General features: G+C 66.6%; 107 protein-coding genes, 6 tRNA genes and 1 pseudogene (1 of these 114 cut by a window edge). 73 read left to right on the top strand and 41 right to left on the bottom strand.

Features of this window, described 5'->3' with window-relative positions:
- The 5 genes from H0X91_RS11855 to H0X91_RS11835 form a co-directional block, all read left to right on the top strand.
- Window positions 1-1394 carry the end of a 2-oxoglutarate dehydrogenase E1 component gene (locus tag H0X91_RS11855; protein ID WP_006495342.1) on the top strand. The gene continues 1471 nt to the left of window position 1, outside the view, so only the last 1394 of its 2865 coding nucleotides appear in the window; its start codon lies beyond the left edge, outside the window; it ends in the stop codon at window positions 1392-1394.
- Window positions 1395-1530: 136 nt separating this feature from the next.
- Window positions 1531-2808 (top strand): 2-oxoglutarate dehydrogenase complex dihydrolipoyllysine-residue succinyltransferase, encoded by a 1278-nt coding sequence (gene odhB, locus H0X91_RS11850; protein ID WP_006493538.1) that lies wholly within the window; start codon window positions 1531-1533, stop codon window positions 2806-2808.
- 81 nt (window positions 2809-2889) lie between these two features.
- Window positions 2890-4320 carry a dihydrolipoyl dehydrogenase gene (gene lpdA, locus H0X91_RS11845; RefSeq protein ID WP_006483484.1) on the top strand — a complete coding sequence of 477 codons (1431 nt, stop codon included), beginning with the start codon at window positions 2890-2892 and terminating at the stop codon, window positions 4318-4320.
- A gap of 98 nt (window positions 4321-4418) precedes the next feature.
- Window positions 4419-5516 carry a cell division protein ZapE gene (gene zapE / locus H0X91_RS11840; RefSeq protein ID WP_012492563.1) on the top strand — a complete coding sequence of 366 codons (1098 nt, stop codon included), beginning with the start codon at window positions 4419-4421 and terminating at the stop codon, window positions 5514-5516.
- A 148-nt stretch (window positions 5517-5664) separates the two neighbouring features.
- Window positions 5665-6075, top strand: a complete 411-nt coding sequence (locus H0X91_RS11835) for a transposase (protein ID WP_006483499.1) — start codon at window positions 5665-5667, stop codon at window positions 6073-6075.
- Between the two features lie 101 nt (window positions 6076-6176).
- Here H0X91_RS11835 and H0X91_RS11830 read toward each other — a convergent pair whose 3' ends face one another.
- The 4 genes from H0X91_RS11830 to H0X91_RS11815 all read right to left on the bottom strand — a co-directional run bounded on the left by H0X91_RS11830 (window position 6177) and on the right by H0X91_RS11815 (window position 11865).
- Entirely contained in the window at window positions 6177-6638 is a 462-nt protein-coding gene (locus tag H0X91_RS11830) for a DUF2147 domain-containing protein (protein WP_006483501.1), read from the bottom strand.
- Between the two features lie 174 nt (window positions 6639-6812).
- Window positions 6813-8498 (bottom strand): ShlB/FhaC/HecB family hemolysin secretion/activation protein, encoded by a 1686-nt coding sequence (locus H0X91_RS11825; RefSeq protein WP_006495336.1) that lies wholly within the window; start codon window positions 8496-8498, stop codon window positions 6813-6815.
- 144 nt (window positions 8499-8642) lie between these two features.
- Complete coding sequence (locus tag H0X91_RS11820; protein WP_034200652.1) at window positions 8643-10067, bottom strand: collagen-like triple helix repeat-containing protein; 1425 nt, start codon at window positions 10065-10067, stop codon at window positions 8643-8645.
- Between the two features lie 40 nt (window positions 10068-10107).
- Complete coding sequence (locus H0X91_RS11815; RefSeq protein ID WP_062910736.1) at window positions 10108-11865, bottom strand: collagen-like triple helix repeat-containing protein; 1758 nt, start codon at window positions 11863-11865, stop codon at window positions 10108-10110.
- A gap of 677 nt (window positions 11866-12542) precedes the next feature.
- Between H0X91_RS11815 and H0X91_RS11810 the strand changes: the two genes are divergently transcribed.
- The 14 genes from H0X91_RS11810 to H0X91_RS11745 all read left to right on the top strand — a co-directional run bounded on the left by H0X91_RS11810 (window position 12543) and on the right by H0X91_RS11745 (window position 25987).
- Window positions 12543-12713 carry a Flp family type IVb pilin gene (locus H0X91_RS11810; RefSeq protein WP_006483497.1) on the top strand — a complete coding sequence of 57 codons (171 nt, stop codon included), beginning with the start codon at window positions 12543-12545 and terminating at the stop codon, window positions 12711-12713.
- 87 nt (window positions 12714-12800) lie between these two features.
- Window positions 12801-13295, top strand: a complete 495-nt coding sequence (locus H0X91_RS11805; RefSeq protein ID WP_006483488.1) for an A24 family peptidase — start codon at window positions 12801-12803, stop codon at window positions 13293-13295.
- Window positions 13292-13786: a TadE/TadG family type IV pilus assembly protein gene (locus H0X91_RS11800; protein WP_006483477.1), complete on the top strand. Its 495-nt coding sequence runs from the start codon at window positions 13292-13294 to the stop codon at window positions 13784-13786. The genes H0X91_RS11805 and H0X91_RS11800 overlap by 4 nt, the downstream gene beginning before the upstream one ends.
- A 94-nt stretch (window positions 13787-13880) precedes the next feature.
- Window positions 13881-14786: a Flp pilus assembly protein CpaB gene (gene cpaB / locus H0X91_RS11795; protein ID WP_034200650.1), complete on the top strand. Its 906-nt coding sequence runs from the start codon at window positions 13881-13883 to the stop codon at window positions 14784-14786.
- Between the two features lie 22 nt (window positions 14787-14808).
- Window positions 14809-16140 carry a type II and III secretion system protein family protein gene (locus H0X91_RS11790; RefSeq protein WP_196433049.1) on the top strand — a complete coding sequence of 444 codons (1332 nt, stop codon included), beginning with the start codon at window positions 14809-14811 and terminating at the stop codon, window positions 16138-16140.
- Between the two features lie 75 nt (window positions 16141-16215).
- Window positions 16216-17454 carry a fimbrial protein gene (locus H0X91_RS11785; RefSeq protein WP_006483491.1) on the top strand — a complete coding sequence of 413 codons (1239 nt, stop codon included), beginning with the start codon at window positions 16216-16218 and terminating at the stop codon, window positions 17452-17454.
- A 3-nt stretch (window positions 17455-17457) separates the two neighbouring features.
- Complete coding sequence (locus tag H0X91_RS11780; protein WP_006495330.1) at window positions 17458-18810, top strand: CpaF family protein; 1353 nt, start codon at window positions 17458-17460, stop codon at window positions 18808-18810.
- Entirely contained in the window at window positions 18803-19783 is a 981-nt protein-coding gene (locus H0X91_RS11775) for a type II secretion system F family protein (RefSeq protein ID WP_034200648.1), read from the top strand. Before H0X91_RS11780 ends, H0X91_RS11775 begins: the two co-directional genes overlap by 8 nt.
- A 4-nt stretch (window positions 19784-19787) precedes the next feature.
- On the top strand, window positions 19788-20786 hold the full coding sequence (locus tag H0X91_RS11770; protein ID WP_006483478.1) for a type II secretion system F family protein: 999 nt from the start codon (window positions 19788-19790) through the stop codon (window positions 20784-20786).
- A gap of 29 nt (window positions 20787-20815) precedes the next feature.
- Entirely contained in the window at window positions 20816-21643 is an 828-nt protein-coding gene (locus tag H0X91_RS11765) for a pilus assembly protein (RefSeq protein ID WP_034200647.1), read from the top strand.
- Window positions 21644-21666: 23 nt separating this feature from the next.
- Entirely contained in the window at window positions 21667-21996 is a 330-nt protein-coding gene (locus H0X91_RS11760) for a DUF3613 domain-containing protein (protein WP_006483481.1), read from the top strand.
- A gap of 12 nt (window positions 21997-22008) precedes the next feature.
- On the top strand, window positions 22009-23820 hold the full coding sequence (locus H0X91_RS11755) for a TadG family pilus assembly protein (protein WP_006495326.1): 1812 nt from the start codon (window positions 22009-22011) through the stop codon (window positions 23818-23820).
- Between the two features lie 13 nt (window positions 23821-23833).
- Window positions 23834-25225, top strand: a complete 1392-nt coding sequence (locus tag H0X91_RS11750; RefSeq protein WP_006483492.1) for a sigma 54-interacting transcriptional regulator — start codon at window positions 23834-23836, stop codon at window positions 25223-25225.
- 54 nt (window positions 25226-25279) lie between these two features.
- Window positions 25280-25987, top strand: coding sequence for a DUF2968 domain-containing protein (locus H0X91_RS11745; protein ID WP_034178628.1), 708 nt, complete (start codon window positions 25280-25282; stop codon window positions 25985-25987).
- Window positions 25988-26068: 81 nt separating this feature from the next.
- Here H0X91_RS11745 and hfq read toward each other — a convergent pair whose 3' ends face one another.
- On the bottom strand, window positions 26069-26638 hold the full coding sequence (hfq, locus tag H0X91_RS11740) for an RNA chaperone Hfq (protein ID WP_006495323.1): 570 nt from the start codon (window positions 26636-26638) through the stop codon (window positions 26069-26071).
- Window positions 26639-26933: 295 nt separating this feature from the next.
- On the opposite strand from hfq, the gene H0X91_RS11735 reads away from it, so the two are divergent.
- Entirely contained in the window at window positions 26934-27218 is a 285-nt protein-coding gene (locus tag H0X91_RS11735; protein ID WP_012492571.1) for a hypothetical protein, read from the top strand.
- 27 nt (window positions 27219-27245) lie between these two features.
- Here the strand turns inward: H0X91_RS11735 and H0X91_RS11730 are convergent, their stop codons facing one another.
- The 4 genes from H0X91_RS11730 to H0X91_RS11715 form a co-directional block, all read right to left on the bottom strand.
- Entirely contained in the window at window positions 27246-28163 is a 918-nt protein-coding gene (locus H0X91_RS11730) for a DUF1571 domain-containing protein (protein ID WP_196433048.1), read from the bottom strand.
- Between the two features lie 29 nt (window positions 28164-28192).
- Window positions 28193-29947 carry an AMP-binding protein gene (locus tag H0X91_RS11725; RefSeq protein WP_059723720.1) on the bottom strand — a complete coding sequence of 585 codons (1755 nt, stop codon included), beginning with the start codon at window positions 29945-29947 and terminating at the stop codon, window positions 28193-28195.
- 157 nt (window positions 29948-30104) lie between these two features.
- Window positions 30105-30926, bottom strand: coding sequence for a TetR/AcrR family transcriptional regulator (locus H0X91_RS11720; RefSeq protein ID WP_006495320.1), 822 nt, complete (start codon window positions 30924-30926; stop codon window positions 30105-30107).
- A 215-nt stretch (window positions 30927-31141) separates the two neighbouring features.
- Window positions 31142-32362 (bottom strand): MFS transporter, encoded by a 1221-nt coding sequence (locus H0X91_RS11715; protein WP_006495319.1) that lies wholly within the window; start codon window positions 32360-32362, stop codon window positions 31142-31144.
- Between the two features lie 281 nt (window positions 32363-32643).
- On the opposite strand from H0X91_RS11715, the gene H0X91_RS11710 reads away from it, so the two are divergent.
- The 3 genes from H0X91_RS11710 (at window position 32644) to H0X91_RS11700 (ending at window position 35693) form a co-directional block, all read left to right on the top strand.
- Window positions 32644-33186, top strand: a complete 543-nt coding sequence (locus H0X91_RS11710) for a GNAT family N-acetyltransferase (protein ID WP_006495318.1) — start codon at window positions 32644-32646, stop codon at window positions 33184-33186.
- 125 nt (window positions 33187-33311) lie between these two features.
- The gene (locus H0X91_RS11705) at window positions 33312-33938 is read left to right on the top strand and encodes a ParB-like protein (RefSeq protein ID WP_006485279.1); all 627 of its coding nucleotides are present in this window, start codon (window positions 33312-33314) and stop codon (window positions 33936-33938) included.
- Between the two features lie 24 nt (window positions 33939-33962).
- Window positions 33963-35693: a SulP family inorganic anion transporter gene (locus H0X91_RS11700; protein WP_080331886.1), complete on the top strand. Its 1731-nt coding sequence runs from the start codon at window positions 33963-33965 to the stop codon at window positions 35691-35693.
- Between the two features lie 33 nt (window positions 35694-35726).
- Here H0X91_RS11700 and H0X91_RS11695 read toward each other — a convergent pair whose 3' ends face one another.
- The 10 genes from H0X91_RS11695 to H0X91_RS11650 all read right to left on the bottom strand — a co-directional run bounded on the left by H0X91_RS11695 (window position 35727) and on the right by H0X91_RS11650 (window position 44130).
- Window positions 35727-36662 carry a carbohydrate kinase family protein gene (locus H0X91_RS11695; RefSeq protein WP_048986591.1) on the bottom strand — a complete coding sequence of 312 codons (936 nt, stop codon included), beginning with the start codon at window positions 36660-36662 and terminating at the stop codon, window positions 35727-35729.
- A gap of 135 nt (window positions 36663-36797) precedes the next feature.
- Window positions 36798-37742, bottom strand: a complete 945-nt coding sequence (locus H0X91_RS11690) for an ABC transporter substrate-binding protein (protein ID WP_006485275.1) — start codon at window positions 37740-37742, stop codon at window positions 36798-36800.
- A 100-nt stretch (window positions 37743-37842) separates the two neighbouring features.
- A complete protein-coding gene (locus H0X91_RS11685) occupies window positions 37843-38880 on the bottom strand; it encodes an ABC transporter permease subunit (protein ID WP_006485281.1) in 1038 nt (345 codons plus the stop codon).
- Window positions 38881-38922: 42 nt separating this feature from the next.
- Window positions 38923-40476, bottom strand: a complete 1554-nt coding sequence (locus H0X91_RS11680; protein WP_060210822.1) for a sugar ABC transporter ATP-binding protein — start codon at window positions 40474-40476, stop codon at window positions 38923-38925.
- On the bottom strand, window positions 40463-41710 hold the full coding sequence (locus H0X91_RS11675; RefSeq protein WP_060268024.1) for an ROK family protein: 1248 nt from the start codon (window positions 41708-41710) through the stop codon (window positions 40463-40465). Before H0X91_RS11675 ends, H0X91_RS11680 begins: the two co-directional genes overlap by 14 nt.
- Window positions 41711-42002: 292 nt before the next feature.
- Window positions 42003-42089, bottom strand: a tRNA-Leu gene (locus tag H0X91_RS11670).
- A 246-nt stretch (window positions 42090-42335) separates the two neighbouring features.
- Window positions 42336-42422, bottom strand: a tRNA-Leu gene (locus tag H0X91_RS11665).
- A gap of 246 nt (window positions 42423-42668) precedes the next feature.
- Window positions 42669-42755 (bottom strand) — tRNA-Leu (locus H0X91_RS11660).
- A gap of 110 nt (window positions 42756-42865) precedes the next feature.
- Window positions 42866-43855 carry an aliphatic sulfonate ABC transporter substrate-binding protein gene (locus H0X91_RS11655; RefSeq protein WP_084750269.1) on the bottom strand — a complete coding sequence of 330 codons (990 nt, stop codon included), beginning with the start codon at window positions 43853-43855 and terminating at the stop codon, window positions 42866-42868.
- 188 nt (window positions 43856-44043) lie between these two features.
- Window positions 44044-44130: transfer RNA gene (locus H0X91_RS11650), tRNA-Leu, on the bottom strand.
- 249 nt (window positions 44131-44379) lie between these two features.
- On the opposite strand from H0X91_RS11650, the gene rnr reads away from it, so the two are divergent.
- The 6 genes from rnr (at window position 44380) to H0X91_RS11620 (ending at window position 51606) form a co-directional block, all read left to right on the top strand.
- Window positions 44380-46854 (top strand): ribonuclease R, encoded by a 2475-nt coding sequence (gene rnr / locus H0X91_RS11645; RefSeq protein ID WP_006484152.1) that lies wholly within the window; start codon window positions 44380-44382, stop codon window positions 46852-46854.
- Between the two features lie 148 nt (window positions 46855-47002).
- Entirely contained in the window at window positions 47003-47746 is a 744-nt protein-coding gene (rlmB, locus tag H0X91_RS11640; protein ID WP_006484150.1) for a 23S rRNA (guanosine(2251)-2'-O)-methyltransferase RlmB, read from the top strand.
- A 109-nt stretch (window positions 47747-47855) separates the two neighbouring features.
- Window positions 47856-48728 (top strand): N-acetylmuramoyl-L-alanine amidase, encoded by an 873-nt coding sequence (locus tag H0X91_RS11635; protein WP_034201833.1) that lies wholly within the window; start codon window positions 47856-47858, stop codon window positions 48726-48728.
- Between the two features lie 92 nt (window positions 48729-48820).
- Window positions 48821-49516 (top strand): ribose-5-phosphate isomerase RpiA, encoded by a 696-nt coding sequence (gene rpiA / locus H0X91_RS11630; protein ID WP_048986587.1) that lies wholly within the window; start codon window positions 48821-48823, stop codon window positions 49514-49516.
- A gap of 282 nt (window positions 49517-49798) precedes the next feature.
- Window positions 49799-50515 carry a FadR/GntR family transcriptional regulator gene (locus tag H0X91_RS11625; protein WP_006484155.1) on the top strand — a complete coding sequence of 239 codons (717 nt, stop codon included), beginning with the start codon at window positions 49799-49801 and terminating at the stop codon, window positions 50513-50515.
- Window positions 50516-50619: 104 nt separating this feature from the next.
- Window positions 50620-51606, top strand: coding sequence for a Gfo/Idh/MocA family protein (locus H0X91_RS11620; RefSeq protein WP_048986586.1), 987 nt, complete (start codon window positions 50620-50622; stop codon window positions 51604-51606).
- Between the two features lie 51 nt (window positions 51607-51657).
- Here H0X91_RS11620 and H0X91_RS11615 read toward each other — a convergent pair whose 3' ends face one another.
- The 7 genes from H0X91_RS11615 to H0X91_RS11585 all read right to left on the bottom strand — a co-directional run bounded on the left by H0X91_RS11615 (window position 51658) and on the right by H0X91_RS11585 (window position 56939).
- Complete coding sequence (locus H0X91_RS11615) at window positions 51658-52350, bottom strand: amino acid ABC transporter permease (RefSeq protein ID WP_006484207.1); 693 nt, start codon at window positions 52348-52350, stop codon at window positions 51658-51660.
- A gap of 122 nt (window positions 52351-52472) precedes the next feature.
- Window positions 52473-53267: a cystine ABC transporter substrate-binding protein gene (locus tag H0X91_RS11610; RefSeq protein WP_006476115.1), complete on the bottom strand. Its 795-nt coding sequence runs from the start codon at window positions 53265-53267 to the stop codon at window positions 52473-52475.
- 99 nt (window positions 53268-53366) lie between these two features.
- The gene (locus tag H0X91_RS11605) at window positions 53367-54404 is read right to left on the bottom strand and encodes a quinone-dependent dihydroorotate dehydrogenase (protein WP_012492588.1); all 1038 of its coding nucleotides are present in this window, start codon (window positions 54402-54404) and stop codon (window positions 53367-53369) included.
- Between the two features lie 98 nt (window positions 54405-54502).
- Entirely contained in the window at window positions 54503-55333 is an 831-nt protein-coding gene (locus H0X91_RS11600; RefSeq protein ID WP_006484143.1) for an arginyltransferase, read from the bottom strand.
- A 33-nt stretch (window positions 55334-55366) separates the two neighbouring features.
- Window positions 55367-56131, bottom strand: a complete 765-nt coding sequence (gene aat, locus H0X91_RS11595) for a leucyl/phenylalanyl-tRNA--protein transferase (protein ID WP_006495309.1) — start codon at window positions 56129-56131, stop codon at window positions 55367-55369.
- Between the two features lie 11 nt (window positions 56132-56142).
- Window positions 56143-56688, bottom strand: a complete 546-nt coding sequence (locus tag H0X91_RS11590; RefSeq protein WP_006484214.1) for an NUDIX hydrolase — start codon at window positions 56686-56688, stop codon at window positions 56143-56145.
- A 174-nt stretch (window positions 56689-56862) separates the two neighbouring features.
- Window positions 56863-56939 (bottom strand) — tRNA-Met (locus H0X91_RS11585).
- 197 nt (window positions 56940-57136) lie between these two features.
- Here H0X91_RS11585 and H0X91_RS11580 point away from each other — a divergent pair.
- From H0X91_RS11580 to H0X91_RS11570, 3 genes are read left to right on the top strand one after another with little or no spacing between them, the layout of a single operon-like run.
- On the top strand, window positions 57137-57634 hold the full coding sequence (locus H0X91_RS11580) for a heme-degrading domain-containing protein (RefSeq protein WP_006484123.1): 498 nt from the start codon (window positions 57137-57139) through the stop codon (window positions 57632-57634).
- Window positions 57635-57643: 9 nt separating this feature from the next.
- Window positions 57644-57976, top strand: coding sequence for a DMT family transporter (locus H0X91_RS11575; RefSeq protein WP_369718844.1), 333 nt, complete (start codon window positions 57644-57646; stop codon window positions 57974-57976).
- Between the two features lie 31 nt (window positions 57977-58007).
- Entirely contained in the window at window positions 58008-59162 is a 1155-nt protein-coding gene (locus H0X91_RS11570; protein WP_062910731.1) for an enoyl-CoA hydratase/isomerase family protein, read from the top strand.
- 132 nt (window positions 59163-59294) lie between these two features.
- On the opposite strand, the gene H0X91_RS11565 is transcribed toward H0X91_RS11570, so the two are convergent.
- Window positions 59295-59723, bottom strand: coding sequence for a hypothetical protein (locus H0X91_RS11565; protein ID WP_006484223.1), 429 nt, complete (start codon window positions 59721-59723; stop codon window positions 59295-59297).
- 341 nt (window positions 59724-60064) lie between these two features.
- Between H0X91_RS11565 and ssuD the strand changes: the two genes are divergently transcribed.
- From ssuD to H0X91_RS11515, 10 genes are all read left to right on the top strand, one after another.
- On the top strand, window positions 60065-61222 hold the full coding sequence (gene ssuD, locus H0X91_RS11560; protein WP_006495307.1) for an FMNH2-dependent alkanesulfonate monooxygenase: 1158 nt from the start codon (window positions 60065-60067) through the stop codon (window positions 61220-61222).
- Window positions 61223-61238: 16 nt separating this feature from the next.
- Complete coding sequence (ssuC, locus tag H0X91_RS11555) at window positions 61239-62051, top strand: aliphatic sulfonate ABC transporter permease SsuC (RefSeq protein ID WP_006484131.1); 813 nt, start codon at window positions 61239-61241, stop codon at window positions 62049-62051.
- Window positions 62048-63010 carry an ATP-binding cassette domain-containing protein gene (locus tag H0X91_RS11550; RefSeq protein ID WP_062910730.1) on the top strand — a complete coding sequence of 321 codons (963 nt, stop codon included), beginning with the start codon at window positions 62048-62050 and terminating at the stop codon, window positions 63008-63010. Before ssuC ends, H0X91_RS11550 begins: the two co-directional genes overlap by 4 nt.
- A gap of 57 nt (window positions 63011-63067) precedes the next feature.
- Complete coding sequence (locus tag H0X91_RS11545) at window positions 63068-63283, top strand: TOBE domain-containing protein (RefSeq protein WP_006476104.1); 216 nt, start codon at window positions 63068-63070, stop codon at window positions 63281-63283.
- Window positions 63284-63427: 144 nt separating this feature from the next.
- Window positions 63428-63625 carry a hypothetical protein gene (locus tag H0X91_RS11540; RefSeq protein ID WP_006484168.1) on the top strand — a complete coding sequence of 66 codons (198 nt, stop codon included), beginning with the start codon at window positions 63428-63430 and terminating at the stop codon, window positions 63623-63625.
- A gap of 55 nt (window positions 63626-63680) precedes the next feature.
- A complete protein-coding gene (locus H0X91_RS11535) occupies window positions 63681-63926 on the top strand; it encodes a hypothetical protein (protein ID WP_006495306.1) in 246 nt (81 codons plus the stop codon).
- 129 nt (window positions 63927-64055) lie between these two features.
- Entirely contained in the window at window positions 64056-65042 is a 987-nt protein-coding gene (gene dusA, locus H0X91_RS11530; RefSeq protein WP_006491499.1) for a tRNA dihydrouridine(20/20a) synthase DusA, read from the top strand.
- Between the two features lie 54 nt (window positions 65043-65096).
- Window positions 65097-65172 (top strand) — tRNA-His (locus tag H0X91_RS11525).
- A 219-nt stretch (window positions 65173-65391) separates the two neighbouring features.
- Entirely contained in the window at window positions 65392-65640 is a 249-nt protein-coding gene (locus H0X91_RS11520) for a DUF6566 family protein (protein ID WP_062910674.1), read from the top strand.
- A 521-nt stretch (window positions 65641-66161) separates the two neighbouring features.
- Window positions 66162-66677, top strand: coding sequence for a GNAT family N-acetyltransferase (locus H0X91_RS11515; RefSeq protein ID WP_006495234.1), 516 nt, complete (start codon window positions 66162-66164; stop codon window positions 66675-66677).
- Window positions 66678-66760: 83 nt separating this feature from the next.
- Here the strand turns inward: H0X91_RS11515 and H0X91_RS11510 are convergent, their stop codons facing one another.
- A complete protein-coding gene (locus tag H0X91_RS11510) occupies window positions 66761-67225 on the bottom strand; it encodes a plasmid fertility inhibition factor family protein (protein ID WP_062910673.1) in 465 nt (154 codons plus the stop codon).
- 301 nt (window positions 67226-67526) lie between these two features.
- Here H0X91_RS11510 and H0X91_RS11505 point away from each other — a divergent pair, with 301 nt between their 5' ends.
- Complete coding sequence (locus H0X91_RS11505; RefSeq protein WP_062910672.1) at window positions 67527-67922, top strand: hypothetical protein; 396 nt, start codon at window positions 67527-67529, stop codon at window positions 67920-67922.
- 28 nt (window positions 67923-67950) lie between these two features.
- On the opposite strand, the gene H0X91_RS11500 is transcribed toward H0X91_RS11505, so the two are convergent.
- Together H0X91_RS11500 and H0X91_RS11495 are read right to left on the bottom strand one after the other, a co-directional pair.
- A complete protein-coding gene (locus H0X91_RS11500; RefSeq protein ID WP_080466888.1) occupies window positions 67951-68301 on the bottom strand; it encodes a hypothetical protein in 351 nt (116 codons plus the stop codon).
- Window positions 68302-68695: 394 nt separating this feature from the next.
- A complete protein-coding gene (locus tag H0X91_RS11495; RefSeq protein ID WP_043204865.1) occupies window positions 68696-69439 on the bottom strand; it encodes a DUF695 domain-containing protein in 744 nt (247 codons plus the stop codon).
- A 183-nt stretch (window positions 69440-69622) separates the two neighbouring features.
- On the opposite strand from H0X91_RS11495, the gene H0X91_RS11490 reads away from it, so the two are divergent.
- The 4 genes and pseudogenes from H0X91_RS11490 (at window position 69623) to H0X91_RS11480 (ending at window position 71091) form a co-directional block, all read left to right on the top strand.
- A complete protein-coding gene (locus tag H0X91_RS11490) occupies window positions 69623-69931 on the top strand; it encodes a hypothetical protein (protein ID WP_006484174.1) in 309 nt (102 codons plus the stop codon).
- A gap of 40 nt (window positions 69932-69971) precedes the next feature.
- The gene (locus H0X91_RS35310; protein WP_006484170.1) at window positions 69972-70220 is read left to right on the top strand and encodes a hypothetical protein; all 249 of its coding nucleotides are present in this window, start codon (window positions 69972-69974) and stop codon (window positions 70218-70220) included.
- Between the two features lie 12 nt (window positions 70221-70232).
- Window positions 70233-70457: pseudogene (locus tag H0X91_RS11485) on the top strand (hypothetical protein); the annotation flags it as partial.
- A gap of 160 nt (window positions 70458-70617) precedes the next feature.
- A complete protein-coding gene (locus H0X91_RS11480; RefSeq protein ID WP_006484195.1) occupies window positions 70618-71091 on the top strand; it encodes a VOC family protein in 474 nt (157 codons plus the stop codon).
- Between the two features lie 78 nt (window positions 71092-71169).
- On the opposite strand, the gene H0X91_RS11475 is transcribed toward H0X91_RS11480, so the two are convergent.
- Window positions 71170-72141: a GGDEF domain-containing protein gene (locus H0X91_RS11475; protein ID WP_006495229.1), complete on the bottom strand. Its 972-nt coding sequence runs from the start codon at window positions 72139-72141 to the stop codon at window positions 71170-71172.
- Between the two features lie 264 nt (window positions 72142-72405).
- Between H0X91_RS11475 and H0X91_RS11470 the strand changes: the two genes are divergently transcribed.
- On the top strand, window positions 72406-72624 hold the full coding sequence (locus H0X91_RS11470) for a hypothetical protein (protein ID WP_048986581.1): 219 nt from the start codon (window positions 72406-72408) through the stop codon (window positions 72622-72624).
- A gap of 160 nt (window positions 72625-72784) precedes the next feature.
- Here H0X91_RS11470 and H0X91_RS11465 read toward each other — a convergent pair whose 3' ends face one another.
- Window positions 72785-73408, bottom strand: coding sequence for a phospholipase D family nuclease (locus tag H0X91_RS11465; RefSeq protein ID WP_034201824.1), 624 nt, complete (start codon window positions 73406-73408; stop codon window positions 72785-72787).
- 343 nt (window positions 73409-73751) lie between these two features.
- The gene (locus tag H0X91_RS11460) at window positions 73752-74240 is read right to left on the bottom strand and encodes a winged helix-turn-helix transcriptional regulator (RefSeq protein WP_059723600.1); all 489 of its coding nucleotides are present in this window, start codon (window positions 74238-74240) and stop codon (window positions 73752-73754) included.
- A 187-nt stretch (window positions 74241-74427) separates the two neighbouring features.
- Between H0X91_RS11460 and H0X91_RS11455 the strand changes: the two genes are divergently transcribed.
- Entirely contained in the window at window positions 74428-74865 is a 438-nt protein-coding gene (locus H0X91_RS11455; protein ID WP_006484216.1) for a PaaI family thioesterase, read from the top strand.
- Between the two features lie 147 nt (window positions 74866-75012).
- On the top strand, window positions 75013-76065 hold the full coding sequence (locus H0X91_RS11450; protein WP_062910670.1) for an NADP(H)-dependent aldo-keto reductase: 1053 nt from the start codon (window positions 75013-75015) through the stop codon (window positions 76063-76065).
- Window positions 76066-76142: 77 nt separating this feature from the next.
- Here the strand turns inward: H0X91_RS11450 and H0X91_RS11445 are convergent, their stop codons facing one another.
- Window positions 76143-77429: an MFS transporter gene (locus H0X91_RS11445; protein ID WP_006495224.1), complete on the bottom strand. Its 1287-nt coding sequence runs from the start codon at window positions 77427-77429 to the stop codon at window positions 76143-76145.
- A 35-nt stretch (window positions 77430-77464) separates the two neighbouring features.
- A complete protein-coding gene (locus tag H0X91_RS11440) occupies window positions 77465-78886 on the bottom strand; it encodes a M20 family metallopeptidase (protein WP_062910669.1) in 1422 nt (473 codons plus the stop codon).
- Window positions 78887-79048: 162 nt separating this feature from the next.
- On the opposite strand from H0X91_RS11440, the gene H0X91_RS11435 reads away from it, so the two are divergent.
- The 4 genes from H0X91_RS11435 to H0X91_RS11420 all read left to right on the top strand — a co-directional run bounded on the left by H0X91_RS11435 (window position 79049) and on the right by H0X91_RS11420 (window position 82776).
- Window positions 79049-80002: a LysR substrate-binding domain-containing protein gene (locus H0X91_RS11435; RefSeq protein WP_060211538.1), complete on the top strand. Its 954-nt coding sequence runs from the start codon at window positions 79049-79051 to the stop codon at window positions 80000-80002.
- A 64-nt stretch (window positions 80003-80066) separates the two neighbouring features.
- Window positions 80067-81197, top strand: coding sequence for a tRNA 2-selenouridine(34) synthase MnmH (gene mnmH / locus H0X91_RS11430; protein ID WP_034201819.1), 1131 nt, complete (start codon window positions 80067-80069; stop codon window positions 81195-81197).
- The gene (locus H0X91_RS11425; RefSeq protein ID WP_006484180.1) at window positions 81194-82252 is read left to right on the top strand and encodes a permease; all 1059 of its coding nucleotides are present in this window, start codon (window positions 81194-81196) and stop codon (window positions 82250-82252) included. Before mnmH ends, H0X91_RS11425 begins: the two co-directional genes overlap by 4 nt.
- Window positions 82253-82353: 101 nt before the next feature.
- Window positions 82354-82776 carry a hypothetical protein gene (locus H0X91_RS11420; protein ID WP_006484198.1) on the top strand — a complete coding sequence of 141 codons (423 nt, stop codon included), beginning with the start codon at window positions 82354-82356 and terminating at the stop codon, window positions 82774-82776.
- A 37-nt stretch (window positions 82777-82813) separates the two neighbouring features.
- Here the strand turns inward: H0X91_RS11420 and H0X91_RS11415 are convergent, their stop codons facing one another.
- Window positions 82814-83647 carry an ABC transporter permease gene (locus H0X91_RS11415; protein ID WP_058901425.1) on the bottom strand — a complete coding sequence of 278 codons (834 nt, stop codon included), beginning with the start codon at window positions 83645-83647 and terminating at the stop codon, window positions 82814-82816.
- Between the two features lie 6 nt (window positions 83648-83653).
- Window positions 83654-84568 (bottom strand): nodulation factor ABC transporter ATP-binding protein NodI, encoded by a 915-nt coding sequence (nodI, locus tag H0X91_RS11410; RefSeq protein WP_058901426.1) that lies wholly within the window; start codon window positions 84566-84568, stop codon window positions 83654-83656.
- A gap of 330 nt (window positions 84569-84898) precedes the next feature.
- Here nodI and H0X91_RS11405 point away from each other — a divergent pair, with 330 nt between their 5' ends.
- Window positions 84899-85396 (top strand): universal stress protein, encoded by a 498-nt coding sequence (locus H0X91_RS11405; protein ID WP_006484144.1) that lies wholly within the window; start codon window positions 84899-84901, stop codon window positions 85394-85396.
- 87 nt (window positions 85397-85483) lie between these two features.
- Here H0X91_RS11405 and H0X91_RS11400 read toward each other — a convergent pair whose 3' ends face one another.
- Genes H0X91_RS11400 through lexA form a run of 3 tightly spaced genes read right to left on the bottom strand, consistent with a single transcriptional unit; the run spans window position 85484 to window position 87242 of the window.
- The gene (locus H0X91_RS11400) at window positions 85484-86203 is read right to left on the bottom strand and encodes a DUF2939 domain-containing protein (RefSeq protein ID WP_006484209.1); all 720 of its coding nucleotides are present in this window, start codon (window positions 86201-86203) and stop codon (window positions 85484-85486) included.
- 29 nt (window positions 86204-86232) lie between these two features.
- Window positions 86233-86568: a hypothetical protein gene (locus H0X91_RS11395; protein ID WP_006484149.1), complete on the bottom strand. Its 336-nt coding sequence runs from the start codon at window positions 86566-86568 to the stop codon at window positions 86233-86235.
- Between the two features lie 26 nt (window positions 86569-86594).
- Complete coding sequence (gene lexA, locus H0X91_RS11390) at window positions 86595-87242, bottom strand: transcriptional repressor LexA (protein WP_006484226.1); 648 nt, start codon at window positions 87240-87242, stop codon at window positions 86595-86597.
- A gap of 264 nt (window positions 87243-87506) precedes the next feature.
- Between lexA and H0X91_RS11385 the strand changes: the two genes are divergently transcribed.
- From H0X91_RS11385 to H0X91_RS11300, 18 genes are all read left to right on the top strand, one after another.
- Window positions 87507-88544 (top strand): sulfate ABC transporter substrate-binding protein, encoded by a 1038-nt coding sequence (locus H0X91_RS11385; protein ID WP_048986575.1) that lies wholly within the window; start codon window positions 87507-87509, stop codon window positions 88542-88544.
- Between the two features lie 123 nt (window positions 88545-88667).
- A complete protein-coding gene (gene cysT, locus H0X91_RS11380) occupies window positions 88668-89561 on the top strand; it encodes a sulfate ABC transporter permease subunit CysT (RefSeq protein WP_058901428.1) in 894 nt (297 codons plus the stop codon).
- Window positions 89558-90502 carry a sulfate ABC transporter permease subunit CysW gene (cysW, locus tag H0X91_RS11375; RefSeq protein ID WP_006484215.1) on the top strand — a complete coding sequence of 315 codons (945 nt, stop codon included), beginning with the start codon at window positions 89558-89560 and terminating at the stop codon, window positions 90500-90502. The genes cysT and cysW overlap by 4 nt, the downstream gene beginning before the upstream one ends.
- A 13-nt stretch (window positions 90503-90515) precedes the next feature.
- The gene (locus H0X91_RS11370) at window positions 90516-91574 is read left to right on the top strand and encodes a sulfate/molybdate ABC transporter ATP-binding protein (RefSeq protein WP_058901429.1); all 1059 of its coding nucleotides are present in this window, start codon (window positions 90516-90518) and stop codon (window positions 91572-91574) included.
- 75 nt (window positions 91575-91649) lie between these two features.
- Window positions 91650-92576, top strand: a complete 927-nt coding sequence (locus H0X91_RS11365; RefSeq protein WP_006484201.1) for a CysB family HTH-type transcriptional regulator — start codon at window positions 91650-91652, stop codon at window positions 92574-92576.
- Between the two features lie 725 nt (window positions 92577-93301).
- Entirely contained in the window at window positions 93302-94252 is a 951-nt protein-coding gene (locus H0X91_RS11360; protein ID WP_006484190.1) for a sugar ABC transporter substrate-binding protein, read from the top strand.
- A gap of 145 nt (window positions 94253-94397) precedes the next feature.
- Window positions 94398-96011: a sugar ABC transporter ATP-binding protein gene (locus H0X91_RS11355; protein ID WP_196433047.1), complete on the top strand. Its 1614-nt coding sequence runs from the start codon at window positions 94398-94400 to the stop codon at window positions 96009-96011.
- Window positions 96008-97027 (top strand): ABC transporter permease, encoded by a 1020-nt coding sequence (locus H0X91_RS11350; protein WP_006484124.1) that lies wholly within the window; start codon window positions 96008-96010, stop codon window positions 97025-97027. The genes H0X91_RS11355 and H0X91_RS11350 overlap by 4 nt, the downstream gene beginning before the upstream one ends.
- A 34-nt stretch (window positions 97028-97061) precedes the next feature.
- Window positions 97062-98093, top strand: a complete 1032-nt coding sequence (locus tag H0X91_RS11345) for a LacI family DNA-binding transcriptional regulator (RefSeq protein ID WP_006484167.1) — start codon at window positions 97062-97064, stop codon at window positions 98091-98093.
- A complete protein-coding gene (rbsK, locus tag H0X91_RS11340; protein ID WP_196433046.1) occupies window positions 98090-99019 on the top strand; it encodes a ribokinase in 930 nt (309 codons plus the stop codon). Before H0X91_RS11345 ends, rbsK begins: the two co-directional genes overlap by 4 nt.
- Before the next feature lie 291 nt (window positions 99020-99310).
- Entirely contained in the window at window positions 99311-101074 is a 1764-nt protein-coding gene (locus H0X91_RS11335; protein WP_196433045.1) for a methyl-accepting chemotaxis protein, read from the top strand.
- A 551-nt stretch (window positions 101075-101625) separates the two neighbouring features.
- A complete protein-coding gene (locus H0X91_RS11330; RefSeq protein ID WP_006483964.1) occupies window positions 101626-103548 on the top strand; it encodes a PrkA family serine protein kinase in 1923 nt (640 codons plus the stop codon).
- A 125-nt stretch (window positions 103549-103673) separates the two neighbouring features.
- Window positions 103674-104942 carry a YeaH/YhbH family protein gene (locus H0X91_RS11325; RefSeq protein WP_006483957.1) on the top strand — a complete coding sequence of 423 codons (1269 nt, stop codon included), beginning with the start codon at window positions 103674-103676 and terminating at the stop codon, window positions 104940-104942.
- A complete protein-coding gene (locus tag H0X91_RS11320) occupies window positions 104939-106618 on the top strand; it encodes a SpoVR family protein (RefSeq protein WP_006483958.1) in 1680 nt (559 codons plus the stop codon). Before H0X91_RS11325 ends, H0X91_RS11320 begins: the two co-directional genes overlap by 4 nt.
- A 232-nt stretch (window positions 106619-106850) precedes the next feature.
- Window positions 106851-108155, top strand: a complete 1305-nt coding sequence (locus H0X91_RS11315) for an MFS family transporter (protein ID WP_006483959.1) — start codon at window positions 106851-106853, stop codon at window positions 108153-108155.
- A gap of 457 nt (window positions 108156-108612) precedes the next feature.
- Window positions 108613-109428, top strand: coding sequence for an ABC transporter substrate-binding protein (locus H0X91_RS11310; RefSeq protein WP_196433044.1), 816 nt, complete (start codon window positions 108613-108615; stop codon window positions 109426-109428).
- 94 nt (window positions 109429-109522) lie between these two features.
- Window positions 109523-110245 carry an amino acid ABC transporter permease gene (locus tag H0X91_RS11305; RefSeq protein WP_006483961.1) on the top strand — a complete coding sequence of 241 codons (723 nt, stop codon included), beginning with the start codon at window positions 109523-109525 and terminating at the stop codon, window positions 110243-110245.
- A 2-nt stretch (window positions 110246-110247) separates the two neighbouring features.
- On the top strand, window positions 110248-110973 hold the full coding sequence (locus tag H0X91_RS11300; protein WP_034201807.1) for an amino acid ABC transporter permease: 726 nt from the start codon (window positions 110248-110250) through the stop codon (window positions 110971-110973).
- 162 nt (window positions 110974-111135) lie between these two features.
- Here H0X91_RS11300 and H0X91_RS11295 read toward each other — a convergent pair whose 3' ends face one another.
- Window positions 111136-112401, bottom strand: a complete 1266-nt coding sequence (locus H0X91_RS11295) for a M23 family metallopeptidase (protein WP_059723587.1) — start codon at window positions 112399-112401, stop codon at window positions 111136-111138.
- Between the last annotated feature and the right edge of the window lie 70 nt (window positions 112402-112471).

Genomic DNA, 112471 nt, shown 5'->3' with positions numbered 1-112471 from the left:
GTGCGCTGTACGCCGAGAAGCTCGTGCAGCAGGGCGTGATCACCGCCGAAGACGCCGACAACTACGTGAAGGCGTACCGCAAGGCGATGGACGACGGCCACCACACCGTCGATCCGGTCCTGTCGAACTACAAGAGCAAGTACGCGGTCGACTGGGTTCCGTTCCTGAACCGCAAGTGGACGGACGCAGCCGACACGGCCGTGCCGCTCGCCGAACTGAAGCGCCTGGGCGAACGCATCACGACCGTCCCGGAAAACTTCAAGGTCCACCCGCTCGTCGAGCGCGTGATCAACGACCGCCGCAACATGGCGCGCGGCGACCAGCCGCTCGACTGGGGCATGGGCGAACACCTCGCATTCGCGTCGCTCGTCGCATCGGGCTACTCGGTGCGCCTGACGGGCCAGGACTCGGGCCGCGGCACGTTCACGCACCGTCACGCGGTGCTGCACGACCAGAACCGCGAGCGCTGGAACGACGGCACGTACGTGCCGCTGCAGAACATCGCCGAAGGTCAGGCGAAGTTCACGGTGATCGACTCGGTGCTGTCGGAAGAAGCGGTGCTGGGCTTCGAGTACGGTTACTCGACCGCCGAGCCGAACACGCTCGTGCTGTGGGAAGCGCAGTTCGGCGACTTCGTCAACGGCGCGCAGGTCGTGATCGACCAGTTCATCTCGTCGGGCGAAGTGAAGTGGGGCCGCGTGTCGGGTCTCACGATGCTGCTGCCGCACGGCTACGAAGGCCAGGGTCCGGAACACTCGTCGACGCGTATCGAGCGTTTCCTGCAACTGTGCGCTGACCACAACATGCAGGTCGTTCAGCCGACGACGCCGGCGCAGATCTTCCACCTGCTGCGTCGCCAGATGATCCGCCTGTTCCGCAAGCCGCTGATCGTCGCCACGCCGAAGTCGCTGCTGCGTCACAAGGAAGCCGTGTCGGACCTGTCCGAACTGGCGAAGGGGTCGTTCCAGCCGGTGCTGGGCGAAACCGACGGCGGCATCGACGCGAAGAAGGTCAAGCGCGTGCTGGTATGCTCGGGCCGCGTGTATTACGACCTCGTTGCACATCGCCGCGAAGCGAAGGCGAACGACGTCGCGATCATCCGGATCGAGCAGCTGTATCCGTTCGCGCACAAGCAGTTCGAAGCCGAAATGAAGAAGTACGAGAACGCGACTGAAGTGGTCTGGGTGCAGGACGAGCCGCAGAACCAGGGCCCCTGGTTCTACGTCGAGCACCATCTGAAGGAAGGCATGAAGGAAGGGCAGAAGCTGGCATACAGCGGCCGTCCGGCTTCGGCCTCGCCGGCGGTTGGCTACTACGCGAAGCACTACGAGCAGCAGAAGGCCCTGATCGAAGGGGCATTCGGCCGCCTGAAGAGCGCATCGATCGCGAAATAACCGACGTCAAGCGAAACGGGAAGGCGCGCGGCGCTTTCCCGTCCCTTTTGGCCCGCCGGGCGCGTAGCGCGCCGCTCCGGCCGAAGGAATCGCACGAACCTCGTCACACCCCAGATTAAGCATCCAGGAAAATCACATGGCTATCGTAGAAGTCAAAGTCCCCCAGCTGTCGGAGTCGGTGTCGGAAGCCACCATGCTGCAGTGGAAGAAGAAGCCGGGCGAAGCAGTCGCGCAGGATGAAATCCTGATCGAACTCGAGACCGACAAGGTCGTCCTCGAAGTACCGGCACCGGCAGCGGGCGTGCTCGCGCAAGTGCTGCAGAACGACGGCGACACGGTCGTGGCCGACCAGATCATCGCGACGATCGACACCGAAGCGAAGGCAGGTGCTGCCGAAGCAGCGGCAGGCGCCGCCGAAGTCAAGCCGGCCGCCGCGCCGGCTGCCGCCGCACCGGCCGCTCAGCCGGCAGCCGCAACCGCGTCGAGCTCGGCCGCCGCATCGCCGGCCGCAGCGAAGCTGCTGGCCGAGAAGGGCCTGTCGACGGGCGACGTCGCAGGTTCGGGCCGCGACGGCCGCGTCACGAAGGGCGACGCGCTGGCTGCAGGCAGCGCACCGAAGGCTGCTCCGGCCGCCGCACCGGCGAAGACCGCCGCTGCGAAGCCGTCGCTGCCGGAAGTGAAGGTGCCGGCGTCGGCCGCGACGTGGCTGAACGATCGTCCGGAACAGCGCGTGCCGATGTCGCGTCTGCGTGCGCGTATCGCCGAGCGTCTGCTCGAATCGCAGCAGACCAACGCGATCCTGACGACGTTCAACGAAGTGAACATGGCTCCGGTCATGGAACTGCGCAACAAGTACAAGGACAAGTTCGAGAAGGAACATGGCGTGAAGCTCGGCTTCATGTCGTTCTTCGTGAAGGCCGCCGTCCATGCGCTGAAGAAATTCCCGCTCGTGAACGCGTCGATCGACGGTAACGACATCGTCTATCACGGCTACTTCGACATCGGTATCGCGGTCGGTTCGCCGCGCGGCCTGGTCGTGCCGATCCTGCGCAACGCGGATCAACTGAGCCTCGCCGAGATCGAGAAGAAGATCGCCGAATTCGGCCAGAAGGCGAAGGACGGCAAGCTGTCGATCGAGGAAATGACGGGCGGTACGTTCTCGATCTCGAACGGCGGCGTGTTCGGCTCGATGCTGTCGACCCCGATCATCAACCCGCCGCAGTCGGCCATCCTCGGCGTGCACGCGACGAAGGAGCGCCCGGTCGTCGAGAACGGCCAGATCGTGATCCGCCCGATCAACTACCTCGCGCTGTCGTACGACCACCGCATCATCGACGGCCGCGAAGCCGTGCTGTCGCTCGTCGCGATGAAGGATGCGCTGGAAGATCCGGCACGCCTGCTGCTCGACCTGTAAGCAGAGTCTCACTGCATCGACCCGTTCCGCAGGATCGCGCTCACACGCGAACCTGCGGGCGTACAAGTAGAAAGGATTGTCATGTCCAAGGAATTTGACGTCGTCGTGATCGGCGCCGGCCCCGGCGGCTACATCGCCGCGATTCGCGCCGCGCAGCTCGGCAAGACCGTTGCCTGTATCGAGAAGTGGAAGAACCCGGCCGGCGCGCTGAAGCTCGGCGGCACCTGCCTGAACGTCGGCTGCATCCCGTCGAAGGCGCTGCTCGCGTCGTCGGAAGAGTTCGAGAACACGTCGCATCACCTGGCCGACCACGGCATCACCGTCGACGGCGTGAAGATCGACGTCGCGAAGATGCTTGGCCGCAAGGACGCGATCGTCGAGAAGATGACGAGCGGGATCGAGTTCCTGTTCAAGAAGAACAAGATCACCTGGCTGAAGGGCCATGGCAAGTTCACCGGCAAGACCGACGCCGGCGTGCAGATCGAAGTGAGCGGCGAGGGTGAAACCGAAGTCGTCACCGCGAAGAACGTGATCATCGCGACGGGTTCGAAGGCGCGTCACCTGCCGAACATTCCGGTCGACAACAAGATCGTGTCGGACAACGAAGGTGCGCTGACGTTCGACTCGGTGCCGAAGAAGCTCGCCGTGATCGGCGCAGGCGTGATCGGCCTCGAGCTCGGCTCGGTGTGGCGTCGCCTCGGCGCCGACGTGACGGTGCTCGAAGCGCTGCCGGCATTCCTCGGCGCAGCCGACGAAGCGCTCGCGAAGGAAGCGGCCAAGCTGTTCAAGAAGCAAGGCCTCGACATCCATCTCGGCGTGAAGATCGGTGAAGTGAAGACGACCGCGAACGGCGTGTCGATCGCCTACACGGACAAGGACGGCAACGCGCAGACGCTCGACGCCGACCGCCTGATCGTGTCGGTCGGCCGCGTGCCGAACACCGATAACCTCGGCCTCGAGGCGATCGGCCTGAAGGCGAACGAGCGTGGCTTCATCGACGTGGACGACCATTGCCGCACGGCGGTGCCGAACGTGTACGCGATCGGCGACGTGGTGCGCGGCCCGATGCTCGCGCACAAGGCGGAAGACGAAGGCGTGCTGGTCGCGGAAGTGATCGACGGCCAGAAGCCGCACATCGACTACAACTGCATTCCGTGGGTGATCTACACGTACCCGGAAATCGCATGGGTCGGCAAGACGGAGCAGCAGCTGAAGGCGGAAGGCCGCGAGATCAAGACGGGCAAGTTCCCGTTCTCGATCAACGGTCGCGCGCTCGGCATGAACGCGCCGGACGGTTTCGTGAAGATGATCGCGGATGCGAAGACCGACGAATTGCTCGGTGTGCACGTGATCGCCGCGAACGCGTCGGACCTGATCGCGGAAGCCGTGGTGGCGATGGAATTCAAGGCGGCGTCGGAAGACATCGCCCGCATCTGCCATCCGCACCCGTCGATGTCGGAAGTGATGCGCGAAGCGGCGCTCGCCGTCGACAAGCGCTCGCTGAACAGCTGAGCACGGGGTAGCGCCTGCCGGCCGTCGGCCGGCGCAGCCGTCTCATGACGAAGGCGGGCGGGGTTTCCCGCTCGCCTTCGTTCTTTCCGGTTTGCCCGATGAACGTCACCGAATACTACACGCGCGAACTGACCACGCGCGGCTATCAGTCCGATCCCGCGCAGCGCGCGGCCGTCGATCGCCTGCAGCGCTGTTTCGACGAATGGGTCGAATACAAGGCGCGCCGCTCGAACGCTTTCAAGAAGCTCATCAATCATCCGGATCTTCCGCGCGGCGTCTACATGTGGGGCGGTGTCGGTCGCGGCAAGAGCTTCCTGATGGACAGCTTCTACGCAGTCGTACCCGTGCAGCGCAAGACGCGCCTGCATTTCCACGAATTCATGCGCGAAGTGCACCGCGAGCTCGAGGAGCTGAAAGGGCAGGCCGATCCGCTCGACGAACTCGCGCGACGCATCGCGAAGCGTTACCGGCTGATCTGTTTCGACGAGTTTCACGTGTCGGACATCGCCGACGCGATGATCCTGTACCGCCTGCTCGATCGCCTGTTCAACAACGGCGTGCAGTTCGTGATGACGTCGAATTACGATCCCGACGATCTGTATCCGGACGGTCTGCATCGCGACCGCATGCTGCCGGCGATCGCGCTGATCAAGGAAAAGCTCGACGTGCTCAACGTCGATGCGGGGGTCGACTATCGCCAGCGCACGCTCGCGCAGGTGAAGATGTATCACACGCCGCTCGGCGCGGAGGCCGATCGCGAACTGCGCCATGCATTCGGCAAGCTCGCGGCGGTGCCCGACGAGAGCCCCATCCTGCATATCGAGAAACGCGAACTGAAGGCGCTGCGCAAGGCGGACGGCGTCGTGTGGTTCGATTTCGCGACGCTGTGCGGCGGCCCGCGTTCGCAGAACGACTACCTGGAACTGGCGAGCCGCTTCCATGCGATCGTGCTGTCCGAGGTGCCGCAGATGTCGCCGCGGATGGCATCCGAAGCGCGCCGCTTCACGTGGCTCATCGACGTGCTGTACGACCACAAGGTCAAGCTGCTGATGTCCGCTGCGGTGCCGGCCGAGGAGTTGTACGTCGAAGGCCCGATGGCCAACGAATTCGCGCGTACGGTCTCGCGCATCGTCGAGATGCAGTCGAAGGAGTATCTCGAAACGCCGCGCCGCATCGTCGATACGTCGTTGACCTGAGCGGATGGTGAGCTTGGTAATTGGCGGGATTTAAACGTCAATTTCGGTTAAATTCTGCCGATCTCCGGGTATTTTCGGATTTGTCTTATATTCATCGTTGAGGTGAGCCGATATTGTGGTGTCATGGTTATTAAGGCTGGAGATGTCCATGACCCCGTATCGCGATTTGACCGACCACGAATGGCGCTGCGTCGCGCCGCTTCTGCCCGAAATGCAACCGCGCACCGAGTTGCGCGGCCGGCCGTTAGCCAATACGCGGGCCGTGCTGAACGGCGTGCTCTGGGTGATCTACAGTGGCGCAACATGGTCGGCCATGCCGCGCCGTTACCCGTCGTATCAAACATGCCATCGCCGCTTCAAGGTGTGGCACGAAACGGGTACGCTGATGAACGTGATGCGTGAGCTTTATGGCGACGCCGGCATGAATCTGTGCAATGAACTGTCCGCGCGGATGCGCAAGCACACGCAATCGAAGGCGGCGGAGGCGCGTAGCAACGCAGCGCCCGCGTATCGTGCACCGGGTAGCTATGCAGCGGATGCGATGAAGCACGCGGCGTGATGCCGTCGCGTTTCGTTGTGCGCGCACCAAAAGAAATCGGCCTGGCGACGTCGTCGCAGGCCGATTTTTTCATTGAGCCGCGCGTTTCGGCGCGTACGGCGTTATTGCTGGCGAACCCAGGTCTGCGAACGACCGAGCAGCGACACGCCGATGTAGCCGCGCACCACGAGCTTCTGACCGCCGTCTTCGAGCGTCATCTTGCACTTGTAGACCTTGCCGTTCTCCGGGTCGAGAATGTTGCCGCCGTCCCAGTGGTCGCCGTCCTTCTTCATCGCCTTGATGATCGTCATGCCCTTGATGAGCTGATCCTTGCGCTCGTCCGTGCACGCGGTGCAGCGGCGATCGGGCGTATCGTTCGCGCCGAGGCCCTTGACGACCTTGCCCGTCAGCGAGCCGTCGCCATCTTCGGCGATCTGTACGAGTGCCTTCGGTTGATGGGTGTTGTCGTCGATCGTCTGCCACATGCCGATAGGGCTATCGGCTTGCGCGAACGTGGGGGCTGCGCACGCGAGCAGGGCGCCGGCAATGGCGATTGCACGCAACGGGCGGGTCAGTTGAATCATTGTCATCCTCCTTGTTTTGCATGTCTGTTCGATTCGCCCGCACGACCGTCTGCATGGGGCGGGCATGTTGCGAGCTTCGCCAGAATACGTGAAACCGCGCGCCACGTTTGATAGAGGGGACTCTAATCGAAACAGCCCGCGTGACGCGGGCTGTTTCGTGACTTGGGTGACCGATCAGTTGAGCTGATAGGAGAACGCCGCATTGATTCGTGGGCTGCGCGATGCGCTTTCGACCGGTGCGTCGCCCACCGGTTTGGCGACGTTCAGGTCGAGACTGTAGTAACGGCTGTCCGTGAGCCGCACGCCGATGCCGACCGACGACATGCGGTTCGGCGACGGCGTGCCCGAGTGCAGATACACGCGCGCCATGTCGTATGCGATGTACGGCGTGATCGATTTCAGATACGTCCAGCCCGGCGTGAAGCCGCGGTTGACCTCCAGCGACATCCCCCAGCCCGAGTCGCCCGATGTCTCGCCCGGCTGGTAGCCGAGCGCGTAACGGGTCGAGCCGAACGAGATCTGTTCGGACGTCGGCAGCGAGTCGGGACTGTATTGCCCGGTCAGCGAGACCGACGTGCCGATCCGGAACGGCCATTCGTTCGTCTGCGTGAAGGTCGCGCCGGTGCGCACGAAGGTCAGCGAGATCGGGCTGTCCACCGAGGTCGTGGTCGTGCCGACGGTGATGTCCTGCGCTTTCGATGCGCCGAGGATGTTGAAGCCTTTCGCGACGTTAACGCTCAGCTTCTGTACCTGTTTCGGCTGGACGCTCGTGTAGTCGAGCTGCATCTGCAGCACGCGGACCTGCGAGCGCGTATCGAGACTCGCACCGTTGATCTGGTTCTGGTAGCGGTCCTCGTTGTGCGACGCATAGCCCGACACGGTGCCGAGCAGGCTGCGCTGGTTGTTCAACAGCAACGGATAGGAAGCCGAAAGACCGAGTTTTTCGTTCTTCACCGTACGTTCGACGTACGACGGCAACCCGGGGTTGTCGGTCGGCTTGCCGCGATACGTGCTGGCGTCGAGGCGCGTGATCAGGCCGCTGCTGCCGACGGGCACCGCGCCGCTGAACGCGAAATAGGTTTGCTTGTCGCGTCCCGGCGGCGCGAGCGCCGAGATGCTCAACTGCTCGCCGAACCGCGTCAGGCCGTTTTCGGTCGCGGTGATGAGGCCCTGCACGCCGGGGTGGTTGAAGTCGATACCCGTGCTGACGTTGAACGGCTTGCGATCGACCGCGAGCTCGAGCGTCGTCGCGCCGTCGGTGGTCTGCGGCGGCGGGACATTCGCCTTCACCGTGAGGCCGGGCAGCAGGCCGAACGTGTTCACGTAACGCTCGAACGTCGCGCGGCGCAGCGGGCGATCGGCCGTGATGTGCGCGGCAATCGCGCGAATCTTCGGTTCCATCGCGCCGGGCTTGCCGGTGACCTTGACGTCCGACACATAGCCTTCGACCACCGTGATGCGCACGACGCCGTTCTCGAACGTTTGCGCGGGGACGAACGCGAACGACAGCGCGTAGCCGCGTTCCTGGTACAGCGTCGTCACGCCGTTGGCGGTTTCGATCAGTTCGCCGATCGTGATGTCCTTGCCGACGAGCGGTGTGAAGCGGCGCGTGATTTCTTCGAACGGTATCGACTTCACGCCTTCGACCTGGAACGTCTTCGGCGTCAGGTGCCGCGACAGCAGCTCCTGCAATTGCGGCGCCTGCGGCGCGACCTGCACGGTGACGTTCGGGCCCGTCTTCGGCGCGTTGATCTGGGGAAGGGAGTCGAGCGGGTTACCGCCGACGCGCGTTTGTGCCTGTGCCGTACCTGCTGCCGCGATGGCGAGCAGCATCATCCATCTGTCGAGTCTGGATTTCATTGTTCTTCCTCGTAGGCCTTGCTTTTCGTCTTCTTTGTAATGCCGGCGCGCGACACCGGGGTGTCGCGCGCCGCGTGCCGCAATGCCGGTTGTGTTTGTACGGCCGCGCCATTCGCTCCGGCTGCGATGACGCGACCGTCCTCCTTACTTGCCAACGCTACCCAGCGTACCCAGCAACCCCGTGACCGGTGCCAGCAGGCCCGTCGAACCGCTGCTCGACGATGCCGTACCCGACACGCTGCCGACCAGCGACGTGACCGGCGCGAGCGGGCTCGCCCCCCCGGACCCTGCCGCACCGCCAACTGCTCCGGTGACAGTATTCAGCAAACCGGTGACGGGCGCGAGAGGGTTTGCACTGCCTGCGCCACCTGTGGCGCCGCCGAGCGTGCCCGTGACCGTCGACACGAGATTCGTGACGGGTGCGAGCGGGCCGCTGCTGCCGCCTGCTGCGCCACCCAGTGCGCCGGTCACCGTGGAGACCAGGCCGGTCACCGGCGCGAGCGGGCCGCTGCCCGAGCCGCCTGCTGCGCCGCCGAGCGCGCCCGTGAGCGAGCCGAGCGGCGTCGAGCCCAGACCCGACAACAAGCCGCCGAGCGGGTTCGTCGAACCGGAACCTGACGACGAGCCGTTCTGGACGGTTGCCGTCGAGCCGCCGACGAGGCTCGTGATCAGGCCGGGGATCGGCGCCGCGCCATTCGGGCCGTTCGGATTGACGAGGCCGCCCGCGTTGGTCACGGTGTTGCCGACTGCCGTTACGAGCTGGCCGACGTCGCCGACGAGCGGCTGGCTCGACGTGCCGCCGACCTGCTTGCCGGCCGAGCTGATCGCGCCGCCGATCTGGCCGAGCAGGCCCGAGACGGGTTGGCCGAGGCCGGTCGTCGTGCCGACCTGCTGCGTGACCTGGCCGGCGGTGATCACGAGCGGCGTGATCGCCGAGCTGATCGGTTGCGTGACCTGCTGCACGGCGCCCGACGACAGCGTCGAGCCGATCGTCGTGCCGGCGGCCGTCAGGCCGTTGGCGACCGTGTCGAGCACGGTGCCGACCGGCGTCGTGACCGGCGCGAGCGGCGCCAGCGGGCCCGTGCCCAGCGCCTTGACCGTCGAGCTCAGGCCGGACACCGTGTTGCTGGTCGCACCGACGACGTTGCCGAGACCGGCCACCGTGGTGCCGACCGGGTCCTTGGTCGAGCCGATCTGTCCCAGCCCGTTGCTCACCGCATCGGCTGCCGCACCGACGATCGTGCCGGTGCTGGATAGCGTGCTGCCGATACCCTTCGGCACGCCGTCGCCGAGGCCCGGCAGGCTGATGTTGCCGACCGTGCTGCCGAGGTCGGTGGCCGTCTGGCCGACCGTGCTGATGACGCCCTTGGTGCCGGTCGACGAACCGCTGGTGCCGCTCGTCCCGGACGTGCCGCTCGTGCTCGGGTTGTTGTTGTCGTTGCTGCTGGTCGGCGGCGAGCTGACGCCGCCACCGCCGCAGGCGGCCAGCAGGCACGCCGCGGCGAAGGCGGTGAGGGGTGCGCGCCAATGGCGCAGGGCGACCGTCGGGAGGGAACGTTGCTGGGACATGATGGACTCCTCGCTGTCTTTTCGATGAATGGATGTCGGATTACTTGCCGTGCGTGCCGCCGAGCAGGCCGCCGATCAGCGACGTGACGGGCGCCAGCGGATTCGACGACGAACCCGAATTCGTGACGGCACCCGTGCCGCCGCTCAGTGCCGGCACGCCCACCGTGCTCGTGACCGTGGAGACGACGTTCGTCACCGGGGCGAGCGGGCTGCCGCCGCCTGCGCCAGCCGTCGCGCCGCCGAGGGCGCCCGTGACTGCGCCGAGAAGACCGGTGACGGGCGCCAGAGGATTTGCGCTGCCTGCGCCACCCGTTGCGCCGCCGAGTGCGCCCGTGACCGTCGACACGAGACCCGTGACCGGCGCGAGCGGACCGCCGCTGCCACCTGCTGCGCCGCCGAGTGCACCCGTGACCGTCGAGACGAGACCGGTGACCGGCGCGAGCGGGCCGCCGCTGCCACCTGCTGCGCCGCCGAGCGCACCCGTGACCGTCGAGACGAGACCGGTGACCGGCGCGAGCGGGCCGCCGCTGCCGCCGGCTGCGCCGCCGAGTGCACCCGTGACCGTCGAGACGAGACCGGTGACCGGCGCGAGCGGGCCGCCGCTGCCGCCGGCTGCGCCGCCGAGCGCGCCCGTGACCGTCGAGACGAGACCCGTGACCGGGGCGAGCGGGCCGCTGCCGCCACCCGTTGCGCCGCCGAGTGCGCCGGTCACCGTCGACACGAGACCCGTGAGCGGGGCGAGCGGGTTGGTCACGCCGCCGGTGCCGCCCGTGAGCAGGCCGCCGACGGCCTTGACGGTGTTGCCCGTCGACGAGACGGTGTTGCCGAGGCCCGTGGTGACCGGGTTGCCGCCCGTCGATGCGAGCAGGGCGCCAGCCTGGTTCAGACCGTTGCCAACCGTGCCGAGCAGCGTGTTGACCGGCGCGCCGAGGCCGGTTGCGGTGCCGATCGTCTGGGTCGTCTGGCCGACCATGGTCGTGATCGGCGTAATGGCCGAGCTGACCGTCTGCGTGACCTGCTGGATCGGGCCGGTCGACAGCACGTTGGTGAGCGCGGTGCCGCCGTTCGACACGGCACCGCCGAGCGTCGTGACGAGGCCGCCGACCGCGCCCGTGACCGGTGCGAGCGGTGACAGCGGGCCGCTGCCGAGGCTCGTGACCAGGTTGCCCGTTTGCGTGACTGCGCCGCCGAGCTGATTCACCACGCCGCCGGTGCTGGCGACCGTGGTGCCGACCGGATCCTTCGTCGCGCCAAGCTGGCCGAGCCCGCTGCCGAGGCCGTTGCCGAGTGCGGTAACCGCGCCGCCGACGCTTTGCACGATGCCGCCCGCGGCTTGCGTGGTGGCCGGATTGACGCCCGGCAGCGTCTGGCTGCCGATGACGGAGCCGAGGCCGGAGACGGTGTCGCCGGCATTCGTGATGATGTTGCTGCCTTGTGCGAGGACATTTCCCACCGGGTTCGCCGATACACCGGAGGTGCCGGACGTACCGCTCGTGCCCGAGGTTCCGCTGGTGCCGGACGTACCGCTCGTGCCCGAGGTTCCGCTGGTGCCGGACGTGCCGCTCGTGCCTGAGGTTCCGCTGGTGCCGGACGTACCGCTCGTACCCGAGGTGCCGCTGGAGCCGTTGCCGCCCGACGTGGAGATCGTATCGCCGCCGCCGGAGCTCGAGCCGCCGCCGCCGAGACCCTGGCTGATGGAGCCGGAGCCGCCGCACGCGGAGAGGGAAAGCATGGCTGCAACGGTGGCCGCGATCAGAGTCGTCCGGAACACGCCATGAGGGATAACCTTAATGTCCATTTCGTCCTCGCATTAAAAATGTGTTGTGAACTGCGTTGTGTTGAGTGGTGCGAGGACTACTCTGCAACTGTCGTGCCATTTCGAGGCTCGACGGTTCGACAACCGGTTTTAAACGAGGCAATTCCTTGTCGGAAAAGGAAGTTCCGGAAATTGAAAGATTGTTGAATCTGTTTAAGTGCAGATGAATGAGAACGGTTTCGGCCGTTTCGTAACGTAACGTCACAACATTGGCGTTACGCGTGCGGCGTAACGTGGGGCCCGCGCAGGCTTGGTGGACGAGGCAATTGTTTTACTGGTGGATTAGGTGTGCACATCTAACCTATCGTAAATCCTATGTGTAAGTCGTACCGAAACGCCGTACAAATACGTTGTGCTCCTGGTCATTTTTTTCCGTCAGAGTGGTTAAAAGAGGTTGGAACTTAAATAGGATCGGATATAGAATCCGGAGCAGATGTAAGGAAATGTACGGTTCGGTACACTACGTTCGAGGAGGAGCGCTATCGCGAATGTTAACTTGCATCAAATCGTGAGCAAGGCCCTTCGGGGCGACCTATAAAGAAAGCGCACCCGGTTGTCGTTACAGCAGATGTGGCGAACGGTTGGGGCAAACGGCCAGATATGCGGGGACGTATACGTATAAAAGGCCAGAAAACGTAAATACAGGCACGAGGAATAAAATGAAAGCAATCATCAAGCGTTTCCTTAAGGAAGAAGACGGGGTTACCGCAGTCGAGTACGGACTCATCGCGGGACTTATCGCAGTCGCTCTCGTCAGTGCGATGAGCACGTTGACGGGCGGCATCTCGGGGGCGTTCACCTACATCGCGAACCAGCTGCCGAAGGCATAACGAACGAGCTTTTGCTCATTTCCCTGTTGTTAGGGGCGCGGGTTGCTTCGGCAACCCGCGCGGTAAGTTTTGCCGTTCGGGGCGTAAATGATCCTGCTAACTGGCGTCGGGGTTTTCCTCGCGTGGGCGGTGCTCGTCGCGCTCGAGGACATCCGTCATAGGCGTATACCGAATTCACTGGTGATCGGTGGATTCGTATCTGCATTTGTGCTCGCCGGGCATAATCCATTCGGCATATCCGTGAATCAGGCGCTCATTGGCGCACTGGTCGGCTTTCTCAGTCTTTTCCCGTTTTTTGTGCTGCGCGTAATGGGTGCCGCGGATGTCAAGGTATTCGCGGTGCTGGGCGCGTGGTGCGGCCCGTATGCGTTGCTGTGGCTCTGGATCATTGCGAGCCTGCTGGCATTCGCGCATGCCGGCACGCTGGTCTTCGCCACCCGTACGCCGGTGTCGGCGTTGTGGCAGCGGCGTTCCCCGACGATGCAGATTGCCGGTTTCCGCGCGTCGCCGTATGCCGCGTTTCTCGTGATCCCGGCGGCGCTGTGGTGCCTGTACCGGATCGCGGTGGGGGGGATGCAATGAAGGCGGCCCGGCCGGTATCCGGCATGCGGCGCCGCGAGCGCGGCGCAACCGCGATCGAATTTGCACTGATGTTGCCGGTGTTCTTCCTGATCCTGTACGCGATCATCACGTACGGGATGATCTTCGCGGCTCAGCAAAACCTGACGCTTGCCGCCACGGAAGGCGCTCGCGCCGCGTTGAACTATCAGCAGGTCGGCGCGGCCGCGTCGGTGCAGGCGGCCCAGCAAGCCGCGCTGGCGGCGCGGGCCCAAGCCGCATGCACGGCCGCGACGAACCTGACCACTTGGCTGAAAGGGTCGACATGTTCGCCCACACAGCAAGGCAACTGTTCGTATGACCCGACAATGTTGTGCGTGCAGATCACGCTGACCTACCCCTACTCGCAGAGCCCGCTGATTCCGTCGTTCCCGCTGCTCGGTTCGCTGTTGCCGGTGCCGTCGACACTCACCGGCACCGCGATGGTCCAGATCAGCCCGGTCAACATCATATAGACGGCAGCGACGGCGTCGTGCCGGGTCGAGGGCGCCCGGTTGGCACGTTGTGCGGAGAATTCAATCGTGAGTAGCGGGGAAACATAACAACACCATGGCCAACAACCTGACGAAGATCATTGCGGGCTTGCTGATCGCGATCGCGATCCTGCTCGGCGTCTATGCATGGATGCTCGGTCGCAAGCCGGGCGACGTCGCGCCGGTTGCCGCGACGGTCGCGACGCAGAGCGTGCCGGTCGTCGTGACGACGCGGCCGTTGCAAGCCGGCCAGCCGATTCCGGCCGATGCGCTGAAGGTCCAGCAGTCGACCGCTGCGCCGCAGGGGGCGTTCGCCGATCCGCTGCAGCTGGTCGGCCGCACGCCGGCTGCCGACATTCCGGCGCAGGCGGCCGTCGTCGCGAGCGCCTTGTCGTCCGGCCTCGCCGAGCAGATCGCGCCGGGAGAACGCGCCGTCGCGATCAAGGTCGACGAGACCAACGCGGTCGGCAACCGCGTGCGGCCCGGCAACTATGTCGACGTGTTCCTGAACCTGAAGCGCGACGGGACCGGCGTGGCGATCGGCGGGACGTCGACGGCCGAGATCGTCAATACCCAGGCGCGGCTGCTGATGTCGAAAGTCCGCGTGCTGTCGTTCGGCGATGCAACGACCGAGCGGGACAGTTCGAACGGCTCGGTGGTCGGGACGCGGACCGCGGTGCTGGCCGTGCCGACCGCGCAGGTCGACGCGCTGACGCTCGCAGAGCAGAGCGGTCGGCTCGTGCTCGCGCTGCGTAACCCACGCGACGACGATGTCGCGACGCAAACCGTCGCGGTTCGTGTCGGCGACGACAAGAGTCCGTCGACGCTTGCCGCGGCGGGCGTGGTGCTGGGCGAGTTGTCGAAGAGCGCGACGACGGCGGCGCCGGCCCCGCGTGCGGTGCCGCGGGTGGTCGCGCGGCATCCGAGCGGCGGCAGCATCGAAGTGATTCGGGGTGGGCGGACCGAAACGGTCGCCTATTGAGCGGGACGACGACGGCAAAACAATGAAAAAGAAACTGATTGGTTTGGCTATTGCATTGAGCGCGCTGGCGATGCCGCCGCTGTCGGACGCGGCCGACACGAGCGGCACGATCAGCCTTGCGATCGGCGCGCAGCGGCAGATTGCGACGGGGCGGGCGCTGCAGCGGGTCGCGGTCGGTGACCCGTCGGTGGCCGACGTGCTCGTCGTGAAGGGCGGGCGTGGCGGCGTGCTGCTGGTGGCGAAGAATGCCGGCGCGACGAACGTGATGATCTGGGAGCGCGGCCATGATGAGCCGACCGTCTACAACGTGAACGTCACGAGCGGTGCGGCGCGGGCACTGCTCGACGGCGCGTCGCCGAGCGTGAACACGTATGGCGGCACGACGGTGATCGGCGGTGCGGCCGGAACGCTCGACGGGCATCAGCGGGCGGTCCATGCGGCGAAGACGGTCGGCGGCAAGGACGGGACGACGCTCGATGCGTCGACGATCTCCGGCAAGAGCGTCGTGCAGGTCGACGTGCGGGTCGTCGAATTCAGCCGTTCGGTGCTGAAGCAGGCGGGCCTGAACTTCTTCAAGCAGAGCAACGGCTTTTCGTTCGGCGCGTTCGCGCCGACGGGGCTGACCTCGATTTCCGGTACGCCGGGCGGTTCGCTCACGTACAACACGAGCGTACCGATCTCGTCGGCGTTCAACCTCGTCGTCAATTCGGTGTCGCGCGGATTGTTCGCTGACCTGTCGATTCTCGAGGCGAACAACCTGGCGCGCGTGCTCGCGCAGCCGACGCTCGTCGCGTTGTCCGGCCAAAGCGCGAACTTCCTCGCTGGCGGCGAAATCCCGGTGCCGGTGCCGCAATCGCTCGGCACGATCTCGATCGAATGGAAACCCTACGGCGTCGGGCTGACGGTCACGCCGACCGTGCTGAGCCCGCGGCGAATCGCGTTGAAGGTCGCGCCCGAGTCGAGCCAGCTCGACTTCGTGCATTCGATCACGATCAACAGCGTGCAGGTGCCGGCGCTGACGACGCGGCGCGCGGACACGACGGTCGAGCTCGGCGACGGCGAAAGCTTCGTGATCGGCGGCCTGATCGACCGCGAAACCACGTCCAACGTCAACAAGGTGCCGTTCCTGGGCGACCTGCCCATCATCGGCGCGTTTTTCAAGAATCTGAGCTACCAGCAGAACGACAAGGAGCTCGTGATCATCGTGACGCCGCATCTCGTTGCACCGATTGCGCAGGGTGCGCCGCTGCCGGCGACGCCGGGCGAGCTGTCCGAGCAGCGCGACGGTCCGGTGTGGCGTTCGTACCTGGGCGGCATGGCATCGCCGGACGCGGGGCCGGGGTTCTCGAAATGAGCGCGCCGAATCGTTACCGGACCGCGCAGGCCGTCGCGCACGACGCGATGCCTTGCTTCATTGTGAGTATCCAAGATGAACGCGAGAACCTATTCTTTGGCTGAGCCCGCCGTCACCGACCACTTCGTCTGCGCCACCTCGGTCGCGGAGCATGTGCACTGGCTGTCGCAATCGCTGGTGTCCGCCGGCGCCGTCGAAGGGGTGCCGCTCGACGGCGCCGCGTTGTCGCAGCGTATCGGCGTGTTGAATCCGGCACTGGTCTTCATCGATTTTTCCGGTGATTGCGCGGCTGCGAGCACGGTGGTCGCCGCGATACGCGTCGCGCATCCGGGCGTGCCGGTCGTCGCGCTGGGCTCGCTCGCGCAACCGGAAGGCGCACTCGCCGCGCTGCGCGCGGGGGTGCGCGATTTCGTCGATTTCTCCGCACCGGCGGACGAGGCGCTGCGGATCACGCGCGTGTTGCTCGACAACGTCGGCGAGCCGGCGAATCGCCACGGGAAGGTCACCGCGTTGCTCGGCGCGCGTGCCGGGATGGGCGTGAGCACGCTCGCCGCGAACCTGTCGGTACTGATGCAGCGGCGGCCGGCCGATCCCGCCCGCACGGCGGCGCTGCTCGATCTCGGGCTGCCGGCCGGTGACGGCGCGTTGTTCCTGAATACGCGTTGCGAATTCCATTTCGTCGAGGCCGTGCGCAACCTGCGCCGGATCGACCGTACGTTCGTGACGACCGCGCTCGCGCGCCATTCGAGCGGCGTCGCTCTGACGACGCTGCCGCCGAATCTCGCCGAGCTGCGGGATGTGGCGACGGCGTCGTGCGCGGCATTGCTGAACCGGCTGCGGGCGTTCTTCGATCACCAGATCGTCGATCTCGGCGGCTTCCCGAATCGCGAATTCATTGCGCAGGTCGTGAACCTGGCGGACGAAGCATGGCTGGTTTGCGACCAGGGCGTGGCGTCGGTCGTGTCGGCGGTCGAGATGCTGGACGGGTTACGCGAGGCAGGTGCCGCGACCGACCGGATCCGGCTCGTCGTCAATCAGTTCGACGCCGAGCTCGGGCTGCTGCCCGCACAGATCGCCGAGCGGCTGGAACTGTCGCTGCTCGCGACGTTGCCGTCGCGGCGCGTGTCGATCGGGCATGCCGCGAACCAGGGCAAGCTGATCGCCGAGGTCGCGGAACGCGACCCGTACGTCCGTGCGCTCGGGCCGCTGGTCGAGCGCCTTGCGGGCGCGCCGGCGCCGGGTGCGACGCAGCGTGCGGCCGGCGGCCTCTCGGCGCTCAGGCGCATCATTCAATCCTCAACGAAGCGGTCGTAAGCGATGGCACACGACATTCAATTTGCCGACGGCGCAGCGCCGTTCTCGCAAACGCAACAGTTCCACGACATCAAGAATGCCGCGCACGAGCATCTGCTCACGCGGATCGAGGAACTGGGCGCCGAATTCGGCCGTTGGTCGCGACAGGCGATCAACCAGTTCGTCGATCTCGAAATCGACAGCTTCGTGCGGCTGCGGCGCATCCCGCTCAACGAGAGCGAGGTGCGTGCGGTGGCCGAGGCGCTGACGAAGGAGCTCGCCGGCTTCGGACCGATCGAGGACCTGTTGGCGGACCCGCACGTCGAGGACATCCTGATCAACGGCTACAACGACATCTACGTGTCGCGCCACGGGATCCTGTCGAAGCTGCCGATCCGTTTTACCGACAACGCGCATCTGCTGCGGATCGTGCGACGGATTCTGGCCCCGGTCGGCCGGCGGCTCGACGAATCGAACCCGATGGTCGACGCGCGGCTGCCCGACGGCGGGCGGGTCAACGTCGTGATCGAACCGTTGTCGATCGACGGCCCGGTCGTGTCGATCCGGAAGTTCCGCAAGGACCCGCTGAAGCCCGAGGACCTGCTGGGCAACGGCACCTACAACGAGGAAATCGGCCGGCTGCTCGAGGCGGCGGTCGACGCGCGCTGCAACGTGCTCGTGTCGGGCGGCACCAGTTCGGGCAAGACATCGCTGCTGAACGCGCTGGCGTTCCACATCCCGATGGCGGAACGCGTCGTGACGATCGAGGATACGGCCGAACTGTCGCTGAATCACCCGCACGTCGTGCGGCTCGAAAGCCGTCCCGGCGGGTTCGACGGCAGCGGCGTCGTGACGATTCGCGACCTGCTGCGAAACACGCTGCGGATGCGGCCGGACCGGATCATCGTCGGCGAAGTGCGCGGCGGCGAAGTGCTCGAAATGCTGCAGGCGATGAATACCGGCCACGATGGATCGATGGGTACCGTGCACGCCAGCTCGCCGCGCGAATGTTTGTACCGGCTCGAGATGCTGGCCGGCTTCGCCGGTTTTCAGGGTACCGAAGCAAGCCTGCGGCGGCAGATCGCCAACGCGATCGACTTCATCGTGCAGATCGGCCGGCTGTCCAACGGCCGCCGCCGCATCCTGTCGATCACCGAAGTCACCGGCATGTCGGACAACATCGTATCGACGCAGGAGCTGTATCGCTACGAGGCGCGGGTCACGCCGGAGGGCGAAGAAATCGATCATTGGGAGTCGCTCGGCATTCATCCGCATTCGCCGAAGCTCGCACGTTTCCGCAGCACGCTGGTGTCGTCCGGCGGCGGTGGCGGCGGGTTCGGTGGCAGCTTCGGGCGAGGCGGGGGCTTCAATGTCTAGCGCCACCTTGCTCGCGCTGATGTTCGCGTTGATTTGCGCGGCGGCCGGGTTGCTGCTGTGGCGCGGAAGCCAGGTGCGGGAAGGGCGCGCGCATACGCAGCGGTTCTTTGACAGCCGCGTGGGACAGGGCGCGCGTTCCGCCGCCCCGGCGGCCGATACGCGCGCCGCACGTGCCCCGGCGGCCGGTACGCCGAACGGGCAGGCGTCCGAACACGGGATCGCGCGCTGGCGCGCGTCGGCGCTCGGCGCGTGGACCGTGCTGTCCGACCGCGCGGGCCTCGATGAAGTACGCACCGGCCTCGTGCTGGCGCTGGCGGTCGTCGTGCTGCTCGCGCTGTGGGCCGGCATGGCCGGCGGCGTGCTCGCCGCGGTGGCCGCGCTCGTCGCGGGCAGTGTGCTCGTCGTGCTGTGGATCACGTCGCGCATTAGCCGGCGCCGCCTGAAGATCGTCCGTCAGTTGCCGTCGTTTCTCGACGGGATCGTGCGGCTCGTGACGCTCGGCAACAGCGTGCCGGCGGCGTTCCAGTCTGCGCTGCAGACGGCCGAGATGCCGCTGCGCCGCTGCCTCGACGACGTGTCGCAGATGCTGCGCTCCGGTGTCGAGATCGATCGCGCGATGCTGCACATCGCGCATACCTATCGCATCCGCGAATTCGAACTGGTCGGCGCGGTGTTGCGGTTGTCGGTCCGCTACGGCGGGCGGGCGGACGTGATGCTCGACCGGATGTCGACCTTCATGCGCGATCTCGAGCAGGCGGAACGCGAACTGTCCGCGATGTCGGCCGAGACCCGGCTGTCCGCGTGGGTACTGGCACTGTTGCCGATCGCAGTCGGCAGCTTCGTCATCGCCACGAGTCCGCGCTATTTCACGGCGATGTGGGGCGACGATAACGGACGCCAGCTGATTTACCTGGCGTTCGCGTTGCAGGCGATCGGTGGTTTCTGGTTGTACCGGCTCGCGCGGCTGAGGTGAATCGATGGATGCAAACCGTTTAGGCGCACTTGCGCTGGTGCTCGGATCGGTCGGCGTGCTGCTGCTTGCCGCGCTCGCGATCGTTCGCATCGTGCTCGTGCAGCGTGCCGAGCGCGCGCTGGTGAATGCGCTCGATCGCCGGACCGCGGCAGTGGAAGCGGCCGCCGCACGCGCCGGTGCCGCCGAACCTGCGCGCGACGCGGTGGCGCCTGCCGCGCCGCGCGTGCGTTTCGCAGGGCTGCGCGCACGCTTCGAAGACGTCGGGATGCGCTGGCTCGAGACCGGCTTCAGCCGATATCTGATCGCCGACGAAGATCGTCAGTTGCTTGAACAGTGCGGTTTCGTCGACGTGCGCGCGCGAGCGCTGTTCGTCGGCGCGCGCATCGTCTGCGCGATCCTGCTGCCGGCGCTTGCCGTGCTGGTCCTGATCGGTCGCGGACAGCAGACGCGCTGGCCGCTGTGGATCTCCGTCGCGCTCGTGACCGGCTACATGCTGCCGAAAATCTACGTGCGGCGCCGCGCCACTGCTCGCCGGCAAAGCATTGCGGCCGAATTGCCGCTGCTCGTCGACATGTTGCGGCTGCTGCAGGGCGTCGGCCTGTCGCTCGACCAGAGCATCCAGGTCGTCACGCACGATTTCCAGACGATGCTGCCCGTGCTGTCGTGGGAACTCGGCGTTGCACAGCGGCAGTTCGCGGCCGGTCGTACGCGCGAACAGTCGCTGCAACGCCTCACGAACAGTTTCGACAACGAGGACCTGCGCGCGATCGTGCGCTTGCTGATTCAGGTCGACAAGCATGGCGGTGCGGTGCAGGAGCCGCTGAAACAATTCGGTGACCGTCTGCGTGAAGGGCGTCGCGCGACGCTGCGCGAGCAGATCGGCCGCCTGACGGTGAAGATGACCGGCGTGATGATCGTCACGCTGTTGCCGGCACTGTTGATAGTGACGGCGGGGCCCGGGATCATGACCGTGCTGGCCGCGCTCGCCGCGATTCACCGTTGATGCGGCACGAAGGGAAGGAGCGACAGAAGATGAATCGATTGGGTTGGGTTCGCACGATCGCAGGCGCGACGGCATGCGCGTTGCTGGCCAGCGGGTGCGCGATGTTCAAGGAATCCGGATACGGCGTCGGCGCGCAGGCCGAACGCGGCGCGCTGATGCAGGCCGCGGCCGACAAGAATGCGCCGCCCGATACGCCAGGCATGTATCTGGGCCTGATCGAGCGGATGCAGGGGCAGGGACTGTATTTCGCGTCGTTGGCGCACATCGATCAGTACGAGAAGCAATATGGCGCGTCGCCGGACACGATCCTGCTGCGCGCCGACGCGTTGCGCGCGACCGGCCAGTACGACGCCGGCGTGGCCGCCTATACCAAGTTGCTGACGACGCCGCTCGCGGCGCGCGGCTATCGCGGGCTGGGGCTGACCGCCGGCGCCCGCGGCGATTTTGCGCTGGCCACGCAGCAGCTCGAACAGGCGACGGTGCTTGCGCCGACCGATGCGGCGACGTTGTCCGACCTCGCGTATTCGAAGATGCGCGAAGGCGATCTGGCGGGGGCACGCGTGCCGCTGCTGAAGGCGGCCGAACTCGAGCAGAAGAACCCGAAGATCCTCAGCAACTTCGTGCTGTACCTGCTCGCGACGGGCCATGCGAAGGACGCGCGGCGGCTGATGGATCAGCAGAAGCTGTCGCCCGCGGTGCGCGGCCAGATTCGTGACGACGAGACGAAGGTCGCGGCCGCGATGCGTGCGAAGCAGCGCGCCATTGCACGTGCGCCGGCCAGTGTGTCCGTGCCGTCGGTGGCGAGCAGCGACAATTTCGATCTTGCCGTGCCGCTGCTGCAGCGTTTCGCGCGATAACGACGATATTCACGGAGGCCATCATGTTTCACCTTTCCTCAATCCGCGTGCGGGCCGTGGGCATCGCGTTCGTGTGCTCGCTGGGCGCGGGCGTCGCGCACGCGCAAAGCGACACGCCGGCGTCCGAAATCGGTCATGCGACCACCGCGCTGCTCGACCTGCAGCGCTCGAATCGCTCGGCCGCCACGCCGCAACCGATCGACGGCGCGGCGGGTACGTATGCGTATCAGCGCTATATCGACTCGTTCAAGACGCCGATTCCGCAGTGGTTCGGCACGATGTCGGCGTCGGGCGGTGGCAGTAGCGGTGGCGGCGGCAGCGGCGGGCTGTCCGGCGGCGATCTCGCGCGCTGACGGAGCAGCACGGTGACTACCCGACACAGTGGCGGCACGATCCGCCGCGCGTCACGACAGCGCGGCGCGTTCTCGGTGATGGCGATCGTCGCGACGCTGATCGCCATCACGACGCTTGGCGCCATTGGCGTCGGTAATCTCTTTTACCAGCGTCGGGACGTGCAGCGCATTGCCGACATGGCCGCGCTCGCGGCCGTGCAGCGGATGGACGATGCCTGTTCGCAGCCGACTGCCACCGCGACCAGCAATGCGCAGTCCAACGGTCTCAATGCGTCGAACGGCGACACGATCAACATTGAATGTGGCCGCTGGGATACGTCCGTCAACCCGGCACCCAGCTACTACGCTGCCGCGGCAGCCGGAACCACGCAATTGAACGCCGCCAAGGTGGTCGTCACGCGTCAGGTGCCGTTCTTCTTCGTCGGACCGCCGCAGACGGTGTCCGCGGTATCAACCGCGCGTTCGACGAACATCGATACGTTCTCGGTCGGTGCAACCCTGGCCGCGCTCGGCGGCGTCGGCTGCTCGGGCGGATCCGCACCGACGTCCGGCAATCCGGGGCTCGTCAACGGACTGATCGGCGGGTTGCTCGGCGCCAACCTGAACCTGAACATCGGGTCATACCAAGCGCTTGCCTGCACCAACGTGACGGTCGGCGATCTCGTCGTGGCGGCGGGCGTCGGCACGGTCGATCAACTGCTCGCGCTGAAGCTCACGTTGCCGCAACTGATCCAGTTGATGGTGAAGGCGGCCACCCAGACGTCCGTCGTGAACGCAAGCCTGCAGGCGAGCCTCGCCACGCTGCAGGCGATCCTGAACGCCAACATTCCGGGAACGTCGATCGGTCTCGGCGGCGCGGGCGGGTTGCTGAACGTCGCGCTCGCGGATACGCAGGCGGCCCTCAATGCGCAGGTGGACCTGCTCGACCTCCTGATGGTCGGCGCGGAGATCGCGGCAACGGGCAAGCCGGCGGTCACGGTCAATGTGCCGTCGCTGAATCTCGGCGGGCTGACGGGAACGCAACTGCAGGTGCAGATCATCAGCCCGCCGTCGATCGGCGTTGGCGAGGGCGGGATCGATCCGGCAACGGGAACGTGGCGCACGAAGGCGTCGACGGCTGCGGTGGGTGTGTATCTGAATGTCGCTCTCGGCACCGCGCAGTTGCCGATAGTCGGGCCGTTGCTGAATGCGATCGCATCGATCGATGTCAAGCTTCCGATTTACCTGCAAGCCGGCACCGGTACCGCATGGCTGAATTCGACGCAATGTGCGTCCACGCAGGAGGCGAGTACCGTCGCCATTACGGCGCAACCGGGCGTGGCCAATCTGTGCATCGGCCAGCCGCCACTCGATGCATCGGGCAAGATCAGCCTGTCGTCGAATTACAGTTGTTCGTCGCCGGCGCAGATCATCAACGCGAACGCGGTGCTTGGGGCTGTTCGGGTGACGGCCTCTATGTCCAACGTATCTGTCCAAGTGCAGGGCGCTTCCCAATCGCATACGTTCAATGGCGTGCCGGGAATCGATGCGAACTACTGGACCGTGAATTCGAATGCACTCGGCTCAGCGCTCAGTTCGGCGCTGGCTCAACTCGCGGCTGCGACGATCACTGTCAACCTTACCTTGCTCGACCTGACCCCTTTGCCGATACCGTCTTCCTTCGTATCGACGCTGCTCGGTTTTCTGACCAGTCTGCTCAGCCCACTCCTGTCGAGCCTCGACGCAGTCCTCGTTCCGCTGCTGAATCTGCTCGGCGTCCAGGTCGGCGCGGCGACGGTCCACCAGATCTCGCTCAATTGCGGGGTCGCCCAAACGGTTTACTGAAGAAGCAGATCAGATGAGAAATACGCCCGCAATCGAAGAGCTCGACCTGTACGTCTGGGAAGGCAAGGCGGACATCGTCGACCGCGTCGCCCGGTGCATGGCGAGCTTCGACGTCGAAGTGATCCGCGCCGACAACGCGGCGGTCTCGCCCGAGCGCGCCGCGTTGCGGCGCTCGCTGGCGATCATCAGCGTGACGATGATCGAAGGCGGCGCGGCATTCCTGCGCGACTGGCAGGCCAACATCGGCATGCCGGTGGTCTGGGTCGGCGCGGCGCGCGACCACGACGCGTCGCAGTATCCGCCCGAGTATTCGCATATCCTGCCGCTCGACTTCACGTGCGCCGAACTGCGCGGCATGATCGGCAAGCTCGTCACGCAACTGCGTGCGCACGCAGCCGAGACGTTGCAGCCGTCGGAACTCGTCGCGCACTCCGAATCGATGCAGGCGCTGCTGCACGAAGTCGATACGTTCGCCGACTGCGACACCAACGTGCTGCTGCACGGCGAAACCGGCGTCGGCAAGGAGCGCATCGCGCAACTGCTGCACGAAAAGCATTCACGCTACCGGCACGGCGAATTCGTGCCGGTGAACTGCGGCGCGATTCCGGACGGCCTGTTCGAATCGCTGTTCTTCGGCCATGCGAAAGGGTCGTTCACGGGCGCGGTTGTTGCGCATAAAGGCTATTTCGAGCAGGCGGCCGGCGGCACGCTGTTCCTCGACGAAGTCGGCGATCTGCCGCTGTACCAGCAAGTCAAGCTGCTGCGCGTGCTCGAGGACGGCGCGGTGCTGCGCGTCGGCGCGACGGCGCCGGTCAAGGTCGATTTCCGTCTGGTCGCGGCAAGCAACAAGAAGCTGCCGCAGCTCGTGAAGGAGGGACTGTTCCGCGCCGATCTCTACTACCGGCTCGCGGTGATCGAGCTGAGCATTCCGTCGCTGGAAGAGCGCGGTGCGGTCGACAAGATCGCGCTGTTCAAGTCGTTCGTCGCCCAGGTGGTGGGCGAGGAGCGGCTCGCCGAGTTGTCCGACCTGCCGTACTGGCTCACGGATTCGGTCGCGGACAGCTATTTCCCCGGCAACGTGCGCGAGCTGCGCAACCTCGCCGAGCGCGTCGGCGTGACGGTGCGACAGACGGGCGGCTGGGATGCCGCGCGACTGCAGCGACTGATCGCGCACGCGCGCAGCGCGGCCCAGCCGGTGCCGGCAGAGAGTGCGGCCGAGGTGTTCGTCGATCGCAGCAAGTGGGACATGAACGAGCGCAACCGCGTGATCGCGGCGCTCGACGCAAACGGTTGGCGGCGTCAGGACACGGCCCAGCAGCTCGGCATCAGCCGCAAGGTGTTGTGGGAAAAAATGCGCAAATATCAGATCTTCGACGAAGAGCCCGAGACCCGCGAAAGCGAGTAATTAATGAGATAAAATCGCGGTGAATTACAACGACTCGGGCGGGAATAAAACTTCATGAGCCATATGACGGGGTTGGGGCGGGTGAGCGTAATGCTCGCCCTGGTGGGAGGCATGCAAGGCGCATTCGCGCAGGGGCTGGCAGGCGGCGATCCGTCGGCGGTGCAGCAGGCATCGGCGCCGGTGGCCGCGATTCCGGTGATCGATTCGCAGGCGCAGACGTCGGTGCAGCCGCAGGCCGGCGAGACGACGGGACCGAGCACGGTCGACGATTTGCAGCGCCAGATCCAGGCGCACTCGCTGACGGAAATGCGCACGAGCTACAACGGCAGCTACGGCGCCAGCCTGCTGTTCAACGTCAAGGACGGTGCGTATTTCGTCGCGTTGTTCCAGCAAAAGGCGTTCTGGCGCGTGATCAAGACTTACGACGAAACGCGCGCGGAAGCGATCTATCGCGATTTCTCGCATCAGGCGGAGCGGCTGGCCGTCAACGAACTGCGGGCGGCGAAGCTGGAATCGCAGAAGGCGCAAATGGACAAGCAGATCGAAGTCACGCAGGACCGCGCGCGGCGTCTGCAGGCGGACATCTCGATCGCCCGCCAGCAGCAGGCGGCGGTGGCGGATCGCCAGAAGAGCGTGCGGAGCGAAACGGCGGCGTTGCAGGCGCAACAGGCGCAGCTCCAGTCGCAATTGCGGGCGTTGCAGCAGCAGGTGCGTTCGCTGCAGCGCGAGGCCGACGCGGGCCTGCCGACGACGGCACGCTGAATTCGGTAACGGCGGTGCGGCGACATGCCGCGCCGGCCGTACAAGTGAAAAGGGCAAGCCGGTTGGCTTGCCCTTTTTGTTTTACTGGCCGTCCGGCACGATTCGCCGGCGGCGCGTCACGATGACCGGCCCGTTGCCGCCGCGGGAATCCGACGGCGCGGCGTTGCCGGATGCGTCGCCGGTGTCGCGCGGCGCGCCGTAGCTTTCGCGCGGTTCACGCGGTGCGCCGTAGCCTTCGCGCGGCTCACGCGAGCCGTAGCCCTCGCGCGGTTCGCGCGAACCGTAGCCTTCACGCGGCTCGCGGGAGCCGTAGCCGCCGTCGCCGCGCGATTCGCGCGGACCGCCGTGCGAGCCGTACGGGCTGTGGCCGCCGCCTTCACGGCCGCCGGGGCGACCGCCGGTGCGCGGGCCGCGGGGGCCGCCGCCGCCCGGGCGCGAACCGCCCGTGTCGAGCTGGATCGTGGAAATCGCACGCTTGTAGATGCCTTGCAGACCCACGGGGGTGCGCAGCATCACCAGATACTGGTCGAACGACTCGATACACCCCGTCAGACGAATGCCGTTGACGAGATAGATTTCAACACGCTTACGTTCCTTGCGCGCCGAATTGATGAAGTCGTTTTGCGGATGGGATTCTGCGGGATTGGCCATTGAGGTGCGGCAGGAGCCTGCGTCAGAGAATATGTTGTGCGTGTGTGTGGCGTGTTCGTCCACAAGCCGTTTGGCGGAATTCTACCCTGTTCGATAGGGGAGCGCGCAGTCGCGATTGTGTCGAACCGTAACCCACTATAGACGTTCCGGCGCATTTTCGCGATCCGGCCGAATGGCCAAAGCCGTTTCGTTACGTCGCGTTACGACTCTCGCAGCCCCGTATCACCTCGGCGCGGGCGGCGCGCTTACATTGGTTGCGTGAGCCGGGCGGGCCGGCTTATCAGGGATCCGGAGCATGAACAAGAGGCAAGTGGCAGGGGTAATCGGGGGCATGGCGTTGCTCGTTTCCGGCAGTGCAATGGCGGGGCATGTCGACCTGTCGGTCGGCATCGGCGTACCGGTCGCACCGGTCTATGTCGAACCGGCGCCGGTCTATGTGGCGCCGCAGCCCGCCGTCGTCGCCTATCCGGGCTACGGATACGGCTATTACGGCGATGACGACGACGATCGCTACCGCAAGTGGCGCAAGCACTACTACAAGCACTGGCATCGGCACCACGGCGACGACGATGACGATTGAGCCCGTGACCGGCCCCGTCAGCGCGTGTCAGAACGCGTAGTCGGGGTTTTTCGGGTCGAATGCGGTGTCGTCGAGGGTCGCGGGCGCGATTTTCTCGATGACGATCCGCTCGAAGATCTTGCCGTCGTTGTCATAGGACTCGACGGTCCGGAAATAGGGGGCGTGCAGGTCGAGCCCCAGCACTTCCTTTTTCGCATAGAACTGCGGCCGGCCGGTCGGCGTTTCGTAGGTGAGTGCGACGACGCGCACGCCGTCGATCGTTTTGGCCTGCACGTCGGTCGGCCGCTGCACGCCGGCTTCCAGGTATTTCTTCCCTTCGGTCAGGTACAGGTTCGTGATGAACTCGGTGCCGAGATCCTCCACCTGGTGATTCGACTGGGCACGCGCCAGCGCGCCGTCGATCGCCGTCCACAGCGGAATCTTGCCGAGCAGGCCGCCGAGATGGCCATACATCTCGTCCTTGCGCTGGGTCGTGTCGTAGATCGTCTCCTGGCCGGCATGCGCGCCGCCCGGCAGCCATTTCGCATACACCCGCAGCGGCTCGCGGGTCGTCTTCACGAGCATGCGGTCGGGCGTGTCGGACCATTTTCCGCTGATGCGCTCCTGGCGCACCATCGTGAACTGGTAGGCCGGATAGCCGTTCGGGCCGTTGCGGATATAGAGCGGCACGGCGAGCGGATCGAGTGCCTTGAAGAGCGCGGTGAGCGTCGCGTCGTCGAGTTGCGCGAGCGTGCCGCGCTGGGCCGCCGTGCGCAGCCAGCGCGCCTGTTGCTCGAGCGGCTCGTGCGTGACCTTCGCGAGATCCGCGGGCAGCGCGACGGCCGGTGCCGCGCTCGCGGCGCTCGCCGTTTCCTGTGCATGCAGGCCGGCCTGTGCGAGCGACAGCGCGCACGCGAGCGCCGCCTCGGCGGCATGCCGCGCGCGGCGTTTCATTCCTTCGTTCATCGACAGCGTCTCCCGGAGCGATGGATCGTTCAGCCTTGCTTCGCGGCGTTGAGTTTGGCGAGTTCCTCGTCGCGCAGCGCGCGGCGCAGGATCTTGCCGACGTTCGTCTGCGGCAGCACGTCGCGGAACTCGACGAATTTCGGCATCTTGTAGCCGGTCAGGTTCTTGCGGCAGTGCGCGAGCACGTCCTCGGCCGTCAGCGACGGGTCGCGGCGCACGACGAACACCTTGATCCGTTCGCCCTGCACCTCGTCGGGAATGCCGATCGCCGCGGCTTCGCTGATGCCCGGATGCATCACCAGCACTTCCTCGATCTCGTTCGGATACACGTTGAAGCCCGACACGAGGATCATGTCCTTCTTGCGATCGATGAGGCGGATGAAGCCGCGCTCGTCCATCACGCCGATGTCGCCGGTGCCGAGCCAGCCGTCGGCGTCGATCACCTTGGCGGTCTCGTCGGGGCGCTGCCAGTAGCCGCGCATCACCTGCGGGCCGCGCACGCACAGCTCGCCCGGCTCGCCGACGGCGGCCCAGGTGCCGTCCTCGCGGCGAAAGCGCACGAGGGTCGATGGCGCGGGCAGGCCGATCGAACCGCTGAACGCGGCCATGTCGTTCAGGTCCACGGGGTTCATCGTGACGATCGGCGAGCACTCGGTGAGGCCGTAGCCTTCGACCACCGGCCGGCCCGTCACCTGCTGGAAGCGCTCGGCGACCGCGCGCTGCATCGCCATCCCGCCCGCCATCGCGAGCTTGAGCTTCGAGAAGTCGCGCTTGCGGAATTCCTCGTTGTCGAGGAATGCGTTGTACAGCGTGTTGATGCCGGTGATGCCCGTGAACGTCTCGTGGCGGATGATCTTCATCACCATCTTCATGTCGCGCGGGTTCGCGATCAGGATGTTGCGCCCGCCGAGCCCCATGAAGATGAACGCGTTCACCGTCAGCGAATAGATGTGATAGAGCGGCAGCGGCGTGAGCACGGTTTCGACGTCGCCCGACACCTGGTCGGCGATCCACGCCTTCGCCTGCAGCAGGTTCGCGATCAGGTTGCCGTGCGTGAGCATCGCGCCTTTCGCGACGCCGGTCGTGCCGCCGGTGTATTGCAGGAACGCGAGATCGTCGCGCGTGGTCTGCACCGGTTGCGGCGCGCCGCGCGCGCCGAGCGCGAGGGCGGAGCGCAGCCGGATCGCCTGCGGCAGGTGGTAGTCCGGCACGAGCTTCTTCACGTGCTTCAGCACGAAATTGATCAGGCGTCCTTTCGCGTTGAAACCGTCGGCGAGCAGGTCGCCGAGCGCGGTGACGACGATGTGCTTCACCTGCGTTTCCGGCAGCGCGTCCTGCAGCGTGCGCGCGAAGTTCTCGAACACGACGATCGTCTGCGCGCCGCTGTCCTTCAACTGGTGCGCGAGTTCGCGCGCGGTGTAGAGCGGATTCACGTTGACGACGATCGCGCCGGCCTTCAGCGTGCCGAACAGCGCGACCGGATACTGGAACGTGTTCGGCAGCATGATCGCGACGCGGTCGCCGGGCTTCACGCCGAGGCTTTGCAGATACGACGCGAATGCGTCGACCTTCTGCGCGAGCGTGCGATAGGTCATCGACGCGCCGGCGCTGACATACGCGATGCGGTCGGCGAAGCGGGTCGTGCATTCGTCGAAGAACTGCACGAGCGACGCGTATTGCGTGACGTCGATCTCGTGCGGGACGCCGGGCGGGTACGACGCGTACCAGATGGCGTCGGTGTTCGGCGGAAGCTGGGCCGAGGTGGTTGCTGCGGATGATGACATGACGTGTCTCCGGTCTTGGCGCTCGGCGCGGGTCGGCGCGTCAGCGCCAGCCCATGCCCCGTGCTTCGCGGCCGGCCGGCGCGGGCGTCTCGACGCCGCGCCTGACCGCGCGTATCAATCAAATCGTGAACAGGAAGCCGCGCGTGGCCTCGCGCGTTCAGCTCGTGGAATGCAGCGTTGCCACCTCGGCGGCCGTCGCGCCCGACTGCGGCAGCCCGAACGCTTCGCTGGCGCCGGCATCGTCGAGCACCGCCGCGAAGATCGACAGTTGCGCGCTGTCGGGCATCGGCGCCTTCAGCGCGGCGACGATCAGCGACGACAGCCGCGCGATCATCTGCACGTCGTTCATCGTGCGGCCTTGCGAGAATTCGTCGATCAGGCTTTCGGTTTCGGCACCCGCGAGCGCGCCGGACAGCGCGCCGATCGCGAAGTGCAGCCGCCAGCCGAGTTCGGTGCGCGGCAGGTGCGGCAGCGCGCGCTGGAACGCATCGAAGAAGCGGCCCGCGACGCTCGCGTAGTGCGCGGTCAGGAAGTTGCGGACGAACGGCGAAGGGTCGGTATACGCGCGGCCGATCAGCCGGAGGAACCCGGGCCCGCCGCGTTCGGGATCGCGCGAGGCCTTCAGCGCCGGAATGAACATCGCGCCGAGCACGTGCTCGCAGGTGATGTGGGTGCCGAGCTGCGCGTCGAAGCGGTCGAGGATGCCGAGGCGCTCCTGGTTCAGCTGATCGAGCCGGCGCGACAGCATCGCGTGGATCAGCGCTTCCTTGCTGCCGAAGTGGTAGTTGACCGCGGCGAGGTTGACCGCCGCGCGCGAGGTGATCTGGCGCATCGACATCGCCTCGAAGCCGTGTTCGATGAACAGATCCTCGGCCGCATCGAGAATGCGTGCCTTCGTCCCGCCGGTCTGCCGCGTGCCGGATGACCGCGCCCCGGACGGCCGTCCCGCCGATGGCCGCCCCTCCTGACTTACTGCCATGTTCCGCCTCCCATGCCGGTTTCCCGGCCGCGAACAGGTGATTTGATTATCTGATTCAAACAGTCGTTTTCATTAAGATAAAAAAACGCGGGCGGCGCGGGCAAGCGCGGCGTCTGGACCAATTCCTCTAGTTCGATGTGCAGGTGCGGAAAGCGCGGCACCCGCTCACGGCGGGGCGGGGCGCGCGCGATGATGCGGTGCCGCAACGCGCGGGTTCACCCGACGGTGCTACGCGTATTGACCGATTGCGTCATGTCGATGCCGCGCCGTTCGCGGCTGAACAGGATCAGCACGGCGATCGCGACGGCCACGATGCCGGCCACGAGCGCGAGCGCGAAGCCGTAGTTGTTGCCGTTCGACACGGCGAGTGATGCCTGCATCGTCGCGTTGCCCGACGCGAGCAGGTTACCGAGCTGGTAGACGACGCCGGGGAAGGTGGCCCGGATCTCGTCGGGCGAGATCTCGTTCAGGTGAACCGGTATCACGCCCCACGCGCCCTGTACCGAGATCTGCATCAGGAACGCGCCGGCGGCGAGCGCGACCGGGCCGCTCGAGAACGCCCACAGCGGCAGCACCGGCAGCGCGATCAGCGCGGCGATGAAGATCGCGCGGCGCCGGCCGAGCCGCTCGGAGATCGTGCCGAACGACAGGCCGCCGACGATCGCGCCGATGTTCAGCACGATCGTGATCCAGGACACGGTATGCGGATCGAAGTGATGCTGTTCGCGCAGGAAGGTCGGATAGAGATCCTGCGTACCGTGCGAGAAGAAGTTGAACGCGGTCATCAGCACGATCGCGTAGATCGTGAGTTTCCAGTTCTGTTTCAGCGTGGCGCCGAGGCTCGGGCGCGGGCGCTTCTCCATCTGTTTCCATGCCGGCGATTCGGGCACGTGCGCGCGCACGTACAGCACGAGCAGCGCGGGCAGCACGCCGACCATGAACATCCCGCGCCAGCCGATGTATTGGTAGAACAGGCCGAACACGACCGACGCGAGCAGATAACCGCTCGGATAGCCGGCCTGCAGCAGCCCGGACACGAAGCCGCGCGCATGCGTCGGCACGGTTTCCATCGTCAGCGCGGAGCCGACGCCCCATTCGCCGCCCATCGCGATGCCGAACAGCGCGCGCAGCACGAGCAGCGCGGTCAGGCTCGGCGCGAAACCCGACGCGAGTTCGAGCAGCGAATAGCACGCGATGTTGACCATCAGCGTCGGGCGGCGGCCGAAGCGGTCGGCGAGCCGGCCGAAGATCAGCGCGCCGAGCGGGCGCATCGCGAGCGTCAGCGTGAGCGCGAACGCGACGGCGGGAATCGTCGACGCGAACTCCGCGGCGATGTCCTTCAGCACGAAAACCATCAGGAAAAAATCGAACGCATCGAGCGTCCAGCCCAGGTAGGCGGCGATCGTGACGTTGCGTTGCTCGCGGGTCCAGCTCATGTCCGGGGTCTCCTCGTTGGCTTGCGCGCTCACGATGTGCATGCGGATGCCGGCCCGGCTCGCGCGCGGCGCGGGGGCACTGATCGAGTGTAGGCTTCCGCGTCGCGCGATGTGGGGCGCGATAGCGCCGAATCGGGAATAATCCCTACGAAATGCACTGTTTCGGAAACGGAAACGGAGCCGCGCGAGGCACGCGTCGGGACTCTGTATCATTCCGGAAGGCTGTTTGTATCAATTCTGTAATGCGCTCGATGCGCATCGCCCCCGTATCAGGAGTCCAGATGAACGACCGTTCCGCCGACCCGCTGCCCGTGCTCGAAACCGCGCGGCTGTGGCTGCGTCCGCGCGTGCTGGCCGATCTCGATGCGTGCATCGAGATGGATCGCGATCCCGAGGTCACGCGCCACATCGCGGGCCCGTGGCACGACCCCGTCGAGCATCGTCGCTTCGTCACGCACCGGATCACGTGCGACTATCCGCCGGGCCTCGGCTACTGGTCGATCTTCGAGAAGGCCGCGCCCGAGGTGTTCATCGGCTGGATCCTGCTGATTCCCGATTACAAGGACGGATCGCGCGACGTCGAGATCGGCTGGCGGCTGGTGCGTGCGACGTGGGGGCGCGGCATCGCGAGTGAAGCCGCGGCGGCCGTCGTGCGGCACGCGTTCGACACCGTGCGCCTGCCGCGCGTGATCGCCGATATCGCGGAGGCCAACAGCGGCTCGCTGAATGTGGCGCGCAAGCTCGGCATGCGGCGCGTGAGCGTCGTGCACGACGGCATTCCTTACATTCGTCACCGCCTCGAACGCAACGATTTGCGGGCGTAGCGTGGCGTCGTGCGTGCGGCAAGTGTCAGAGAGGGTCAACCGGACGCGCATCGCGGTGATGACGGATTAACGGCGCGCGCGATCCGGAGTATCGTTGCCGGAATTTCGCAACATGGGGTACGACCATGGCACTCGGCACCGACGTTCATCTCATTCCCGTCAGGCTCGACGCGCTGCGTCCGACCCAGATGACGGTGGGCTACCGCGAAGTCAAGGCGAAGCGCAAGCACTGGAAGGCGCTGAACAAGCGCGCCCGCAAGGCCGCGATCGAATCGCACTGGTTCCCGGCCGTCCTCGGCCCGGACGGGCTGCACTACATCACCGATCACCATCATCTCGGCCTCGCGCTGATCGAGGAGGGCGAGTCGCGCGTGAACGCGATGCTGCTGAAGGATCTGTCGTGGCTCGACGACACGATCTTCTGGCGGATGATGGAACACAACCAGTGGGTGCATCCGTTCGGCCCGGACGGCTCGCGGCGCGACTATGCGCATTTGCCGAAGGCGCTGACGGGGCTCGAGGACGATCCGTACCGCAGCCTCGCCGGCGAGCTGCGCACGGCGGGCGGGTATGCGAAGGACGCGACGCCGTTCAGCGAATTCCTGTGGGCCGACTATCTGCGCCAGCACGTGTCGCTCGACCAGATCCGCAAGAATTTCGCGAAGGCGCTCGATGTCGCGCTGCATCGTGCGCACGACCAGGATGCGCGCTATCTGCCCGGCTGGTCGGGCGTGATCGCCGTCAAACCCTGACCGGCCCACGGCGCCGACCGCCTCATGACGACCGCCCCGATCCGCCCCGAGGCCGGCCCGCAACATCCGGACCATTTCGCGGCGCTCGACACGCCGCCGGCACCGCGTACGCAACGGATCGGCCTCGATGCGCTGGCCGGCCTGTCGATTGCCGGCCTGCTGATTCCCGAGGCGGTTGCGTATGCGGGGCTCGCGAACCTGCCGCCGCAGGCCGGCCTGATCGCGCTGCTGTCGGGGCTCGTCGTCTATGCGCTGACGGGCAGCAGCCGCTTCGCGATCGTGTCGTCGACGTCGTCGTCGGCCGCGGTGCTCGCCGCGACCGTGCTCGCCGAATCGGGGATGGCGCTCGCCGCGCAGCTCGCGCTGGCGGCGGCGCTCGTCGCGACGACGGGCGTGCTGTTCATCCTGGCCGGCGTCGCGCGGCTCGGCGGCATGTCGGATTTCGTCGCGCGGCCCGTGCTGCGCGGCTTCACGTTCGGTCTCGCGCTGACGATCGTCATCAAGCAGCTACCGAAGATTCTCGCGATTGCCGTGCAGCACGGCGATGCGCCCCACGTCGCGCTCGATTTGATCACCGGCGCGCCGCACGCGAATCTCGCGAGCGTCGTGCTCGGCGCGACCGCGCTCGCGCTGCTGTTCGTGCTCGGCCGCGGCGCGCGCGTGCCCGCGACGCTCGTCGTGATCGTGCTGTCGATCGCGGCGGGTTACGCGATCGACTGGCAGCGGTACGGAATCGCGATCGTCGGCCATATCGACTTCCGGCACCTCGAATTCGGGTTGCCGCATCTCGGCCGCAACGCATGGATGCAGACGGTCGAGCTCGCGTTCGCGCTGATGCTGATCCTGTATGCGGAGTCGTACGGATCGATCCGCAACTTCGCGCTGAAGCACGGCGATACCGTGTCGCCGAACCGCGACCTCGTTGCGCTCGGCTGCGCGAATCTCGTGTCGGGCCTGCTGCACGGGATGCCGGTCGGCGCCGGCTATTCGGCGACGTCGGCGAACGAGGCGGCCGGCGCGCAGTCGCGCTTCGCGGGGATGTGGGCAGCCGGCGTGGTCGCGCTGATCGTCTGGCTGCTGCTGCCGCAGCTCGCGCGCACGCCCGAGCCCGTGCTCGCGGCCATCGTGATCTTCGCGGTCAGCCACTCGCTGCATCCGTCCGTGTTCCGGCCGTACTGGGCCTGGCATCGCGACCGGCTCGTCGTGATCGCGGCACTGCTCGCGGTGCTCGTGCTCGGCGTGCTGCACGGGCTGCTCGCGGCCATTGGCGTGAGCCTGCTGCTGACGCTGCGCAAGCTGTCCGAGCCGAACGTCAGCGTGCTCGGCCGGCTGCGCGACAGCCACGATTTCGTCGACGTCGCGAGCCATGCCGATGCGAAGCCGGTGCCGGGCGTGCTGATCGTGCGGCCCGAGGCGCAACTGTTCTTCGCGAATGCGGACCGGATGCTCAATCGCGTGCGGGCGCTGATGAAGGCTGCACCGGACACGCATACCGTGATGTTGAGCCTCGAGGAAACGCCGGATGTCGACGGCACGACGATCGAATCGTTGCGCACGTTCGCGGCCGAATGCGCGGCGCGCGGGCTGCGGCTCGCGCTCGTCCGGCTCAAGACGCACGCGCTGCATGCACTGCGCCGCGCGGCGGACGATACGCTGCACGACGATGCGATGTCGGAACTGAGCGTCGACGAGAGCCTGCAACTGCTGCAGGCCGGCCGTCCGCCGGACGGCAGCGACGGCACGGCCGCCGCGTGAGGGCTGCATGACGGCGCGGCGCGTCGGCGCCGTCTAGTGCGACAGCGCGGCGCCGGCGCTGCGACCGATCATGTCGGCCACTTCCGCGGCCGTCGGCGCATAGGCGCCCGCATGCGCGCAGGCGACGGCCGCGCACGCGGCCGCGTAACGCAGATGCTCGGCGGCCGACGCATCGGGTCGAGCAAGCTGGCTCGCGAGCCAGCCGCCGATGCTCGCATCGCCGCAGCCGACCGTGTCGGCGACCGCGGTCGGGAACGCGGGCTGGAACAGCTCGGTATCGCGATGCAGCAGTTGCATGCCGGCTGCGCCGCGCGTGACGAGCATCGTCGCGGCGGGCGCCCACGCGCGCAGTTGCGCGAGCGCGGCCGCTTCGTCGAGCTCGGGAAACAGCCCGCGCAGATCCTCGTCGGAGACCTTGATCCAGTCGGCCAGCGCGGTCAGGCGGCGCAGCGCGTCGCGATACGACGGCGCGGCCATCGGTGCGCGGAAGTTCGGGTCGAACGAGATACGTTTGCCGGCCGCCCGCGCGGCTTGCGCGAGTTCGATCAGGCGCGCTGCGAGCGGCTCGCGCACGACGCCGAGCGAGCCGACGTGCACGATCTCGGCCGCGTCGAACGCGCCGGCCGGCAAGTCGGCCGGATCGAACGCGAGATCGGCGCTGTTTTCGCCGATGAAGAAATAGTGGGGCGGCTGCTTCGATACGACCATCGCGAGGAGCGGCGCGCGGTCGACCTGCCGGATGAAGCGCATGTCGAGCCCCGCGTCGGCGCTCTTGCGCATCAGCTCGTCGCCGAAAGTGTCGCGGCTGACCGTGCCGGCGAAGGCCGTCGGCACGCCGAGTCGCGCCCCGACGCGCGCGACGTTCCAGCACGAGCCGCCGGCGACGCTGTGCCAGTGCTGTGCGTCGTCGCGGATGAAATCGGTCAGCGCTTCGCCGAAAACGATCAGGCGGGGAAACGTCGTCGTCATGTGGAAACCTTGTGCCGCGGCGTCGTGCGCGGCCGTACAGCGGTTGATCTGAACAGGCGGGCAGTGCCGGCCGTCGCGCGCGGCGACGCGGCCCGGCGCCGCCCGGCTCGCAGACGGGCGGCGCGCTCGGCGCGATCAGCGCGGGGAGCTCCAGCCCTTGTAGGTCTTCACGTTGTCGCGCGTGACGAGCGTCGGCTCGATCAGGATCATCGGATTGGCCGGCTTCTGGCCGTTCATGATCCCGTAGCCGACGTTGACCGCCTGCTGCGCCATCGCCCACGGATCCTGGCTCGACGACGCCTGCACGAGCGTGTTCGACTTGAGCGCGACCTCGATGTCGGGCGCGCCGTCGACCGACGTGATCACGATGTTCGGGCGGTTCAGCTGTTTCGCCGCGAGATCGCTGCCGATCGCCTGCGGGTCGTTGATCGTGAACACGCCGTCGAGCTTCGGAAAGCGCGTCAGGTAGCCCTGCATCGCGTTCATCCCGCCTTCGCGCGAGCCCTTGCCGTCCTGGTCGCTCGACAGCAGCTTGATGCCGGCGTTTTTCGCGAGTACGGCCTTGCAGCCGTTCACGCGATCGATCACGGCCGACACCTGCGGGCCGTTCTCGATGATCACGTTGCCCTTGCCGTTCAGCTTCTTCGCGAGGTAGTCGCACGCGAGCTCGCCGGCCTTCACGTTGTTGGTCTGCACGGTCGCGTTCGCGCCGGCCGCCGCGACGTCCACCGCGACGACCGTGATGCCGGCCGCCTGCGCCTTCTTCACCGCCGGCTCGATCGCCTTCGGGTCGGTCGCGTTGAGCAGGATCATGTCGACGTGCGCGGAGATGAAGTTGTCGATCTGCGTGAACTGCTTGTTCAGGTCGTAGTCGGCCGAGACGGCCGTGACCTTCGCATTCGGGTTGAGCTGCTTCGCGCGCGCTTCGGCGCCTTTCACGATCGTGACGAAGTACGGGTTGCCGAGCGACCCGACCGTGACGCCGATCGATTTCAGCGGCTTGTCGGCTGCGTGGGCGGCGGCGGCGCCGAACGCGAGTGCGCAGGCGACGGCGGTCAGGGCGGCGGTGTGCTTGAACATGTCGTTGTGTCTCCGTGAGGTCTGTTGGCGAACGCGCGCAGGAGGACCTGCCTGCGCGCCGATGGTTGAATGGTCAGGAATGCGCGGCGAGGGAACGGTGTCAGGTACGGGCCGAGTCGCGCTGGCGATAGCGGTCAAGGGCGACCGCGCCGATGATCACGAGCCCCTTGATGATGTACTGCCAGATGTCGGACACGCCGAGCAGCACGAGGCCGTTGGTCAGCACCGCGATGATCAGCGCGCCGATCAGCGTGCCGACGATCGACCCGACGCCGCCGACGAAGCTCGTGCCGCCGAGGATCACCGCGGCGATCGCGTCGAGCTCGTACGACTGGCCGAGCTGCAGGCCGTTGGCCGCATACAGGCGCGCGGCCGACATCACCGCGCCGAGGCCGGCGAGCAGGCCCGACGCCGCATACACGAACATCTGGATCGCCCGTACGTTGATGCCCGACAGACGTGCGGCTTCCGGGTTGCCGCCGACCGAATAGATCCGCATCCCGAGCACCGTGCGGCGCAGGATGAACCACGAGATCGCGATCACCGCGCACGCGATCACGACGAGCCACGGCACGCCGAGGATCGAGCCGTTGCCGATGAACGCGAACGGCAGTTGCGGGTTGAACACGGTCGTGTCGTTGCCGATCAGGCGCGCGACGCCGCGCACGGCGGTCATCGCGCCGAGCGTGACGATGAACGGCGGCAGGCGCAGGAACGAGATCAGTCCGCCGTTGATCGCGCCGAACACGAGGCCGACCGCGAGCGCGAACGGCACGCCGAGCCAGCCCCAGCCGGGAAGGGTCGACGCGATGAGCGCCGCGACGGCCGCGGCGGCGAGCACCGAGCCGACCGACAGGTCGATGCCGCCCGTCAGGATCACGAACGTCATGCCGGCGGCGAGCACGATGTTGATCGACGCCTGCTGCGTGACGATCGACAGGTTCTGCAACGTGAAGAAGCCATCGGTCAGGAAGCCGAAGCCGACGCACAGGACCAGCAGCACCGGCAGCATGCCGGCCGTGCGGATCAGCGATTGCATGCGGGCGCGGTGATCGGCGCCGCGCATCAGGGGCGTGCGGTTGGCGACCGGATGGGCGGTCGCGGAAGCGAGGTTCCGCTGCTTGGTCGGGTTGATCATTTCGGTAACCTGAAAGTGAGAGTGAAATGAAAAGGGCGGGGCTCAGTGCGCGTCGGCCAGTTCGGCCTGCGAGCCGGTGGCGAGCGCGATGATCGCTTCCTGCGTGATCGGCGTATGCGTGTGTCCGCCGAGTTCACCCGCGATCTCGCCCTCGCGCATCACGAGCACGCGATCGGCGACGCCGATGATTTCCGGCAGTTCGCTCGAGATCACGATCACGCCCACGCCGGCACGGGCCAATTCGTTGATGATCCGGTAGATCTCGGATTTCGCGCCGATGTCGACGCCGCGTGTCGGTTCATCGAGGATCAGCACGCGCGGCTTCGTCTCGAGCAGGCGCGACAGCAGCACTTTTTGCTGGTTGCCGCCCGACAGCGCGCCGACGTTCACGTTGGCGTGCGGCACGCGGATCGACAGCGACGCGATCGCGTCGCGCGCCCGTTCGGCGCCGCGCGCGAGGTCGAGCGCGCCGAGCCGCGCATCGCGGTTGCACACCGAGATGTTGATGTTGTCGCGCACGCTCATGTCGAGAAACAGGCCCTGGCGCTTCCGATCCTCGGTCAGGTAGACGAGGCCCGCGTCGATCGCGTCGCGCGGCGAGTGCGCGCCGAACGTGCGTTCGCCCAGCTTCACGTCGCCGCGCACGCGCGGCTCGGCCCCGAAGATCAGCCGCGCGAGTTCGGTGCGGCCCGCGCCGACGAGGCCGGCGATGCCGAGCACTTCGCCGGCATGCAGATCGAAGCTGCAGCCGCGTACGCGCGCGCCGTCGGCGACGTCGCGGACCGACAGCAGCAGGTGGCCGGGGTCGTACGGCGCGTGTTCCTTCTTGTAGAAACCGGAGATGTCGCGCCCGACCATCATCGCGACGAGCCGCTCGGCCGACAGCGCCGCGCGTTCGAGCGTGCCGACGTACGTGCCGTCGCGCAGCACCGATACGCGGTCGGACAGCTCGTAGATCTCCGCCATCCGGTGGCTGATGTAGATGATCGCGAGACCTTCCTCGCGCAACTGGCGGATCAGGCGGAACAGGTGCTCGGTTTCGCGCGACGACAGCGGCGTGGTCGGCTCGTCCATCACGAGGATGCGGGCGCGGGTGTGCACGGCGCGCGCGATTTCGACGAGCTGCTGTTCGGCGATCGACAGCGTGTCGACGAGCGTGTCCGGCCCGAACGGCGCGCCCAGGCGCGCGAGCACGTCCTGGCAGCCGCGCGCCATCGCCGCGCGGTCGATCGTGCCCCAGCGCCGGTTGCCGCGGCGCAGTTCGCGGCCGACGTAGATGTTTTCCGCGACGGTCAGGTTCGGCGACAGGCACAGCTCCTGGTAGATCACCGCGACGCCGGCATCGCGCGCGGCGAGCGGGCCGTCGATGTCGATGCGTTGACCGTCGATCAGGATCTCGCCGCCGGCGTCGGCGCGGTACGCGCCCGACAGAATCTTCATCAGCGTCGATTTGCCCGCGCCGTTCTCGCCCATCAGCGAATGGATCTCGCCCGGATAGACGGTCAGGCTGACGTTGTCGAGCGCGCGGACGGCCGGGAACGTCTTGCTGATCCCGCGCATCTCGAGCAACGGACGGGGCGACTCAGATCGCGACATGGTTGACCTCCTGCGAGTCGGTGCGGGCGCCCTTGAGGATGCCGGCCCGCGGGGAGAAGTTGAAAAACATCGGCAGCGTGGCGGCGCCGATCGCGCCGGCGTCGGCGCCGAACGTGCCGCGCACGAGCACGGGCGTGCCGCGCGCTTCGGGTGCGGTCGCCACGAGCGCCGCGCGCAGGCGGCTCGTGACCGCGTCGAGCAGGCCCGCGTCGGTGTCGGCGTCGAGCACGACCACCGGCGCGTCGATCACGCACAGCACCGCGCGCAACGCCGGTGCGAGCGCGTCGACGCAGTCGTCGATCCATTCGTCGACGGCCGGCAGGCCGCGCGCGATGCAGGCTTCGAGATCGGCGCGGTTCTCGACCGTCTCGCCGTGATGGCGCAGGTGGCGCACGAGCGCATGCAGCGAGGCGCGCGCGAGCAGGATGTCCCACGGGCCGCGCGGCGGCGGCGCGGAGGCCAGCCGGCTCGGCGGCACCGGAATCACCGCGATGTCGCCCGCATTGCCGGTCACGCCGCGCAGGCAGTCGCCGTCGATCGCGATGCCGCCGCCGATCGCCGGCCCGATGAACAGGTAGACGAAGTCGTCGCACTGCCGGCCATATCCGTAGAACAGTTCGGCGATCGCGGCCGCGTTGCCGTCGTTTTCGCCGAACACGGGCAGCGACAGCGTGCGGCCGAGGTCGGACGCGAAGTCGACGTCTTCCCACGCGCGGAACGTGTCGGGTGCGAGGCCGAGTTCGCGCATCCACGCGCCGAGGTTGTACGGCTGCGCGACGCCGATGCCGGTCAGACGCGCGCGTTCATGGTCGGGGAGCAGGGCCTGCATTGCGTCGATGTCGTGACGGACGATCTCGAGCACGTCGGCGGGCGGCGGCAGCAGCGTGTCGTGAGAGCGGCGGCCGAGCACGTCGCCCGCGAAATTGACGAGCGCCGTCTCGATGCGCATCCGGTCGAGATGGACGCCGATGCCGAATGCACCGCGCGGATCGAGGCGGATCAGCGAAGCGGGTTGGCCGCGCTGGCCTTCGGTGCGACCCGCGAATTCGATCAGCTTCGCGTCGGCGAGCGCCCCGATGATGCTGCCGACCGCCGTGCCCGTCATGTTCGCGAGACGCGCGAGGTCGGCCTTCGACGCGCTGCCGGCGCGGCGCAGCGTCTTCAGCAGCAGGCGCTCGTTGTAACGGCGCACGTTGGCCGAATTGCTTCCCTGGCCGAAGTGCGGGCTTCTCATGGCGTCTCCTTCCATGTCGCACCGCTCGGCGGCGCATTAAATAAATCACGTTGATTTATTTAACCGCGTGAGGGACGGCCTGTCAGCCTAGGGAAATCCCGGTTTTTCTACGACGGAGGGTTCGCGTGGGGCGGAGTGACGTGAAGGGGCCGAATGCAGTCGTGTGCCGATCGACGGTACGTGAGGCGGGGAGAGGGAAGATACGCGATACGGAGATTCCGTAAGCGCGCCCGGTGCTGGGCGCCGGAAATGAAAAAAGGTCGGCAAAAGCCGACCTTTTTTATAAATCGAGTGGTGCCCAGGAGAGGACTCGAACCTCCACGATGTTGCCACCGCTAGGACCTGAACCTAGTGCGTCTACCAATTCCGCCACCTGGGCACGTTTCGCTTGCTGCAGTGCGAAGACCGCTATTCTAGCGTGCCGGGAGAATCTGTCAATAGAATTTGAGGGGCGGACGAAAATATTAATCTGGCGGCGTGATTGTCCCGCGCGGGAGGGCGTGCGAGCCGCGACGACCTCCGAGTGTGATGTTGGGAGGCGATACGTCGACGCGAGCGCAGATATTTATTTGAGCGCCGGAAATGAAAAAAGGCCGGCAAAAGCCGACCTTTTTTATAAATCGAGTGGTGCCCAGGAGAGGACTCGAACCTCCACGATGTTGCCACCGCTAGGACCTGAACCTAGTGCGTCTACCAATTCCGCCACCTGGGCACGTTTCGCTTGCTGCAGTGCGAAGACCGCTATTCTAGCGTGCCGGGAGAATCTGTCAATAGAATTTGAGGGGCGGACGAAAATATTAATCTGGCGGCGTGATTGTCCCGCGCGGGAGGGCGTGCGAGCCGCGACGACCTCCGAGTGTGATGTTGGGAGGCGATACGTCGACGCGAGCGCAGATATTTATTTGAGCGCCGGAAATGAAAAAAGGCCGGCAAAAGCCGACCTTTTTTATAAATCGAGTGGTGCCCAGGAGAGGACTCGAACCTCCACGATGTTGCCACCGCTAGGACCTGAACCTAGTGCGTCTACCAATTCCGCCACCTGGGCACGTTTCGCTTACTGCAGTGCGAAGACCGCTATTGTAGCGTGCTGACGAAGTCTGTCAACACAATTTCATCCGGCACGCTAAAAATACTGCGCGCCTTGGCAGCCGACCGTCACCCGCCGATCGGCTCCGCGCGCTTCGTCGCAAAATTCCAGCGCTGCGCCTGGCCCGTATCGACGCGAGCGGGTAGCAGTCCGGCCGCCAGGAACGTGTCCGCGATCTTCTGTTGTTCGCCGAAGTTTTGCGGGGCCACCGCGCGGACGACGTAGCTGCGTCGCGCATTCGCACGTGCGATCGTCGCGGCATCGAGTCCCCAGATCGGTGCGAGCGTGGTCGCGGCCTCCTGCGGATGGTCGCGCAGCCACGTACCGGCCAGCGACAACTGGTCGAACAGGATCTGGACGACGTCGGGGCGCGCCGCGGCAAAGCTGCTCGATGCGAGGTAATAGCGCTGGTACGACGCGAGTCCGTTGCCGTCGGCCAGAATCCGCACGTCGGGATTCCGGTCGACTGACGCGACATAGGGATCCCACGTGATCCATGCGTCCACGCTGCCGCGCTCGAATGCGGCGCGGCCGTCAGCGGGCGTCAGGTAATGGATCGCCACGTCGGCAGGCGCGAGCTTCGCGCGGGCGAGCGCGGCAAGCAGCAAGTAGTGGCTGCCGGCTGCCTTCGTGACCGCGATGCGTCGGCCCTTGAGATCGGCAAGCGTGCGCAGCGGGCTGTCCTGCTTGACGATGATTGCCTGCGCCTTCGGCGAGGGCGCCTCCTGCGCGATGTACACGAAACGCGCATGCGCGGCCTGCGCGAAGACCGGGACCGTATCGGCCACGTCGGCGCTGAAGTCGACGGCGCCGACGTTGAGCGCTTCGGTCAGCGGCAATCCGCTCGCGAATTCGTGCCATGACACGCGCAGGCCGAGCGGCGTCAGCGCCTGCTCGAGCGTGCCGCGCGTCTTGAGTAGCGTGATCAGCGTCGACGACTTCTGGTAACCGATGCGCAGGGTGGCCGGCGCGTTCTCGGCGTGCGCGTGGACGCCGGCGGCAGTGAGGCCCGCGGCCAGCATCGCGCGCGCGAATGCGCGGCGGTTCATCGACGTCATGAAGGGGGGCTCCTCGTTGGATGCGTTGAAAGCGAGGCGGCTAACGTAACAACGGGGACGACGATTGATAACCGATAAATTCTGCTATCGATCGGAGCGGCCGACATAAGGGCAGGGGACGGATGCTCGCGACGCAAGCGCCGAAATGAAAAAAGGCCGGCAAAAGCCGACCTTTTTTATAAATCAAGTGGTGCCCAGGAGAGGACTCGAACCTCCACGATGTTGCCACCGCTAGGACCTGAACCTAGTGCGTCTACCAATTCCGCCACCTGGGCACGTTTTGCAGTAGCTGCTTGCTGCAAAGAAGCGAAATTATAGCGCCCCAATTATTCCTGTCAACACTTTTTTGCGATGCATCGCAAACCGGCCGTCGACGCCCGCGCCGGCGGCATTCCGGTCATTTGGCGACACAGGCGGGTGATAGAATGACCCGCCGCCGTCAATATAGAACTGTCTGACGGACACCTCTATGTTGATGCCGTGCACCATCAGTCAACGCAACGAGAACAATCATCGACAAACCCTTGAGCAAATATCCGTACCCCATTCCGAGCCGTGAAGAGATTCTCGGCGTGCTGCGTACGAGCGACGCGCCGCTGGCCGCCAACGACATCGCCGAAGCACTGTCGATCAAGCGTCAGGAGCGCGAGGGGTTCTTCCGGCGTGTCGCCGCGATGGAGCGCGACGGCCAGATCCGCCTCGACAAGCGTGGCCACTACCAGTTGACCCATCCGTCGAATTTCGTCGCCGGGCGCGTGCAGGGGCATCGCGACGGCTACGGGTTCGTGATCCGCGACGACGGCCAGGACGACCTGTTCTTGCCGAACGGCGAAATGCAGAAAGTGATGCACAACGACCGCGTGCTCGCGCGGATCGTCGGCTACGATCGCCGCGGCCGGCCGGAAGGGCATGTCGTCGAAGTCACGGACCGCGCGAACAAGCGCGTGATCGGCCGTCTGCTGAACGAGAACGGCGCGCTGATCGTCGCGCCGGAAGACAAGCGCATCGGCCACGACATCCTGATCACGCAGAACGTGAAGAAGGCGAAGGTCGGGCAGGTCGTCGTCGTCGAGCTGACCGATTTCCCGAGCCGCCATTCGCAGCCGCTCGGCCGTGTCGTCGAAGTGCTCGGCGATATCGACGATCCGGGCATGGAAATCGAAATCGCGGTGCGCAAGTACGGCGTGCCGCACGAATTCAGCCAGCCGGCGCTCGACGAAGCCGCCGCGCTGCCCGACAAGGTGCGGCCGGCCGACCTGCGTTTCCGCGTCGACCTGCGCGACGTGCCGCTCGTGACGATCGACGGCGAGGACGCGCGCGACTTCGACGACGCCGTCTACTGCGAGCCGGTCAAGGTCGGCCGCGGCGACGGCTTCCGGCTGATCGTCGCGATCGCCGACGTGTCGCACTACGTCCAGCCGGGTACCGGGCTCGACGCCGACGCGCTTGAGCGCAGCACATCGGTCTACTTCCCGCGCCGCGTGATCCCGATGCTGCCGGAGAAGCTGTCGAACGGTCTCTGCTCGCTGAATCCGCAGGTCGATCGCTGCGTGCTCGCATGCGACATGGTGATCACCGCGCGCGGCGAGATCAAGGCCTACCAGTTCTACCCGGCCGTGATCCATTCGGCGGCGCGCCTCACGTACACCGAAGTCGCGGCCGTGCTGTCGAACACGAAGGGGCCGGAGGCCGCGCGCCGCGCGGACCTGCTGCCGCACCTGCAGGACCTGTACGGCGTCTACAAGTCGCTGTTCGCCGCCCGTCAGAAGCGCGGCGCGATCGACTTCGACACGACCGAGACCTACATCGTCTGCAACTCGCAGGGCAAGATCGAGCAGATCGTGCCGCGCCAGCGTAACGACGCGCACAAGCTGATCGAGGAATGCATGCTGGCCGCGAACGTCTGCGCGGCCGATTTCCTGAAGCGCAACAAGCATCCGGGCCTGTACCGCGTGCACGCGGGGCCGACGCCGGAGAAGCTCGAGAACCTGCGGGCGTTCCTGCGCGGCATGGGCCTGTCGCTCGGCGGCGGCGACAAGCCGCACGCGAGCGACTACGCGGCGCTGATGGCGCAGATCCGCGACCGCCCGGACGCGCAGATGCTGCAGCCGATGCTGCTGCGCTCGATGCAGCAGGCCGTCTACAGCCCGGACAACATCGGCCACTTCGGCCTGGCGTACGAGGCATACGCGCACTTCACGAGCCCGATCCGTCGCTATCCGGACCTGCTCACGCACCGCGCGATCTACGCGATCCTGTCGGGCAAGAAGTACACGCCGAAGGCGCCGGAAGGCTTCGAGTTGAACACCGCGTTGTCGCCGCGCGCCCGCGCGATGCAGCAGGCCGACGACGAAGCGCGCGGCCGCTCGCGCTCGAACACCGCGATCTGGGAAGAGCTCGGCCTGCACTGCTCGGCGAACGAGCGCCGTGCGGACGAAGCGTCGCGCGACGTCGAGGCGTGGCTCAAGTGCTACTTCATGCGCGACAAGCTCGGCGAGGAGTACGGCGGGATGGTGAACGGCGTGACGTCGTTCGGCATCTTCGTGCAGCTCGACACGCTGTTCATCGAAGGCCTCGTGCACGTGACGGAACTCGGCTCGGACTATTTCCAGTACGACGAGATCAAGAACGAGCTGCGCGGCGAACGCACGGGCATCCGCTATCGTCTGTCGGATCGCGTGCGCGTGCAGGTGAGCCGCGTCGATCTCGATGCGCGCAAGATCGATTTCCGCCTCGTGCGCGATACGCCGGTGAAGGCGCCGCGTCCGTCGCCCGCGCCGGCTGCCGGCGTCGATCGCAACGGCAACGGCAATGGCCCGCGCGTGCGCGCGCTGCCGCCGGTCGAGGAAACCGTGCCGCGTCGCAAGAAGGCCGCGAGCGCGCCGAGCGTCGCGGTGCAGGAGGCGCGCGCCGCGCGTGGCGCCGCGAAGAAGAAGGGCGGTGGTGGCGCGCCGGCGAAGCCGACCGCGAAGAAGACCCGCGCCCGCAAGAAGTATTGAGCGTTCGGGGCGGCGTACGCGCACGCCCTGCAGTATCGAGAGACGCCGCGTCACCGGTCATCGGCCGGCCACGCGGCGCTTTCCTTTTCCATGGATCGCGGCTGCGCACGTCGCGCGACCGCACGTTTGATCGAAGGTTGTTCCAGTCATGTCACGTCTGAAGGTTCTTTACGGTTTTCATGCGGTGACCGCACGTTTGCGGCACGATGCATCGACGGTTGCGGAGGTGCTGTACGACCAGACGCGCCGCGACCGCCGCATGCAGGAGTTCCTGCACGCCGCGAAGGAAGCGGGCGTGCGGCTGATCGCAGCCGACGAAACGCGCCTGTGGGGCCTCGCGCACACCGAGCGTCACCAGGGCGTCGTCGCGCGCGTCGAGGACATGCCGCTTGCGCAGAACCTGTCCGAGCTGCTCGACGGCATCAACGGGCCCGCGCTGCTGCTCGTGCTCGACGGCGTCACCGATCCGCACAACCTCGGCGCATGCCTGCGGGTGGCCGATTCGGCCGGCGCGCACGCGGTGATCGCGCCGCGCGACCGGGCGGTCGGGCTGAACGCGACCGCCGCCAAGGTCGCGAGCGGTGCGGCCGATACGGTGCCGTACATCACGGTGACGAACCTCGCCCGCGCACTGCGCGAGCTGAAGGAAGCCGGCGTGTGGATCATCGGCACGTCGGACGAGGCGCCGGCGACGCTCTACGAAACGAAGCTCGACGGCCCGGTCGCACTCGTGATGGGCGCGGAAGGGGAAGGGATGCGCCGGCTCACGCGCGACACCTGCGACGAAGTGATGAGCATCCCGATGGCCGGCAGCGTCGAAAGCCTGAACGTGTCGGTCGCGAGCGGCGTGTGCCTGTACGAAGCCGTGCGCCAGCGGCGCGTGAAGGGCTGACCCCGGGGCCGACCCGACCCGTCCCGCGCGCGATGCGCGGGCGTCGAATGACCCGAACGACGCGTGCCGCGAAGCAAGGCGGCACGCGGTTCTCCGGAACCCGCGACCGATGACCCTGTTCCGCGTTGGCGTCTCCTGCACCGTGCTCGGCCTGCTGGCGGCCTGCACGTCGCCGTCGCTCGTCGAACGCGGCACCTACTACGCCGATACGAGCCTGCATGCGCGCGGCGCGGATTCGCGGATCCGCTTTCTCGTGATGCATTACACCGAAAGCGACGAGACGAAATCGCTGCGCACGCTGACCGGCGATTCGGTCAGCGTGCATTACGTCGTCCCGCCGCAGCCGCGCACCGAGCGTGGCATGCCCGTCGTCTACCAGCTCGTTCCGGAGGCGCAGCGTGCGTGGCACGCGGGCATCAGCGAGTGGCAGGGCACGACCGAGCTGAACGCGGTGTCGATCGGCATCGAGAACGTGAACCGCGGCCCGCTCGATCCGCAGCATCGCACCTGGCAGCCGTATCCGCCCGAACAGGTCGACGCGCTGACCCGCCTGGCGAAGGACATCGTCGCGCGCTACGGGATTGCGCCGACGCGCGTGGTCGGGCACAGCGACATCGCGCCGCAACGCAAGATCGATCCCGGCCCGCTGTTCCCATGGCATGCGCTCGCGCAAGCCGGCGTGGGCGCATGGCCGGACGACGCGACCGTCGCCGCGCGGCTCGGCGGCCGCGACCCGCATGCGCCGGTCGACGTGCGCGACCTGCAGCTCAAGCTCGCGCGCTACGGCTACGACGTGCCGACCGACGGCGTGCTCGACGCGCGCACGCGGCGCGTGTTCGCGGCGTTCCAGATGCATTTCCGGCCGTCCGATTACGCGGGCAATCCGGATGCCGAAAGCGACGCGATCGCGCAGGCGCTGCTCGACAAGTACTTCCCCGGCACGCAAGCGGCGGACCACGCGCCGGCGGCCGATACGCGCTGAATACGCGACGCCCCGCACGCCGAAAAACGCGGGCGCGTCCGCCGACTCCGGTAAACTGGCGGTTTTCCGCAATCCCGTAGCATTACCACGCCATGACTCAAGACGAACTCAAACGCCTCGTCGGCCAGGCCGCCGCCGATTACGTGATCCAGAACGTGCCGGAAGGCGCCGTGATCGGCGTCGGCACCGGCTCGACCGCCAACTGCTTCATCGACGCGCTCGCCGCCGTCAAGTCGCGCTATCGCGGCGCCGTGTCGAGCTCGGTCGCCACGACCGAACGCCTGAAATCGCACGGCATCAAGGTGTTCGACCTGAACGAGATCGACGCGCTGCAGGTGTACGTCGACGGCGCCGACGAGATCGACGCCGGCGGCGCGATGATCAAGGGCGGCGGCGGCGCGCTCACGCGCGAGAAGATCGTCGCGTCGGTGGCCGATACGTTCGTCTGCATCGCGGACGGCAGCAAGCGCGTGCCGGTGCTCGGCGCGTTCCCGCTGCCGATCGAGGTCGTGCCGATGGCGCGTACGGCGATCGGCCGGCGCGTGACCGCGCTCGGCGGCGTGCCCGTGCTGCGCGTGACGAAGGACGGCGCACCGTACATTACCGACAACGGCAACGAGATCATCGACGTGAAGGGCCTGCAGATTGCCGATCCGCGCGGTTTCGAAGCGCAGGTGAACGCATGGCCGGGCGTCGTGACGGTCGGCCTGTTTGCCGAGCGCGGCGCGAATCTGTGCTTGCTCGGCACGGAAAACGGCGTTGAAACGATCGTTTATCCGGCTGCTTGAATCTGAATGAGAAGCAGTCCGTAATGGCGCGGTAGCGCCGTCATGGATTGAATGTTTAAATCTTGTGTAAACCGGGGTCCGGCAGGCGCGGCGCGCTTCCCGGGCCTTTTTTTTAGCCGTATAAATCTACCCCGTTCAAAAGAGGGATAACCCTGTCAGGTGTTTACCAGATAGCGAAATATCCTCGAACTCATCAACTTATAGATCATAAGAACAGAGTAGTAACCAGGGCCGGCGGAACTGCGGAGCAGGTGTTCGCAAATCGACGCACGGGGAGGTGTCATGGAGCAGGGCAAAGACCGGTCACTGGTCGCCAAAGTGATGGATGGGCTTGTCTCGGGTATCGTCGAAGACAAGTATGGCGGCATCTTGCCGCCGCAGGACGTGCTGTCGAAAGAGTTCGATGTGAGCCGCACGGTGATGCGGGAAGCGTTGTCGATGTTGCTTGCGCGCGACATGCTCGACGTGCGTCCGAAAGTCGGTACGCGCGTGCGGCCGATGCGCGACTGGCGGATGATCGACGAAGACGTCGTGAGCTGGCGCTTTCGGGCAAAGCCCGATCCGCAGTTCATGCGCGACGTCATCGAATTCCGGATGCTGATCGAACCACGTGCGACCGCGCAGGCGGCGGTGCGTGCGACGGCGGCCGATATCGCCGGCATTCGCGAAGCGTTCGACGCGTTCAAGGTGCTGCAGCCTGGCGACCCCGGCTACGACACGGCGGACGAGTTGCTGCACACGCGGATCGTCCAGGCGAGCGGCAACCAGTTCTTCCAGCAGATGGCGGCGATCGTGCGCGGGGCCGTGCGTCTCGTGAATCCGCGCGTCGTGCAGAAGGAAGGCGCGCACGACATCGCAGTGAAGGCGCATGCGCGCGTCGTCGATGCGATCGAGCGGCGCGACCCGCGCGAAGCCGAAGCGGCCTCGCTCGCGCTGATCGACTTCAGCGCGGACGAGATTTCGCGCGATTTCTCGGTCGACGTGCCGGTGCGTGCCTGACGCGGCGCGTGTCGTTGCTCATCCTGGTGCCGCCGGGCCGTTTATCATGACGTCCGGCCGGCAGCGTGCCGGCTACCGTCATACGACCGACACGGAAGATCAGGATGAACGACAACGACCATCGCCCGGTGCGCTTCGGCATCGTCGGTGCAGGCAGCATTGCGCGCCGCTTCGCGCAAAGCCTCGCGTACGTGCCGGGCGCCATGCTGGCCGGTGCCTGGGCCCGCCGCGCCGACGCAACGGCCGCCTTCTGCGAGACATACGGCGGCACGCCTGCCGCGAGCCCCGACGCGCTCCTCGCGAGCGATCTCGACGCCGTCTACATCGCGACGCTCCATGACAGTCACGCGCAGTACACGCTGGCCGCATTGGCCGCCGGCAAGGCCGTGCTGTGCGAGAAACCCGCGGCGCTGAACGCCGCGCAACTCGACACGGTGCTGCACGCGGCGCGCGATGCCGGGCTGCTCTTCATGGAGGCGATGAAGCCGCCGTTCTTCCCGCTGTACCGTCAGCTACGTGCGCATCTGCGCGACGATCCGATCGGCGAGATCCGGCTCGTGCGGGCGGGCTGCGCATCGTCGTCGGTGCCGGAGGATCATTCCGTCTATCGCCTGGATCGTGCGGGCGGCGCATTGCTCGATATCGGCATCTACGAGGCGTTCCTGGCCGTCGACTGGCTCGGCGCGGCGCGCGACGTGCAGACGCTCGGCCGCGTCGGCGCGACCGGTGTCGACCTGTTCGCGAGCCTGAACAGCGTGCATGCGAACGGCGGGATCGCGCAGCTCTTTTGCGGGCTCGACGTGATGGGGCGCGGCGACGCGCTAATCGCGGCGGCGGGCGGTCACGTGACGATTCACGAGAAGTGGTGGAACCCCGCGCGTGCGACGATCCGCTACGCGGACGGGCGCACCGTCGAACTCGATGCGCCGGTCGAAGGCGGCGGGCTGAACTACGAAACCGCGCATTTCTGCGACCTGCTGCGCGCGGGCGAAACCGAAAGTCCGATCATGACGCACGATCATTCGCGGCAGATGATCGCGATGACCGATGCGGCGCGCGCCATGCTCGGCGTGCGCTATTCGGGCGAATAGGCGGGACGGAGAGGCCGGGCCCGCGAGCGCGGCCCGGCGCGACTGCGTGGTTCAGTGCCGCGACGGCAGCGACAGGCGCTTTTCGTACCAGCGCTGCACCCATTCGAGGATCTGGCACAGGATCCAGTACACGGCCGCGGCGGCGAGATAGAGCGGCAGTGGCTGATAGGTCGCCGCGATCACTTCCTGCGCGCTGCGCAGCAGTTCGGTCACGGTGATCACGGACACGAGCGACGTGTCCTTGATCAGGCTGATCAGGCTGTTGGACAGGCTCGGCACCGCGATGCGCAGCGCCTGCGGGCCGATCACGTAGCGCAGCGTCTGCCCCCACGACAGCCCGAGGCTGTACGCGGCGAGCCACTGGCCGCGCGCGATCCCGTTGATCGCGCCGCGCATGCTTTCCGACATGTACGCGGCGACGTTCGCGGACAGTGCGATGACGCCGGCCGGCGTCGGGTCGAGCGAGATGCCGAGGCTCGGCAGCCCGTAATAGATGACGAAGATCTGCACGAGCAGCGGCGTGCCGCGCATCAGGCTCACATACGCGCGAGCGAGCCACGCGAGCGCGTTGACCCAGATGCGTTCGAAGCCGTCGAGCGCCTCGCTTTGCCGGATGCCCATCATCGCGAGCACGACCGCGCCAAGCAGGCCGAACACCATCGACAGCACGGCGAACTTGACGGTCAGTACGGCACCCTGGGCGAGCACCGGCAGCGATTGGACGAGCAGGGACGTTGTCGACATGGAATACGAATCGAATGCGTGCGCGAAAGCGCAATCATAAACCGGACCAATAAAACAAAGGGCGGCATCGTTGCGGATGCCACCCTTTCCGGCCCGCCGTCAGGCGGGAAATGCAGGTGTGCTTACTTGATCGGTTTCGTCACGTCGATGCCGAACCACTTGTCCGAGATCTTCGTGAACGTGCCGTCGGCCTCGAGTTGCGCCATCGCGTCGTCGATCGCCTTCTGGAACTTCGGGTTGCCCTTCTTGAACGGGATGCCCGACGGGTTCGCCGAGCCGACGTTCGCGCCCGGGCGCAGCGGCAGCTGGGAATTCTTCGTCAGGTACGCGAGCATCAGGCGGTCGTTGAGCGCGGCGTCGAGGCGGCCGGCCGCGAGATCGCGCAGGTACTCGGGCGCGCCCGGGTACGTCTTCACGTCGATGCCCGGCACGGATTTCGCCATGTCCATGTAGTTCGTGCCGAGCGCGACGCCGAGCTTCTTGCCCTTCAGGTCTTCCAGCGACTTGAACTGACGCGTGTCGTCCTTGCGCTGGATCAGCTGCGCGGACGAGTACGTGTACGCCGGCGAGAAGTCGAGCGTTTCCTTGCGCTTGTCGGTGATGCCGACCTGGTTGGCGATCACGTCGAACTTGCCGGCCTGCAGGCCGGCGATGATGCCGCTCCATTCGGTCGTCACGAATTCGGCCTTCACGCCGAGCTTCGCCGCGACGGCCTTCGCGATGTCGACGTCGAAGCCGACGAGTTCGCCTTGCGGGCTCTTCGAGTTGAACGGCGGGAACGTGCCTTCGAGGCCGACCCGCAGCGTGCCGCGTTGTTTGACCTGGTCGAGGAGGTCGGCCGCGTGCGCGGTCGCCGCAGCGAACGACGTGCCGATCACGCCGGCCACCAGCAGCTTCTTCAGCAGCGAAAATTTCATCGTGTGTGTCCTTGCCCTGTCGGGGTCAATGGTTTTGGTCATGCGCCGATGATAGCAAAAATGCTATCGATGACTAAATATAGTTTGCTTATGGCTATATTACGCGGTGCGTTCGCGGGCGATCGCCTTCACGCATTCCGACACGAGTGCCGGACCGCGATAGATGAAGCCGGTATAGAGCTGGACGAGCGCCGCGCCGGCCGCCAGCTTCGCGCGGGCGTCCTCGCCGGAGAAAATGCCGCCGACGCCGATGATCGGCACGTCGTTGCCGACTTCCGCGTGCAGCTTGCGGATCACTTCGTTCGACGCGTCGAACACCGGGCGGCCCGACAGGCCGCCGGCTTCGTCCGCATGCGGCAGGCCCTGGACGGCCGCGCGCGACAGCGTCGTATTGGTCGCGATGACCGCTTCGATCTTGTGGCGCAGCAGCGTGTCGCCGATTTCCTTGACCTGCTCGTCGTCGAGATCGGGCGCGATCTTCAGCGCGAGCGGCACGAGCTTGCCGTGCAGGTCGGCGAGGCGCTGCTGCTTGTCCTTCAACGCGGCGAGCAGCGCGTCGAGCTCGCCCGCGCCCTGCAGCTGGCGCAGGTTCTTCGTGTTCGGCGACGAGATGTTGATCGTCACGTAGCTCGCGAACGGGTACACGCGCTCGAGGCAGTACAGGTAATCCTCGGCGGCGCGCTCGATCGGCGTGTCGGCGTTCTTGCCGATGTTCAGGCCGAGGATGCCGCGATAGCGGGCGGCCTGGACGTTCTTCACGAACTGGTCGACGCCGTGGTTGTTGAAGCCCATCCGGTTGATCAGCGCCTCGGCCTGCGGCAGCCGGAACATCCGCGGGCGCGGATTGCCGGGCTGGGGGCGCGGCGTGACGGTGCCGACTTCGATGAAGCCGAAGCCGAGCGCCGCGAGGCCGTCGATGGCTGCGCCATCCTTGTCGAGGCCGGCCGCGAGGCCGACCGGATTGCGGAACGTGAGCCCCATCACGGTGCGCGGCGCGTCGGGCACGCGGGCCGACAGCGCGCAGGCGAGGCCCGTGCGGCCGGCCGCGCCGAGCGCGCGCAGCGTAAGGTGGTGAGCGTCTTCCGCATCCATTTTGAACAGGGATGCGCGGGCCAGCGGGTAGAGGGAACTGAACACGGGAATTGGGCGGACGGCCGGAATGAATGACAACCCGCTATTTTACCGGGAGTTGCGCGGCACGGGCGCGCTTCGCTTCGTAGCCACCGCGGCGTGCGTCAGCCCGAGCCGGAATGCCCGCCCGGCAACGGCGCGCGCGCCAGCGCCGCGTCGACGGGCGGCAGGTCGACGCGCTCCGGATCGAGCGTCTTCCAGCGGCCGTCGATCAGCCCTTCGAGCGGATGGAAGTTCGCCTTGTAGGCCATCTTCGGGCTCTCGCGGATCCAGTAGCCGAGGTACACGTAGGGCAGCCCGAGGCTCTTCGCCTGTTCGATCTGCCATAGGATGTTGTAGGTGCCGTAGCTCGTGTGCCGGTCGTCGGGCTCGAAGAACGTATAGACCGACGACAGCCCGTCGCCGAGGATGTCGATCATGCTGACCATCCGCAGCTTGCCGGGTTCGCCGCCCGGTGCGTCGAGGTCGCGGAATTCGACGAGGCGCGAGTTGATCCGGCTTTGCAGCAGGAACTGTTCGTACTGGTCGCGGCTGTCGCGGTCCATGCCGCCGCCTGCGTGGCGCGCGGACTGGTAGCGCATGTAGAGCGCGTAGTGCTCTTCGTCGTAGTGCAGCGGCGAGACCGTCGCGACGAGTGCGCGGTGCCGCTTCCACATCCTGCGCTGCGTGCGCGTCGGCGCGAACTCGCCGACCGGCACGCGCACCGGTACGCATGCGCGGCAGCCGTCGCAGTACGGGCGGTACGTGAAGACGCCCGAACGGCGGAAGCCGGCCTTCACGAGCTCGGTGTAGATGTCGGAATTGATCAGGTGGCTCGGCGTCGCGACTTGCGAGCGCGCGATGCGGCCGTCCAGATAGCTGCACGGATAGGGCGCCGTTGCATAGAATTGCAGCGCCGAAAGCGGTGAAAGCGGCAGCTCAGTCGGGTGAGTCATGGGCAGCTCTCGATGCAGGGAAGGAGTGCCGCGCTAGCGCTCGGTCCCGGAGGGCGCCGCCGTTTCGGCGGGGCTCGTCAGCGCGGCGAGCACGCGCTTGTCGAACTGCCACGGAATCGGCGGTTCGGCTACCGCGCTGCGCACGTGAGCGACAAAGGCCTTGCGTGCGATCTCGCGGCCGCCGAGCGACGCTAGATGCGACGTATTCTGCTGGCAGTCTATCATCTCCAGCCCCTGCTCGCGAAGGTGCGCGACGAGCGTGGCCAGCGCGATTTTCGACGCATCGGTCACGTCCGCATACATCGACTCGCCGAAGAACATCCGGCCGAACGACACGCCGTACAGGCCGCCGACGCGGCGCCCGTCGTGCCACGTCTCGATGCTGTGCGCGTTGCCGGAGCGGTAGAGCGACGTATAGGCGTCGATGATCTCGGCGGTGATCCAGGTGCCGCGCTGCCCGCGGCGCGGCGCTTGCGCGCAGGCGCGCATCACGCCGGGAAAGTCGTGATCGACGCGCACTTCCCAGCCCGGCTCGCGCAGCACGCGCTTCAGCGTCTTGCGCAGCGACGGCGATACCTTGAATTCGGCCGGCACGAGGATCATGCGCGGGTCGGGGCTCCACCACAGCACCGGCTGGCCGTCCGAGTACCACGGGAAGATGCCGCGCAGGTAGGCGTCGATGAGCCGCGACGGCAGCAGGTCGGCGCTCGCGGCGAGCAGCCCGGGCGCGCCGGTCGCGGGACCGAGCGCGCGTTCGATGGACGGAAACGGATCGTCCGGGCCGAGCCAGGGAACCATGGGAGCGGGGCTCAGCCGTTGCGCAGCGAGCGGAAGATATCGCCGGTGTGCACGCCGTAGTCGCCGGCGGCGCGATCGGCGAAGAAGAAGCGCAGCGTCTGGCTGACGGTCGGGAACGCGATCTCGTCCCACGGGATGTCGGCTTCGTCGAACAGTTTCACTTCGAGGCTTTCCTCGCCGGCTTCGAAGGCCGGGTCGGTGAGCCGTGCGAGGTAGAACAGGTGGACCTGGTGCACGTGCGGCACGTTGAGCAGCGTGAACAGGTTCTGCACCTCGACGCGCGCGCCGGCTTCCTCGAGCGTTTCGCGCGCGGCGGCTTCCGCCGTCGTTTCGCCCATTTCCATGAAGCCCGCCGGCAGCGTCCAGAATCCGTAGCGCGGTTCGATCGCGCGGCGGCACAGCAGGATCTGGTCGCCCCAGACCGGCACCGTGCCGACGACGTTGCGCGGATTCTGATAATGGATCGTGCCGCAGTGATCGCAGACGAAGCGCTCGCGGTTGTCGCCCGGAGGAATGCGCGCGAGGACTTCGTGACCGCAGACGGAGCAGAATTTCATGTCGAGTGGAAGGGACGAGGTGATGCGAGTGTATCACCGGGCCGCGGCATTCTCGAACGCCTGCGCGTGGAGCGGCACGTCGTGCGAAATGGCGAGTGCGCGAGCGGCGCGCCCGGACGCACGAAAACAAAAAGCCCGGCGCGAGGCCGGGCTTTTTGCGAAATTCTGGACGGTTGGTTGCGGGGGTAGGATTTGAACCTACGACCTTCGGGTTATGAGCCCGACGAGCTGCCAGACTGCTCCACCCCGCGTCCGTCGAAGAAATGAATTATATGGGGTTGCCCGGAGGTGCGCAAGTGTTTTCTGACAATCCCGTGGCGGGCGCTTGTGGGGCCGGTACGTGGGGGCACGTGCGCTAGAATCGAGCGGTTTGTGTCGTCATTCCGGCAGCGGCCCTGCGCGATCGCATCGGCGCCGTTGCGACTCTCATTACTGCATCGACGGATTCATGGACATCGCTCACGATCTGCAATCGATCGGCGCGCAGGAACAGGCGCTCGTGTTTCCCCATTTCGACCCGGCCCGCGCGTGGGCGCTCGGCAACCGGATGCATGCGCTCGCGACGTCGCGCGGCCATGCGATCGCGATCGACATCGCCACGTTCGGCCAGCCGCTGTTCTATGCGGCGCTCGCCGGTGCGACCCCCGACAACGCCGACTGGGTGCGCCGCAAGCGCAACGTCGTCGCGCATTTCCGTCGCAGTTCGTACGCGATCGGCCTGCGCATGCAGCAGGCCGGCGCGACGCTCGCGGACAAGCACGGGCTGCCGGTCGCCGAGTATGCGTCGCACGGCGGTTCGTTTCCGCTGACCGTCGCCGGCGCCGGCGTGATCGGCTCGATCACCGCGTCCGGGCTGCCGCAGCGCGCGGACCACGAGTTCGTCGTCGAGGCGCTGTGCGCGGAGCTCGGTCACGACTACGCGGTACTGGCCCTCGCAAGGAGCTGAGCGATGCAACTGCCCGGTTACGCATGGCTCGCGATCGCGATCGTCGCGGAAGTGATCGGCACGTCCGCGCTGCGCGCGGCGGACGGCTTCACGCGCTTCTGGCCGTCGGTGCTCGTCGTCGCGGGTTACGGCGTTGCGTTCTACTGCTTGTCGCTCACGTTGCGCACGATGCCGGTCGGCATCATCTATGCAGTCTGGTCGGGCGCCGGCATCGTGCTGATCACACTCGTCGCGATGCTGCTCTATCGCCAGGTGCCGGACGTGCCGGCGGTGATCGGCCTCGGGCTGATCATCGCCGGCGTCGTGGTGCTGAACCTGTTCTCGAAGATGCAGGCGCACTGAGCGTGCGACTGCCGTTTGCCGGACGACTTTCATGACCGATTCCACTTCCGCCGCCGTTTCCGCCGAATCCCCCCAGCCCGACGTGCGCGCGTATGTCGCGAACCGCATCGGCTTTCTCGAACTGAACCGGCCGAAGGCGCTGAACGCGCTGTCGGTCGGCATGATCCGGCTGATGCAGCAGGCGCTCGACGCGTGGCGCGACGACCCCGACGTCGTCGCCGTCGTCGTGCACAGCCCGCATCCGCGCGCGTTCTGCGCGGGCGGCGACGTGCGCTTCTTCCACGACGCGTGGCAGCGCGGCGACCGCGATGCGGTCGATACGTTCTTCATCGAGGAATACACGCTGAACCATGCGATCTTCACGTATCCGAAGCCGTACATCGCGCTGATGCACGGTGTCGTGATGGGCGGCGGCATGGGGATTTCGCAGGCGGCGCGGCATACCGGCGGCCTGCGCGTCGTGACCGACTCGACGAAGATGGCGATGCCCGAAACACGCATCGGCCTGTTCCCGGACGTCGGGATGAGCTGGTTTCTCGCGCGCACGCCCGGCGCGATCGGCCGCTATCTCGCGGTGACCGGCGCGACGCTCGACGCGGCCGGCGCGCTGTACGCACAACTTGCCGACGTCTATCTGCCCGATGCCGCGCTGCCGGCACTGCTCGATACGCTGCGCGGCGCGCGCATCGACAGCGGTGCGCAGGCCGTCGCGTGCGTGGCCGAGGCGGCCGCCGCGCACAAGGTCGTGCCGACGCCCGACACGTCGGCGCTCGCCGATGCGCGCGCCGGAATCGATCGGCATTTCGCGCGGCCCGACCTCGATGCGATCCTCGCATCGCTCGACGCCGAGCAGGATTGCGCGGCGGTCGACGGGTGGGTCGAGAAGGCGACCCACGCGATGCGCGAGCAACTGTCGCCGCTGTCGATGGCCGTGTCGCTCGAAGTCGTCGAACGCGCGCGTGGCGCAACGATGGCCGATTGCCTGCGGCGCGATCTCGATCTCACGCGCTCGACGTTTGCGCGCGGCGACGTGATCGAAGGCGTGCGCGCGCTGATCGTCGACAAGGATCACCAGCCGGTGTGGCGTTTCAAGTCGGCCGCCGACGTCGATCGCGCCGACGTGCTTGCGATGTTCGACAGCCCGTGGACGCCCGACACGCATCCGCTGCGCAAGCTGCAGGACTGACGCCGCTCAGCCCGACCGCGCGGCCGATCGACGCGCGACGCAGAAACGAAAAGGCCGCGTGCACATGCACGCGGCCTTTTTGCAGGGATGTCGGCCGGGCCGACCCCGAAGGGTGTGTCGCCCGCGTCGGCGTTACTCGTCGCCCGCGTCGTCCGACATGAACGCGCGCATGAACACGAGCGCGCCGAAGCCCCACACCGCATTCGCCGCGAAGCCGGCCGCGAGTACCGGCATCATGTTGCCCGACGGCCAGATGCCGCGCAGCGGATCGATCGCGAACACGCGGGCGGCCGTCAGCACGATACCGCCGAACACGAGCGCGCCGATCCACGATGCTTCGCGTTCCGGCGACACGCGCAACAACCACGCCATCGGAATCGCGCAGCACGCGCTGATCAGCGCATTCGCGACAAATTCAGGAATGCCGAGCGGCGCGAACGGCTGTGTCGAGAAGCCGGTTGCGGCGATCAGGTCGGCCGTGTGGAGGAGGGCGAGCGTGGCCTCGCGGAAGAACAGTGCGGCCAGGAAGCCGGACAGGAAGGGCAGGATGACTTTCTGCATCGATGAGTGCACCGCAGGCGCGCACGGCCGAAGCCGTATGCGCGGAGTTATTCGGATAGGTGCGCCATTATAGGGCCCGGCCGCGGCGATATTCGCTCCAGCGTCGTGCTAATCACGAAAGCGGAAAACCTAAGCTCAAAAAAATCGTTCCAAAGCCCTGTACCGATCCCTAGACTGATTCCTCAGAAACAGCCGTGCGATCGCGTCCTCGCCCGCTGCACGGCCTGACCGGCGAGCCATCCCGATTCGAATGCACACCATGCATGCGTCGCTCCTCCGCGACGCGAGCAGGGCGACGTTTTTTTCAAATTTCGGCAGTGACAGTCAAGCAGGAGCAGCAGATGAATGTGTTCTGGTTTATTCCCACGCATGGCGACAGCCGCTATCTCGGCACGGCCGAAGGCGCGCGCGCCGCGGACTACGATTATTTCAAGCAGGTCGCCGTGGCGGCGGACACGCTAGGCTACGACGGCGTGCTGCTGCCGACCGGCCGTTCCTGCGAGGATGCGTGGGTCGTCGCATCGAGCCTGATTCCGGCGACGCAGCGCCTGAAGTTCCTGGTCGCGGTGCGCCCCGGCATCGCTTCGCCGGGGCTGGCCGCGCGGATGGCCGCGACGTTCGACCGCCTGTCGGGCGGCCGCCTGCTGATCAACGTCGTCACGGGCGGCGATGCAGCCGAGCTCGAAGGCGACGGCCTCTTTGCCGATCACGACACGCGCTACGAGATCACCGACGATTTCCTGAACATCTGGCGCGGGCTGCTCGCCGCATCGCACGACAACGACGGGTTCGACTACATCGGCAAGCACCTGCAGTCGAAGGGCGGCAAGGCGCTTTATCCGCCCGTGCAGCATCCGCATCCGCCGCTGTGGTTCGGCGGTTCGTCGCCGGCCGCCCACGCGATCGCCGCCGATCACATCGATACCTACCTGACCTGGGGCGAGCCGCCCGAGGCCGTCGCGAAGAAGATCGCCGACATTCGCGCTCGTGCCGACGCGCGCGGCCGCAAGATCAAGTTCGGCATCCGCCTGCACGTGATCGTGCGCGAGACCGAGGACGAGGCATGGCGTGACGCCGAGCGGCTGATCAGCCGGCTCGACGACGACACGATCGCGCGTGCGCAGAAGGCGTTCGCGAACATGGATTCGGAAGGCCAGCGCCGGATGGCCGCGCTGCACGGCGGCAAGCGCGGCGGCCGCGAGGCGCTTGAGGTCTATCCGAACCTGTGGGCCGGCGTGGGGCTCGTGCGCGGCGGCGCCGGCACGGCGCTCGTCGGCAATCCCGAGCAGGTCGCGGAACGCATGCGCGAATACGCGGATCTCGGCATCGAAACGTTCATCCTGTCCGGCTATCCGCACCTCGAGGAGTCGTATCGCTTCGCGGAACTCGTGTTCCCGCTGATCAAGGGCAAGGGTGTCGAGAAGGCGGCCGGTCCGCTGTCGGGGCCGTTCGGCGAGATCGTCGGCAACAACTATCTGCCGAAGACGAGCCAGAGCTGAGCGACGGAGGCCTGCGATGACAACGAAACCGTCGACGACCGGCGTCGCCGTGGCCGCCCGCGCATGGCGCGGCGTCGCGCCGTGGCTCGTGCCGCTCGTGTTGCTGGTGGTGTGGGAGGTCGGTGCGCGCACCGGCTGGCTGTCGACCCGCGTGTTGCCCGAGCCGGTGGCGGTCGTGCGCGCGGCCTGGTCGCTCGTGACGTCGGGCGAAATGTGGGCGAACGTGAAAGTGAGCACGTGGCGCGCGCTGTTCGGCTTCGCGATTGGCGGCGGTGTCGGCCTCGCGCTGGGGCTCGCGACCGGGCTGTCGAAGGCTGCCGAGGTCGCGCTCGACTCGACGATCCAGATGATCCGCAACATCCCGGCGCTCGCGATGATCCCGCTCGTGATCCTGTGGTTCGGCATCGACGAGAAGGCGAAGCTGTTCCTCGTCGCGCTCGGCGTGTTCTTCCCCGTCTACATCAATACGTATCACGGGATCCGCTCGGTCGACGCGAACCTGATCGAGATGGCGAAGAGCTACGGCGTGCGCGGCTTCGCGCTGTACCGCGACGTGATCCTGCCGGGCGCGTTGCCGTCGATCCTCGTCGGCGTGCGCTTCGCGCTCGGGCTGATGTGGGTGATGCTGATCGTCGCGGAAACGATCTCCGCGCAGTCGGGCATCGGCTACATGACGATGAACGCGCGTGAATTCCTGCAAACCGACGTGGTGGTGGTCGGCATCCTGCTGTACGCGGTGCTCGGCAAGCTGGCCGACGTGCTGGCGAAATGGCTCGAGCGCGTGACGCTGCGCTGGCACCCCGCCTATCAATCAGGAGCAAAAGCATGAATGCGACGACTTCGGCGGCCGCCTACGGCCCGCTCGCCGGCGCAGACCTCGAGGCCGAACTGGCGCAGGCCCGCGTCGCGGACGGCGACGCGCGCGACGCGGCGATCCTCGAACGTGACGGCAGCGCATCGGTCGTGCCGCTTGCGCGGCGGCGCACGGGCGGCAGCCCGGCACCCGACGACGCGGTCACGCTGTCGGGCGTCAGCAAGCGCTTCGGCGCCCGCACGGTGCTCGACGACGTCGAACTCGGCATCGCGCGCGGCAGCTTCGTCGCGATCGTCGGCCGCAGCGGCTGCGGGAAATCGACGCTGCTGCGTCTCGTCGCGGGACTCGAGCAACCGAGCAGCGGCACGCTGGTGACGCGCGGCGAGGGCGGCGGCGCGCTCGATACGCGGATCATGTACCAGGATGCGCGCCTGCTGCCGTGGAAGACCGTGCTGCAGAACGTGATGCTGGGCCTCGGCCGCGGCGCGCGCGACCAGGCCCGCGCGGTGCTCGACGAAGTCGGGCTGCTGGAGCGCGCGAACGACTGGCCCGCGCAACTGTCGGGCGGACAGCGGCAGCGCGTCGCCCTCGCTCGCGCGCTCGTGCACCGGCCGCAACTGCTGCTGCTCGACGAGCCGCTCGGCGCGCTGGACGCGCTTACCCGCATCGAAATGCATGCGCTGATCGAGCGCCTGTGGCGCGAGCATCGGTTCACCGCGCTGCTCGTCACGCACGACGTGCAGGAGGCTGTTGCGCTCGGCGACCGCATCCTGTTGATCGAGCAGGGGCGGGTGGCGCTCGACCAGTCGGTGCCGCTCGACCGGCCGCGTGCCCGCGCGTCGGCCGCATTCGCGGCGCTGGAGGACCGCGTGCTGAAACGCGTGCTCGCCGGCGGCCCCGGCGCGGCCGATCACGACGCCGAGCATCAAGCAGACAAGGTTCGACCGGTCGGGCAGATCCGCTGGGCCGTTTAATTCCGGGCGGCCCCGGCCGCCCGTTCTGAGACTTTTTTCTTCGGAGCGATTATCCCGATGAGCATCACTGCAATCAACGTACGTAACCAGTTCAAGGGCAAGGTCAAGGAGATCATTCGCGGGTCCGTGGTTTCCGAAGTCGACGTCGAGACGCCGTTCGGCATCGTTACGTCGGTGATCACCACCCGTTCGGTGGACGAACTCGAACTGAAGGTCGGCGCCGAAGTCGTCGCGCTCGTGAAGTCGACGGAAGTCTCGATCGCGCGCCTCTGAGCGCATGTGTCGCGCACCCGTGCGTCGTCGGCGGGCAGCGTGCCTGCCGGCGCCGCATTGGCGTTCGCGCCGCGCGTTTGCCTCGGTATTCGACTTCCTGACGAAGTGCTAGGATGGAACGACACCGATGCCGGAGGCCAACGCATGACCCCCATCCTTTCCCCCGAAGCCATCGAGGCGCTGAAATGGATCGACCAGTTCGGCGACAGCCGGCCGGTTCCTGCCGCGTTCGATGACGTCGTCTATGCGTTGCTGAATGACGGGCTGATCTATCAGGCGACGGCTGACCGGGTCGACCTGACGGCCGATGGCCGGTCGTTTTTGTCCGACGAATACGATTGAGCGCGCGGCGCCGGCTGCGCGGGCGGCCTGGCGCGGCGTCGCCACGGAGCGTGCGATGGAACCGAGAGGCAGCGACCTCGGCGATTTCAGCGAGCCGTACCGCGGCTTCGAGATCGAGGTGAAAACCGAGCAGGTCTGGGACGGCGAGCACGCGCACTATCGCGTGCTGCAGGGCGATGCCGTGCGGATCGACTGGCGGCGGGTCAAGGTCGACGGGATGCTGCTCACCGAACGGCGCGTGATCGAGCGCGTGTTCGACGAGGCGCGCCGGGCGGTCGACGCGGAGCTCGGCGGCGGGTAGCGCGCGTGTCGGGCGGGCATCGCCGGTATTGCGGTAAAATATCGGGTTGTTTCCGTGCCGTCTGGCCTGTACCCGAATTCCATGTCCGTTCCGTCCTCGCTTCCTCCCCGCCGTGTATCCGTCGCGCCGATGCTCGACTGGACCGACCGCCATTGCCGGTCGTTCCACCGCACGCTGACGCGCAATACGTGGCTGTATACGGAGATGATCACGACGGGCGCGCTGCTGTTCGGCGATGCCCAGCGGCATCTTGCGTTCACGCCAAGCGAATCGCCGATCGCGCTGCAACTGGGCGGCAGCGAGCGGGACGATCTCGCGCGCGCCGCAAAGCTCGGCGAGCAGTGGGGCTACGACGAAATCAACCTGAACTGCGGGTGCCCGTCCGAGCGCGTGCAGCGCGGTGCGTTCGGTGCATGCCTGATGAACGAGCCGCAACTCGTGGCCGACTGCGTGAAGGCGATGCGCGATGCGGTGGCGGTGCCGGTGACGGTCAAGCACCGGATCGGGGTCGATGCGGTCGAGGACTACGCGTTCGTGCGCGACTTCGTCGGCACGGTGGCCGAGGCCGGTTGCGAAACGTTCGTCGTGCATGCGCGCAACGCGATCCTGAAGGGACTGTCGCCGAAGGAGAATCGCGAGATCCCGCCGCTCAAGTACGACTATGCGTATCGGTTGAAGCGCGATTTTCCGTCGCTGGAGATCGTGATCAACGGTGGTATCACGACGCTCGATGAAGTCGCGCAGCATCTCGAGCACGTCGACGGCGTGATGCTCGGCCGCGAGGCGTATCACAACCCGTACGTGCTGGCGGAAGTCGATGCGCGCTTCTACGGATCCACCGCAGCGGTACCGACGCGCGAAGAGGCTGAAGCGCAACTGATCGCGTATTGCGCGGCCGAGCTGAAGCGTGGCACCTACCTCGGTGCGATCGTGCGGCACGCGCTCGGGCTGTATCGCGGCATGCCGGGCGCGCGTGGCTGGCGTCGCGTGCTGTCCGACAACAAGAAGCTGGCGCGCGGCGATCTGGCCGTGTTCGACGAGGCGCGCGCGCATCTGAACGAAGCCGAAGAAATTTTTGAAAAAAAGGCTTTGCAAGATTCAAAAGTGTTCGTATAATCTTGTTCTTCGCTGCTGAAACAAAACAGCGAAACGAAGCAAGCAGTATCAGTGGTGGCTGTAGCTCAGTTGGTAGAGTCCAGGATTGTGATTCCTGTCGTCGTGGGTTCGAGTCCCATCAGCCACCCCAACAAATTCAAGCAAAAAGCCCGGTTCGTTGAGCCGGGCTTTTTGCTTTCTGGCGTTCGGATACAGCCAATGTGTGTCTTGGTCACGGCGTCTTTAACGAAGTAGCATCCCGTATTCAACGAATCGACCACGATGCCATTTCGGCCTCGTTCTCCAAAAGAACGATTGCGTAAAGCGCGCTTGCGCGGCAGCAACATCAGGCGCATGTGAGGGGCACCGTATGCACAAAAGAATCGAATGCCATCGCGATGTATTCGACGGTTACGAAATCATCGTCGAGTCCGTGCAGCCGGCACCCGGCAGCACGTGGATGGCGAACGTGCGGGTCCGCAAAGACGGAATCGAATCGCCCCGGCGATATGACTTCGATACCGAATATGAGACCTCGGACGAGGCGACGCGGGCAGGTATCGAAATCGGGCGCGCGATCGTGCAATCGTTGCGCAACGCGCAACGGGGTATCGACTGACGGCACCGCTTGTCCGGCATCGCCGACGTGGATGACGGCGAGGGCGACGCCCCGGGCCTGCTTCGTATCGTGTTCCCGTGTCGTTGCGCCAACAACGTTCACGCCACTTTGCCTGCGACGCTAGCTTTCCCCTCTAAGGTTCCCGCGCGCCGTGCCGTTATCTTTCCTGGACAGCCCTCGTGCCTCGAATGCTGATCCGTTTTCTTGCCTGCTCGCGCCACACGCGAGCAGGCTTTTTTCGTTTACGGCCGCTCATAACCAGCTGATTGGCGGAATAGGACAGGGGCTTGGCGCAAACCGACAAAGCGCAACAGTCTTACATGCGTGTAATGTGTGACCTTCCTCGCGCCCTCATGCTTTGCAGGGCCGTTCGATCCCGATGACCGATGACGGTGTCGGGATTTTTTTGCCCGCAGTGCCGGCGCTCCGACAACGAACCCGGCGAAAGGCATTTCACAAAGCACGGTATATTTTGCGACGATACATGCCGATCAGGCGAACAGCAGAAGGAGTTGCTACCGATGCCGGACACACGGACCACACTGCGCGCCGCGACGCCGCACGACGCGAATCACATCGCTCGCCTGCATACGCTGAGCTGGCAAACCGCCTATAGCCACATCCTTCCGGCCGGCTATCTGTCCGACGAGGTACCGACGGAGCACGCGGTCCGATGGCGCAAGTATCTCGACCGCAACGAGAACGAGTGGGGCCTCGTGCTGATTGCCGAGGCGAACGGCGAGCCCGTCGGCTTCGTCAGTGCCGAGCGCCCCGTCGATCCGGCGCGTGGCGTGTTGCTCGATTGCCTGCACGTCCATCCTGCGCATCACGGCGGCGGCACGGGCAAGCGCATGATCGAAGCCGTTCGCGCGTGGGCCCGGTCGATCGGCGTGGACAAGGTCCATCTGCAGGTGCTGGACGGCAACGTGCGTGCGATCGGATTCTACGAGCACAACGGCTGGCAATGGATCGATGTCGAAACGAGTCGCATCGGCCAGACGGAAGTCACCGACCGGATTTACGCGATCCAGGCGTGAGGCTTGTCGGCGTCGACGCGAGCGGCCGCGCGCGAGTGCAAGCGCTTGGCCACGATGCATTCACATCGGGCGACAGCCTGGCGTCATTCGCCGCAATACCGCACAAGCAAATCGGCTTCGGTCTCGTGGATTTCGACGGGCAAGGTGGTCGCACCGGCATACGCGAGATAGCGCGCACGATGCTGGCCGTTACGGAACGATGCGACGCCGACTTTCGACAGACCGGGAAGGCCGAGCAACGTTCGTGTTCTCGTCTCGCGAAACGTGATGAATGGCATGTCCGGAATCCGGTCCCGGTCCGGATCGAGAAATTCGCGAATGCCCGCGGCTTTTCCGTGCGCCCAGTACTGAACCGATGGCAGCACATAGTCCGTGGTGTCGCGGTCGGCGCAGGCCAGCAGCTTCTTCAGGTCGATCGTCACGACCCGATGCCGCGAGTCGTCGGACGCGAATACCCGCTTGAGGTGCGTATAGGCATAGGGCGCGTGCCCGGGAAGCTGGACGATCCAGACATCTACGCCGCTTTGTCGTGCGTGAGCGAGCGTCATTATTTCCTCTGGTGGCGCAAGCGGTCTTTGTGATCCGAGTTTAGCAGCGCGATTGCGGCTGCGGAGCAGGTCGATACCGGAAACAGGAAAACGGAGCGCTTGACGACTCAACCGGCACGGCAAAAAAGCATCTGGGCGGCCATACGTGGATGGTCCATATCGACAGGTCGCGAGAATATCGCGATACTGCCAGCGAAAATGATGCGCTGCGCGAAATTCACGCAAGCTTCACATTGTGTCGCAAAGCACGTGACGCGCCGGGCATCATCGAAATCGAGAGGGCAGATTGAGCGGAGAAGCCATGTCGTCGAAACTCGAGATCGAATATCTCGATTACCGTTTCACCGCAACGCTCGACATCACGGAGTCCGGCCGTGTCGCCGTCGTCGACCGGCAACTCGAATCCGAGGAGCGAAACAAGACGCTCGGGTGGATCGTGTTCGATCGGTTCCTGGCGCGAAATGATTTCACGGATGAGGAAGACGCACGCGCCAATATCGTCGAGTGGCTGGAGCGGCTTGCCGATCCCGGGCCCGTCGCATCGACCGGAATTGCGAAGGCGAGCGCGGTGGCAACCGGCGTGGTGACCGTAGATGTGTCGACAGCCGCAATGGTCGGCGACGCCGCCATTGAAATCGTCAGCAATCTCGACTGGATCGATATGGTTGCCGACTGGTTTTCCACTGGTTCGCTGTAGCGAAGAAATCGCGTTTTCGTGACGCAGATCATTGTAGGCGCGAAATTCCGCACGAAAAAAGTGAGGCGAAAATCATCGCGCATAAAAAAATAGAATAATCCTGCTTTGACAATACCCGAGACTTACCGGAAACTGCGCCCCGGGCTGAAAATTCCACTTGAATTAAAACAAAATAAAACACCGAAATGAAAAAACGAACGCTGTCGACGCCGGCGTAATGACGACTGTTGCCGGCCTGACAGGTTGTACTCCGATGCGGTACGACAGCGGCAGCTGCGAAGAAGCTGTCGGCCGGTTCCTCGTCGGCGAAGCCGGCAAGCCGCGCGCGGCGCTTGAATCGTGACGATATTCGCCGGTACGCGCGCATGCCGGTCGCCATCACATTGTTACTAAAGGGTGAGTTGCCGCACAGACCGTCGCACGGCCCGCGATCACAATTTGACCGGTTGACCGTTCTTCCCCGGCCCGGTCAACCATTTCCCCGCTCGCTCGCGCAGGAGCGGGGGCTTTTTGCCCCCCGACGCCGGAAGGTTGCGTCGGCGGAACCGGACAGGCGTCCGGCGGGCGGCGCAACGGCACTCGTTCGCACCCCGACATCCGTTCGCCTGATCCGTACGCATCGCTTTCCTCGTGCCTGAGCGAACCCTCAGGCCCATCGCCGGTTTTTGCCGGCGATGCCTTGATCCCGGCGGCGCGCAACCACGCTGCCGGGATGTTTTTTGCGTCAGATGGCGTGTGACGTCACATCACGCGCCGCGGGCATGGCGCTCCGCTCAGCCCGCCTGTTCGACGCTGGTTTCCCATCCGTCGTAGTCCCCGCCGAGTGCGCGCACCTCGCGATTGAGCGCGATCGTGTGGCGCGTGATGTCGGCGAGCGTCATCGTGCCTTCGTGCGAAAACCGTACCGCCGACTTGCCGTCTTCGGTCGGCGCGACCGATTCGACCGGATAGCCTTTCGCTTCGGCCCAGTCCGCGAACTGATGCGCGTCGCTCGGGTCGGGGAAATACGCCCAGTGCATCACGCGCCGGCTCACGTCGGGCACGTCGCCTTGCTGCCGCAGCGCATCCAGCGTGCGCATGTCGCGCATGATCTGCCAGTCGTCGTCGGTCGGGTAGAGCGTCTGCCAGTAGGTCGTCTTGTCGGGATCGTCCTGATGCGCGTACTGAAGCGCATAGGCCGTCTGGTCGGCCAGCGAGTCGACGATCTCCGCGGCGGCCTCTTCGTCGAACGGTACGTAGAATAGAAAATCCCGGTTGCCGTCGACGGTGATGCGGCCGACCTGCACGCCGCCTTTCGCGGTGATCGCGGCGTCGAGCAGATCCTCGATCTTCGCGAGATCGGCGAATTCGTCGCCGGTCGGCAAACCTTCGGGCGACGGATGCGCAAAGGGGACGCGCACGCTGAGCAGCGACGTGCGCGGATCGCCTTCGGCGATTTCCGCGAAGCCGTGGTTGAAGCTGATGAAAGCCTGATGGTCGCCCATTCTGGCAGGGAAGGTTCCCCAGGCGTCGCTCATGTGTTTCTCCCGTACACGATTGTCTGTTGACGGTTGCAAAGCGTCCCAATGTATCATCGAAAATCGCGTCGGCCGGCGCAGCGCACATGATCGCAGGCCGTGCTGGCTGCGCAGGCGGGATCCGGGCCGTTCACAGTCGGCCGGATGCATGCGACGAGCCGCAAAAATTCAAAGGAGAGGCCGATGTCGACGTTTGCGGTGAATGGTGTCCGAATCGATCCGCTCAGCGCGCGCGTGACGCACGTGCGCTGGGCGGCCGTGAACCCGGCCGATCGCTCGTGGGCGTCGACGCCCAGCGAGGCTCCGGTGGCCGACGTGGCGCGCGCGCTCGCGTCCGGTAACGATGTCCGCGCGATCTTCTCGGCAACGGATGCCACCGCAACCGGGCCCAGGCTGAAACGCGTGCTGTATCGCGATGCATCGGAAGGCATCGAACTCGACATCGATGCCACGAGCGAGTCGCGCACGTTGCGCGATCTGCCGCAGATCTGACTGCGGGCCGGTATCCAGAACGCATCATGCGAGCGCGCTCATGACCCTGTCCAGATCCGCCATCGTCCCGCTGGCCGTCGCGCTGTGTCTGGCGCTTGCCGCCTGCCAGACCGCATCCGGGCCTGCGCCCGTGCAACCGTCACCCGAGACCGCGTCGGCGACCGTTCCTGCATCGTCTCCGCCGGCCGCGCCGATTCGCGGCATCGGCGTCGCGCCTCATCTGGCGGGGCAGAGCCATTGGGCGATGGGCCAATGCACGACCAACGGTACCGTCAAGGTATGCAACTGACCGGTGTCGGCGCCGTGGCGCGACGTCACGGCATTCCGGATCGTCAGCGTCGCCGGTAATCATTACATCGGCTATCAATTCTCCGCGCATTCGTCGCGCGCGAAGGTGCCGGGTGGCGTGATGCTGCCGATCGCCGGGTTTGCCGATCTTCCGCTCGATGCGGTGGCCGAGTTGCTGGAGGCGTGCTGCCGTCGATTCGGCCAGCCGGGCGAGCCGGCCGATCGAACGGGCCGATGACGCCTGACGCGGCGTCCTGTGCTCCCGTCCGTCAAGCAAGCAAAAAAATCCTGGGCGCCGTGTCGATTTCCGTCGGCGTCGTCCGTCGTAGCATCGGAGGCGTGCGCATCGCGCGTCCGTCCCGATTTTCGATACGACAACCGACTGAAGGAGCGACACCATGCCCACGTCCGTCAAGCCGATCCCGGAAGGGATGCGCACGCTGACCCCGCATCTGATCTGTGCGGGCGCCACCGCAGCGATCGATTTCTACAAGCGCGCATTCAATGCGACCGAACAGTTTCGCCTCGCGATGCCAGACGGCCGGCTCGCGCATGCGTGCCTCGCGATTGGCGATTCGACGCTGATGCTGGTGGATGAAATGCCCGAGCACGGTGCGCTGGGGCCGAAGGCGCTGAAAGGCACGCCGGTCTGCCTGCATCTGTACGTGCCGGACACCGATGCGGCGATCGCGAAGGCGGTCGCGGCCGGCGCGACCGTGACGATGCCGGCCGCCGACATGTTCTGGGGCGATCGTTACGGGCAGGTCGAGGATCCGTTTGGGCACCGCTGGTCGCTGGCGACGCATCAGCGCGATCTGACACCCGAGCAGATCGCGGACGCGATGGCCAGCGCGCCGCCCTGCGGCAGCTGAACCGACGTCTTGGCACGACCGCGGAGGAGCGGCCGCGCGGCGGTTTGATCCCGTCGCGCCTGCCTGACTCGTCCGCGGTTACGCGCCGGCCGTCTTGTCGCGCTGCTTGTGCTCGTACATCCGGCGATCGGCTGATGCGAGCAGGTCCGCGACGGTGAGATGGCGTGCGGGATCGTACGCAACGTGCCCGACGCTGAAGCGGATCGCGTAGCCGCGTGCGTCGGCTGCGTTGCGCTGCGCGAGCGCCTGCGTCACGCGTTCGACGGGCTCGGTGACATCAGCCGGATCGGTGGCGCTCAACAGCACGACGAACTCGTCGCCGCCGAGCCGGGCGATGACGTCGCTGTCGCGCAGCGCGCCCGTCAACGTGTCGGCGAACGCCTTGAGCGCGCGATCGCCTTCGGCGTGGCCGAAGCGGTCGTTGATCGCCTTGAAACCGTTCAGGTCGAAGAACAGCAGCACGGCGTGACGGCCGACGCGATCGCACAGGCGCAGCACGTGGCGGGCGAGAATCTCGAAGCCGCGCCGGTTCGTGAGCTGCGTGAGCTCGTCGGTCGTCGCGAAATGCAGCGCGGCGATCTCGCGCTCGGTCATGTGGGCGAGATCGCCGAGGAGGGCGAGTTCGTCGGGTTCGAGCGAGCGGGGCCGCGTATCGATCAGGCACAGCGTGCCGATGGGCGCGCCGTTCGGTGCGGTGAGCGGCCGGCCGGCGTAGAAGCGGATGCCGGGCGCGCCGGTGACGAGCGGGTTGTCGTGGAAGCGATCGTCGTTCAGTGCATCCTGGATCACCATCGTATCGCCCGCGAGCAGCGCGTGCGCGCAGAACGACACGTCGCGCGGCGTCTGCGTGGCGTCGAGGCCCGCACGACTCTTGAACCACTGGCGATTCTCGTCGACGAGACTGACGAGGGCGATCGGGACATCGAACAGTCGTCGCGCGAGGCGCGTCAGACGATCGAAGCGCTCTTCGGGCGGGGTATCGAGGATCGAGAGCGAATGAAGCGTATCGAGCCGGGTCGCCTCGTCGGCCGGTTTCGGTGCGATTTGCATGGGCCTTGTCTCTTGTCCCGGCCGTCGGGCCGGTCATGGGTCGTCCGTCGAACAGTATCGCGCATTCCGCGATGCATCGCCACGCTGCAAACCGTGGCGGTGGCGATCGGGTTCGTGAGGCGCAGGGAAGATGCGGCAAGAAGCGGGTGTCATCGGCCCGTGTTGCGTCGCGATGCGCGATCGGACCGGCGATCCCTCAAGCTTGCGCGTCGCGCTGCCGTAAACAGGACGAGTCCAATCGTTCGTCATCTCCCATCGCACACCATGGTTCGAATTCTGTACGCGGGCTATCTCGCGTTTGCACTGTATCTCCTTTACCCGTTGGTGCAGAACACGCTGACGTTCAGTACCGATTGCGTGCGCAGTGCGCTGCCGATGGGCGACCATGGTCTCGCGGCGAATTCGGCAAGCAGTGCGGACGGGCACGCGAATCGCTGTGTGCCGGGCGCGCACGTCGGCATCGCGACCAGGCGGGGTGCCTGACATCCTTCGAACGCGGCGGTGTCGCGCGTGACGGGCGTTTCGCGAGGCGGCAGGCTGGCCATTGGGCCGAATTGAACATCGCGCCGCGCTCGCCGATCATCCGCAATACGGTAGCGTGCATGCGAGCGGTCGAGCGTCGGGCGAACGCGCGTGTCGTGCGTCAGTAGCTGGAGCGGTACGGCGTGCCCTGGTCGAAGCGGCTTTGCCAGTGCGTGAGGTAGCGCGATGCGAGTTGCGGATTGTTCCAGACCACGACGACGTTCTCGGAATTGCGGCTGGCCGCCGACGCGCTGTAGTTGAACGACCCCGTTTCGACGTGCTCGGCGTCGATCACGAGGTACTTGTCGTGATGGATCGCATAGGCGTCGATCGTGCGCGTCGGGATGCCCGCGTTGACGAGCAGGTTCAGTGCCTGCTTGCTGCTCTTCGCGCGATTGCCCTTGTCGTCGACCACCACCGCGACGTTGACGCCGCGGCGCTTGGCGGCAAGCAGCGCGCGCGTGACGGGCGGCGACGTGAACGAGTAGGCGGCGACCCGGATCGAGCTGCGCGCCGCCCCGATCGCTTTCAGCACGAGCGCCTCGGCGCCGCCGTCGGGCGAGAAGGCCGATTCGACGACCTGGGTCGCGGGGGCTTCGTGAGTGGGGGCCGGCAGCCATCGCGACACGAGATCGATCGCTTGCTGGAGCAGCGATTCGCTTTGCGTCTTGCCGAAGGCGGCGAAGGGTGTGGCGAGCAGGGAAGCGGCGAGACAGGCGGCAGCGAGGCGATTGCGCGACAACATCTTGGACAGCGAATAATTTCGAGACAGCGGGCCGAGAGTGTAACGCACGCGTGGCGGCCCGGTCACGTGCGGATGCGAAGCGATGGTCCGCGCGATGATCGGCAGGGGTGGAGAGGGTGATGCGAAGTTGCGTTGCGCAGTCCGTGCGTGCGCGCGGGGCGATCAATTAACGGATACGGAACAGGGCTGGCGATGGCATGCGATTGCGCTTGCCGTTGCCGCTCACTCGCGTGCGAGCAACGCGCGCCCGCTCGGTCGGGCCCGGACGCCTTGCGGCCTGTGGCCCAAGCGTATGTCCGGCGGACGCATCAATCAGACAGGCATCCGCGCACGCAGCGGATCGTCAATCCCCGGCTGCAGGCGCCTCAGCTCCGTCGGACGCGATCCATCCGGGTCCGGGCTCGGGCTGCACGTCACGCGCGTCGAGCGGTTCGCCGCAGGCCGAGCATACGGTCACCGCGTGCATCAGCTGGCCGCAGGTCCGGTGACGCAGTTGCACCGGCGGCCCCTGGCCGTCGTCCTTCCAGCGATCGCCCCACGCCATCAGCGCGAGCAGGGCCGGGTAAAGGTCGAGGCCCTTGTCCGTCAGCCGGTATTCGAAGCGCGGCGGGCGTTCCTGATACGCGCGCTTGACGAGCACGCCTTCGTCGACGAGCCGCGCGAGCCGTTCGGCCAGCACGTGGCGCGTCAGGCCGAGCTGCGCCTGAAACGCATCGAAGCGGCGGCAGCCGAGGAATGCGTTGCGGAGGATCAGCATGGTCCAGCGGTCGCCGAGCACGGCGAGCGCGCGCGCGACCGAACAGTTCAGCGTGCCGATGTCATCCCATTTCATCGTCGAGTCTCTTGCCCCATGCGGCGGTCTTGCGGCGGTTCAGCGAAATAGCGGGTTCGATTATAGAACCCGCGTTCGGCGGCAACGGGCGCAGTCGCGTTGACAACCGCCGGCATCGTTGACAATAATGAGTTCCAATTTAGAACTTACTCGCGCGGCGACGCGCTTTCAACCCGGAGACAACCCGATGAATCCGCTTTCCCTGTCTGGCCTCGATCTGCTGCGTGCCGCCGTGTCGGGCGACGCGCCCCTTGCGTCGATTTCGGAGACGATTCCGATGCGTCCGCTCGACGTCGAGCTCGGTTACGTGAAGTTTTCGGCGCGGGCGGACGGCCGGCACCTGAACCCGCTGGGCGGCGTGCACGGCGGGTTCGCCGCGACGGTGCTCGATTCGGTCACCGGGTGCGCGGTGCATTCGATGCTCGATGCGGGCGTCGGTTACGGCACCGTCGATCTGCATGTGAAGATGCTGCGGCCGGTGCCGCGCGACGTCGACCTGATCGCGGAAGGGCGCGTGATTCACCTGTCGCGTTCGCTGGGCGTCGCGGAGGGCACGCTGAAGACGCCGGACGACAAGATCGTCGCGCATGCATCGGCGACCTGCTTCATCCAGCGGCCGCAGTGACGGAAGGCGGCGACGCGCCCGTCCAGGCGGCGCGCGAAGCGCATGGGGCAGCACCGAAGGCCGCTTGTAAGCGTGTGCGGGGCCCATCTGAAGCACGCGCTTCAATGTGATAGCGTTCCTGCTTTCCACCGACGCGACAGGAACAGCATGGAATACCGCACACTCGGCGATTCGGGCATCGAGGTCAGCCTGATCGGTCTCGGCACGATGACGTGGGGCGAGCAGAATTCGGAGCGCGACGCGCACGAGCAGATCGACTACGCGCTCGGGCAGGGCGTGACGCTGATCGACGCCGCGGAGATGTATCCGGTGCCGCCGAAGCCCGACACGCAGGGCCGCACCGAGCAATACATCGGCACCTGGATCGCGCAGCATCGCGCGCAGCGCGACCGTATCGTGGTCGCGACGAAGATCGCCGGGCCGGCGCGGCAGCCGCACAATCCGCGCCATATTCGCGGCGAGGGCAACCAGTTCGACCGCAAGAACCTGACCGAAGCGCTCGACGGCAGCCTCAAGCGCCTGCAGACCGACTACGTCGATCTCTACCAGCTGCATTGGCCCGATCGCAGCACGACCACGTTCGGCCGTCCCGCGTATCCGTGGGTCGACGACGCGTACACGGTGCCGATCGAGGAAACGCTCGGCGTGCTCGCGGAATTCGTGAAGGCCGGCAAGGTGCGCGCGATCGGCGTGTCGAACGAAACGCCGTGGGGTGTCGCGCAGTTCCTGCGCGCGGCCGAGCGGCTCGGGTTGCCGCGCATCGCGAGCATCCAGAATCCGTACAGCCTGCTGAACCGCACGTTCGAGAACGGGCTGTCGGAATTCACGCATCGCGACGGCGTCGGCCTGCTCGCGTATTCGCCGCTCGCGTTCGGCTGGCTGTCCGGCAAGTACGAGAACGGCGCGCGTCCGGCCGGCGCGCGCATCACGCTGTTCGAGCGTTTCCAGCGCTACAGCAAGCCGCAGGCCGTCGAGGCGACGTCGCGTTACGTCGCGCTCGCGCAGCGTCACGGGTTGTCGCCCGCGCAACTGGCGCTCGCGTTCGTCAACAGCCGTCCGTTCGTGCGCAGCAACCTGGTCGGCGCGACGTCGCTCGAGCAGTTGAAGGAAAACATCGGCAGCATCGACGTGACGCTGTCCGACGAGATCCTCGCCGAGATCGACGCATTGCACGAACGGCAGCCGAACCCGGCGCCGTAAACGGCGCGCGGCCCGCGCGACAGCGATGCCGCGGCGGGCCGCGTCGGCGGCGCACCGCTGCGCCGTCATTTTCCGCGTCAGCGCATCTTCAGCCGGGTGCGCGCGACGAACAGCGCGGCGAGGCTCAGCAGCGCGCATCCCATCAGATAGAGCGCCGGCGACAGCCGGTTGCCGGTCGTGCTGATCAGCCAGGTGATGACGAACGGCGCGAAGCCGCCGAACAGCGTGACGCCGGTGTTGTAGCTGACCGCGAGGCCGGTGGCACGCGTCTGCGCCGGGAACAGTTCGGCCATCAGCGCCGGCAGCGCGCCGCAGTACATCGCCTTCAGCGCGCCGATCCAGACGAGTGCGGCGAGCATCGTCGCGAACGACGCGTGGCGCGTGAGCCACGCGAACGTCGGCCATACGGTGACGAGCATCAGCACGGCCGCGACCGCCATCATGCGGATCCGCCCGGTGCGGTCGGACAGATGGCCGACGACCGGCGTGACGAGCGTCAGCACGAAGCCCGTCGCGAGCGTCGCCGCGAAGCCGGTCGACGCAGGCAGTCCGAGCTGCTTGATCGCGTAGGTCGGCATGTACAGGATCATGTAGTTGATCGCGGTCGAGATCACCAGCGCGCCGACCGACAGCAGCAGCCGCAGCTTCTGGTCCGCGAATAGTTCGCGCACCGGCGCTTCGGAGCGCGCCTGCGTCTTGAACTCGACGCCTTCGTCGACGTAGCGGCGGATGTACAGCCCGACCGGGCCGATCGCGAGGCCGAACAGGAACGGCACGCGCCAGCCCCAGCTTTCGAGTTGCGCGGAGGTCAGCGTGGCCGTCAGCAGCGCGCCGAAGCCCGACGCGAGCAACGTCGCGAGGCCCTGGCTCGCGAACTGCCAGCTCGACATGAAGCCGCGCCGCTGCGGCGCGTGCTCGACGAGAAACGCGGTCGAACTCGCGAATTCGCCGCCGGCGGAAAAGCCCTGCATCAGCCGCGACAGCATGATCCCGAGCGGCGCGAGAATGCCGATCGATGCATAGGTCGGCATCAGCGCGATCAGCAGCGTGCCGGCCATCATCATCGCGATCGACAGCAGCAGCGACGCCTTGCGGCCCGCGCGGTCCGCGTACGCGCCGAGCACGAAGCCGCCGATCGGCCGGATCAGATAGGACAGCCCGAACGTGCCGAGCGTCAGCATCAGCGACGTCGCTTCGCTCGTGGCGGGGAAGAACAGCTTGGCGATCGTCACCGCGAAGAAGCCGTAGACGATCAGGTCGAACCATTCGAGTGCGTTGCCGATCGACGCCGCGAAGATGATGCGCCGGATCTTCGCGGCGCTGGGGCGCGCGGCGTCCTGCGAGGTCAGGGTGGTCGTATTCATCGTGTGTGCAGGTCCCGTGAAAGGGGCGAAGCGCGTTACAGGGCGGCGCCGGCCGCGGCGGATGCCGCGCGGCGAACGGGCGGCGCGTCGTCGCCGAGATCCCAGAAGAGGCCGGCCATCATCTGCAGCCCCTCGCTGACGACGCTCGCGAGCAGATGCTCGTCGGGCGCGTGCTGCGAGCACGCCGGGTACGAGTGCGGCACCCACAGCGTCGGCAGCCCGAGCGTGTCCGCAAACACGTCGTTCGGCAGCGTGCCGCCCAGATTCGGCAGGATCGCGGGCTTCTTGCCGGTCGTGCGCGCGAGCGACGCGACGGCCCAGCGCACCCACGGATCGTCCGGCGGCACGCGTGTCGCCGGTGCGCCGCGTTCGACGTCGATCTCGACGTCGGCGAAGCCGTGCGCATCGAGGTGCGCGCGCAAGTGCGCATGCAGCGCCTTCCAGTCGGTGCCGACGACGAAGCGCAACTGGCAGTGCGCATACGCGGCGGGCGGGATCGCGTTGACGGGATGCTCCGGATTGCCGGCCTTGAACGCGAGGATCTCGAACGTGTTCCAGCCGAACACGCGTTCGGCCGCGGACAGGCCGGGCTCGCCCCAGTCGGCGTCGAGCGCCGGGTCGCCGGGGCCGCCGCCGACCGCAAGATCGGCGAGTGCGTCGCGCACGGCGGCCGGGATCGGCGGCGGGCGCAGCCCCGCGACGCGAATCGCGCCGCGCGCGTCGACGAGGCACGCGAGCGCATGCGCGAGCACGATCGCCGGGTTGCGCAGCAGTCCGCCCCAGTTGCCGGAGTGATGCGCACCGTCGCGGGCGCGCAGGCTCAGCGTGAAGTTGACCGAGCCGCGCGAGCCGAGGAATACCGTCGGGCGCGCGGCGGCGATGCGCGGGCCGTCGGAGGCGATCAGCACGTCGGCCGCGAGCGCGTCGCGCTCCTGGCGGCACAGCGCGTCGAGGCCCGGCGACCCGGTTTCCTCGCCCATCTCGATCAGCAGCTTCGCGTTGAAGCCGAGCCGGCCGCCGCGCGCATCGAGCACGCTCGCCAGCGCGGCCAGGTTGATCGTGTGCTGGCCCTTGTTGTCGGCGCTGCCGCGGCCGTACCAGCGGTCGCCGTCGGCCGTGAGCGTCCACGGCGACAGCGGCGCGCGCCACTGCGCGTCGTAGCCGCGCACGACATCGCCGTGGCCGTAGATCAGCACGGTCGGCAGCGCGTCGTCTTCGTGGCGCGACGCGAGCAGGAACGGGCCGCCGCCGTCGACGGGGTTGTCGACGATCCGCGACGTGAAACCGAGGCGGGCGGCCTCGGGCGCGATCTCGTCGGTCAGATAGGCGCGCAGCGCGGCGTCGCTGCCGCTTTCCTGGCTTTCGGTGCGCAGGCCGACGCGGCGGCTCAGGGTTGCGAAGAACGCACCGGATTCGAACTGGTTCAGCGCGTGCTGGATGGCGGCGGTACGGCTCAAAGCGTGTCTCCCGTGTGGTTCCGCTGCGCGCGGGCCGTGCACGCAACGTGAAGTGCGATCGATTCTAGAAAGCCCGTTTTTTTGTCACAATGATCGAATTTCGAACCTTTCTTTGCCGAAAAGGCAAAGCAGCGCGGCCGGATGCGGCGCGGAGACAGAACGATGGCGGCTTTCCTGCATGGGCTGGCGTTGCGGTATTTCGTCGAGGTGGCGCGTACCGGCTCGATCAGCGACGCGTCCGTGCGGCTGCACGTGGCCGTGTCGGCGATCAGCCGCCAGATCGCGAAGCTGGAGAGCGAGCTCGGCGCGCCGCTGTTCGAGCGGCGGCCGCGCGGGATGGCGCTGTCGGAAGCCGGCGAGCGGCTGCTGGCGTTCGCGCAGCGCAGCCTGCTGGAGGCCGAGCACGTGATGAAGGACATCGGCGGGCTCGACGCGCTGCACGGCAGCCTGCTGAAGATCGCATGCTCGGAAGGGTTCGCGATCGACTTCCTGCCCGGCGTGCTCGCGAGCTTCAAGGCGCGCCACCCGGGCGTCGATTTCACCGTGTGGGTCGTGTCGCCGGCGGATGCGACGCGGCGCGTGCGCGACGGCGACGCGGACATCGCGTTGACCTTCAGCCTCGCGCCGGAGAAGGGCGTGCGTGTCGACCACACGGAGCGCGCGCCCGTCTTTGCGCTGGTCCGGCACGATCATCCGCTCGCGGCGCGCGACGCGGTGTCGCTCGCCGATGTCGCGCGCCACGCGCACGTGCTGCCCGAGGCCGGCACGACGGTGCGCCAGCTGATCGACATCGCGTGCGCGCTCGACGGGCTGCTGCTCGAGCCCGAACTGACGAGCAACAATACCGCGGCGATGTACGGCTACGCACGGCGCACCGGCGCGGTGATGTTCACGGGGCTGCTGTCGGTGCGCGATCGCTCCGATGCGGACGGCTTCGTCGTCGTGCCCGTGACGAACCCGCAACTGCGCGAACGCAGCATCCAGGTACAGACGATGGCGGGGCGCGATCTGCCCGCGTCGGTGCGTGCATTTCGCGACCACCTGATCGACGCGATGCAGGCCGCCTCGCCGCCGCGGACTACCGCGCGCGGCCCGGGACGCCGGCCCGTGAGATAATCGTCAATCCGCCTTCCGTGCCCATGCGGCTCCACGAGCCGCATCGCCCCTGTTCGACGCCAAATTGAAGAACCTGATTGTCACCCTCGATCGCGCCGGCGAGTTCGACGAGATCATCGACGTGCGCACGCCGCTCGAGTTCGCCGAGGACCATATTCCCGGCGCGCTGAACGCGCCCGTGCTCAGCAACGAAGAGCGCGTGCTCGTCGGCACGATGTACCGCCAGGTGTCGCCGTACGAGGCGACGCGCGTCGGCGCGGCGATCGTCGCGCGCAACATCGCGCGCCATCTCGACACGACCTTCGCCGACCGGCCGCGCAACTGGCGGCCGCTGATCTACTGCTGGCGCGGCGGCAAGCGCTCGGGTTCGATGACGACCTGGTTCAACCTGATCGGCTGGAAGGCGCGCCAGCTCGACGGCGGCTACAAGGCGTACCGCCAGTCGGTGTGCGCGACCCTCGCGTCGCTGCCGACGCGCTTTCGCTACATCGCGCTGGTCGGCCACACGGGGTGCGGCAAGACGCGCCTGCTGAACGCGCTGCGCGACGTCGGCGCGCAGACGCTCGACCTGGAAGCGCTCGCGTGCCATCGCGGTTCGCTGCTCGGCGCGCTACCGGGCAAGCCGCAGCCGGCGCAGAAGGGGTTCGATTCGGGGCTCGTCGAGACGCTCGGGCGTTTCGACCCTCAATGGCCGGTGTTCGTCGAGTCGGAAAGCCGCCGGATCGGGCTCGTGCAGTTGCCGATCGCGCTGATCGAAGCGTTTCACGCGGGGCCGTGGGTGCAGGTCGAAGCGGCCCACGACGAGCGGATCGCGTTCCTGCTGGACGATTACGCGCACCTGTTCGACGAACCGGACGCGTTCAAGGCGCAGCTTCATCGGCTGATCGGCCTGCACAGCCGCGAAGAGGTGACGCGCTGGAAGGGGCTGATCGATGCCGGCGCGCGGGCCGATTTGTTCACCGAGCTGATCGACAAGCATTACGATCCCGCCTACGCGCGCACTTACCGTGCGACGTACGACAAGCCGAACCGGGCGCTGACGTTCACGTTCCGGCCCAACGCGGCCGACGTGCGCGATCAGGCGCGCATGCTGCTGGCCGAACTCGCGCGCGCCGGGTTGCCGGCATCGGCCGCGCTTGCTGGCGGCGCGACATCCGAAACCGACAAAAACCAATCGACGTTCACCACACGATGACGACCACACGCACCCAACCCAGTCCCGCCCTCGGCTGGATGACCTTCCTGCTGATCGCGGTCGCGGGGCTCTTCTATGTGAAATGGTTCCCGTACTACAACAAGGCGTTCGTTGCCGCCGAGCATCATTCGATCGGCCAGTCGATCCTGATGGGTACGTCGGCGGCGGCGCCCGAGCCGTCGCTGAAGGCGGCGCTCGACTACGCGTGGGCATACGGCAAGGCGATCTGGCAGGCGATGGTGCTCGGCCTGCTGCTCGGCTCGGCCGTGCAGGCGCTGCTGCCCGCGCATTGGGTAGCGCGCGTGCTCGGCCGCACCGGGTTCGGCAGTGTCGCCGCGGGCGGGCTGCTGTCGCTGCCGGGGATGATGTGCACGTGCTGCGCGGCGCCGGTTGTAGCGGGGCTGCGGGCGCGTCATGCATCGCCGGGCGGCGCGGTCGCGTTCTGGCTCGGCAACACGGTGCTGAACCCGGCGGCGCTGGTGTTCATGGGCTTCGTGCTCGGCTGGCACTGGAGCGCGCTGCGCCTCGTGCTCGGCATCGCGATGGTATTCGGGATCGGCTACCTGCTGAACCGCATCGCGCGTCCTGAAGACCGCAATATCGACGATGCCCAGCTCGCCGCGCTGGCGGCCGAACAGGCCGCGGCCGGCAATCCGTTCGTCCGCTGGATGAAACTGCTCGCGCGCATGGCCGTGCGGCTCGTGCCCGAATACATCGTGCTCGTGCTGCTGCTCGGCGCCGCGCGCGCGTGGCTGTTTCCGCATATCGGCCCGGACATCGGCAATCATCTCGGCTGGATCGTCGCATTCGCGGTCGCGGGCATGCTGTTCGTGATCCCGACGGCCGGCGAGGTGCCGATCATCCAGGCGATGCTGTCGCTCGGCATGGGCGTCGGTCCGGCCGCCGCGCTGCTGATGACGCTGCCGCCGATCAGCGTGCCGTCGCTCGCGATGCTCGCGCGTTCGTTCAAGCCGACCATGCTGGCGATCGTCGCGACGCTCGTCGTCGTGTTCGGGATCGCGAGCGGCTTGCTCGCGATCGCGTTCGGGTTCTGACGCACGCAAACGGCGCGCCAGTCGCGCGCCGTCGTCGTATTCATCCGGCGCCGCGGCTTCACGCGTGCGGCGCCCTTTACAAGAAGCAAACAGGAAAACGCATGACCCAACCGAAGATTCATCCTCGACTCGAAAAGGCGCTGACGCGCGGCGATCTCGCGATCCGCCAGGCCAATTCCGCGCGGGCGACTGCCGTGCTGCAAGCGCTCGGCACGATGATCATCGAGGCCTCCGCAACGATCGGTGTCGAGGCCAGCATCGACATTCCGCAAGGCGATCGCATCTACGATCCGGTCAACGGCCTGTGGCCGCAGAAGATGCTGGTGTCGTTCGACGGTCCGGTGGACGAAGCCGACAAGGAAGAACTGCGCACGGTGTATCTGGTGGCCGACGATCCGGGTACGCAGTTCCGCGTCGAATGGCATCGCGCGGACGGCAAGCTCGGCCGCCAGGAAGGCGGCCCGCTCGCGACCGTCGCGTTCCTGACCGACGTCGAAATTCCGTGGAGCGACGACGACGAGTAACGTCGTCGCATGAAGCCGGCGCCCGGTGCGCCGGCCGTCAGCGCATCATCCGCCGCCGGAACAGCCACGCGGACAGCAGGAATCCGCCGACCGCGTAGCCGGCGAGCACCGCGACGTGCAGCGCGATGTCGGTCGCCGGCCGGCCGAGCATCGCGGGCCGGATCAGCTCGACCGCATTCGCGAGCGGTAGCGCCCGCGCCGCGTGCTGCGCGATCGGCGGCAACTGCGTGATCGGGAAAAACACGCCGGACAGCAGCAGCATCGGCGTCAGCGCGAGCGTCTGATAGAACATGAAGAAATCGTAGGACGGCGCGAGCGCCGTGACGATCATCGCGATGCTGGCGAACGCGAGGCCGGCCAGCGCGATCACGGGCAGCACCGCGAGCATCGACGGAAACTGCGCGTAGCCGAGCCCGCCCGCGACCAGCATGATCGCGCCCCCTGACAGCATCGCCTTGCTGGCCGCCCACACGATCTCGCCGAGCACGATGTCGCCGAGCGCGAGCGGCGTGTGCATGATCGCTTCCCACGTGCGCTGCACGTGCATCCGCGAGAAACCCGAATACATCGACTCGAAGCTCGCGGACATCATCACGCTCGACCCGACCGTGCCGGCCGCGAGGAACGCGATATACGACACGCCGTCGACATGGCCGAGCATCATGCCGAGTCCGAAACCCAGCCCGAACAGGTAGATCATCGGATCGGCGAGATTGCCGAACATCGACGCGAGCGCGAGCTTGCGCCACACGAGATAGTTGCGCCGCCAGACGGCGATCCAGTTGCTCGCGTTCGCGGGCATCGCGATCGCGAAGCGCGATTCGCGCGGCGGGGCCGATGGCGTGGTGGCGGAATAGTTGCGGACGTCCATGATCGATCAGTCCTGCATTTCGCGGCCCGTGAGCCGCAGGAACACATCTTCCAGATTGGCCGGCCGATGCAGATAGCGCAACCCCGCGCGGCCCTTCAGGCGCGCGCTGAGCGGTTCGGGGTCGCTCACATAGCAGAACAGCGTCTCGCCGCTGATCTCCGTGTGCTTCGCGAACGCCGACAACTCGTCGCGCAGCGCGGCCGGATCGGGCCCGTAGATCTCGATCACGTCGCAGCCGATCTCCGATTCGATCAGCGCATGCGGCGCGCCTTCGGCGATCTTGCGGCCTTCCTCGATCACGCACAGCCGATCGCACAGCCGCTCGGCTTCTTCCATGAAGTGCGTGGTGATCAGGATCGTCTTGCCGCGCGCAAGCAGCGAACGCAGCCGCTCCCACATCAGGTGCCGCGCCTGCGGATCGAGGCCCGTCGTCGGCTCGTCGAGCACCAGCACGTCGGGATCGTTGACGAGCGCACGGGCGAGCGTGAGGCGGCGCTTCATGCCGCCCGACAGCTCGCCGACCTTCGCGTCGGCCTTGTTTTCCAGCTTCGCGAATTCGAGCAGCGGCGGCACGAGCGTGCGTGCGGCGTGCGCCGACATCCCGAAATAGCGGCTGAAGACGAGCAGGTTCTCGCGTACGGTGAAGTCGGGGTCGAGATTGTCGAACTGCGGGACGACGCCGACCCGCTGGCGTGCATGTCGCGCCAGCGATGGAACCGGTTCGCCGCATAGCGAAATGGTGCCGGCATCGGGGTGCGCGAGGCCGAGCAGCATCTTCAGCGTCGTGGTCTTGCCGGCGCCGTTCGGCCCGAGCAGGCCATAGCATTCGCCGGCCTTCACGTTGAAGGACAGACCGTTGACGACCAGCTTGTCGCCATAGCGCTTTTCGACGTTGCGGAAATCGATCGGTGCGACGGACATGGGCAGGTTGTCGTTGTAAGCGGGCGCGTTCCGTTGCCCGAGCGTGGCCGGTTTGCGAACGGATCGGACGGATGCGTGTCACATGGGCATGACCGAAGCGCACGACGCCAGCGTACGGTGGCCCGCTGGAGTATGAACGGGCCATTCTAGTGCATCGGCTGCATCGCTTCAGGGCATGCCTGCCCGGTGCGATGCAAGCGCGCACCGATCGTGCACCGCATCATCGCGCACGCGCCGCGCGGGGCGAATCAGCGTTTTCCATCCCTTGCGTCCTGAATTGCGGCGCACCATGATGAATGCGTAGGCTCGTTGTCGCGATAGGGAGGTCTCATGGCTAGCTACAACAAGATTTTGCTGTGTTACGACGGCACGCTCGAAGGGCGCAAGGCACTGCGCTGCGGGGCCAATCTCGCAATGGACCTGAAGGCCGAAACGCATTTGCTGTCGGTCGTCGACATGCGTTCGAGCATTGCGCAAAGTGCAGGTTTGCTGACCGATGTCGCATGCGGCCGCTTCGAGGAAACCGCGCGCGAAATCCTGCAGGAAGGCGTGAACTGGCTGCGTGAGCGCGGCGTACAGGCCGAAGGCCATTTCGCGTTCGGGTATCCGATCGACGAAATCGCGAATCTCGCGTCGGAGCTGAAAGTCGACCTCGTCGTCGTCGGCCACCGGTGCCGCAGCGGATTGTCGAGATGGTGGATGGGGTCGGGCAATACGCAACTGCTCGATCGCGTGAACTGCAGCATCCTGGTGGCGTGTTCGTCGGCGGAAGAGCAGAAGGCCGAAATCGCGCGCGAGCGTGAGGCGGCCACGGCGAACGGCAAATGATCTAAAGACTGGACGACTGCGTGACCGGCGATGCGTGCCGGTCACGCACCGCGCTGCATCAGCACGGCAGGCGTCCAGAGTGGCCTGCTACGCATGCAGGTCGATCCCGGACAATTTCCACGAGAACAGCCCGAAGCGGTGAAAGATCGCCGCATAGCGTGTGCCGTCGGCACTGCGCTGATACGTCACGACGAATTCATCGATATTTCGGTAGCCCGCGCTGGTTTGCTGCTGGTGCGGCGCTTGCGTGGCTTCGCTCGGGCTGGCCGGTGCGGCAGGTGCGGGCGCCGGCGACGATGCCGCTGAAGCGACCGCGTTGCTGCCCGATACCCCCGCACTTGCCGGCGCCGGATTGGCGGGCGGTGCGGCAGGCGTGGTGCCGGGGGCATTGCCTGCCGGCGGCTGATTCGACCACTCAGGCGGACGCTCGCCCGGATTGCCGCGCGGCGGCATTCCGCTCATCAGCGCGGCAACGCCTTCCGGCGTCGCGTACGCATCGACCAGAGGACCGATCAACGCGGACCCGATCAGCGCGCCGATCACCGCGAACGGGTTGTTCTTCTTCACTGCGTCGATCCGGCGCATCAACTCTTCCGTGACCTGCTGCTTCAGGCTGATGCGCAGCGATGGAAAGTCGACATACTCGCTGATCGCCTGCGCATCGCGCGCATCGATCGCCGATTTCAGGCGACCGAGCGCGACATACGGCGACGCGTACGCATAGCCGAGCGCCGCAATGACGGCGACGATCAGCGCGACGATCAGCAGGGGCTTGAGTCGCCCTGTACGGCGCGGCGATTCAGTCACGTTGCCTCCGGTGCGGGAAGGTTCCGCAATCAGAGACCGCCCGGCGTGGCCGATCGTTCCTCTGCGATGCAGCGATCGATCATTCGGCAGACGGCATCGATCGTGCCGACCATGATCAAGCGCGACCGGCCGTGATAGACGCGCACCGGCGCGCGGCGTGCGGGTTCCGCGTGATTCAGACCGGCGTTCAGCGATACCCGCGCGAACGCGGGCAGCGCTGACGGCAGCAGGGACGCCTGCCGTTCGACTGCGACTTCTTCATGCACAGGCGCCGCCGCGGACAGCGGTGCGCAGGGCGTGCGGCCGCGCAGATGACGCAGGCGACCGAATTGACGGAAAGGCAGCAGGCGGGCAAGGCGTTCCATGATGTTCTCCTGAGCGAGACGGAATGTCAGAGTTCGCCCGAGCGAATCAGCCCGACGGCGATGCCTTCCAGCGCGAAATCCGCGCTGCCGGCCTTGACGAAGATGTTTTCGTAATCCGGGTTCTCCGCGATCAGCTCGAGGCCGCCGGGCCGGCGCATCAGGCGCTTGACCGTGACGTCGTCGCCCAGACGCGCGACGATGATCTGGCCGTCCTTCGCTTCCGTGCGCTTCTGCACGGCGAGGAGGTCGCCGTCGAGAATGCCGGCGTCGCGCATCGACAGGCCGCGCACCTTCAGCAGGTAGTCGGGCTTGCTGGTGAACAGCGCGGGATCGCACGCGTAGTGCTGCGAGATGTGCTCCTGCGCGAGGATCGGGCTACCGGCCGCGACGCGGCCGACGAGCGGCAGCGACAGTTGCATCAGCGCGGCGTGCGGCAGCGTGAACTGGTGCGGGGCGTCGTCGACGCCGAGCAGCCGGATGCCGCGCGACGCACCGGCGGCCAGCTCGATCACGCCCTTGCGCGCCAGCGCGCGCAGGTGCTCCTCGGCCGCGTTCGGCGAGCTGAAGCCCAGTTCGGCCGCGATCTCGGCGCGGGTGGGCGGGAATCCGGAGCGCTCGATCGCGCGACGGATCAAGTCGAACACTTGCTGCTGACGGGCGGTGAGTTTGGTCATGGCTCAACTGTATGGATAGACAGTGAGCTGTATTTTTATACAGTACTTGGTGAATTTCAAGTGTTACTTGAGGTTCGACGCGATCGCGCCGGTTCCGGCGCGATTTCGCGACGCCCGGACGCCGGTTTATCCGCCGCAACCGTCCATCCCGTCTGCGTTAGCACTTTTGAGTATTAAAAAATGAGGAACGATTATTTTTAATCATGTAACCCGTTCGATAGACTGGCCCGACATCGCAATACCGACAACACTGGAGAACCAAGGATGGCGAAGCGCAACACGGGGCTGGTGGGCGGAGTGGGCCGCCTGATCGCAACACTCGCGCTGGGCGCGGCGGCGGCGCTGGGCGTCGTGACGCATGCCCAGGCCGATACGACTTTCCTGAACGTGTCGTACGACCCGACGCGCGAGCTGTATCAGGATTTCAACCAGGCGTTCGGCAAGGAGTGGAAGGCGAAGACGGGCGAAACGGTCAATTTCAAGCAGTCGCACGGCGGGTCGGGCGCGCAGGCGCGCTCGGTGCTCGATGGCCTGCAGGCCGACGTCGTCACGCTGGCGCTCGCCTACGACATCGACGCGCTCGCGAACAAGGGGCTCGTGGCCAAAGATTGGCAGAAGCGCCTGCCCGACAACGCGTCGCCGTACACGTCGACGATCGTGTTCCTGGTGCGCAAGGGTAATCCGAAGGGGATCAAGGACTGGGACGACCTGACCAAGCCGGGCATCTCGATCGTCACGCCGAACCCGAAGACGTCGGGCGGCGCGCGCTGGAACTACCTGGCCGCCTGGGCATACGCGCTGCACAAGCCGGGCGGCAACGAGCAGACGGCGAAGGAATTCGTCACGAAGCTCTACAAGAACGCAGGCGTGCTCGATTCGGGCGCGCGGGGCGCGACGACGAGCTTCGTGCAGCGCGGGATCGGCGACGTGCTGATCGCATGGGAAAACGAGGCGTTCCTGTCGGTCAAGGAATTCGGCACCGACAAGTTCGAGATCGTCGTGCCGTCGGTGAGCATCCTGGCCGAGCCGCCCGTCGCGGTGGTCGACAAGGTGGTCGACAAGAAAGGCACGCGCAAGCTGGCCGAGGCCTACCTGAATTTCCTGTACAGCCCGCAGGGCCAGGAAATCGCCGCGCGCAACTACTACCGGCCGCGTTCGAAGAACGTGTCGGCGGAGCTGACCAAGCAGTTTCCGAAGCTGAAGCTGTACACGGTCGACGACACGTTCGGCGGCTGGACGAATGCGCAGAAGACGCATTTCGCGGACGGCGGCGTGTTCGACTCGATCTACAAGCCGCAGTAACGCCATAACGACAAGCGGCGCGCCACGACAGCGCGCCGCATCCCCGACGGCCCGCCGGCGCGATTCACTGCGCCGGCGTTTGCGTCGGACCCGTGAGCAGCATCGACCCAGCAAGAGCATCCGATGACGACGTACACCTTTCGCAAGCCGAGCGCGCTGCCCGGTTTCGGCGTGACACTCGGCATCACGGTGGCCTATTTGAGCCTCGTGGTGCTGATTCCGCTCGCCGCCACGTTCCTGAAGACCGCGACGCTGTCGTGGGACCAGTTCGTCACCGCCGTCATGTCGCCGCGCGTGCTCGCGTCGTACCGGCTGACGTTCTCGGCAGCGCTCGGCGGCGCGCTGATCAACGCCGTGTTCGGCTTCCTCGTCGCGTGGGTGCTGGTGCGCTACACGTTCCCGTTCAAGCGCCTCGTCGACGCGATCGTCGACCTGCCGTTCGCGCTGCCGACCTCGGTGGCCGGCATCTCGCTCGCGGCCGTCTACGCGACCAACGGCTGGGTCGGCCAGTATCTGGCGCCGCTCGGCATCAAGATCGCGTTTACGCCGGCCGGCGTGCTGGTCGCGCTGACCTTCATCGGGCTGCCGTTCGTCGTGCGCACCGTGCAGCCGGTGCTCGAGGATTTCGAGCGCGAGCAGGAAGAGGCCGCCGCGTGCCTCGGTGCGTCGCGCTGGCTGACGTTCCGCCGCGTCGTGCTGCCGGCCGTGCTGCCGGCGCTGCTCACCGGTTTCGCGCTCGCGTTCGCGCGTGCGCTGGGCGAATACGGCTCGGTGATCTTCATCGCCGGCAACGTGCCGATGAAATCCGAGATCACGTCGCTGCTGATCATCACGAAGCTCGAGCAGTACGACTACGCGGGCGCGACCGCGCTGGCGGTCGTGATGCTGGTCGTGTCGTTCCTGATGCTGCTGCTGATCAACACGCTGCAGTGGTATCTGCAGCGCCGGACGAGCAAGGGCGCGAGCGGCCCGGCGCCCGCCGCTGTCGCCGCCGTCGCAGCAGGAGGCCAGCAATGAGCCAGGAGGCCACCGTCGTGCTGAAAACCCCGTCGCCCGCCGCGCGTGCCGCGAAGCGGCTCGATCCCGTCAGCGAGTCGCGCGTCGTGCGCTGGCTGCTCACGGGCATCGCGCTGGCGTTCCTCGCGTTCTTCCTCGTCGTGCCGCTCGCCGCGGTGTTCGTCGAGGCGCTGCGCAAGGGCGTCGGCTTCTATTTCGAATCGCTGGCCGATCCCGATGCATGGTCGGCGATCAAGCTGACGCTGACCGTCGCCGTGATCGCGGTGCCGCTGAACCTCGTGTTCGGCGTGTGCGCATCGTGGGCGATCGCGAAGTTCGAGTTCCGCGGCAAGGCGCTGCTGACGACGCTGATCGACCTGCCGTTCTCGGTGTCGCCGGTGATCTCGGGCCTCGTATACGTGCTGCTGTTCGGCGCGCAGGGCTGGCTCGGGCCGTGGCTGCAGGGGCACGACGTGCAGATCATCTTCGCAGTGCCGGGCATCGTGCTCGCGACGATCTTCGTCACGTTCCCGTTCGTCGCGCGCGAGCTGATTCCGCTGATGCAGGCGCAAGGCACCGACGAGGAAGAGGCCGCGCGCGTGCTCGGCGCGTCGGGCTGGCAGATCTTTCGCCGCGTGACGCTGCCGAACGTGAAGTGGGGCCTGCTGTACGGCGTGATCCTGTGCAATGCACGCGCGATGGGCGAGTTCGGCGCGGTGTCGGTCGTGTCGGGCCACATCCGCGGCGTGACGGACACGATGCCGCTGCACGTCGAGATCCTGTACAACGAATACAACTTCGCGGCGGCGTTCGCGGTGGCGTCGGTGCTGGCGCTGCTCGCGCTCGTCACGCTCGCGCTGAAGCTGCTCGCCGAGCGTCACCTCGCCGCCGAACTGGCCGACACGCACGACGCCGTTCCCGCACATGCCGGCCCTGTCGCCGCCGTTTCGTCGAAATCGTAAAGAGGCAACCAGAATGGGTATCACCGTCCGTAACCTTCAGAAGCGCTTCGGCGATTTCACGGCGCTCGACAACGTGTCGCTCGACTTTCCGCCCGGCGAACTGGTCGCGCTGCTCGGCCCGTCCGGCTGCGGCAAGACCACGCTGCTGCGCGTGATCGCGGGCCTCGAGCACGCGGACGCCGGCCAAGTCGTGCTGCAGGGGCTCGACGTCGCGTCGGTCGGCGCGCGCGACCGCCAGGTCGGCTTCGTGTTCCAGCATTACGCGCTGTTCCGCCACATGACGGTGTTCGAGAACGTCGCGTTTGGGCTGCGCGTGAAGCCGCGCCGCGAGCGGCCGTCGGAAGCCGCGATTCGCGACAAGGTGCACGAGCTGCTCAAGCTGGTGCAGCTCGACTGGCTCGCGCAGCGCTATCCGTCCGAGCTGTCGGGCGGGCAGCGTCAGCGTATCGCGCTCGCCCGCGCGCTCGCGGTCGAGCCGAAGGTGCTGCTGCTCGACGAACCGTTCGGCGCGCTCGACGCGAAGGTCCGCAAGGAGCTGCGCGGCTGGCTGCGTCGCCTGCACGACGACCTGCACATCTCGACGATCTTCGTCACGCACGACCAGGAAGAGGCGCTCGAAGTGGCCGATCGCATCGTCGTGCTGAATCGCGGCCACGTCGAGCAGGTCGGCAGCCCGCAGGACGTCTACGATCATCCGCAAAGCGCGTTCGTATACGAGTTCCTCGGCGCGGCGAACCGGCTGCCGGGCACGGTTGCCGGGCGCGGCTTCGTCGCGGAAGGCGCGGCCGCGCCGATCGAGGTCGACGCCGATTTCGCGGGCCCCGCGCACGCGTACGTGCGGCCGCACGATCTGCAGCTGTGGCCGGCGGGCGAAGGGCACCGCGACGGCATCGCGGTGGACGTGCGGCGCGTGATTCCGCTCGGCGGTTCGGTGCGCGTGGAGCTCGAGGCGCGCGCGGGCGGCGCGCTCGAGGCGGAACTCGACCGCGACGCATGGCGGGCGCTGTCGCTGCAGGTCGGCGACGGTGCGACGGCCGTGCCGCGCGCCGTGCGGGTATTTCCCGCGCGTTGACGAGACAATGCAGGGCAGAGGGCGGGCATCGCTCCGATTCGACAATCAAACAACGACAGCCTAAGAGGCATACCCATGAATTTTCAGCAATTGCGGTTCGTGCGCGAAGCGGTGCGCCAGAACATGAACCTGACGGAAGTCGCGAACGTGCTGTACACATCGCAGTCGGGCGTGTCGAAGCAGATCAAGGATCTCGAGGACGAGCTGGGCGTCGACATCTTCATCCGGCGCGGCAAGCGGCTGACGGGGCTGACGGAGCCCGGCAAGGCCGTGCACCAGCTGATCGAGCGGATGCTGCTCGACGCCGAGAACCTGCGCCGCGTCGCGCGCCAGTTTGCCGATCAGGATAGCGGCCACCTCGTCGTCGCGACGACGCACACGCAGGCGCGTTACGCACTGCCGAAGGTGATCCGGCAGTTCACCGACGTGTTCCCGAAGGTGCATCTCGCGCTGCGCCAGGGCAGCCCGCAGCAGATCGCACAGATGATCCTGAACGGCGAGGCCGATCTCGGCATCTCGACCGAGGCGCTCGACCGCTATCCGGACATCGTCACGTTCCCGTGCTATTCGTGGCACCACACGGTCGTCGTGCCGAAGGGCCACCCGCTCGTCGGCCGCGAGAACCTGACGCTCGAGGAGATCGCCGAATACCCGATCATCACGTACGACCAGGACTTCACGGGCCGCTCGCACATCGACCAGGCGTTCACGCAGGCGGGCGCCGTGCCCGACGTGGTGCTGACCGCGATCGATGCGGACGTGATCAAGACCTACGTCGAACTCGGGATGGGGATCGGCGTGGTCGCGGCGATGGCCTACGATCCGCAGCGCGACACGGGGCTCGTCGCGCTCGATACGCAGCACCTGTTCGAGGCGAGCACGACGCGGGTCGGGCTGCGCAAGGGCGCGTTCCTGCGTGCGTACGCGTACCGGCTGATCGAAATGTTCGCCCCGCACCTGAACGAAGCGGAAATCGCCGGGCTGTTGCGCGAAGCCGTTTGACCGGTGCACGTCGCGCGCCGTCCGGGCCGTTGCCGCGGATGGCGCGACTTGCACCCCGCGTGCGGTGCCGCATACGGCGCCGGGCGCGACAGGCGATGGCCGCCATCACGGCTGAAGCACCCGCCGAGCGATCCCGCGCCAGGCGACGATCGCCCCATGTTTCCGACCAACAGAAAAACAAGAACGACCTGCAACGCCGGGCCTCGGCGCGGAACGCACGATCGGCAGTCGTCCTCATTCACAAGGCCGCGCGTGCGAATCGCCGCGCGGTTCCGTCACGGTCGACGACATGTCGCGACAGCGAATGCGGCCGAGCTTCGTGCCGACGGTCGACGCGAGCGCGTTGTCCGGAACGATCCGCTTCCTCGCTGGCCAGCCGCCTGCGAAGCGCTCCGGCGAGCCGCCGTCGGCATCGCGAGTGTCGTATTTGCGCGTCGTGAAGCGCGCTCGCGCGCTCCGAATAAACCCTTAAATATTGATCAGACAGGTTGCGCGCCGAAGCGAATCGGTACAGCATAGCCTTCACTCCGCCGGCCTCCCGCCGGCGGTGGCGCGTCAACGACAGCACGCGCCAGGCAGTCGGCCGTCTGCCTCGCTTCCATTCCGTGGTACCGACAGCAGCATCGATGGCCATTGCCCGGGTAGTGTGGCGCAAACGTTTGCTCACATTAAAACAACAGTCAAACAACAATCCGGCCCTTCGGGCCAGTCGCCAGGAGATGTGTATGAATGTCCGCTTTCGCCGTCGCTTCCTGACCGCCGCGCTCGCCGCCGTCGCGGTGGCCGCCGCACCGGCCGTCCACGCGCAATCGGCGGGCAAGCCGAAGGTCGCGCTCGTGATGAAGTCGCTCGCCAACGAGTTCTTCCTGACCATGGAAACGGGCGCGAAGGAATACCAGAAACACAACGCGAACCAGTTCGACCTGATCACCAACGGCATCAAGGACGAAACCGACACCGCGAACCAGATCCGCATCGTCGAGCAGATGATCGTCTCGAAGGTCGACGCGATTGTGATCGCACCCGCCGATTCGAAGGCGCTCGTGCCGGTCGTGAAGAAGGCCGTCGACGCGGGCATCATCGTCGTGAACATCGACAACCGGCTCGACCCCGACGTGCTGAAGTCGAAGAACCTGAACGTGCCGTTCGTCGGCCCGGACAACCGCAAGGGCGCGCGCAAGATCGGCGACTACCTCGCGAAGCGGCTGAAGGCGGGCGACCAGGTCGGCATCGTCGAAGGCGTGTCGACGACGACCAACGCGCAGCAGCGCACGGCCGGCTTCCAGGACGCGATGAAGGCGGGCGGGATGAAGGTCGTGTCGGTGCAGTCGGGCGAATGGGAGATCGATAAGGGCAATGCGGTGGCCGCCGCGATGCTCAACGAATACCCGAACCTGAAGGCGCTGCTGTGCGGTAACGACAACATGGCGATCGGCGCCGTGTCGGCCGTGCGCGCGGCCGGCAAGCAGGGCAAGGTGCTCGTGGTCGGCTACGACAACATCAACGCGATCAAGCCGATGCTGAAGGACGGCCGCGTGCTCGCGACCGCCGACCAGTACGCGGCGAAGCAGGCCGTGTTCGGCATCGACACGGCGCTCAAGGCGATCGCCGAGCATCGCAAGCAGGCCGACATGTCCGGCGTGGTCGAGACGCCGGTGGATCTCGTGACGAAGTAACGCCGCCCCGGTGCGGCCGCTGCCCTCAAGAATCCGGCGCGGCGGCCGTTATCCGGTGTGAGCGCGATCACGGCCACTGCATGCACATGCACTTGTGAGCGTCATACCCGCGCGCCCCGTGCGCGCGGCCGCAACCAGGATCGCGATGGAACCGACCTTCCAACCCTCCCGTTCAGCCCATCCCGTGCTGTCCGTATCCGGCATCGGCAAAACCTATGCCGAACCCGTGCTCGCCGACGTCACGCTGACGCTCGACGCGGGCCAGGCGCTCGCGCTGACGGGCGAGAACGGCGCCGGCAAGAGCACGCTGTCGAAGATCATCGGCGGGCTCGTCGACCCGACCACCGGCACGATGCAACTCGGCGGCGAGGCCTATGCGCCGGCGAGCCGCACGCAGGGCGAGGCGCTCGGCGTGCGCATGGTGATGCAGGAGCTGAACCTGCTGCCGACGCTGACCGTCGCCGAAAACCTGTTCCTGAACCGCCTGCCGCGGCGCTTCGGGATCATCGACCGCGCGCGGCTGCGCGACGACGCCCGCGCCGCGATGGCGCAGGTCGGGCTCGACGCGGTCGATCCCGATACGCCGGTCGGCGCGCTCGGCATCGGCCACCAGCAGATGGTCGAGATTGCGCGCAACCTGATCGGCGACTGTCGCGTGCTGATCCTCGACGAGCCGACCGCGATGCTGACCGCGCGCGAAGTCGAGCTGCTGTTCGAGCAGATCGACCGGCTGAAGGCGCGCGGCGTCGCGATCGTCTACATCTCGCACCGGCTCGAAGAGCTCGCGCGCGTGGCCGAGCGCGTCGCGGTGTTGCGCGACGGCCGGCTCGTGCATGCGGGCGACATGGCGAAGACGACGTCCGACGGGCTCGTCACGCTGATGGTCGGGCGCGAGATCGGCGAACACATCGATCTCGGCGAACGTCGTTTCGGCGCGCCGCGGCTCGCCGTATCGGGCCTCACGCGCGGGACGGCCGTGCGCGACGTGTCGCTCGAGGTGCGCGCGGGCGAGATCTTCGGCATCTCGGGGCTGATCGGCGCGGGGCGCACCGAGCTGCTGCGACTGATCTACGGCGCCGATACGCCGGATGCCGGCACGATCGCCGTCGGCCAGCCGCTGAAGCCGGCGCGGATCGCGTCGCCCGTCGACGCGGTGAAGCACGGCATCGCGCTGATCACCGAGGATCGCAAGGGCGAAGGGCTGCTGCTGTCGCAGTCGATCACCGCGAACGTGTCGCTCGGCCAGCTCGACCGGCTCGCGCGTGGCGGCATCGTCGATTCGGGGCGCGAAACGGCGCTGGCCGAGCAGCAGATCGACGCGCTGCGAATCCGCACGCACGGGGCGGCGCAGCCGGTCGGCGAGCTGTCGGGCGGCAACCAGCAGAAGGTCGTGATCGGCCGCTGGCTCGCGCGCGACATGGGCGTGCTGCTGTTCGACGAGCCGACCCGCGGGATCGACGTCGGCGCCAAATTCGAGATCTACACTTTGATGGGCGCGCTCGCGCGCGAAGGCCGCGCGCTCGTGGTCGTATCGAGCGACCTGCGCGAGCTGATGCTGATCTGCGACCGGATCGGCGTGATGTCGGCCGGCCGCATGACCGCCGTGTTCGAGCGCGGCAACTGGACCCAGGATGCGCTGCTGGCCGCGGCGTTCGCCGGCTTCGGCCGCGAGACGCCGGCGGCGGCCATGCAGCATCCGGACGCGGGGCAGGCGCACGGCGCCGCTCCAGGCACTTCGACGACAGGACCACAGCAATGACCCAGCCTCCCGTATCCCCGACCGACGCAGGCGCGCAGCAGGACGTGACGGGGCGCCGCGCGCGCACGCTGTCCGGCACGCGGCTCGGCCTGTCGAACTATCTCGGGCTGGCCGGCGCGCTGGCCGCGATGATCGCGCTGTTCTCCGTGCTGAGTTCGCATTTCCTGACCTACGACACGTTCAGCACGATCGCGAACCAGATTCCCGATCTCGTCGTGATGTCGGTCGGAATGACCTTCGTGCTGATCATCGCCGGGATCGACCTGTCGGTCGGCTCGGTGCTCGCGCTGGCCGCGTCGATGGTCAGCGTCGCCGCGCTGAAATGGCAGTGGGGGCCGCTGCCGGCCGCGCTGATCGGGATCGCGGTCGCGACCGCGACGGGCGCGCTGACCGGCGCGGTCACGGTCGGCTGGCGGATTCCGTCGTTCATCGTGTCGCTCGGCGTGCTGGAGGCCGCGCGCGGCCTCGCGTACCAGCTGACGAATTCGCGCACCGCGTATATCGGCGATGCGTTCGATTTCCTGTCGAACCCGATCGCGCTGGGCATTTCGCCGGCATTCCTGATCGCGGTCGCGGTGATGATCGCGGCCCAGTTCGTGCTCACGCGCACCGTGTTCGGACGCTATCTGGTCGGGATCGGCACGAACGAGGAAGCGGTGCGACTTGCGGGGGTTAACCCGCGGCCGTATAAAATTCTCGTATTCGCACTGATGGGCGCGCTCGCGGGGCTCGCGTCGCTGTTCCAGATTTCGCGGCTCGAGGCGGCCGATCCGAACGCGGGCGCGGGCCTCGAGCTGCAGGTGATCGCCGCCGTCGTGATCGGCGGCACGAGCCTGATGGGCGGGCGCGGCTCGGTGATCAGCACGTTCTTCGGCGTGTTGATCATCTCCGTGCTGGCCGCTGGGCTGGCGCAGATCGGTGCGAACGAGCCGACCAAACGGATCATCACGGGCGCGGTGATCGTGGTGGCGGTCGTGCTCGATACGTATCGCAGCCGGCGCGCACGCGTGCGGTAGAAGACAGACAGAACAGACCAGAGAGAAACGGGAAATGGCGACGATCAAGGATGTGGCGGCCATGGCGGGCGTGTCGTTTACGACCGTCTCGCACGTGGTGAACAATTCGCGGCCGGTGTCCGCGGATGTGCGTGCGAAGGTCGAGGGCGCGATCCGCGAGCTGAATTACGTGCCGTCGGCCGTGGCGCGCTCGCTGAAGGCGCGGGCGACGGCGACGATCGGCCTCGTCGTGCCGAACAGCACGAATCCGTACTTCGCCGAGCTTGCGCGCGGTATCGAGGATCAGTGCGCGGCCAACGGCTATTGCGTGTTCTTCTGCAATTCGGACGACGATCCCGTGAAGCAGCGCAACTACCTGCGCGTGCTGCAGGAAAAGCGCATCGACGGGCTGATCGTCGCGTCGGCGGGCGAGGACGCGGTGCTCGCGCAGACGCTCGCCGACACGCACGCGCCGCTCGTCGTCGTCGACCGCAACATCGAGGGGCTCGCGGCCGATCTCGTGCAGATCGACCACGAACGCGGCGCGTACCTGGCCACGCGCCACCTGCTCGAACTCGGGCACGCGAAGATCGGCTGCATCACCGGGCCGACCGACACCGCCGTCAGCGCGATGCGCGTGCACGGCTTCATCCGCGCGATGGCCGAGCGCGGGGTCGACATCGTGCCGGGCGCGATCGCCGAAAGCGATTTCTCGTGCCTGGGCGGCTATCACGCGGCATCGCGGCTGTTCGAATCGGTGCGGCCGAGCGCGATCTTCGCGGGCAACGACCTGATGGGCGTCGGCGCGCTGCGCGCGGCGGCCGAGCGCGGGATGCGCGTGCCCGACGACTGTTCGATCATCGGGTTCGACGACATCGAATTTTCCCGCTACACGTATCCGGCGCTGTCGACGGTCGGCCAGTCGGTGCGCGCGCTCGGCGAAATGGCCGCGCAGACGCTGATCGAACGGATCGGCGGCGGTTCGACCGCCGTGCCGAGCCGCCGTCGCGTCGTGTCGCCGCGCCTCGTGCTGCGCGAATCGACGGCGGTCTACCGCGAGCCGGCCGCACCGGGCGGTCGCGCATGACGGCGAACGCACCGGGCGCCGGCCGCGTGACGGTGGTCGGCAGCCTCAACATGGATCTCGTCGTGCGGGCGCCGCGGCTGCCGCTGCCGGGCGAAACGCTCGCCGGGCATGCGTTCGCGCAGGCGGCGGGCGGCAAGGGCGGCAACCAGGCCGTCGCCGCGGCCCGGCTGGGCGCGCAGGTCACGATGATCGGCTGCGTCGGCGCGGATGCGCACGGCGCGGCACTGCGCGCGGGCCTGGAGGCCGAGGGAATCGACTGCACGGGGCTCGCGACCAGCGCGTCGGCGTCGACCGGCGTCGCGCTGATCGTCGTCGACGATGCGAGCCAGAACGCGATCGTGATCGTCGCGGGCGGCAACGGCGAGGTCACGACCGACACGATCGCGCGGCACGAAGCCGCGCTGGCGGCGGCCGACGTGCTGATCTGCCAGTTCGAGACGCCGCCGGACGCGGTGTTCGCGGCACTGTCGGCCGGGCGCCGGCTTGGCCGCACGGTGGTGCTCAATCCGGCTCCGGCCGTCGCACCGCTGCCGGAGGGCTGGCTGCCGCTCGTCGACTACCTGATCCCGAACGAGGTCGAGGCGGCCGCGCTGACCGGGCTGCCGGTGCGCGATCCGGCGGAGGCCGAGGCCGCCGCGCGGGCGCTGCAAGCCGGCGGCGCGCGCAACGTGCTGGTCACACTCGGCGCGCGCGGCGTGCTCGCGCTGACGGCCGACGGCGCCGCGCGGCATTATCCGGCGCCGGTCGTGCAGGCCGTCGACACGACGGCGGCCGGCGACACCTTCATCGGCGGCTTTTCCGCGCGGCTCGCGGCCGGCGCGGACGTCGACGCGGCCATCCGCTTCGCGCAACGCGCGGCGGCGCTGTCGGTCACGCGCGCGGGCGCGCAGCCGTCGATTCCGACCCGCGCCGAACTGGCCGACTAGGGTCGGATCCGCGGTTCAAAATTCCGACACGCGGCCGGTTCGCCGCACGAGACGGCCGCTCGCGCCGCCGGCAACGCGTTCGCGTACCGGCGCGCCTTTCCTGCCCGCTTCACCATCCCGCCCCGAATTGCGTCAATTATTCAGTCGTCTGTAATAAACAGACGAATAATTCGAAATAATGACGCGAAAACCATCAAGTTATGCGCCGCACGGTCGTAAATGCACCGAGTGAAGCAATGCTTCGAGCCAACGGGCCTGGCCCGTTCATGACGACGCAACACAGGATGGATGATGGTGTTCAGGAACCTGACGATTCGTGCGCGCATCGGTTTGACGATGGCGTTTCTGGCGGTACTGCTGGGTATCACCGGCGTGCTCGGTCTGTACGGGATGACGCGTTCGAACGATTCGACGCGCGAAATTTTCACGAACCAGATGCCGAGCGCGGTCAACGTGGCGGTCTCGGAAATGTTCGCCGCGCGCGAGCGTCTCGCACTCGACCGGGCGGCGCTGCTGGCCGGCACGCCCGACTCGGCGGCGGCCGTCGACCGCAGCCGCGCGATGCGCGTGCAGTCCGACGCGTGGTGGCAGAAATACCTGGCGCTGCCGCGCGGCGCGGACGAGGACCGGCTCGCCCAGGAGGTCGCCGCCCGGCGCAAGGTGCTGCAGGACAGCTGCGACGCGTTCGGGAGTGCGGTCGCGGCCGGCGATCACGACCGGATCGGCGAGGGCGCGAAGCAGCTCCAGGCGCGCTATAACGAGCTGGCCGTGGCCGGCGAAGCGCTGCGCACCTTCCAGTTCACCGATGCGCAGGCGCGCTTCGACCGGGCGGAATCGGTATTCGAGACGATGCGCGTGCTGTCGATCGTCGTGCTGCTGGCCGGCATCGGCGCCGCGGTGCTGTCGTGGCTGACGCTGAGCCGCGCGATCGGACGCCCGATCGCCGACGCGCTGGCGCATTTCGACGCGATCTCCGCGGGCGACCTGCGCCGGCCGATCGTCGTCGACCGGCGCGACGAGATGGGCCAGTTGCTGGAAGGCCTCGCGCGGATGCAGCGCGGGCTCGTCGACACGGTGCGCACCGTGCGCGGCGGCAGCGAGTCGATCGCGACCGCGGCCCGCCAGATCGCGGCCGGCAACATCGACCTGTCGTCGCGTACCGAGGAGCAGGCGGCGGCGCTGCAGGAAACCGCGTCGAGCATGGAGCAGCTGACCGGCACCGTGAAGCAGAATGCGGACAATGCGCGCCAGGCAAGCTCGCTGGCCGCGAACGCGTCCGAGATTGCAAACAAGGGCAATACGGTGGTCGGCCAGGTGGTCGGCACGATGGGCGAAATCAACGACAGCTCGGCGAAAATCGCGGACATCATCGCGATCATCGAGGGAATCGCGTTCCAGACCAACATTCTTGCGCTGAATGCGGCCGTCGAAGCCGCGCGGGCGGGCGAGGAAGGCCGCGGCTTCGCGGTCGTCGCGGGCGAAGTGCGCAGCCTCGCGCAGCGTTCGTCGAGTGCGGCGAAGGAAATCAAGGCGCTGATCGACGCGTCGGTGGAACGTATCCGGACCGGCTCGACGCTGGTCGACGAAGCCGGGCGCACGATGAGCGACGTGATCGGCGCGGTCCAGCGCGTGACGGATATCATGGGCGAGATCGCGGCGGCGTCCGAGGAGCAGAGCGGCGGGATCGACCAGGTGGCGCGTGCGGTCGCGCAAATGGACGAGGTCACGCAGCAGAACGCTGCGCTCGTCGAGGAAGCCGCGGCTGCCGCGCAATCGCTCGACGAACAGGCGGCGCGCCTGCGCGAAACGGCGGCGGTATTCCAGCTCGACGACGAAACGGCGCGCGCGGGCACCGCCGTCGCGGTTGCGGCGCGTCATGCGCCGCGCGCGCCGGTCGCGGCGCCTGCACCGGCTGCCGCGCGCGTCGAACGCGACGCCGCGCCGAAACGCGCGCCTGCCGCGATGCCGGCGCGCCAGCCTGTCGCCGCATCGGCCGCGCCCGCGCCCGCACAGGCTGCCGCGACCGCCGGCGGCGACGACTGGGAGACGTTCTGATCGGCGCGCGCCGTGTATCTATCCCCATTTGGTGACGAACGACGCCCGCGATCAGCGGGCGTCGTCGTTTCCGCAACGGACGAAATGTGACAGCGCGGACGATCGATCGTGCGTCGTCGCGTGCAGTGCGCGTCGCCGGTCGACGGAGACGCAGGAACGCGCTGCGTGCACGTCATGTTCCCGCGCTCGTCGTACGGGTATGTCCGTAAGGGACTGCGAAAAAAATTTGTAACGGTGCGCGCGGCGTGTCATCGCACGCGACTGCTCGAACGTATAGGGATGAAGGGCAGAAGTGGCGACGTCGGCGGTGTCCAACGCACGAGACGTTTCGATGTTCGACGAGACGCGGCGGATGCAGTTTCTGCGGCTCGGGAGATCAATTGTAAAACGGCGAAATGCGTTGTCCAAGCGGTGTTGTCGAGAATGACGAACTTCATACGAAGAGTTCGTGAAAAAAAATAAGAAAGGGTTTAGGATGAATTCGAACGCGCTTGCTTCTGCGCAGTCATACGAAGGCAGGCACGTCTTCAGACTCAGGCGAGGGAGGTAGCATGGATATTTACAGCAGCTTCGCGAACCGCTTCGAAAAAACGCGAGAGGAAGAGCTCTCGCTGGAGGAGTATCTCGCGCTCTGCAAGAACGATCCATCCGCGTACGCGACGGCTGGTGAACGCATGCTGGAAGCAATCGGGGAACCTGAACAGATCGACACCCGCAACGACCCGCGCTTGTCGCGGATCTTCGCGAACAAGGTCATCAAGGTGTATCCGGCATTCCGTGAGTTCTACGGAATGGAGGAGGTGATCGAGCAGGTGGTCGCGTATTTCCGCCACGCTGCGCAAGGCCTTGAAGAGAAGAAGCAGATCCTCTATCTGCTGGGCCCGGTGGGCGGCGGCAAGTCGTCGATCGCCGAGCGCCTGAAGCAACTGATGGAGCGCGTGCCGTTCTATTCGCTGAAGGGCTCGCCCGTCAACGAATCGCCGCTCGGGCTGTTCGACTACGACGAGGATGGTCCGATCCTCGAGGAACAGTACGGCATTCCGCGCCGCTACCTGAAAAGCATCCTGAGTCCGTGGGCCGTCAAGCGCCTGCACGAATACAACGGCGACATCCGCCAGTTCCGCGTGGTGCGCCGCTATCCGTCGATCCTGCGGCAGGTCGGCATCGCGAAGACCGAGCCGGGCGACGAGAACAATCAGGACATCTCGTCGCTGGTCGGCAAGGTCGATATCCGCAAGCTCGAACAGTATGCGCAGGACGATGCCGACGCCTACAGCTACTCGGGCGGCCTGTGTCTCGCGAACCAGGGCCTGCTCGAATTCGTCGAAATGTTCAAGGCGCCGATCAAGGTGCTGCACCCGCTGCTGACCGCCACGCAGGAAGGCAACTTCAAGGGTACCGAAGGTTTCGGCGCGATTCCGTTCGACGGCGTGATTCTCGCGCACTCGAACGAGTCGGAATGGAAGGCGTTCCGCAACAACCGCAACAACGAGGCGCTGCTCGACCGGATCTTCGTCGTGAAGGTGCCGTACTGCCTGCGCGTGTCGGAAGAGATCAAGATCTACGAAAAGCTGATCCGCAACTCGTCGCTGGCCGAGGCCGTGTGCGCACCGGGCACGCTGAAGATGATGTCGCAGTTCTCGGTGCTGTCGCGGCTGCACGAGCCGGAGAATTCGAGCCTGTTCTCGAAGATGCAGGTGTACGACGGCGAAAACCTGAAGGACACCGATCCGAAGGCGAAGTCGTACCAGGAGTATCGCGACTACGCGGGCGTGGACGAAGGGATGACCGGCGTGTCGACCCGCTTCGCGTTCAAGATCCTGTCGCGCGTGTTCAACTTCGATACGAGTGAGGTCGCGGCGAACCCGGTGCACCTGATGTACGTGCTCGAACAGCAGATCGAGCGCGAGCAGTTCCCGCCGGAAACGGAGCAGAAGTACCTGTCGTTCGTGAAGGACGTGCTCGCGTCGCGCTACGCGGAGTTCATCGGCAAGGAGATCCAGACCGCGTATCTCGAGTCGTATTCGGAATACGGCCAGAACATCTTCGATCGCTACGTCACGTATGCGGACTTCTGGATCCAGGATCAGGAATTCCGCGATCACGATACCGGCGAGAGCTTCGACCGCGCCGCGCTGAACGCGGAGCTGGAGAAGATCGAGAAGCCGGCCGGGATCAGCAATCCGAAGGATTTCCGCAACGAGATCGTGAACTTCGTGTTGCGCGCGCGGGCGGCGAACGCCGGCAAGAACCCCGTGTGGACGAGCTACGAAAAGTTGCGCGTCGTGATCGAGAAGAAGATGTTCTCGAACACCGAGGAACTGTTGCCGGTGATTTCATTCAACGCCAAGGGTTCGGCGGAGGAGCAGCGCAAGCATGAGGACTTTGTGAACCGGATGGTCGCGAAGGGCTATACGCCGAAGCAGGTGAGGCTGCTTTGCGACTGGTACCTGCGCGTGCGCAAGTCGTCATGACGCGCGCGGTACCGTGCCCGTACGGCGAGTCCGTACGGGCGCTTTCAGAGACGCCGCCCGCATGACGGCAGACGGCATGTGCGGCGAGCGTCCCGGCGTATCGACTTTCGAGCGGGAGACCGGGAGTGCTTCATCAAATCATCGACCGCAGGCTGGCCGGCAAGAACAAGAGCATCGCCAATCGCGAACGCTTTCTGCGTCGCGTCAAGAACTACATTCGTCGTGCCGTGTCCGACGCGGTGCGCGACCGTAGCATCAAGGATATCCAGAGCACGCAGAGCATCACGATCCCGCGCAAGGACATCGCGGAGCCGAATTTCCGGCACGCGCCGGGCGGGCGTCGCGAGTACGTGCACCCCGGCAACGAGGACTACGTGCGCGGCGACAAGATCCCGCGTCCGCAGGGCGGCTCGGGCGGCGGAGGCAGTCAGGCGAGCAACGAGGGCGAAGGGCAGGACGACTTCGTGTTCGAGCTGTCGCGCGACGAGTTCATGCAGTACTTCTTCGACGACCTCGAACTGCCGCGCCTCGTGAAGACGCACCTGCTGACGGTGCCGAGCTGGAAGAACGTGCGCGCGGGCTGGTCGGCGGAAGGCACGCCGAACAACATCGACGTCGTGCGTTCGCTGCGCAGCGCGCTCGGCCGGCGCATCGCGCTCGGCTCGCCGCTCGTCAACGAGCTGCGCGAGCTCGAGGCGCAGCTCGAAGCGCTGAAGAACGACCCCGAAGACCGCCGCGCCGAAATCGCGACGCTCGAGGCCGAGATCCATCATCTGAAAGGGCGCATCTGGCGGATTCCGTTCATCGATCCGTTCGACCTGCGCTACATCAATCGCGTGAAGCAGCCGCAACCGTCGAGCCAGGCCGTGATGTTCTGCCTGATGGACGTATCCGGCTCGATGGACGAGCAGCGCAAGGATCTCGCGAAGCGCTTCTTCATCCTGCTGTACCTGTTCCTCAAGCGCAACTACGAGCGCATCGAGGTGGTGTTCATTCGCCACCACACGCGCGCCGAGGAAGTCGACGAGGACACCTTCTTCCATTCGACCGAAAGCGGCGGCACCGTCGTGTCGAGCGCGCTGGAACTGATGCGCAAGGTGATGAGCGAGCGCTACTCGCCGACCGAGTGGAATATCTACGGCGCGCAGGCGTCCGACGGCGACAACTGGACTGACGATTCGCCCAAGTGTCGCAAAATCCTGGAAGAGGATATCCTCACTCAGACGCGTTACTTCGCGTATATCCAGGTCGCGCCGGAAGAGCAGAATCTGTGGCTGGAATACGCGCAACTGGCCCTGTCGCAACCGCATCTCGCGATGAAAAAAGTGGAATCGGCTGCGGACATTTACCCGGTGTTTCGCGAATTGTTCGAAAAGCAGGTGGAAATGTCATGACGACCCGCCATCTGCACAACGAGTCGCGCGGCTACGAGCCGCGCCCTTCCGGCGACGACACGGCCGGTCCTGCCGCACCGCAGCAACATGGGCAGGCCGAACCATCGCCGCCGGCCGCCGACTTGCCCGGTTCCGGGCAAAAGGAAGCGCGTATGAACGTTGCCGAACGCAAGCCGCTGCCGTGCCCGTCCGACTGGACGTTCGAATTGCTCGAGGAATACGACACGCACATCTCGCAGGTCGCCGAACAATACGAGCTCGACATCTACCCGATCCAGCTCGAACTGATCAGCGCCGAGCAGATGATGGATGCGTATGCGTCGGTCGGGATGCCCGTCAACTACCGTCACTGGTCGTTCGGCAAGCACTTTCTCGCGACCGAGAAGAGCTATCGTCGCGGCCAGATGGGCCTCGCCTACGAAATCGTCATCAATTCGAACCCGTGCATCGCGTATCTGATGGAAGAGAACACGATGACGATGCAGGCGCTCGTCATCGCGCACGCGGCGTACGGGCACAACTCGTTCTTCAAGGGCAATTACCTGTTCCGCCTGTGGACCGACGCGCACGCGATCATCGACTACCTCGTGTACGCGAAGAACTACGTCGCGGAATGCGAGGAGCGCTACGGCCTCGATCGCGTCGAGGAACTGCTCGACTCGTGCCATGCGCTGATGAATTACGGCGTCGACCGCTACAAGCGGCCGCAGAAACCGTCGCTGTCGAAGGAAGCGGCGCTGCGGCGCGAGCGCGAGGCGTACCTGCAGTCGCAGGTGAACGAACTGTGGCGCACGCTGCCGGGCAAGAAGCCCGAGCTCACGGAGGAGCAGGAGGACCGCTATCCGCCCGAGCCGCAGGAGAACCTGCTGTATTTCGCGGAGAAGAATGCGCCGCTGCTCGAACCGTGGGAGCGGGAAGTGATCCGCATCGTGCGCAAGATCGGCCAGTATTTCTATCCGCAACGACAGACGCAGGTGATGAACGAAGGCTGGGCGACGTTCTGGCACTACACGCTGCTCAATACGCTGTACAACCAGGGGAAGCTGGAAGACGGCTTCATGATGGAGTTCCTGCACTCGCACAGCAACGTGGTCTACCAGCCGCCCGTCACGAAGCCGTACTACAGCGGGATCAACCCGTATGCGCTCGGTTTCTCGATGATGAGCGACATCCGCCGGATCTGCGAAGCGCCGACGGAGGAAGACTACAAGTGGTTTCCGGAGATCGCGGGCACGCCGTGGCTGCCGGCGATGCACTACGCGATGCGCAACTTCAAGGACGAGAGCTTCATCGCGCAGTACCTGTCGCCGAACCTGATCCGCGAGATGCGGCTCTTCTCGGTGCTCGACGACGACATGCGCGATTCGCTCGAGGTATCGGCGATCCACGACGATTCCGGCTACCAGTACGTGCGGCAGGCGTTGTCTCGGCAGTACGACATCCATCACCGCGAGCCGAACATCCAGGTGTGGGCCGTCAACACGCGCGGCGACCGCAGCCTCACGCTGCGCCACTTCATGACCGACAACCGCCATCTGTCGAACGACAGCGACGAAGTGCTCAAGCACATGGCGCGGCTCTGGCAGTTCGACGTGTACCTGGAGAGCGTCGACGAGGCCGGCACCGTGCGCAAGCGCTACGAGTGCCGCTACGTGCCGCCGGAAGTGCGCGTGTGATCGTCGCGTCGACAATGTTTGCATAGGACGCCAGCCTGCGGGCTGGCGTTTTCATATGACGAACACGTGGCAGGAGAAAAATTTTCTACATCCGGACGAACCCGGAGCGCTTGTTACTTTACATTTCGCTAAAATCCCGTAGCGCCGTGCGCCGGAACCGGTGCCACGTGCGACCGCACGCGGCGGCCCCGGCCGTCTCGCCCAGAAAGCACTAAAAGGAACAGACCAACCCATGGACGTCCAGACCGACCAAGCTGCGCTGTCCGCGCATGACACCCGGCGACGCGTGTTCGCCATCGTCGGCGCCTCATCGGGCAACCTCGTCGAATGGTTCGACTTCTACATCTACTCGTTCTGCGCGCTGTACTTCGCGCCGGCGTTCTTCCCGAGCGGCAACACGACGACGCAGCTGCTGAACACCGCCGGCGTGTTCGCGGCCGGCTTCCTGATGCGTCCGATCGGCGGCTGGCTGTTCGGCCGCATCGCCGACCGTCATGGCCGTCGCGCGGCGATGATGATCTCGGTGCTGATGATGTGCGGCGGGTCGCTCGTGATCGCGGTGCTGCCGACCTACGCGCAGATCGGCGCGCTCGCGCCGGCGCTGCTGCTGGTCGCGCGCCTGTTCCAGGGCCTGTCGGTGGGCGGCGAGTACGGGACGAGCGCGACCTATATGAGTGAAGTGGCGCTGAAGGGCCGTCGCGGCTTCTTCGCGTCGTTCCAGTACGTGACGCTGATCGGCGGCCAGCTGTGCGCGCTGCTGGTGCTCGTGATCCTGCAGCAGACGCTGTCGGCCGGCGAGCTGAAAGCGTGGGGCTGGCGCATTCCGTTCGTGGTCGGCGCGGCGGCCGCGCTGATCTCGCTGTACCTGCGCAAGTCGCTCGACGAGACGTCGACGAGCGCATCGCGCGACAAGAAGGACGCAGGCACGATCCGCGGCGTGTGGCAGCACAAGGGGGCGTTCTTCACGGTGGTCGGCTTCACGGCCGGCGGCTCGCTGATCTTCTACACGTTCACGACGTACATGCAGAAGTACCTCGTGAACACGGCCGGCATGCACGCGAAGACGGCCAGCAACGTGATGACCGTCGCGCTGCTCGTCTACATGCTGATGCAGCCGGTGTTCGGCGCGCTGTCGGACAAGATCGGCCGCCGCACGTCGATGATCCTGTTCGGTGCGTTCGCGGTGATCGGCACGGTGCCGCTGATGCATGCGCTGAAGGGCGTGACGAGCCCGGTGGCCGCGTTCGTGCTGATCACGGTGGCGCTGGCGATCGTCAGCTTCTACACGTCGATCAGCGGCCTGATCAAGGCCGAGATGTTCCCGCCGGAGGTGCGCGCGATGGGCGTCGGCCTGTCGTACGCGGTGGCGAACGCGATCTTCGGCGGCTCGGCCGAGTACGTCGCGCTGTGGTTCAAGTCGATCGGCAGCGAGGAAACGTTCTACTGGTACGTGACCGCGCTGTGCGCGATCTCGCTGATCGTGTCGTGGCGGATGCGCGATCCGAGCAAGGAAGGGTACCTGCGTCACGAGCCGTGATCGGCCGCGCGTCGCGCGTACTCGCATCATGACGAACGTCCCGCCGATTGGCGGGACGTTTTTTTTGCGACGTGCAATCGCGCATGTGACGGCACCCGCGGTTCGACAGGCCAGGTGCCGGCATGAACGCGCCGCGTCATATCGATATGGAAATCGATTCGTTGTCCGTGGCGGCCGATTTCCTTAATCTGACTGCGTAGTTCGTGTGACACCTCCTTGACTGGGATTCGCGCCCGCTGCGTGCAGCGGGCGTCTTTTTTTGCGCGGCGGCAATGCGTGCCCGCAGCCCGTCTGCTTCATCACGAAACCCGCAGAGCAAAGCACCATTTGTTGGTTCGGATTCGCCGCACGCGCTGATACGTTAGCGGCTTCGCGACGACACACTCCGTCGCGATGTTCTTCGAACCGTGCCGCCGCGCGATCCGCGGCGGCCTCCATAACAAATCAGGTCGTGCTCATGAAAATCAACACGCTCGCTACGTGGCTCATCGGAGTCGCGCTCGTTACCGCAGGCACCGTCGCCCATGCAGACCGTCTCGACGACATCAAGAAGGCCGGGGTGCTGCGCGTCGCGACGTTCGACAGCAATCCGCCGTTCGGCTATGTCGACGCGAAAAGCAATCACATCGTCGGTCTCGACGTCGATTACGCGATGGCGCTCGCCGACAAGCTCGGCGTGAAGCTGCAGCTGCAACCGACCAACCCCGCGAACCGCATCCCGTTCCTGACGTCCGGCAAGGTCGACCTCGTGCTCGCGAACTTCACGATCACCGACGAGCGTGCGAAGCAGGTCGACTTCAGCATCCCGTATTTCTCGTCGGGCCAGCAATTTCTCGCGAAGAAGGGCGTGCTGAAATCGGCCGACCAATTGAACGGCCTGCGCGTCGGCGCCGACAAGGGCACGACCAACGAAATCACGCTGCGCGAGAAATTCCCGAAGGCGACGATCGTCGCGTACGACGACACGCCGTTCGCGTTCGCCGCGTTGCGCGCCGGCAACGTGCAGGCCATCACGCAGGACGGCCCGAAGCTGATCGGCCTGCTCGCGAACGTGCCCGACAAGCAGAACTACGAGATCCCGGCGTTCACGATCTCGAACGACTACATGGGCGTCGGCGTGCCGAAGGGCGAGACGCGCCTGCTCGGCTTCGTCAACGACACGCTGAAGGGGCTCGAGGCGAACGGCCGCGCGACGCAGATCTACGACGCATGGTTCGGGCCGACGACGAAAACGCCGCTCACGCGCATTTTCCGGATCGGCGACAAGACCTGACCGCTGCCGCACGCGCGCCGCGTTTGGCCGGAACCTCGGCCGCGCGGCGCTTTTCGTTTTCATCCGACCGCGCGCGTCGTGCGCGCTCCCCAGCATGCTCGGGTTGGCTCCCAAATATCTGTCCTGGCTCTGGCAGGGTTTCCTGCTGACACTCGGCCTCGCGGCCGCGTCGGCCGTCGCCGCGACCGTCGGCGGGTTGCTGCTCGCCGTGATGCGGCATGCGCGCGGCAGGGCGCCGCGCACGGTCGCTGCCGCGTACGTCGTCGCGTTCCGCAACACGCCGCTGCTCGTGCAGTTGCTGTTCTGGTATTTCGGCGTCGCGTCGTTGCTGCCCGATACGTGGATCGCGTGGCTCAATGCGCGCCATGCGGTGAGCGTGGGCCCGGTCACGCTCGCGTGGCCGTCGTTCGAATTCGTGGCGGGCTGGGTCGGGTTGAGCGCCTATACGGCTGCCTTCGTCGCCGAGGAATGCGAAGCCGGTTTGCGCGGCGTGCGGCGCGCGCAACACGACGCGGCGGCCGCGCTCGGCCTCACGCCGATGCAGTCGCTGCGCTACGTGGTGCTGCCGCAGGCCGTGCGCATCGCGCTGCCGCCGCTGTTCGGCCAATACATGAATCTCGTGAAGAACTCGTCGCTCGCGATGGCGATCGGCGTGGCCGAGCTGTCGTATGCGTCGCGGCAGGTCGAGACGGAGACGTTCCAGACCTTCGCCGCGTTCGGTGTCGCGACCGTGCTGTACGTCGCGGCGGTGGCCGCGATCGAGGCCGGCGCGTATGCGGCCACGCAATGGCGCGACCGGCTCGGAGCGGGACGCTGACGATGGATCTTTCGCTGTTGCTCTCGAATCTGCCGTACCTGTTGGTCGGCGCGTTTCCGGACGGCCCGCTCGGCGGCGCCGCGCTTTCCCTGGTGCTGGCGCTCGCGTCCGCGGTCGCGTCGGCCGTGCTCGGCGTGGCGCTCGGTGTCGCGATGGCGCTCGCGCGCGGCCCGGCGCGCATGCTGCTGCTCGCGGTCATCGGCTTCTTCCGCGCGATTCCGGTGCTGATGCTGATCTTCTGGACGTATTTCTTGATGCCCGTGCTGCTGCACATGGACGTGCCGGGGCTCGCGACGGTCGTGTGCGCGCTGGCGCTGATCGGTGGCGCGTATCTCGCGCATGCGGTGCATGCGGGGATCGTCGCGGCGGGCGACGGGCAATGGCAGGCCGGGCTGTCGCTCGGGCTCACGCGCTGGCAGACGGTGCGCTACGTGCTGCTGCCGCAGGCGATCCGGATCATGACGCCGTCGTTCGTCAACCAGTGGGTCGCGCTCGTGAAGGACACGTCGCTCGCGTATATCGTTGGCGTGCCGGAACTGTCGTTCGTCGCGACGCAGGTGAACAACCGGCTGATGGTGTATCCGGCGCCGATCTTCCTGTTCGTCGCGCTGATCTATCTGGTGCTGTGCACGTCGCTCGATGGCGCGGCGCGCTGGCTGCTGTCGCGGGGGCCGCGCACGCAACGTGCGGCGCAGGCGACGGCCGAGCGCACGGAACCCGCACGGTAACGGTGGGCCGGCGAGCCGCGTCCAATGCGTGCGCGCGCTTTCGGTGATGAAGATGGATGATGGGCGACCATCATCAGCGGGCCGCGTCGCCGTGATTCGAGCGACGACGCGCGCGGTGGTGCCGATGAGGCCGAGGTGCCCGGACGCTTCAGGACGTCAGCGTCATGACGCGCTGTAGTGCGTATCGAAAACCGCGCGCAGCGTCGACGGGCCGGTCGCGAAATCGCCCCACAGCGGCCCGTCGTTCTGCGTGAACGCGAACGGCGTCGTATTGATCGACGCGAGGCGCAAGCGCCATTGCGCGGCTTCCTGGCGGAACGCGGTGAGTTGCATGTCCGACAGCGCCGTCTGCGCGCTGGCCAGCGTGACGAGCGGATCGACCGGATCGTTCGCGACCCGCACCTCGAAATGCAGGTGCGGGCCGGTCGCCGCGCCCGTCATCCCGACCGAACCGATACGTTGCCCCTGCTTCACCGTTTCGCCGGTCTTGAGCCCGCGAGCGAACGCGGACAGGTGCGCGTAGTAGGTCGAATAGCCGTCCGCATGATCGACGATCACATAGCGGCCATAGCCGCCCGGATCGGTGCCGACGAACGACACGACGCCGTCGGCCGCCGCATCGACCGGCGTGCCGCTCGGCGCGGCGAGATCGACGCCCGTATGGAACGCCATCGCCTGCGACAGCGGATGGATGCGCTCGCCGAAGAACGAGCTGATGCGCGTCCACTTGACCGGCATCGTGAACGCGGCGGCTTCGAGCGGCGAGCCGTCGAGCGTGTAGTACGCGCCGTGCTCGGCGCCCGGCGCGCGGAACCAGATCGCGCCGAACGTGCGGCCGGCGACGCGCAGCTCGAGCGCGGTGAGGCGCGGCGTGCCGTCGTGCGTGTCGAACGCGACGCGGTAATAGTCGCCGCGCTGCGCACTCGCGCGCATCGCGACCTTGCCGGTGACGAGATCGCCGAGCTGGATGCGCACCTCGGGCGGCACGTCGAGACGGTTCAGCGTATCGGACAGCGTGAGTTCGATGTCGCCGGCGCGCATGCCTTGCTGGTGGTCGGGCGCCGCGAACTGGAACAGGCTCGCATAGCCGAGCATGTCGTTGCGATGCGCGCTGAGCGGCGCGAACAGGCCCGGCTGCAGGCTGCGATCGTTGCGATCGAGGTGTTCGTTGCGCTCGCCGATCGTGCGGGCGAGCTCGCTCGTCACGAAATGCTGCGCGGTGGGAAACGGCGTATCGGACAGCACGCGCTGCGGCAGCGCGGCCGTGCCCGAGTCGACGGCGCCCGGCAGTTGCGACACGGCCGGCAGCGCGGCGGCGAGGCCGAATGCGGCGAGGGCGCCGAGCACGGCGGCCGGCACGAGCGCGCGCACGGCGCGCTGCGCGCGACCGGGCGCGACGGCATCAGGGGTTGCGACAGACTTGACCAAGGTGTCCACATCCAGGAAAGCGGTTCAAAGGGGTGTGGGCGGGGGCCGCCGGCGGCACACCGTCGAACGG

Source organism: Burkholderia sp. 9777_1386, assembly GCF_015712265.1.
Classification (GTDB): domain Bacteria; phylum Pseudomonadota; class Gammaproteobacteria; order Burkholderiales; family Burkholderiaceae; genus Burkholderia; species Burkholderia cenocepacia.
Note: the sequence above shows the minus strand (reverse complement) of the source record. Positions and strands in the feature narration are given on the sequence as shown.

Excerpts from the sequence above, each read along its gene's own strand:
- odhB (WP_006493538.1), top strand. The coding sequence starts at position 1,531 with ATGGCTATCGTAGAAGTCAAAGTCCCCCAGCTGTCGGAGTCGGTGTCG.
- lpdA (WP_006483484.1), top strand. The coding sequence starts at position 2,890 with ATGTCCAAGGAATTTGACGTCGTCGTGATCGGCGCCGGCCCCGGCGGC.
- zapE (WP_012492563.1), top strand. The coding sequence starts at position 4,419 with ATGAACGTCACCGAATACTACACGCGCGAACTGACCACGCGCGGCTAT.
- H0X91_RS11835 (WP_006483499.1), top strand. The coding sequence starts at position 5,665 with ATGACCCCGTATCGCGATTTGACCGACCACGAATGGCGCTGCGTCGCG.
- H0X91_RS11830 (WP_006483501.1), bottom strand. The coding sequence starts at position 6,638 with ATGATTCAACTGACCCGCCCGTTGCGTGCAATCGCCATTGCCGGCGCC.
- H0X91_RS11825 (WP_006495336.1), bottom strand. The coding sequence starts at position 8,498 with ATGAAATCCAGACTCGACAGATGGATGATGCTGCTCGCCATCGCGGCA.
- H0X91_RS11820 (WP_034200652.1), bottom strand. The coding sequence starts at position 10,067 with ATGTCCCAGCAACGTTCCCTCCCGACGGTCGCCCTGCGCCATTGGCGC.
- H0X91_RS11815 (WP_062910736.1), bottom strand. The coding sequence starts at position 11,865 with ATGGACATTAAGGTTATCCCTCATGGCGTGTTCCGGACGACTCTGATC.
- H0X91_RS11810 (WP_006483497.1), top strand. The coding sequence starts at position 12,543 with ATGAAAGCAATCATCAAGCGTTTCCTTAAGGAAGAAGACGGGGTTACC.
- H0X91_RS11805 (WP_006483488.1), top strand. The coding sequence starts at position 12,801 with ATGATCCTGCTAACTGGCGTCGGGGTTTTCCTCGCGTGGGCGGTGCTC.
- H0X91_RS11800 (WP_006483477.1), top strand. The coding sequence starts at position 13,292 with ATGAAGGCGGCCCGGCCGGTATCCGGCATGCGGCGCCGCGAGCGCGGC.
- cpaB (WP_034200650.1), top strand. The coding sequence starts at position 13,881 with ATGGCCAACAACCTGACGAAGATCATTGCGGGCTTGCTGATCGCGATC.
- H0X91_RS11790 (WP_196433049.1), top strand. The coding sequence starts at position 14,809 with ATGAAAAAGAAACTGATTGGTTTGGCTATTGCATTGAGCGCGCTGGCG.
- H0X91_RS11785 (WP_006483491.1), top strand. The coding sequence starts at position 16,216 with ATGAACGCGAGAACCTATTCTTTGGCTGAGCCCGCCGTCACCGACCAC.
- H0X91_RS11780 (WP_006495330.1), top strand. The coding sequence starts at position 17,458 with ATGGCACACGACATTCAATTTGCCGACGGCGCAGCGCCGTTCTCGCAA.
- H0X91_RS11775 (WP_034200648.1), top strand. The coding sequence starts at position 18,803 with ATGTCTAGCGCCACCTTGCTCGCGCTGATGTTCGCGTTGATTTGCGCG.
- H0X91_RS11770 (WP_006483478.1), top strand. The coding sequence starts at position 19,788 with ATGGATGCAAACCGTTTAGGCGCACTTGCGCTGGTGCTCGGATCGGTC.
- H0X91_RS11765 (WP_034200647.1), top strand. The coding sequence starts at position 20,816 with ATGAATCGATTGGGTTGGGTTCGCACGATCGCAGGCGCGACGGCATGC.
- H0X91_RS11760 (WP_006483481.1), top strand. The coding sequence starts at position 21,667 with ATGTTTCACCTTTCCTCAATCCGCGTGCGGGCCGTGGGCATCGCGTTC.
- H0X91_RS11750 (WP_006483492.1), top strand. The coding sequence starts at position 23,834 with ATGAGAAATACGCCCGCAATCGAAGAGCTCGACCTGTACGTCTGGGAA.
- H0X91_RS11745 (WP_034178628.1), top strand. The coding sequence starts at position 25,280 with ATGAGCCATATGACGGGGTTGGGGCGGGTGAGCGTAATGCTCGCCCTG.
- hfq (WP_006495323.1), bottom strand. The coding sequence starts at position 26,638 with ATGGCCAATCCCGCAGAATCCCATCCGCAAAACGACTTCATCAATTCG.
- H0X91_RS11735 (WP_012492571.1), top strand. The coding sequence starts at position 26,934 with ATGAACAAGAGGCAAGTGGCAGGGGTAATCGGGGGCATGGCGTTGCTC.
- H0X91_RS11730 (WP_196433048.1), bottom strand. The coding sequence starts at position 28,163 with ATGAACGAAGGAATGAAACGCCGCGCGCGGCATGCCGCCGAGGCGGCG.
- H0X91_RS11725 (WP_059723720.1), bottom strand. The coding sequence starts at position 29,947 with ATGTCATCATCCGCAGCAACCACCTCGGCCCAGCTTCCGCCGAACACC.
- H0X91_RS11720 (WP_006495320.1), bottom strand. The coding sequence starts at position 30,926 with ATGGCAGTAAGTCAGGAGGGGCGGCCATCGGCGGGACGGCCGTCCGGG.
- H0X91_RS11715 (WP_006495319.1), bottom strand. The coding sequence starts at position 32,362 with ATGAGCTGGACCCGCGAGCAACGCAACGTCACGATCGCCGCCTACCTG.
- H0X91_RS11710 (WP_006495318.1), top strand. The coding sequence starts at position 32,644 with ATGAACGACCGTTCCGCCGACCCGCTGCCCGTGCTCGAAACCGCGCGG.
- H0X91_RS11705 (WP_006485279.1), top strand. The coding sequence starts at position 33,312 with ATGGCACTCGGCACCGACGTTCATCTCATTCCCGTCAGGCTCGACGCG.
- H0X91_RS11700 (WP_080331886.1), top strand. The coding sequence starts at position 33,963 with ATGACGACCGCCCCGATCCGCCCCGAGGCCGGCCCGCAACATCCGGAC.
- H0X91_RS11695 (WP_048986591.1), bottom strand. The coding sequence starts at position 36,662 with ATGACGACGACGTTTCCCCGCCTGATCGTTTTCGGCGAAGCGCTGACC.
- H0X91_RS11690 (WP_006485275.1), bottom strand. The coding sequence starts at position 37,742 with ATGTTCAAGCACACCGCCGCCCTGACCGCCGTCGCCTGCGCACTCGCG.
- H0X91_RS11685 (WP_006485281.1), bottom strand. The coding sequence starts at position 38,880 with ATGATCAACCCGACCAAGCAGCGGAACCTCGCTTCCGCGACCGCCCAT.
- H0X91_RS11680 (WP_060210822.1), bottom strand. The coding sequence starts at position 40,476 with ATGTCGCGATCTGAGTCGCCCCGTCCGTTGCTCGAGATGCGCGGGATC.
- H0X91_RS11675 (WP_060268024.1), bottom strand. The coding sequence starts at position 41,710 with ATGAGAAGCCCGCACTTCGGCCAGGGAAGCAATTCGGCCAACGTGCGC.
- H0X91_RS11655 (WP_084750269.1), bottom strand. The coding sequence starts at position 43,855 with ATGACGTCGATGAACCGCCGCGCATTCGCGCGCGCGATGCTGGCCGCG.
- rlmB (WP_006484150.1), top strand. The coding sequence starts at position 47,003 with ATGTCACGTCTGAAGGTTCTTTACGGTTTTCATGCGGTGACCGCACGT.
- H0X91_RS11635 (WP_034201833.1), top strand. The coding sequence starts at position 47,856 with ATGACCCTGTTCCGCGTTGGCGTCTCCTGCACCGTGCTCGGCCTGCTG.
- rpiA (WP_048986587.1), top strand. The coding sequence starts at position 48,821 with ATGACTCAAGACGAACTCAAACGCCTCGTCGGCCAGGCCGCCGCCGAT.
- H0X91_RS11625 (WP_006484155.1), top strand. The coding sequence starts at position 49,799 with ATGGAGCAGGGCAAAGACCGGTCACTGGTCGCCAAAGTGATGGATGGG.
- H0X91_RS11620 (WP_048986586.1), top strand. The coding sequence starts at position 50,620 with ATGAACGACAACGACCATCGCCCGGTGCGCTTCGGCATCGTCGGTGCA.
- H0X91_RS11615 (WP_006484207.1), bottom strand. The coding sequence starts at position 52,350 with ATGTCGACAACGTCCCTGCTCGTCCAATCGCTGCCGGTGCTCGCCCAG.
- H0X91_RS11610 (WP_006476115.1), bottom strand. The coding sequence starts at position 53,267 with ATGAAATTTTCGCTGCTGAAGAAGCTGCTGGTGGCCGGCGTGATCGGC.
- H0X91_RS11600 (WP_006484143.1), bottom strand. The coding sequence starts at position 55,333 with ATGACTCACCCGACTGAGCTGCCGCTTTCACCGCTTTCGGCGCTGCAA.
- aat (WP_006495309.1), bottom strand. The coding sequence starts at position 56,131 with ATGGTTCCCTGGCTCGGCCCGGACGATCCGTTTCCGTCCATCGAACGC.
- H0X91_RS11590 (WP_006484214.1), bottom strand. The coding sequence starts at position 56,688 with ATGAAATTCTGCTCCGTCTGCGGTCACGAAGTCCTCGCGCGCATTCCT.
- H0X91_RS11580 (WP_006484123.1), top strand. The coding sequence starts at position 57,137 with ATGGACATCGCTCACGATCTGCAATCGATCGGCGCGCAGGAACAGGCG.
- H0X91_RS11570 (WP_062910731.1), top strand. The coding sequence starts at position 58,008 with ATGACCGATTCCACTTCCGCCGCCGTTTCCGCCGAATCCCCCCAGCCC.
- H0X91_RS11565 (WP_006484223.1), bottom strand. The coding sequence starts at position 59,723 with ATGCAGAAAGTCATCCTGCCCTTCCTGTCCGGCTTCCTGGCCGCACTG.
- ssuD (WP_006495307.1), top strand. The coding sequence starts at position 60,065 with ATGAATGTGTTCTGGTTTATTCCCACGCATGGCGACAGCCGCTATCTC.
- ssuC (WP_006484131.1), top strand. The coding sequence starts at position 61,239 with ATGACAACGAAACCGTCGACGACCGGCGTCGCCGTGGCCGCCCGCGCA.
- H0X91_RS11550 (WP_062910730.1), top strand. The coding sequence starts at position 62,048 with ATGAATGCGACGACTTCGGCGGCCGCCTACGGCCCGCTCGCCGGCGCA.
- H0X91_RS11545 (WP_006476104.1), top strand. The coding sequence starts at position 63,068 with ATGAGCATCACTGCAATCAACGTACGTAACCAGTTCAAGGGCAAGGTC.
- H0X91_RS11540 (WP_006484168.1), top strand. The coding sequence starts at position 63,428 with ATGACCCCCATCCTTTCCCCCGAAGCCATCGAGGCGCTGAAATGGATC.
- H0X91_RS11535 (WP_006495306.1), top strand. The coding sequence starts at position 63,681 with ATGGAACCGAGAGGCAGCGACCTCGGCGATTTCAGCGAGCCGTACCGC.
- dusA (WP_006491499.1), top strand. The coding sequence starts at position 64,056 with ATGCTCGACTGGACCGACCGCCATTGCCGGTCGTTCCACCGCACGCTG.
- H0X91_RS11520 (WP_062910674.1), top strand. The coding sequence starts at position 65,392 with ATGCACAAAAGAATCGAATGCCATCGCGATGTATTCGACGGTTACGAA.
- H0X91_RS11515 (WP_006495234.1), top strand. The coding sequence starts at position 66,162 with ATGCCGGACACACGGACCACACTGCGCGCCGCGACGCCGCACGACGCG.
- H0X91_RS11510 (WP_062910673.1), bottom strand. The coding sequence starts at position 67,225 with ATGACGCTCGCTCACGCACGACAAAGCGGCGTAGATGTCTGGATCGTC.
- H0X91_RS11505 (WP_062910672.1), top strand. The coding sequence starts at position 67,527 with ATGTCGTCGAAACTCGAGATCGAATATCTCGATTACCGTTTCACCGCA.
- H0X91_RS11500 (WP_080466888.1), bottom strand. The coding sequence starts at position 68,301 with ATGGCGACCGGCATGCGCGCGTACCGGCGAATATCGTCACGATTCAAG.
- H0X91_RS11495 (WP_043204865.1), bottom strand. The coding sequence starts at position 69,439 with ATGAGCGACGCCTGGGGAACCTTCCCTGCCAGAATGGGCGACCATCAG.
- H0X91_RS11490 (WP_006484174.1), top strand. The coding sequence starts at position 69,623 with ATGTCGACGTTTGCGGTGAATGGTGTCCGAATCGATCCGCTCAGCGCG.
- H0X91_RS35310 (WP_006484170.1), top strand. The coding sequence starts at position 69,972 with ATGACCCTGTCCAGATCCGCCATCGTCCCGCTGGCCGTCGCGCTGTGT.
- H0X91_RS11480 (WP_006484195.1), top strand. The coding sequence starts at position 70,618 with ATGCCCACGTCCGTCAAGCCGATCCCGGAAGGGATGCGCACGCTGACC.
- H0X91_RS11475 (WP_006495229.1), bottom strand. The coding sequence starts at position 72,141 with ATGCAAATCGCACCGAAACCGGCCGACGAGGCGACCCGGCTCGATACG.
- H0X91_RS11470 (WP_048986581.1), top strand. The coding sequence starts at position 72,406 with ATGGTTCGAATTCTGTACGCGGGCTATCTCGCGTTTGCACTGTATCTC.
- H0X91_RS11465 (WP_034201824.1), bottom strand. The coding sequence starts at position 73,408 with ATGTTGTCGCGCAATCGCCTCGCTGCCGCCTGTCTCGCCGCTTCCCTG.
- H0X91_RS11460 (WP_059723600.1), bottom strand. The coding sequence starts at position 74,240 with ATGAAATGGGATGACATCGGCACGCTGAACTGTTCGGTCGCGCGCGCG.
- H0X91_RS11455 (WP_006484216.1), top strand. The coding sequence starts at position 74,428 with ATGAATCCGCTTTCCCTGTCTGGCCTCGATCTGCTGCGTGCCGCCGTG.
- H0X91_RS11450 (WP_062910670.1), top strand. The coding sequence starts at position 75,013 with ATGGAATACCGCACACTCGGCGATTCGGGCATCGAGGTCAGCCTGATC.
- H0X91_RS11445 (WP_006495224.1), bottom strand. The coding sequence starts at position 77,429 with ATGAATACGACCACCCTGACCTCGCAGGACGCCGCGCGCCCCAGCGCC.
- H0X91_RS11435 (WP_060211538.1), top strand. The coding sequence starts at position 79,049 with ATGGCGGCTTTCCTGCATGGGCTGGCGTTGCGGTATTTCGTCGAGGTG.
- H0X91_RS11425 (WP_006484180.1), top strand. The coding sequence starts at position 81,194 with ATGACGACCACACGCACCCAACCCAGTCCCGCCCTCGGCTGGATGACC.
- H0X91_RS11420 (WP_006484198.1), top strand. The coding sequence starts at position 82,354 with ATGACCCAACCGAAGATTCATCCTCGACTCGAAAAGGCGCTGACGCGC.
- H0X91_RS11415 (WP_058901425.1), bottom strand. The coding sequence starts at position 83,647 with ATGGACGTCCGCAACTATTCCGCCACCACGCCATCGGCCCCGCCGCGC.
- nodI (WP_058901426.1), bottom strand. The coding sequence starts at position 84,568 with ATGTCCGTCGCACCGATCGATTTCCGCAACGTCGAAAAGCGCTATGGC.
- H0X91_RS11405 (WP_006484144.1), top strand. The coding sequence starts at position 84,899 with ATGGCTAGCTACAACAAGATTTTGCTGTGTTACGACGGCACGCTCGAA.
- H0X91_RS11395 (WP_006484149.1), bottom strand. The coding sequence starts at position 86,568 with ATGGAACGCCTTGCCCGCCTGCTGCCTTTCCGTCAATTCGGTCGCCTG.
- lexA (WP_006484226.1), bottom strand. The coding sequence starts at position 87,242 with ATGACCAAACTCACCGCCCGTCAGCAGCAAGTGTTCGACTTGATCCGT.
- H0X91_RS11385 (WP_048986575.1), top strand. The coding sequence starts at position 87,507 with ATGGCGAAGCGCAACACGGGGCTGGTGGGCGGAGTGGGCCGCCTGATC.
- cysT (WP_058901428.1), top strand. The coding sequence starts at position 88,668 with ATGACGACGTACACCTTTCGCAAGCCGAGCGCGCTGCCCGGTTTCGGC.
- cysW (WP_006484215.1), top strand. The coding sequence starts at position 89,558 with ATGAGCCAGGAGGCCACCGTCGTGCTGAAAACCCCGTCGCCCGCCGCG.
- H0X91_RS11370 (WP_058901429.1), top strand. The coding sequence starts at position 90,516 with ATGGGTATCACCGTCCGTAACCTTCAGAAGCGCTTCGGCGATTTCACG.
- H0X91_RS11365 (WP_006484201.1), top strand. The coding sequence starts at position 91,650 with ATGAATTTTCAGCAATTGCGGTTCGTGCGCGAAGCGGTGCGCCAGAAC.
- H0X91_RS11360 (WP_006484190.1), top strand. The coding sequence starts at position 93,302 with ATGAATGTCCGCTTTCGCCGTCGCTTCCTGACCGCCGCGCTCGCCGCC.
- H0X91_RS11355 (WP_196433047.1), top strand. The coding sequence starts at position 94,398 with ATGGAACCGACCTTCCAACCCTCCCGTTCAGCCCATCCCGTGCTGTCC.
- H0X91_RS11350 (WP_006484124.1), top strand. The coding sequence starts at position 96,008 with ATGACCCAGCCTCCCGTATCCCCGACCGACGCAGGCGCGCAGCAGGAC.
- H0X91_RS11345 (WP_006484167.1), top strand. The coding sequence starts at position 97,062 with ATGGCGACGATCAAGGATGTGGCGGCCATGGCGGGCGTGTCGTTTACG.
- rbsK (WP_196433046.1), top strand. The coding sequence starts at position 98,090 with ATGACGGCGAACGCACCGGGCGCCGGCCGCGTGACGGTGGTCGGCAGC.
- H0X91_RS11335 (WP_196433045.1), top strand. The coding sequence starts at position 99,311 with ATGGTGTTCAGGAACCTGACGATTCGTGCGCGCATCGGTTTGACGATG.
- H0X91_RS11330 (WP_006483964.1), top strand. The coding sequence starts at position 101,626 with ATGGATATTTACAGCAGCTTCGCGAACCGCTTCGAAAAAACGCGAGAG.
- H0X91_RS11320 (WP_006483958.1), top strand. The coding sequence starts at position 104,939 with ATGACGACCCGCCATCTGCACAACGAGTCGCGCGGCTACGAGCCGCGC.
- H0X91_RS11315 (WP_006483959.1), top strand. The coding sequence starts at position 106,851 with ATGGACGTCCAGACCGACCAAGCTGCGCTGTCCGCGCATGACACCCGG.
- H0X91_RS11310 (WP_196433044.1), top strand. The coding sequence starts at position 108,613 with ATGAAAATCAACACGCTCGCTACGTGGCTCATCGGAGTCGCGCTCGTT.
- H0X91_RS11305 (WP_006483961.1), top strand. The coding sequence starts at position 109,523 with ATGCTCGGGTTGGCTCCCAAATATCTGTCCTGGCTCTGGCAGGGTTTC.
- H0X91_RS11300 (WP_034201807.1), top strand. The coding sequence starts at position 110,248 with ATGGATCTTTCGCTGTTGCTCTCGAATCTGCCGTACCTGTTGGTCGGC.